Origin of the sequence: Parasphingorhabdus sp. (genome assembly GCF_039982395.1) — a bacterium.
Lineage (GTDB): Bacteria > Pseudomonadota > Alphaproteobacteria > Sphingomonadales > Sphingomonadaceae > Parasphingorhabdus.
Genome location: NZ_JBDWYO010000001.1, coordinates 625,630 through 738,790 on the forward strand (window position 1 = coordinate 625,630; position 113,161 = coordinate 738,790).

Here is a 113,161-nt window from a genome sequence, read left to right on the forward strand (position 1 = left end):
ATGAATGTCTTTATCGCTATCCAGCCATTGCTGAAACGGCACCACCATATGCAGCAAAACTTCGTCGCAGTCACTGATCAGAAGTGGCTTCTTATTCATGAAAATCTCCGGGAGGGTTGAGTTGGTCTGCAGCCGCAGCCAGTTTGGCGGGGGAAACATCGATCGCTTCGGCACAAGCCAATAGATCGGGTTCGTGGTTCGCTAGAAAGCCGAGCAGAGAAGCAAGCATTGTTGGATCTTCAAGCCCGTTTCTCAGTTCGCGCGGATCCAGCCCGGTCAGCGCAAGAAGGCGCTGCGCTCGGTCCTGATCCTGCAGCACCCAGCCGAGTGCTTGCAAGGCGATGATTTCAGGGTCTTGCCCTAGATTGGGATTTGTTTCCATTGCCGCTTTCGCCTAATGGGTCGGCAGCAAGTTTGAAAGGGCAAATCAAGTCGTGGCAAAAAGAGTGTTGGTGGTTGAGGACAATGAATTGAACCTCAAGCTATTTTGCGACCTGCTGCGGGCTCATGGTTTTGTGGTTGAGCCGGTTAGCGATGGCAGAGAAGTGCTTGAAAAGGCGCGCAGCTTTGTACCGAATCTAATCGTTATGGATATCCAATTGCCCCATGTTAGCGGACTGGAACTGATCGAGCAGATCAAGAAAGATAGTCAGCTCAAGATCATTCCGATCATGGCTGTGACGGCATATGCCGGCAAAGGGGATGAGGACCGGATATTGAGTGCCGGTGCTGAGGCTTATGTTTCAAAGCCCATTTCTGTCGCAAAATTTATCGAATCGGTGCAGAAAGTTCTGCACCGCTAAAGCTCAGTCAAATAGTCGCTTATTTGATTTTGGCTTCTTTAAATTCGACATGTTTGCGAACGACGGGATCATATTTGCGTTGCACCATTTTTTCGGTGAGATTCCGCGGGTTTTTTCTGGTTACATAGAAAAATCCGGTGTCCGCCGTGCTGACGAGTTTGATCTTTACATTGGCTGGTTTCGCCATGGTGCATTCCTTAAGGCAGAAGCTGAAATAAAAACAGCGACGCTATCTAGCGCCGCATTCGTTCGTCGCGCTAATGGTGAAAATGCGACGGGTTGTCAAGAAAAAGCCTTCGCTGTCCCCCGACTGATAAACTCGGCTCCCTTTACGCCATCTTAACCATGTTTTTGCATGGTTGCATGGAAACAGGGAAGAATTGCGATGAACCATGATAAAAATCTGTTCGTGCATGCTGAAATGCTAACGTTGTTAGACGACCTGCCAGCAGAATTGGTTGGCCAGCACCCGCTCCAGTTTCTTTTGCACCTCGACCATGTCCGGCAGAAAGCAACGCAACACCGTCTGTCCGCGCTTCGTGATCTCAGCTGTGCCTTGGAAACAGCGCTACAGCCCGCCATTCAAAATGGTGGCGCGGTGACTGTGGCGCGTTCATATTTGGAGGCGATGCGGGCGGCACTTGATGTTGATGAGATGAGTCCGGCCATGACGGAGGCGCTTATGGCCAATGTGGCGCTTCGTCTAGGCGGACAGGCCTGAACGCCGCAGCCGGTGGATGCTTTTCTAACCTCACTTTTTGCTTTGGCCGTTGCCGAGTTTGGCGACCGGCCACAGATTTTATGTGCTGCACTGGCTATAAGATATGGCCGGATGTCTCCGATCATCTGGGGCTTGGGGCTCGCCACCCTCTGCAATTGTCTTATATCAGCAATAGCCGGTTCGGCGGTTCATCAGTGGATCAGCGAAGATGCTTTGCAGCTCTTCTATGCACTGTCCCTATTCTCTGCGGGCGTTGGCATGGTGGCGTGGCGGCGTCCGGTCGATCTGTTGCAAGATTGGAGTCTAGGGCCCTTTTGGACTTCATTTGTCGGCATCTTCATTTTGCAATTTGGTGACAAGGGGCAATTTGTGCTGGCGGCTACCGCGGCACGAACAGATATGTGGGCATTCTCCACAGCCGGTGGTTGGATCGGTATGATGATTGCTTGCGTGCCCGCTATCCTCTTCCGTCGTCAATTGGCTGAAAATATCCCGATACAGTCTATTCGATATATTGGGGGGACGGCCTTCCTTTTGGTCGGGAGTATTCTGGCGCTTGGCGCCTGGGGAATTTTCTAGCTACACAGTCGTCATTTTGTGATCAGCTCTTTAGATCGATTTTTTCAATCTGTGATAGTAAGTTTCCTCGCTTTACCGATCACACAAATCACGATATCCTTTTGGGCATAGATTAGATGAAGCCAAAAAGGAGTATGAAGATGACAACAGGTGACAATGCAAAGGCAGCGGTAGCAGAAGCGTTGAACGGCATTCTGGCAGATAGTTTCGCACTCTATCTCAAAACCAAGAATTTTCACTGGCATGTATCTGGCCCGCATTTTCGTGACTATCACCTCATGTTTGACGAACATGCGGCACAGATATTCGCCACCATTGATGTGATTGCGGAACGCGTTCGCAAGAATGGCCATCGCACGCTCACATCAATCGGCGACATAACGCGACGCCAGAGCATAGCGGACAATGATGCCGCCAAGGTCGGGGCAGCGGACATGCTGGACGAATTGCGTTCGGACAATTTGATGCTTGTCGCGAAATTGAGGGAAACGAAGGAACTTGCGGCAGAGGCGGGTGACAATGCCACTGACGGCTTGATGGACGATTGGACCGATCAGGCAGAAGAGCGAGCGTGGTTTTTGCTGGCGATTGCGCAGAAAGATTGAGCTGCTCCTTTGAATCGAATCAAATTCCTGCCGCCCGTCCGCAAATGTAACGGGCGACGGCAGGTTTTTGGCCGAAATCAGCAAATGTCTGTTGCTAAATCATCACAGAAGTAACTAAATTTTAACTGTTGCAAGTGGGAATCCCGCAGAAATCCATGGTTTTCTGCCAATTGTTGAATTTTCCTCGTATATTTCGCTTTGATTTGGGTAACAAAATCAAGCAGAGCAGGCGCTTGAGTCTATTCGGACTGAATTTTACAGGGGACTTTTTTCCATGATCAAGAATTTCGGACAAACCAAACGTTCAGCGCTTCTGCGCACAGCGGCGGCGGGGGCAATTGCTACACTCGCTCTGGCAACACCTGCTCAGGCAATTGTACCAAACGACAATTTCACCCCGGACGATATCGTAGATACCGACGGCGGCGTGAATGGCGTTGGCATGTTCTTCCGTAACGATGGTTTTGTTTGCTCCGGCACTTTGATCAATCCGCGTACTGTCTTGTTTGCCGCCCACTGTGTGAACAGCAATCCCGAAAGTGATTTTGCCGATGGTAACATCAACTCGGCATTTTCTTTCGATGTAAATGCCCTTCCAGGTTTCCAAAACTGGATCGGTAATGGCTTTGCGTCCAACCCTGATCTGTTTGTTTATAATATCAGCCAGATCTATTATAGTGCCGACTCTCTTGTCGACCCGAATGCATTTGGCTTTCTAGAAGCCGATATCGCGCTTGCAGCTCTGGATGATCCGGCGCGAAATATCCCTACTTGGGCGCTTCTATTCTCGCCACTTCCGGATCCTGGCGCGATTAGTGACGAAGATGGCACCGGCTATCACGTAAATATCACTGGCTACGGTCGCTCGGGCAGCGGCACGACCGGTGCTTCCTCAGGCATTGACTGGCGTCGTAAAGCGGCCGAGAATATGCTGGGCTCGCTGACATCGTTCGATGACCGCAATACCTTCCTGTTTGGCCAGCCTTTTGGTGACTTGCCACAGGTTCTATACCGTCTCGATTTCGATGATCCGAACAAAACAAACCCGTTTGATTTTAATCTCTACAAAGATGAGCCTCGCGCAAACGAAGGCACCACGGCTGGCGGTGATTCGGGCGGTCCATTGATCCTTGATGCTGCAAACAACGCAATTACTGACGAAGATATCCAAATTGGTGTTCTTTCCGGTGGTTCACGTTTCTTTGGAGCTCAAGTCTTCAGCTCTTATGGTACAGAAAGCTTTTATCAGCCGCTGTTCCTTTTCCATGACTATATCGCCGCAACAAACCCATATCGCTACGTGAGTGCGAAAGCGGGTGACGGCGCTTGGGAAGACCCTACGCATTGGCAGACCGATCTTGATCCGGCCTATCGCATCATTGATGCGGATGGAAATATCGTAAACGGATTTCCTGATACGCAAGAGCTCGGACGAACTGGTGATAGTCCACAATTTGGCGAAGTTTGCTTCGATCCAGAAGGCGATAATCCTGGTGACGGCTGTTTTGACCTAGCAACAGGACAACCTACGCCTCCATCGCGACCAGCTCCGACACCGGCGCCAACTTCCAACATCGGACAGGCGCAAGTTCCAAATGCGACACCCGCCGAAGTAGCGGCAGTTACGCCAACGGCTCCAGTCGTTGAAGCCTCGGCTGAAGTGCAGGCAACTGCTGTGACCTCAGAGGCTGCTTCTGCAGGCCGGCCAACAATCGCTGCCAATGCTGCGATCCGCGGCGAAGGTATGATTGTCGAGAATGTTGCCATTAGTGGCGGCGCCACACTGGTTGAAAATATTGCCATTAGCGGCGGTGCTCAACCAATTGGCGAAGTAGCGATTAGCGGCGGTGCAACACCGGTTGCTGTTGCTCCAGAAGCCAATGGTGGACCGGAAGCTTCTGAAGAACAGCCTCATGCACCTGGCGATCCTCAGCCAACACCAACCATTGCCAATGGTTTGGTTGGCGCGACGGATTTCATTCCTGAAAATGTTGACTCCGATGTTGACGGTATCCTGGCAGGCCGTCGTTACTTTGAAGTGACGCTTAATCAGGCTGGCACGACAACATTGAGCAGCGCTCGTACCATTGACCGCTTGAATGTTGGTGGAGCTGCTGGATTGGTGATCAATTCCAATGGCAGTTTGACATTGGAAAATGATGGCAACCAGACTGGTGGCCGGGTTGCTGTTGACGGTATGTTGAACAGTGCCAATGACTACACCATTTTCTCAGGTGTACTATCCGGTACGGGTACCGTTACGGCTCCGTTCGTAACCAGCATCGCTGGTGCGATTGCGCCTGGCACAATGGGTACAGTCGGCACATTGGCGATTGATGGAAATCTCATTGCTGCTTCTGGTTCAACAATGCTTGTTGATCTCGGTGCATCAGGAAATTCCGATCTCCTCACCGTTACCGGTGAAGCGAATATCGGCGGCAATGTTGCACTCGCTTCGGTTGCAGGTTTCCAAACCACGACGCCAAGTACATATCGTATCTTGACGGCCGATGGTGGTGTGACCAACCAATTCAACGGCGTATCCAATCTGTCAGCAATTTTGTTGTCGACGCTGACTTATAGCGCAAATGCAGTGGACCTGACGGTTCGTGCACAGAGCTATAATAATGTCATTGACGGCAACAATGCTGTGCAGTCCAGCTATGCTGGCCTAATGAACCGTAACCGCGGAAATGCCGCGCTTGCTGGTCTGTTCTCATTCTTGGATTTCACGGATGCAGCAACAATCCAATCCACCTTTGACAGCTGGGCCCCCACGACGGAATCAACGGTTCAATCAATGGGTCAGGGCTTTCTTGGTAACGTTGCTGATTTCCATCAGAACAGAATCAGCCTAGCGGATCGTTCGTCAAATGGTGGTACTGTTGCTGTTATTGGTCGTCCGATGCAATTGGCTGCAGCCTCTCTCGGTGGCATCGCAGTGAACGGAGCCAGTGTCTTGAGTGATGCGGCTGCAAATGCGGACGATACAGAAGTTCGTTCCGGTGGTGTTAACGAGGATATGGCAGTCTATCTGGCTGGCGGCTTTGTGAATGGCGATGGTGGATCTATGCCACTTCGCAATGGCGGCGCTGGTGCTGATGGCGAAGATGAGTTTGACGGCTTCTTTATCGCTGGTGGTCTTGAATATTATCTGGATGAGTCCTCATTCATCGGATTTTCCGGTTACTATTCGGATGTCGATGCCACGGTCGCATTGGGTAACACTGCGCAGGCAAGAACGATCATGGGATCGGTCTACGGCCGTAGCAAAACATTTGCTGACTTGGTATTTGATGCCCGCGTGTCTCTGGGTACCTATAATGCGAAGACGGCACGCTCTGTTGCTCTTGGCCCACAGGCGTTCAACCTGACAACCGATGATGATAGTTTGATATTCGCATCGGAACTGGGATTGTCGAAAGAACTGAACTTGCTCGATGCAATCGTTGCTCCAGGCATTCGTGCACGGGCAGCGAAGATTAACTTCAGCAATGTCAGTGAACTGGGAGGTGGACCAGCCTTGACGATTGTTCGCCCAGATTATGCCAGCATCCAGGGATTGGCAGGGGTTGAATTTAAATCGAAGCCAGGCAAGAAATTGCAACTGCGTGCATCGATGCATTATGTTCATGAGTTCATGGACAACCCATCGGCTTTCTCCGCTAACTTTGTTGGCGGAAATGGTGGAACGGTTCCATTCGCTCTCGTTACCCCTGACAAAAACTGGGGTGAGGCCGGCGTTGGCTTGCGCTACAATATGGGCAATGTCTCTATTGACCTTTCGGCCGATACGACGGTTGGACGGACGGACGTTTCCAGTCAGGTTTATTCGGGCGCGATTAGCTTCCGCTTCTAGTAACCGCTAAACCTAGAAAGCCCGCCGGACTTGTTCGGCGGGCTTTTCTGTGGCCATCTGCTGTCCATGGATCAGTGGCTTCAACACACAAAAAAAATGGCGGGGAAACCCGCCATTTTTTCTATTGATGTGATCTAACGCACTATTTTGAAACCAGGTTCACCGCCGCGGTCTTGCCACGTTGATCGACTTCCAATTCAAATTCTAGTTTGTCACCTTCTTCCAGCCCACGCATGCCTGCGCGTTCAACCGCTGAAATATGCACGAAAGCATCCGGTTGCCCGTCATCACGCTGAATGAATCCAAAGCCTTTGGTGCCGTTAAAAAATTTTACGGTGCCGGTCGCTTTTTCTCCGGTCAGTTCTCTGCGAGGGGGACCACCGCTGCGCTCTTCACGGCCGCCACCATTATCGGGAACTTCGATCAGGTCGCCTTCGATCTGAATGTCCGAAGCGGAAACTTTTCCGCCACGATCAACCAGTGAGAAGCGCAACGTCTGGCCCTCAGCAAGGCCTTTGAGGCCCGCACGTTCGACTTGACTGATGTGAACGAAAACATCCTCGCCACCGCCATCTTGAACGATGAAGCCAAAGCCCTTTTGTGCGTTGAAAAATTTTACCGTTCCGGTGCTTTCGCCCACAACTTGGTCAGGCATGCCACCGCCGCCCCGCCTAGGGCTGCCGGAATCACTGTCAGGCCGCGTGTATCTCTCCACGGGCGGACCGTTATCACCTTGGTATCCATCGAAGTTTTCGTCGCCGAAGCCGTCGCGCTTGTCCCGGCCTCTACCTCGCCGGTTTCTGTCAAAACCCATTCTTAAATCGTCACTTTCAATCCGCCCTGCCCAATCATACCAATGTCACAGCGGACGATTTCCGGAGCATTGTTTCACGCGAATCCCATTGCCGCGTCTCTCAACGATATAGAAAAACGGGACAATAAGCCAATGAAATCGGCTTTTTGGCTGCCGCTTGGATCAAAACCACAATAAGAGAGGCCTAGATCAGAACAGCCAGGTTTTGGGATCTGCAATCGGCTCTTGTTTTTGCGCTTTCAATAGAGCGACAACCGAGCGAACCAATATCCGGACCGTTAAGGCGAGAAGAATGGGGATGCCGATCAGAACAAAAGAGAGAATAAGGCCAATAATGCCGACCACCAATCCGATGACGAAGGTCATGATATGAAATTGCAAATGGCTTTCTTCCCAAGTTCCCGCGACTTCATCCTTCCACACCAGCGCGAGGATAACACCCACCAAACTGGTAACACCGACCACAAATCCCGCCAAATAGAGCAATGAAATTATGGTTGCCTTGTTCAAATCGAAGCCTGGCGTAGCCGGTTGGGGAACATTCTCAGTCACAATATCAAGCTCCTAGCTTCGTTTACGGGCAGCCTTTGCACAACGATAATTAAACTATACTTGCTGTTTGAACCTGCCTGCGGCACATAGCATTACCAATGAAGCGGTGCTGTCAATTCTCGTTCCGGAGTTCGGTTAAGGTTTAAAACCAATGGTTTGAACGGCGTTATACGAGCGTTATGATCGAGAAAATGAAGCCAGCCCAGCGATAGAACAGACAGGCAGATCATTATGGCAGTTTTTTTTCATGAAGAAGATATTCCCGCAGACATGTTGAGCGATGGCGCGGTGGCCGTTGATACCGAAACCATGGGTCTTCAAACCCATCGTGATCGTCTCTGCCTTCTCCAAATATCGGACGGTCAAGGTGACGAACATCTGGTGCGTTTTGGCCCCGACAGTGACTATAGCGCTCCCAATCTAAAAGCTATTTTGGCGGACAGTAATCGCGTTAAACTATATCATTTTGCACGCTTTGATTTGGCTGCAATCGAAAAATATCTTGGCGTGATGGCCGCTCCAGTATTCTGTACCAAAATTGCCTCGCGGCTGATTCGAACATACACAGATCGTCACGGATTGAAGGAACTCGTGCGTGAACTACTTGGTCAGGATATTTCGAAACAGCAACAATCGAGCGATTGGGGTAATCCCGAACTCAGCGATGCACAGAGGGAATATGCTGCATCTGATGTCCGTTTTTTGCATCGTCTGAAGGATGTGCTTGAAATTCGGCTCGAGCGAGAGGGTCGGACTGCGCTTGCGCAAGCTTGCTTCGAATTTCTGCCAGATCGTGCAAGGTTGGACTTGGCGGGTTGGCCAGAAACCGACATTTTTGCTCATGCCTAAATGGTTGAAGTCCTATTCTTTCACAGACAAATTGATTGCGAGATTTTAGTTTAGCCATGTCCACCAACGCGAATATTGTCCGGACGAAGCGTCAGGAATTTGCTGCTCCGAATAGCAAGCATGATAGAAACGTAAGATGGCTTCGCTTCATCCTTCCGGTCGGCGTTGGAATATTGGGTTCTATGCTTGCGCTCGCTCCTTTCACTATGTCTGGCGAACTGAGCTTTGTTCTCGATAAGAACAGTGTCGACGTCGCTAAGGAACGAATGCGGGTAACCGAAGCGCTATATCGCGGAGAGGATAGCGAAGGCCGTCCTTTTTCTCTAAAAGCAGGTTCTGCAGTACAGAAAAGCTCGAACGAAGCGGTTGTGGATTTGAAGGATCTTTCTGCCCGTATCTTGTTGACGGAAGGTCCAGCCCAGATACGCGCCGGCACAGGTCGCTATGATATGGATCAGGAAAACGTCCGGGTGCCTGGGCCCGTGCAAGTTGAGGCTGCCAGCGGATATCGCTTATCTACGAGCAACGTAACAGTAGACCTCAAACAGCGTACATTGAAAAGTGATGGTGTGGTCGAAGGGCGAACCAATATCGGAACGTTTCGGGCGGATCGGTTGGAAGCAGATTTGGTGGCGCGCACCGTGAGCCTTGATGGCAATGCGCGTTTGCGGATCGAACAAAATGGACTAAGAAGACCTTGAGATGAAATTGAACCTTTTTCTATCGGTGTCCGCGGGCACGGCAATCCTCGCTTCGGCACTTGTCCTATTTGCAGGACCGGCACCCGCACAGGTTTTTGGAAGCCACAATAGCAATGCCCCGGTGAATTTCGATGCGGGGCGGATCGAAGTTCAGGATCGCGCTGACCGTGTGATATTATCAGGTGCGGTTCGTGTTGAGCAAGCTGGATTGGTGCTCAATGCAGCGCGCATGACGGTTGCCTATCGCAGCACCGGCGGAGTTGAAATCGACCGGATTGATGCAGCTGGCGGTGTTACGATAAGGAAAGCGGGCGACACTGCATCCGGAAATGTAGCCATTTATGATCTCAATCGACGGTTGATCACCCTGATTGGTGATGTGACCCTTACCCAGGGTACGAACCGTCTTTCCGGCGGTCGTGTTATCATCGATCTGACATCGGGCCGATCAACGATCGACGGGCGCTCTACCGGAGGTTCTTCGGTGGGTTCCCCAGATTCCAATGGGCGTGTTTCTGGCACGTTCACGGTACCGCAACGGAAAGATTGAAGTCTCGCTTGGCAAAGACAAGAACGACGCACCGTTGCGGAAACGGACGGACTGTCTGTTCACTTCCCCAATTGCGCTCAAAGACCATTTTCCATCTTCCATGCACAAAGCTTGCCAATTGACTTCAGGTTGGGGCATGCTGTTAACCAATAAACAAGACGCCCATGCGAATGAGGACGAATGATGAACGACACTGCCGTGACTGATATTCCGACAATGGCCGATCCGGGCGCAGCGATGGCGAGCGATGCGATGGAACATGGCTTGGCGGTTGTTTCCATTGCCAAAAGCTACGACAAACGGTCTGTCCTTTCCGATGTGTCCCTTTCCGTCGGTCGCGGCGAAGTTGTCGGCTTATTGGGTCCGAATGGCGCCGGAAAGACAACATGCTTCTATTCGGTAATGGGTTTGGTGCGTCCGGATGCCGGGCGAATCATGCTAGACGGGGAGGACATTACATCGCTTCCCATGTATCGCAGGGCGATTCTGGGTATCGGCTATCTTCCGCAGGAAACATCGATTTTTCGCGGCATGACCGTGGAGCAGAATATCATGGCCGTCCTAGAGATGGTTGAACCCGATGCTAGCGTGCGGCAAGAAACGCTAGATCGTCTGATCGATGAATTCGGCTTGGAAAAGCTACGTAGCTCGCCAGCCATGGCACTATCAGGCGGCGAACGCCGTCGATGCGAGATCGCTCGCGCACTAGCGGCCAGCCCATCGATCGTACTTCTGGATGAGCCCTTCGCTGGCATCGATCCTCTTTCTATCGCGGATATTCGAGATTTGGTGTGTCAATTGCGAGAGCGTGGCATCGGCGTCCTGATCACCGACCATAATGTTAGAGAGACGCTCGATATCGTAGATCGCGCCTGTATCATTTATGACGGGCAAGTGTTGTTTGCCGGCAGCCCTGAAGACCTTGTGGCAGATGCCAATGTCCGGCGGCTCTATTTGGGCGAAGGCTTCGCTCTATAGCTGTGGCATTGGGCCCTCGTCTCGATTTGCGACAAAGTCAGTCGCTGGTGATGACGCCGCAATTGCAGCAGGCGATCAAGCTTCTAACATTGTCCAATCTCGAGCTGGAAACGTTCATATCCGACGAGATTGAGAAAAACCCGCTTCTGGATACCGGAGAGATTTCCACCGAGAGTGGTGAAGGAAACGAGAGCGAGCAAGGACCGAGCGAAGCCGCCGCTCAGGGGAGCGATGAAATCCTGTCTTCCGGGCCTGCTGAATCCGAGTCCACACTCGACATGCAGAGCGACACAGATAGCTTTTCTAACAACAGCGTTGCGGACAGTGATGGCGCGCTAGATGGTCAGCTGGGCCTGAATGGCGCCAGTACAAGTTCGACAGGGTCTGGTGAAGCGCCGGATTTCGAGAATATGCTGGAGGCTGAAATAACGCTGACAGACCATTTGATGGATCAGGCGGGCGCCGTTCTTTCCGGTGCGGATTTATTTATTGCTCAGCACATCGTCGATCAGATTGACGAGAGCGGGTATTTACAGGCCGATTTGCTAGAACTGGCCCAGCGCCTGGGTGTTGGGTTGATAGACATCGAACGCATATTGGGCGTTGTTCAGACGCTGGACCCTGTCGGAGTGGGCGCGAGAGATCTTGCCGAATGCTTGGCGCTGCAAGCCAAGGATGCCGATCGCTATGATCCTGCGATGGAGCGTCTGATCGACAATCTGGAACTGCTTGCCAAAGGTGCGCTTCCTCAGCTCAAGCGGATTTGTGGTGTCGATGATGAAGACATGATGGATATGATCAGTGAAATCCGCAACTATGACCCAAAGCCTGGTGGGCGGATTGGTGGTGTTAGCGTGCAAGCTGTTGTACCCGACGTTTTCATCGCGGAACGGGCGCACGGTTGGATCATCGAAGTGAACAGTGCCACCCTGCCCAAGGTGCTGGTGAACCGCAGCTATTATTCTGAATTGAAGGACGGGGCGCAGGACAAGGAGTCCAAGGAGTGGTTGAACGAATGCCTGGCTGACGCCAATTGGTTGGTCAAAGCACTCGATCAGCGGCAGCGCACTATTGTCAAAGTCGCAACAGAAATTACCAAGCAGCAGGAAGAATTTTTCCGCAAGGGCGTGGAACATCTCCGTCCCTTGACCTTGAAGAATGTTGCCGAGAAGATCGAGATGCATGAGTCCACGGTTAGCCGCGTGACGTCCAACAAATATCTGTCTTGTTCCCGGGGTACGTTCGAGCTCAAATATTTCTTCACCAGCGGTATCCAGTCTTCGACCGGCGGTGAAGCCTCATCGGCGGAGGCGGTTAAGAGTCATATTAAGACGCTGATCGACAATGAGGACCCCAAGAAAATCCTATCCGACGACAAGCTGGTTGCGCTGTTGCAGGCCAAGGGCTTTGATATCGCCCGTCGCACGGTTGCCAAATATCGGGAAGCGCTGGGCATGGGCAGTTCGGTGCAGCGGCGCCGGCAAAAAGCCCTCGAAGGCAAAGCCGCCTAGATAGGCTTGCGAAGCACCGCAAATTCAAGCTTTGAAGATTTTGGCAGCCCAAAGCGCGCGTCACCGTGCGGGAATGGCCGATGTTCGCCCGTCAGAACATAGCCGCGGCGTTCATAATAAGCGATGAGGTCGGCGCGTTGACGGATGACCGTCATCTCGATTGCTTCTGCCTGCCAATGTTCGCGAACATATTGCTCGGATTGCAGGAGCAATTCCTTTCCGAGGCCGGCCGCCTGTAAGGCGGGATCGACGGTCAGCAGGCCGAGATAGGCAAGCCCGTTCCCGATATTGGACAATTGCACGCATCCAGCAATGGCGGGACCTTTCTTGGCTAGAAATATGACTTGCCGCTTGTCTGTGATGATGGCGCGCAAGGCTTTGGCATCTGTGCGCTGTCCATCCAAGAGATCCGCTTCATGGGTCCAGCCCTGCTTTGCGCTCTCTCCGCGATAAGCGCTTTCAACCAGCGCATGAAGCGCCGGGATATCGGGAATTTGGGCAAGATCAAAATTCATGCGAGTCGTATTCCCTCGGCTTCCAACAAACATCCGTCGGTCACGCGACCGGTGACGATAACCCGCTTTTCTACTTCGTCGATCGGCGTGCGGATCAGTTCCAGCCGATAGCGGACATTGTCATCGCATTGCAGCATGAAGCCGGCCTCGTCGCGCTGCAGCAGTCCGGTATATTCCGTGTCAGTGGGGTTTTCTGTCACCATCATGCTGTGGCGAGCAATGTCTCGCTGAGGTCCCAGAGCCGCTCGGCGTCAACGTCATTGGCGATATGCGGCGCGCAATGCTCATAGGGCAGCGAGTTCTCGCCCATCAACTGGGCGACATCGCAATCTTCGCAATAGACGCCGGGCATGTCGTCGAGCATCGATGAAGTGGCCGCCCATAAGGTCGTCGTGCACCCCTGTGTCGGTGTTTTGAAGATTTGAGCGACCATCGGCGGGACGCTGCCGTCCTTGTTCAGCCAGCCTAGTTCCACTTGTTCTTCAATGGGCAGGTGGCGCTGGAGCGGCGTGAAAATTCCGCCCGGATGGACCGAGAACGCGCGGCCACCAAAGCCCTCCATCCGTCGACTTAAACCATTGGCGAACAGCGCATTGGCGCTCTTCGCTTGGGCATAGGCCGTCCATTTCTGATATTCGGTTTCTTCAAACTGGATATCATTCCAGAGGATGCCGTTGCGCTTATGGGCTATCGATGACAGCGCGACAACGCGCGGTGCCTTGGCCTTTTCAAGCAAGGGCATTAGCGCCTTGGTCAGCGCGAAATGGCCCATATGATTGATCGCAAACTGGCTTTCCCATCCCGGCCCGACGCGGTCCAGCGGACAAGCCATGGTGCCGGCATTGTTGATCAGCAGATCGAGCGTATCGACTGTGTCCAAGACCGCGGCAGAAAAATCACGCACCGAATCGAGATCGGCGAGATCCATTTTTGCTGATGTGACATTGCCCTCGACAGTGGATAAATTCATTGCTGCCTTGGCCGGATCGCGCACCGGTACGATCACCGTGGCGCCGGCGCCTGCCAGTGCCCGTGTGGTTTCCAGACCAATACCGGAATAGCCGCCGGTGACGATGGCAGTCTTGCCGGTCAGATCAACGCCAGTCAGGACCTCATGTGGTTCGCTCTTGGCATGAAATCCCGAGCCGAGCGGCTTCTGGTCTGCTGCTGACATGTCAATTGATCCTCTTCGCTATATTGTGGCGCCTACTATCTCCGACACCGGCATATAGTCATAGCCCAGATCGTCCGCGACCGCCTTGTAGGTGACCTGACCATTCCAGACATTCAGCCCTTCGGCAAGATGTGCGTCCGCTTTCAGTGCGTTCTTCCAGCCTTTGTTGGCGATGGCAAGCGTATGGGGAAGCGTTACATTGTTGAGCGCATAGGTCGAGGTACGCGATACCGCGCCCGGCATATTGGCCACGCAATAGTGGACGATATCGTCGACCACATAGGTCGGCTCTTCATGGGTGGTTGCCTTGGAGGTTTCGAAACAGCCGCCCTGGTCGATCGCCACGTCGCAGAGCACCGAACCGGGACGCATGGTTTTCAGCATCTCGCGAGTCACCAGCTTGGGCGCTTCGGCTCCGGGGATCAGGACTGCGCCGATGACCAGATCGGCTTCTGCGACACATTCGGCGAGATTGGCCTTGTTCGAGAAACGGGTTTTGGCGCGCGATTCAAAATGGGTTCCGACCGATTCCAGAACATCCGGATCGCGGTCCAATATGGTCACATCTGCACCCAGTCCGGCTGCCATTTGCGCTGCGTTAAATCCGACAACGCCGCCACCGATGATCGTCACTTTGCCGGGGGCTACACCGGGCACGCCGCCGAGCAAGATACCCCGGCCGCCATGGGCTTTTTCCAGTGCGGTCGCGCCAGCCTGAATCGACATGCGCCCTGCAACCTGGCTCATCGGTTTGAGCAAGGGCAGCCCGCCGGTTCCGGTCACTGTTTCATAGGCAATGCAAGTGGCTTTGGATTTGACCAGATCTGCGGTTTGCTCCGGATCGGGTGCGAGGTGAAGATAGGTGAATAAGATCTGGCCTTCGCGCAGCATCGCTCGCTCGACCGGCTGTGGTTCTTTGACCTTCACCACCATTTCGCATTGTTCGAAGACGTCGGCAGCAGTGGCGGCAATGGTTGCACCCGCATCGACATATTCCGCATCTTCTGCGCCAATGCCAAGTCCGGCGCCGGTTTCGACCAGCACATCATGACCATGGGCCGTCAGTTCGCGGACCGATTCAGGGGTCAGGCCGACCCGATATTCGTGATTTTTGATTTCTCTGGGGGTACCAACGCGCATGGAGGAGCTCCTGTTTTAGCGAATCTAATGGCTGCACATTACCAGCAAATGATGTTCCGCGCGAGATGCTTTGTAATTAAATTGCGCTATTTTGAAACTTTCCTAATCGGCACAGGAATGGTGCAAATATTGCCATAGCCATCATGGGCTTCGAGATATTGCAGTAGCGCCGGGCTATAGCTGGAGAGATATTCATAGGCCGGCTGTTCGGCGAGCGGCAATTCGCTGGCCAGCCGGATCGACTGGATTTTGATATGCTGCGATTTGTCGGTGTAAAAGCCGCCAGGTGCGGTGCCCAAAGGCAGGTTTTGCAAATGCTCCAACCCGTCGATCACCCGGCCAACCATGCCGAATGTGGTGTCGAGATTGCGGGCAGCCTCTCCGGTGATCACCGATAGTTCCGCGCCCGTCCCGCTATCCGGCGGATCATAATGGGCGGGTGAAAGCGATCCGCGACAGGTGACCGGATAATATTTCGTCTCGCCATCTATGGTCTTGCTGCCAATCGGCCAGCCAGCGCCAAAGCCGACTTTTGCGCCATAGCTTTCGTAGATGATCTTCATCAGCGGCTGGATATTGGTGCCGACATATTCATTGTTATAGGCGACCGCCGCTTTCAGCGCGGTCATATCGGCGTCGCGCTTTGTCCCCAAAGCAGCGTTGAAATATTCACTTTCCGGGACGGTTTCGAGCCCCTTGGGGAGCTTTTTGGCATCGGGATTGCCGCCAAATTGGGTGACAAAATCTTGGGCCACGCGGTAAATCTTGGTGCTGTCCCACCAGCGGGTTCGGGCAAAGGTTCGGACATTGCGGACATGGCCGCCGGAGAGGTTGGCCGGGAGCAGTTGAATCACCGCTTGGCGTTTCGCTCCGTCAGTCGCGTCCGGGAGGGTAAGGACCATCAAGTCGCTGACCGAGATCGGTAGCCAATGTTCGGTGGGTGCCGCCGCTAGGACTTCTGCCGGCGTCATGGCGGGTGATTCTTCTTCTTCTTCCGTTTGTGCCAGCACCGGAGAAGCCAATGAACAAGTCGCCGCAACCAGCGTAGCAAAAACCATAGGTCGCGCGTTCCAGAAAAGTTTTTTCATCAGGCGATATCCGTTGCTAACTTTACAAAGTTTACAGTGTTAATGAAAAATAAGTCCGGTTCTTCCGAAAAGCCGAGAAACTGCCGAAAATTTGGAGACAGGAAGGATGGTGGTAGGGCAATCATCATGACTCCCATTTACCCAATCAGGCCGATGTAGGAAAGGTGGCTCTCATTTCTCGCTCACCCGTCGCACCGGTACCGGAATATTGCAGATGTCCGCTCCGCCGGCCGGTTTGATAAAAAACGGATCACGACGATTGGCGCGGGCATCGGCATATTGGGCGAAGACGTCGCTGTTTGTGTCGAGATATTCGAAAGCGGGAGCTGAGCCGTCACCCAACGCATCCCCCAGACGGATGGATGTGATCGGAACCCGCTTGCTAGCGTCGGCATAAAATCCCAACTGCCCTTTGCCGCGCGGCAGGCTGGAGAGATGTTCGATCCCTTCGATGATCCGCCCGACCACGGCAATATTGCGATCGAGATGGCGCGGCGCGTGGCCGATTACGGTATAGAGTTCCGCGCCGCTGCCGGTGTCAGGGGAATAGTTTCGGCCGACGCCAACCGCGCCGTAGCAGTGGATGGGCCAAGTCTTTCGATCTCGAAAAGCGAGTGCCCAACCTTTGATAAAGCCAGTTTCTTTGGAATATCCATCCTGTAGTGGAAATGTTGTGTGCCAGGGCCAAAAACTTGCGACTGCTCGCCCAAAACTTTTCCGCTGTTCGCTTGAAAGTTGGGCGTCAAAATCAACTTGATATTCACTCTCAGGCACCGTCTCCAAACCTTCCGGCAAAACCTTCTGCTCGGTCTCACCCGATTCCGGATTATCGTAACCGGCATCCCCCCATTGCACGACATAATTGTCCTGCACTCGGTTGATGCTGGTGCCATCCCAGAATTTTGCTGCGGTCAGCTTGCGGATATTGCGGATCCAGCCTTGCGAGAAGGGTTCTGGCATTAGTTGGATGACAACGCGACGGGCTTCGCCCTTTGCGTCGGGAGCGAGATCCATGACCAACAGGTCGCTTGGCGCAATTTTCACCCAGTCACTGGCGGGGGCAGCATCGACAATGGCATTAGGGCTCGGATATTCGGGCGTCGCGCCTGTTTGAGCGATCGCAGGGATCGTGCTCAATAGAGCGAATAGTGAAACAATAGCCCTGATTTTTCGCATAAAAACATCCCCAAAATTCCGTTCATGCTGAGCCTGCTGAAGCATCTGGCCTGGCGCAATCGGCCCTTCGACACAGTCAGGGCGAACGGGTTTCATTCCTGACAGGCACCCTAACCCCACACTATCGCTTGCGAAAGCCCGTTTCCGGCATTAGGGAAGCGGCGCTGTCTGAAATTCGACCAGATTCACGGGTCAGATAGTAAATGCGGAGCCGTGGCAGAGTGGTCGATCGCGCACGCTTGGAAAGCGTGTATAGGGCAACCTATCGAGGGTTCGAATCCCTCCGGCTCCGCCACTAAATTTTCTACAACTCTGATTTACAAAGACAAATGTCCGAGTTTCAATTTTGTACCGACACTCGGCCCCACGTCGCGACTAGGCTTGATCCTAGTTGATTTGAATTTGCACCTAAAGCGGACTCTAGAAGTCTGAAAATAGATTCCTAACACCCGGCAAGGTCAGTTTAACACCAGATGGTATTTGACGTTGGATTGAGAATTATTTTGGATCCGTATTTCGAACCGATCCGTAAATATTGGCAGCCATTGACAGCTGGCCTTTTTCTTTACTCCCGGTTTCACACAAACTGGCGCACCTTCGCTGTTGCTGACGTGGATCGTCAATTTCGACTGTTGAGATGGAACCAATGCAACTGTGGCTTTTTTGCCTGCTAGGAATAGCTGCTCCACCACAAGACTGCTGCTGCCTAGAACCGTGCCAGACTTGTAGGCAGGTCCCAATATTCGCCCGCGATAGACTGGCGCTGCCAATTCCGGATTCTGGAGAAGCGCGATTTCAGACCATTGCTTAACAAGATCATCAGCCTTAGCGTCAGCAGGACGCGCGCCAATGACGGTCAATATTTGGGTCGCGCGTATAAGGTCGTCGGCTTTACCAGATTTTAGTGAAGCCTCGCCCAGTATCAGGGCATCCGCGGCCCTCATGACATTGCTCCGTGGATCGGCTGCCTCGCCAACGGCATCCATTGTCGAAAAAGCAGCCGTCTTGTCTGCAGGAGAATGGGCGCACGAGACACAGAGACCGAGTATCAAAATGATCGAGACTTTCGATATTGAAACCGGGTTGTTGTTCATAGTTCACTGTCCATCATCACTGTAAACACAGCCCCAGGGTCAGCGTCATCACAACGGATGACAAGCCCGTTCCGGGCTGCCAGTGCCTTTGAAAGCGCCAAGCCCAATCCATGGCCGCTAGCGTCATTGGGCTTTAGCCGGGTAAAGCGATTGAATATCTTCGCTCGCATATTTTCCGGCACGCCGGGGCCATTGTCTCGAACGCGGATGACGGGCCCCGGTTTGATCGAGAGCGACACCGCACTGCCACTGGGTGAAAATTTGAAGGCATTGTCGAGCAAATTGGAGATGATCCGCTGCATGTGGGCAGGCTCTCCGGTCATCATAACGCCAGGTGCAATCCTATATTCAAAATGAATTTCCAGTTCTTGCGCACTTTCGGCGTATAGGTCCGCCATATCGCGGGCAATTTCGGACAGACTAAATTCGGTGAGCCCGGCCCGGTCCCCCTTTTTTGCGTTGCTCGAGGCGATGTCCAACAGCGAGTCGAGCAATGAAATGATATTCTTGATGTCTGTCCGTGCCGCTATCAGACCGGTTTTTTGATTCTCGATCGTCATGTCATTCATCGCGCTGACCAAACGATTGTCGAGATGCATTAAAGGTGTCCGCAATTCATGCGCCGTGTGATCTGAAATATCTTTGTGGGCATTCACCAGATTGGTGACTCTGGACACCATTTCATTCGTGTGGCGTGAGAGTTCATCCAGCTCATCCCCACGATTGTCTATGTCCACTCTCGCATCAAACTGGCCCAGGCCGATCTTGCGAAAGGCTGCGTTTATGGAAGTCATTCGCAAACGTAGTCTTCGGGTAGACCAATAGCCAACGACCGTGACTAACGCTACCATCGCTGCTCCAGCCAACAAAAAAGCCATCCTCAATCGAGCAAGCAGGGCTTCTCGACTTTCCAAATTCCATCCGACCACCAGTTTTAAATCTGGCGCAAGATGCGTGGCACGCGCGAACATTTCAGCGTCATCGGAAATAGAAACAAAACCAGCTTGAGAGTTTTCGGAGGACAATTCAGGCCATTTTGCCAAATTTCCAACAATCTGCTTTCCTGCGCCGTCTGCGAGCAGGTAAAAGTCGCTGGAACCGGCCTGACGGATCATTCCAATTCTATCACTGAGGCGCTCGACAAGCTCACCCTGCCCGCCGGACACGAAAATATCAGCCAGACCGGCGATATCGGTATCCACTGCCATCTGAATTTGACGCTCTGTTTCGGCTTTGACAATCCCGTTTGCCAGCAGGAACAGGATAAAAACTGCAGAAGCAGTTCCTAAAGATATCCAGATGGAGAACCGTCCGAACAAGGATGTGAAGAGAGGTGCAAACATTTTATTTAGCGCGCCAGCAAACGGTAACCCGCGCCCCAGATTGTTTCGAGTATTGCGCCGTCGAACCCTTCCTCCAATTTTCGCCTTAGCCGTCCGACATTGACGTCGATCACATTGGTCTGCGGATCAAAATTCAAATTCCAGACATCACGTAGCAGCATTTCTCGTGTGACCACTTCGCCGGCATTTTGCATGAAATATTTGAATAGCTCAAATTCCTTGGGGCTCAGCGCTATATGCTTTCCTTGCCTGTGAGCGGTCCGGGCCTTGATATGGCATTCCATATCTCCGAATATAATCACGGCGCTGTGAGACTGGCCGCTTGCCCTGCGATGCAAGGCGCGAACCCGCGCAATTAGCTCTTCCTGTTCAAACGGTTTGGCGAGATAGTCGTCAACGCCAGCATCAAGCCCTTCGATCCGGTTTTCCGTGCGCCCCAAAGCCGAAAGCATCAACACAGGGACATCAACACCTGCGTCCCGCAATTTCCCGATTATATCAATACCGCTCATATCAGGCAGCATCCGGTCTAGAATTACCAGATCGAATTCAGAAGAAGCGGCAGTGCGAAGGCCATCTGTTCCGTCAACTGCCCATGTGACGGTATCACCGGCTTTGGCGAGAGCAGTTGCAACTGTATCGGCTGTCTGCGGATCATCTTCAATATGCAATATCTTGAGACCGGTCATAGGGGAAAACTAATCCAAATTGGGTTTCAGAACTAGTCCGTAATAATAGCATCCAAATCAGTCTCCGTGGCAGTGACAAATGCTGTTAGTTTTACGACTTCGGTGCGATTAGCTTTGACAATTGGTCAGATTTTCGGGAGTTTCCTGTTAACATTCGGGTCGCCACGTTTGTTATGTTGAGGATTCAATAATGCACGTTTCAATGCGATGCAATTTCGTGTCAGCCGGCAATGCCGCAATATTGCTTCTTCTTAGTTTGGCCTGGCCCGCTGGTGCCCAGACCATTGAGCAAGCTGAGCCGTCAACAAACCGACCAACCGATCCGGCCTCAAATGCCGACAACTCACGTAACATCGAACAGCTTTTAAGGGAGATGGAGGCGCGTGATCGTTTTGCAAAACCCGCCCTAGAACGAGATGCTTGGCTATCCTTCCAAAGTGAATTTGATGACCAGCCATCAATGACTGCCGAGCAGCGCATACGGATGTTGAGCCGTGTCGCGGTCTCTTATTTTTATACTCAGGAATATGAAAAAGCATGGGGAGCCATTGCCGCTGCAGAATTGCTCGTCAGCAAAAATGGGCTCGCGGATTTGCCGTTTATGTCAGAAATCTATGCTTATGGATCCTTGATTTCTACCGATCAAAAAAAACGTGAGCGGGCCAAACTATATGCTGACAGGGCGCTGGAAAGAGCCGCTCTTGATTTCGGAGCAGACAGCGCTGAAACCGGGTTGGCTTACAATGCACTTGGTTATTTTAGCTTCAAGACCGGCGATCTGAAGACGGCCAAAGGACAGATGTGCAAAGCGGCGATGCTTAGCGAGAAACATCTACCGGATGATGATCCGATGGTCGTCAACAACCTTACCAGCTGTGGCGTGATCATGTATTTTCAAGATGATACCGGTACAGCGGATATGATGGAGCGGGCAGCGAGAATTGCCCATAATAATCTGCCTTCCGATCACCCGGTAACATTGCTGGCATTGACTGGATCAGCCGGCGTGCTCATGCAACTGGGCCGTTATGCGGAAGCCGAAGCCTTGTTCCGGCGGCTTACGCGTCTGGAAAGGCAGTTACGCAAGAAAGATTCACCAGAAGTCTTCAGCCCTATGTCGATGCATGCGGATGCCCTTTTTGCGCAAGATAAGACAGCAGAAGCATTGGCGATTGCGCAGGCGGCATTGGCATATTCCAAAACCATGAAAGCTGGTGGTGATCCTTCCTCTCAAGGACACGCATATTCTCAGGTTGCGCGAATATTGAGTTCATTGGGCCGGCATGAAGAAGCACTAGACCTGTATCGACTGGGATGGGCAACCAATGTTGCCAACCTCAAGGAAGGGGACATGAACATCGGGATAACCGAGATCACTTACGCGCAGAGTCTGATGATCAATGGCCAGCTTGATGAAGCTTTGAAACACGCCGAATCTGCGCGAAGAAAATTGCTGGAAAAGCTTGGAGGAAGCAGTCGTCGCGCGATAAATGCAGAATTCTCCTATGCCGAAATATTGGCCGCATCCGGGCAGATGGATAAGGCCATCACAGTCGCACGTAGTGCCTCTGTACGTCTCGAAGAGCATCTGTTTGACTATACTGCGTCTCGCCCCCAATTGGTTTCCTTGTCGCCAATCATGACCCAAGGATTTGCCTCTTACGCTGCCGTTGCCATGCAGGCGGGGGAGGATGCGGAGGCTGTGAAGGCGGTGCAGCTAGCGCTTGCGTCGGAATTGTTTCTAGCCAACGCTGATTTGGCGGCAAAAGCCGCTGCCCGCGATGAGGGTGTTGGCGATTTATTCGAACAATTGCGTCAAGAACGCGCCGCAGAACGCAAAGCCAAGGAAAAATTATTCTCTGCTCAAGCGAAGGGTGAAGGCGATTTTTCCGTACTAAGCCTAACCGCAGAGAATCTTGGTTTGCAAGTTAAAGACACCGAACGCGAATTGAACAATCGCTTTCCGGAACTGGCTGAAATTAGCCGCCCTGCAGTACCGTCTTTGCTTGAAATTCAATCAAACCTACGACCAGAGCAGGCCGCAATTTTCTCGCTTACTCTACCAGATAAAATTATAACGCTCGCTGTGACCAAAGATGCGGTGCATTGGTCAAAAAGCGCCATCTCTGGTCGCGTTGCAATGGATTATAGAAAACGACTTTTTCAAAGCATAGAGGATTACCGCTTTGCTGTATCCGGTCCGGTTCAAACCACATTTGATACGGACGCTGCACATCAATTGTTCAAATTGCTTTTTACCGATGAGCTATACGCGAAATTGGACGAGAACACTGAATTGCTATTTCCTGCGAGCGGAATATTGGCATCCATTTCTCCCGCCTTGCTGCTTACAAAGCCCTATGAGAATTCTAACGATCTGGCGAGAGCGCCTTGGTTGGTGCGGGACAAATCTGTTGCGATTGCCACGGATTTGTCAAAACAACTGGCGACTACGGACGATTCTACCGACATCAGGTTTGCGGGCCTTGGCGCTCCGGAACTTGCCCAAAATAGCCAAGGCCAAATCTCTTATGCTGCCCTATTTCGAGGTGGCGCGGTGGATATCAGTTCGTTGTTGGAATTGCCTACACTACCTGCTGCTAAGACCGAATTGACCAGAATGAGTGAAGAATTCGGTGCCCAAAATAGCCTTGTGCTGACCGGAAAGCAATTCACAGAACCCGCAATACGATCCCTAGACTTTACTCCATTTTCGGTTGTGACCTTCGCAACACACGGTCTGACTAGCGGAGAGATTGCTGGACTGTCGGAACCTGCTTTGGTGTTTACGCCACCCAATGAGCAAAGCCATGAAGATGACGGGCTGCTGACCGCAAGCGAAATTGCGGGAATGAATATTCCGGCAGATTGGGTGATATTGTCCGCCTGCAATAGCGGCGGCGGGCAAAGCGCTTCGGCTCCAACTTACTCCGGCCTTGCAAAGGCTTTTCGACTGGCTGGCAGCCGGTCATTGCTTTTGTCGCATTGGCCCGTCCGCGATGATGCTGCGACTATCTTGTCTTTGGCCACGGTGAAGGGAGCGGTTGTTGATGGACTCAGTCGCGCCGAAGCGCTGCGACAAGCGCAATTGGACCTTATGTCGGACTCGACCGTTCCCGGTTCGGCCCATCCGGCTGTCTGGGCGCCGTTCATACTGATCGGAGACTGAGAAAAAAGGACGCCCTCCGGGGTGGAGGACGCCCTTTCTAACCAGCGAAACCGCTGCGCTCGGGTCGCATTAGCGCAGGTCTTCGACGGATACCCATCCTTTGGTGCCGTAACTGTCGGTCACTTCGACAAACAACCCATCTTTGTTGCCTGTCGGGATTAATTTCGTGTCCGCCCGCAAAGACCGGACTGCGCCGCCTGTTTTGGTTGGAGCATCCAACATCTTGGTCGCGACAGCCACGGTATAGCTGCTGCTGATCGGGGCGACCGCTGTGGTTTGTTGCACGGCGCCGAGAGCGCCGGCTTGTGATGCCAATCCATTAAAGGCTTCGATAAAGGCGCTGGTGACCATCTTGCCATCTTTTGAGCGTCCATATTGCCCAAATTGTCCTTGGCTGGCCGCGACCCAGTCGGTTCTGCCCAAAACTTTGATGGTCGATTTCTGGCTCCGGCCACTTCCGGAGATCAATGTCTGGCCATTGGCTGGGTTCATTAGGCGCAAGCCGGCGGTGATGGTTTTCTTTTTGCCACCCAAGCCGCCGAACATGCCCATAAGCGCTCCACCCATTGGGACTTTACTCAAAACTGCTCCTGCTGCGCCTGAACTTACCAGCCCTTGGCTGAGGGCCCCTTTGGCCATGCTCATTGTCTGATCGATTTCTTCCTGCGAACCGGCAACAGCGGACATCAAGTAATTGGCAGGCTTCCCATCAACTCCGGTGTGGAGTGTAAAGCATCCGGACTGCTGAACGATCGCGCCGAGCATTCCCCGGGGGCTCGACAAACCAAATTTTGTCCAACCCTGTGTGTCGCCATCTGTGATCGCTATGGTCCCGTGTGAAGCCTCACATTGCATCACTTTCACGACTGGCTTCTTCTTTGCTGCCAGCGCAGGTGACGTCGTCATAATGGCCAATGCCAAGCCCGAAAGAGCGAGTGGAATGAATTTGTTCTTGGTCATGATCTTTCTACCCCTTGATAAAAACTGCTTTGAATTCGCAGGAGTAAATTGTTCTCTAAGGGGTGTTGGGTCCAGTTACAGCCGCTGTTAGAGACATTACAAATGCTGTTAGTTGGAGTTGATCAGGGCCCGGCTCGCCCGGTACAATAGAGCGTACAGCCTCAAAAATCCGTGTAATTTAATAGATGATCTCGAGTTCTCCACCCGGCTCGCATGATGGAAATCCCGAGATCAATTGTGCAGATAATTACATTATTTGCCGACAACAATCACCCGAACGGGTGGTTGTGCGGCATTTGTTTCTGGGCAACTATGGCGCGAGTGGAGTCGCATATGGAGACAGATATCAACGGCTCGGAAAATTCGGCGCCAATGGAAGGCAGGGGGCAGCGGACGTTCAGTCTATGGCAGCTTTTCAGCTTTGGTGTCCTGACCACGCCGCTGTCAATGGGCGGCCTTGCGATGGTCATGTATCTCCCGACATTCTACGCATTTGATATGGGCCTGGGGCTCGCGCTTGTCGGCGCGGTCTTTGTTGCGCGGAGCTATAAAAATATTCTGCAGAATCTCTGGGGAGGTTGCAGGTATCTGCATATGCTCGATGGGGCATATATGCGGATCATTGACGGTTCCGACCGATTTTGGTTGTTGCTCGTCAGATATCGTCGATCATTTCCGCCAGAGTGGCAAGGCATTCGCGGGCGAGCAAGTTGCAGCGTTCGGGCGACCAGCCTTGCTCTGGATCGGGTAGATCGCGGTTGTCCTTAAACGGCATTTCCAGCGTCATCGCGACGGCGCCATAGCGCTCGGCGAGTTGATTGGTAGACATGGACAAATTGGCTTTGCCTTTGGCAGCCGTCGGATAGCCGAGCTTAGTCTGGAAATCCGGCGTGCGTTGGGCCAGGCGGTTGCGATAGCTGTGGTAATTTTCAAGCTGCTGGTCGTTGATTGACGGAATGCCTTCAAAACCGGCGATGAAAACCGCTGGTATGGCTTCGTCCCCATGTGCATCAATTGCAAAATCCACACCGCTTTTGTCCATGGCATTGCGGACGCATAAAACCTCGGGTGATTTTTCAGCGCTTGGCTCGTTCCATTCACGATTGAGGTTGATACCTGCATGATTGGTTCGCAAATGCCCTCTTCGCGAACCATCTGGGTTCATATTCGGTACGATATGGAACCGGCACTTCTGCAACAGCAATCGGGCATATGGGTCTGCGGGGTCGGTCAGCATTTCCAATATGCCTTCCATCCACCACTCCGCCATGCTTTCGCCCGGATGCTGGCGGGCGTAGAGCCAGACCTGCTTGTCGCCGCTTCCCATTTCCAGGCAATCGATCGCTTGGCCTTCCAGGCTATGGCCGAGTGTCCGTGCTGTGACGCCTTCGATGCCTGCTGTTTCGGCGATCAGGTCATGGTGCCGTTCCATGCTATAAGGCGCAAAATATGCGAACCAGACGATATTGCTGCTCGCTACGTAGCGAATCGACAAGGTGCCGCTTTTCTCGTCATATTGGCTTGGTGCGCGGCCCCAATAGTCGCGGTCTTCGCTAACACAGGCGTCATAATCGGGCCAACCTGGCGGATAGGCGGATTCTTCCAAACCGGTGATGCTGAGTTCCAGTTCGTCGCCAATCTCGCAGGCCACACGAAAATGAAACCACTGGAAAAACTCGCTGTCTTTGTCCTTGCGGATTGAAAGCGTGGCATTGGTGCCGTTAATTTCGTGGACTTCGATATTGCCGCTATCGAACGCGCTGTTGATTTGAATGCTCATGGCACCCTGATAGTGGTTCCGGACTCTCCGGGGAAGTCCCTGAATAACGCTTCGGTCAATTTGGCGGCAGCCAGTCCCGGCTGGGATGCTGGCGACCCGTCCTTTGCCTCGACCGATGCACGGCCTTCCCAGACGACGATATTACCTTCTCGCTTTGCGATGCGCACAGCGAGGTCGGTGGCAATCTTATCTTTCGGCCGGCCGCCGAGATTGATGCCGATGCCCAATCCAACGCCGGAACCATAGCTGCCTGTGCCGCCTCCTACGCCGACCGAAACCGGTGATCGCGATCCGCCGGCACTAATCTGAGACCGTTCCAGGGTGTAACGGGCAATATATTCGCTGTTTTCGGAACCACTTCTAGCCTCGGAAAAGCCGATTCGTTGCAGTTCGCGAAGCAAAGCGGCGTTATAGGTGGCATATTCGAGGCTTCTGCTGTGGCCTTGGTCTGGATCATTCGCCTCAATCGAGACACTGCCAGCGATAATTGCAGCGTCCTGTGCGTTGTGAAAGCGGGTGACATCAACCGGCGGCGCAATTGTCGTGCAGCCAGCCAAGAGCAATCCCGCAATAGTCGCCGTCGCAAATGATCGAAAGTCAGTCATGATAGTCACTCCTCCATTGCCCCCGGCTCATATTAGCGCATAAAATCCGCTAACGCGGTAAAAAATTGCATCTCATAGTTGCTGTGGTTAACCGATTCGTGAGATTGGCACGCTAAACGGCCAATATTGCAAACTTACAGGGATCTGCGGAACATGACGAAACCGTTCAAAATCTTGGTGACCGGCGGCGCTGGTTATATCGGTAGTCACGCCGTTTTGGCTTTGCAGCAAGCCGGCTGGTCGGTTGCCGTCATTGACAATCTGACCACGGGGTTTCGCTGGGCGGTTCCGGATAGCGCTGCTTTCTACGAAGGCGATATAGAAGATTCTGCATTGCTTGAGCAGATCATCAAGGCTGAGAATATTGGTGCCGTCATGCACTTCGCGGGCTCGGTCGTGGTTCCCGAATCGGTGACTGATCCGCTCAAATATTACAACAATAACAGCGCAAAGAGCCGCAGTTTGATTGAATCAGTCGTGGCCGGCGGTGTTCAGCATTTCATTTTCTCATCCACTGCCGCAACCTATGGCATTCCGGAGGAAAGCCCGGTGAGCGAGACGACGCCGCAGAAACCAATCAATCCCTATGGCATGTCCAAATTGATGACCGAGCATATGCTCCACGATGTCTCGGCGGCACATGACCTGAATTTTTGCGCGCTTCGCTATTTCAATGTCGCTGGTGCCGACCCGGAAGGGCGGACCGGACAGTCTACAGCCGGTGCGACCCATCTGATCAAGGTTGCGGTGGAGGCGGCGCTGGGCAAGCGCGACAGTGTCGCGGTCTTTGGGACCGACTATGATACGGCTGACGGCACGGGGGTGCGCGACTATATCCACGTATCGGACCTCGCCAACGCGCATGTGTTGGCACTTGACGCGCTGATCGCGGAGCCCAATCAAAATCATCTGCTCAATTGCGGCTATGGACGCGGCTTCTCTGTACTCGAAGTGCTCAATGCCGTTGATCGGGTCACGAACCTCAAGGTTGTCCGCAAAATGGAGGGCCGGCGGGCTGGTGATCCCGATTCGCTGATTTCGGACAATCGGGCGATTATGGAACGCTTTCCATGGCAGCCAAAACACGCCGATCTAGACGAAATTGTGGCCAATGCGCTGGCTTGGGAACGTAAACTCGTCGAAATTCGCGGAGAATAGCGCTGGTCGCTTGACTTTGGCGGCTGTCGACCTTAATTGCCCTGCTCAACGCAGCAAGGCTGCTTTCAAGAAATTCAGATAATCAAGGCGTGGTACCAAAATGAAAGTCCGCAACTCTTTGAAGTCGCTTAAAAACCGTCACCGGGATTGCCGCGTCATCCGTCGTCGTGGTCGCACCTATGTGATCAACAAGACGAATCGCCGGTTCAAGGCTCGCCAAGGCTAATTGCCTGTATTTGGCAGGAGATACTGCCATTTCCAAAATTGACACCGTCATCTTTGATATTGGCAATGTCCTCTATCATTGGGATTTGCGCTGCCTGTTTGCCAAGCTGATTGATGATCCGGAAGAGCTGGACTGGTTCCTCTCCCATGTGGTCACACCGGAATGGCATTTTCAACATGATGCTGGACGCCCCTTTGCCGATATGGTCGCAGAGCGCAGCCGCGAATTCCCCAAATATGCAGATCATATCCTGGCTTATTCCCGGCGTTTTCCCGAATCCATTCCGGGTCCGATAGAGGGTATGCTTGATATGGTGCGTGCGCTCGCGAAACGGGGTGTCCCCTTATTTGCGATCAGCAATTTCGGTGCCGAATCCTGGGCACAGTTCCGGCCAGAGGCCCCGATATTCGACCTCTTTATCGATATTGTCATTTCCGGCGAAGAAAAGTTGATCAAACCCGATCGCGCGATTTTCGAGCTAGCGCTGAAACGTTTTTCCCGGGGCGCCGGTCAATGTCTTTTCATCGATGACCGGCTCGACAATATCGAGGCCGGGCAGGCTGTCGGCATCGCGGGTCATCACTTTAAGAATGCCGCAATGCTCGAAAGCGAGTTGAGAGCCTTGCAGCTGCTCTAGCCGCCTTTCAGTTCATCTCCGCTTAGTCTGACGACATGCAGCAAATTGGTTGACCCCGGGGTTCCAAAAGGCACGCCGGCACAGACAATCAACCTTGATCCCGCCTGACCCAGCTTGTGGCGCAACGCCATGCGTTTGGCTTTGGCAATCATTTCTTCAAAGTCACTGACATCCCGCGTGACCACGGCATAAGCACCCCACAGCAATCCAACACGCCGTGCGGTGTGGCGATTGGGGGTGAGCACCATCAGAGGCACCGACGGCCGTTCCCGCGCCATTCTGCGGGCGGTCGAGCCGGAAGATGTATAGCAGACGATGGCCGACGTTTCGACGGTCCGGGCGATATTATAGCTTGCCGCGGCCAAAGCATCTGCGGTTGTTTCATCAGGCACGGTTTCGGTGAAATGCACTCGGTCCGCGTATGAAGGATCATTCTCCACCTGAGCGGCAATCCTGTCCATCATTGTTGCCGCTTCTATCGGCCAGTCACCAACAGCGGATTCGGCTGATAGCATGATCGCATCAGCGCCGTCATAGATAGCGGTCGCAACATCCGACACTTCAGCGCGGGTCGGCGTGGGCGATTTGATCATGGATTCCAGCATCTGGGTGGCAACGACCACGGGTCGTCCCAGTTTGCGGGCCGCCCCCACGATTTTTTTCTGCAATGGCGGAACTTGTTCCGGCAATAGTTCAACGCCCAGATCGCCGCGCGCCACCATGACGGCGTCGGATAGCTCGAGTATTTCGTCCAGTCGGTCGATCGCGGCAGGCTTTTCAATCTTGGCCAGCAATGCGGTCTTGCCGCCGATCAGTCGCCGCGCTTCGGCGACATCTTCCGGGCGCTGCACGAAGCTCAATGCGATCCAGTCGACATCTTGACCCAAGGCAAAGGTCAGGTCCTTGCGATCCTTGTCGGTGAGCGAGCTGACCGGCAACACGACTTCTGGCACATTGACGCCTTTGCGATCCGAAATTTCGCCGCCGACAATCACTTTGGTCTCGACGCTTTTGCCGTCTGTCTTGGTAACCTCCAGACGGATCTTTCCGTCATCCAGCAGCAGGGAATGACCGGGCTGCAATGTGCTCAGGATTTCCTTGTGGGGCAAGGTAACCCGGGTTGCGTCACCTTTCTTCTTTAGCATGTCCAGTGTGAAGCGTGCGCCATCTTTCAGCATCACCGGTGGTTTGGCAAATGTACCGATCCGCAGCTTTGGCCCTTGTAGATCGGCTAGAATGGTGATCGGCCGCCCGACTTTCTTTTCCAGCGCTCGGATTGATGTCACGTTGGCTGCATGTGCCTTATGTTCGCCGTGACTCATGTTCATCCGAAAGGCATCGACACCGGCACGGTACATTTTCTCGATCATTTCGGGACTGCCGCTGGCCGGGCCCAGCGTCGCCAGCACTTTGACCTTGCGGTTACGGGAGAAGATCGGCGATGCCATTTACAAATTCCTTAGTGGCGCTTTACCTGCGAGATGCCTATTTCTAAATCATGACAGGATTAAAACAAATAACAATGGAAACAAACATGACCGACCAAATTTCTGATGCAGCGGCGGCCGCTGCCTTTCACCGTCTCGTCACTCATCTTCAGCACCGCCATGACGCGGAAAACATAGATTTGATGGGACTGGCGGGCTTCTGCCGCAATTGCCTGTCGGACTGGGTGATGGAGGCGACCAACGAAGCAGGCGGATCCATGACCAAGGCGGATGCCCGTGCGGCAATCCACGGCATGCCAGCGAATGAATGGAAGACCAAATACCAGACGGAGGCGACGCCGGAGCGGCTCAAAAAGATGAAGGAAAGCGTGGCCAAAAACGCCGACGCATCTTAAAGACAGGCTACGAATCCGAATATAGTTTTTCAAAGGAATGAAAGAATGAGCGAAGGCAATGTTGCCGCAGACCAACTGCGTCTGTTTATTGAGCGTATCGAGCGGCTGGAAGAAGAGAAAAAAGGCATGGCGGACGATATTCGCGATGTATATTCCGAAGCGAAATCCCAGGGCTATGATGCCAAGATCATGCGCCAGATCGTTCGTCTGCGGAAAATGGAAACCCATGACCGGCAGGAAATGGAAGCCATTCTGGACACCTATAAGTCGGCGCTTGGTTTGGCCTGACCAATAGGGTAAAGTTTTTCGGAACAGGAGAGCAGCAATGATCGTTACCACGACACCGAGCGTCGAAGGCCATGCAATCCGTGACTATCGCGGGATCGTCATTGGCGAGGTGATTGTTGGCGCAAACCTGTTCCGCGATCTGTTTGCTAGCATCACCGATATTGTCGGCGGGCGCTCGGGCAAATATGAAGATGTATTGAAGCGCGCGCGCGATGAAGCCTTGGCAGAGATGGAAGCGGAAGCAGCGAAGGTCGGTGCCAACGCTGTTGTCGGCGTGGACCTTGACTATGAGGTCGTCGGCGACAAAGGTTCGATGCTGATGGTATCGGCATCGGGAACTGCGGTCATCGTAGAATAAGAACAGTGGGAATTTGAGGTAAAATGGCAGGCCATAGTAAATTTAACAATATCAAGCATCGCAAGGGTGCACAGGATAAGAAGCGCTCGGCGCAATTCTCGAAGCTAAGCCGGGAAATAACCGTGGCGGCCAAATCGGGCATGCCGGACCCGGATATGAACCCGCGCCTCCGCCTGGCTGTAAACAACGCCAAGGCAGTGTCGATGCCCAAAGACGGCATCCAGCGCGCGATCGACAAGGCCTCCGCCAATGAAGGCGATGATTATAGCGAAGTGCGCTATGAAGGCTTTGGTCCTGGCGGCGTTTCGTTGATCATCGAGACCCTGACCGACAACACCAACCGCACCTTCACCAATGTCCGGACGATCATGTCTCGCAATGGCGGCAATATCGGTGAGACTGGATCGGTTTCCCACGGGTTTGATCGTGTTGGATATATCCAATATCCCGCCAGTGCCGGCGACGAGGACAAAGTATTGGAAGCCGCCATGGAGGCGGGTGCCGATGATATTGCGTCCGACGATGACGGCCATGAAATCTGGACCGCGATGGAAGATCTGCACGAAGTGTCCGGCGCGCTGGAGACGTCTCTGGGGGAAGCAGGAAGCGTGAAGCTTGCGTGGCGCCCTTCCGTTCAGGTCGAAGTCGATCAGGAACAGGCGGAAACGCTGCTTGGTCTGATTGATCTTCTGGAAGAAGATGATGACGTCCAGACCGTCTGGGGCAATTATGATGTGTCCGACGAGATTATGGAAAAACTGAACGCCGAGTGATCATGGGAGCATGATTATCTTGGGCCTTGACCCCGGCCTCGGCACAACCGGCTGGGGCGTGATCAGCGCCGACGGCAATCGTCTGTCCCATATCGCCAATGGCCATATCAAAACCGATCCGAAAATGGCTTTGGCGAGCCGCTTGCTCAAGATCGACTTGGAGCTGACCGACCTGCTGCTGGAATATAAGCCGGAAGGCGCGGCGGTTGAGGAGGTGTTCGTCAACAGCAATCCGCAGAGCACATTGAAGCTGGGGCAGGCGCGCGGAGTGGTGCTGCTTGGCGCGTCTCGGACCGGGATAGAAGTCGGTGAATATTCGGCGCGCACGGTCAAGAAATCCGTGGTTGGGGTCGGCAATGCGGCCAAGGATCAAGTGCAAGCGATGATCAAAATCCTGCTGCCCGGCGTGAAACTGGCTGGCGAGGATGCCGCTGATGCGCTGGCCGTAGCGATCACCCATGTGCATCACCGGAAGCGGTAAGAACGAAAAGAACAAAACAAAAACTCGACAGATTCGCCTGCCGCGTTAAAACAGCCAGATGATTGCAAAACTAACCGGCACCATCGATGAAATCGGCATGGATAATATCGTGCTCGACGTGAATGGCGTCGGTTATCTGGTCTTCTGTTCGTCGCGCACCATTGGCGCGATCGGCGGCAAGGGTGATGGCGCGACCATCTATACCGAAATGCAGGTCAGCGAGACCGATATGCGTCTGATGGGCTTTGCCAGCGGTTCGGAGCGGGACTGGTTCCGGCTGCTGATCTCCGTGCAAGGCGTTGGCGGCAAGGTCGCGCTGGCGATATTGTCGGCACTGGAACCCGGAGAGATTTCGCGCGCGGTGGCGACCGCTGACAAGGCGATGGTCAGCCGCGCCAATGGCGTGGGGCCAAAACTGGCGCTGCGGATTGTCAATGAATTGAAGGACAAGGTCGGCGGCATCGCGACCGATCCGGTTGCTGGCGGCGGTGCGGTCCACGCGCCCTCGAACAACAACGCAGATGCGGTCAGCGCGCTGCAGAATCTCGGTTTTAAACCGGCGGATGCGAGCGCGGCTGTGGCTGCGGCAGATGCCGAGGCCGGCGATGGCGTGACGCTAGATGCGCTGGTGCGGCTGGCATTGAAGAAGGCGGCGCGGTGATGGAGAGTGCAGAAATCAATCCTGCGAGGTATGCCGTTTTCTTTGGGCTCGGCTGCCTATTTCCTCCAATAGTCACTTGGTTAGCATTAACTTGGCGAGAGGATAGCCTCTTTGTCAGTCTGTTTGCATACCTTTTAGGGGCTTTTCCTTTTATCCTAGCGTTTGATAGATTGAAGAGACGTGTATTTGCAGGTGTCCTGTATTTAATATTCATGGCACCGGTACTCGCTTTCGTTGTTCTTGAGCGATTATGCACTCTTTACGGCGGGTGTCCTTAGTTCTTGTGACCGGTGAACTCCTCTTTTTCCTCTGTCACCCTGAACTTGTTTCAGGGTCTACTTTCCCACGCTCGCAGGCTGTGATTGGGGCGGGGTGGATGCTGAAACGAGTTCAGCATGACGCTGGTGTTGTGAACTCAGTCACGTATCGGCGGCAGCCCAAGATTGACCGCCAGATCGACCCATTGCGGGTTTTCGGACTCGATCAGATTGACCTTCCATTGGCGGCGCCAGTTTTTCAGCTGTTTCTCGCGCGTGATCGCAGTGGCCATATCGTCGAACATTTCGAAGCGGACAAGGCGGTATACCGCATACTCTCTCGTAAAGCTTTCGACCGCACCTGCGCGATGCTGGTACAGGCGCTGGATCAGGTTCGACGTTACGCCGATGTAAAGCGTGCCGTAAGATTGGCTGGCGAGTATATAGACGCAGGGTTGTTTCACTTGTCGCACGGGCGGTATATGGGCGCACCATGGACCCTGAAACAAGTTCAGGGTGACGCATTCGGGGGTATTGGCCGTTACTGATAATCCGCATCTTACGCCGCAGCGGCAGCCGGAAGACATAGACGCCGCCCTGCGTCCGAAAACGCTCGACGAGTTTATCGGGCAGGAAGCGGCGCGCGGGAATTTGCGGGTGTTTATCGAAGCAGCCAAGGGGCGCAGCGAGGCGCTGGATCATGTGCTATTCTTTGGGCCACCCGGCCTGGGAAAGACCACGCTGGCGCAGATCATTGCGCGGGAACTGGGCGTTGGTTTTCGCGCCACGTCCGGTCCGGTTATTGCCAAATCCGGTGATCTTGCCGCGCTTCTGACCAATCTCGAAGAAGGCGATGTCCTGTTTATCGACGAAATCCACCGGCTTAATCCGGTGGTCGAGGAAGTGCTCTATCCGGCGATGGAGGATCGCGCGCTCGATCTGATCATCGGCGAGGGGCCGTCGGCGCGCAGCGTGCGGATCGACTTGCCGCAATTCACCCTGATCGGGGCGACCACAAGACAGGGGTTGCTGACCACGCCCTTGCGCGACCGTTTCGGCATTCCGGTGCGGCTCAACTTCTACTCGACTGAGGAGTTAGAAAAAGTCGTCCACCGTGCGGCAAAATTGCTCGATCTCGATATCGCTCCGGATGGTGCCACCGAAGTCGCCCGTCGCGCAAGAGGCACGCCGCGTATCGCTGGCCGCTTGCTCCGCCGGGTCCGCGATTTCGCCAATGTGTCGGGGGCCGCGATTGTCGATCGGAAAACCGCTGACGGCTCACTCACGCGGCTGGAAGTCGACAGCATCGGCCTCGACGCGATGGATCGCCGCTATCTCCTTATGATCGCGGATATCTACAAGGGCGGACCGGTGGGTGTCGAAACGCTAGCCGCCGGCCTGTCCGAACCGCGCGATACGATTGAGGAAGTAATCGAGCCTTATCTGATCCAGCTCGGCCTGATCGCCCGGACGGCGCGGGGGCGAATGCTCAACGATCGCGCATGGACGCATCTCGGCCTGACACCGCCTGCGGGCAAAGCCAGTGACGGCGAGCTGTTTGACTAAGCGTTTCCGGTCGGTCCGCAGGATTTAGTCGCGCTGTGTCGGCATGAAGCCGGATTTGCTGGTCTGATATTGAGCAGCAAACACCCGTCCGTCTCTAATATAAAGCGGCCCGTCATCAGCGCCTTTGGCAAATTCTCCGACAATATAATAATCACCGGACCGGGGAAGGTTGAGCCGGCCACAACTTGTCATCATCGGGATCGGGATCGTGACAAATTTTTTGCGTTTTTCAGCTGTGACCAATTGGGCCCGTACATAGTCATAGCGGTTGGCGTTTTGCTTGGCCGTATATTCGGTAAAGCGGACCTTTAGCTGAACCTTGCCTTCCGGAACATCTGCCAATGGTGCCTTATGGGCCATGCTATATTGTGTTTCAAACTGCGGCCCTTGGCAGGCATAGGCAGCCGAGTTCGACAAGCCGGCAATGGCGAAGATGGCCGTTCCAAAAAGCGCCGTGATATTCTGCATGGTCTGCTCCGTAGGCCATTTGAGATAGGTCCTCGTAGATCATAGACCCTGTCGACTATCTGAACAAAAGCAAAGGCTTTGCTTTGCTAGCGCGCCTTGATCTGCTCCGCTGTGGCCCAAGTCGCATGGGTGCCACTCGATATCCGGTGCGGCAATATGATCGTGCAGACCGGTCCAGCCGCGACATTCTGCGCATCGATAATGATGCACTCGCTGCGATCCTGCGCCATATCGGTGATGAAACTGATCAGATAGCCGTCATCTTCTGACTGTGCATTGGCGCGCGGAATGAAGGGCGCTTCGGACCCGAAGCGCTGCTCGCCAAAGGAGATATGGTCCGCTTCGCCTGTCTCCAGATCATGTTTGGTGAGGCCATTGAAAAGGAACCAGCCCGGCTCCCCGGTAGCGCTATAGACATAGCGATAGGGCTGTCCGGCGACCTGCTGGTTGATCATGCCAAACTCGACCGGATAATCGTTGAACAATGTCTCTTCTTTGGTCTCGCCGGTTTTCATATTGAAACGCCAGCGGTGCAGCTCTGGTTTGAAGCTGTGCAGATCGATGCTCGCGCCCATGCTTTCATAGCCCGCCGGGAAATTGGTCAGCGGTGCCGGCACAGGTTCATTCTGGAAATAGCCGTCGAGGACGACCTCATCGCCATCCTCATAGGCATTGGTCCAGTGCAGCACATAGGTCGGCTTGGCATCGAACCATTTGATATCTTCCGGCTGCCCCATGCGGGGGATGATGCCAAAGCGCGTGGGTTCATCGGGGTGATAAGCGGGAATGTAGAGGTTCCGTTCGATCAGCTCCGGCTTCCAATAGAGCGGGCAGTCGTTGAATATCGCGAAATTCTCGGTGAACGCCATATCATGGGGCAAGCGCGCGCCGGGCAAGTCGATGGGCACGAGATGTTTGAGCTGGTTGTCGGATCCAACGACACCATATTGAAGAAATGGCGCTTTGGTCGAATAGTTGAAGAATAGCAATTCGCCCGTGGCTTCGTCGACCTTCGGGTGGGCGGAGATACCATCCTCCGGAACCCAGCCCGCGGTACCGAGCGTTTCCAATGTCTCCGGGTCGAGCCGATAGCCTTCGCCGCATTGATAGAATGTCGAGAGGATCGCGCCGGCGTGAACCACAACGTCGGTCGAGCTGCTGTCCTTGACGCTGCCATGCGCCCCCCATCCCTTGCGCTTGGAATCATCGGGCTTGCCCATGATGCCAACCCACAAAGGACCGCCTTCGGCCTGTTCGGCTTCAAAGCCCTCGGTCCGGACAAAGCGATTGCGATAGCTTGCCTTGCCGCCCTGCAAACGGATGGTGTGGATCATCCCGTCGCCATCGAAGGGGTGATAGCGACCGATGCTGTCATGAACCGGGTTTTCTGTATTGCGGATGTAGAGGCCGTCAATGTCGGCTGGAATGGTCCCGATTATTTCGAGATCATCCCGGTCGACTTCCTCGAAAACCGGAGTCCAGGCGCCGTTGCGATACGGATGGTCATTCGGCTGCAGCGTCGCCTTCACCTGATCCACCCGGGTCGCCATCAGTCACGCAGCAATTCGTTGATACCGGTTTTGGAACGCGTTTGCGCATCGACCGTCTTGACGATCACGGCGCAATAGAGGCTTGGTCCTGGTACGCCATCAACATTGACCTTTGGCGGCATCGTTCCAGGGACAACCACCGCATATGGCGGCACTTCACCGATCCAGATTTTGCCGGTGATACGGTCGACGATCTTGGTTGATGCGCCAAGATAGACGCCCATGGAGAGCACGGCGCCTTCGCCAACGCGGACGCCTTCTGCGACTTCGGACCGTGCGCCGATAAAGGCACCATCTTCGATGATCACAGGGCCCGCCTGCAACGGCTCCAGAACCCCGCCAATGCCAGCACCGCCGGAAATATGAACATTTTTGCCAATCTGCGCGCAGCTTCCGACCGTGGCCCAGCCATCGATCATGCTGCCTTCATCCACAAAAGCACCAATGTTCACAAAGCTTGGCATCAAAACAACGCCGCGCCCGATATGCGCGCCCTGCCGCACGATGGAGCCGGGTACGGAACGGAAGCCTGCTTCGCGGAAACGGTTTTCACCCCAACCGGCAAATTTGCTCGGGACCTTGTCCCAATGGTTCGCGCCACCAGGGCCTTCGATCACTTCATTGTCGTTGAGCCGGAAGGAGAGCAATACGGCTTTCTTGAGCCATTGATTGACGACCCACGCGCCGTCTTTTTTCTCCGCAACACGCCCGGTCCCGTTGTCGAGCATCGCAAGAGCGGCATCCACGGCATCGCGAATCTCGCCCTGGGTTGTCAGGCCAAGGGATTCCCGTTTTTCCCAGGCGTCGTCGATGATGGTCTGCAATGCTGCGGTCATGTTGGTTGTTCTTCCTTCATATTGTGGAGGCCGGTGACCCAGCTTTCCAGATCGGTGATTTCGTGGTCAATATAAGCAGGATCATGCTCCCGGCCAGCCCATTCTGCACCGGTGTTGATCCACACGGTCGTCATGCCCAAATCTTTCGCCGGGCGCAAATTACGGGCCATATCTTCGACGAATAATGCGCGGGTTGGATCGATACCGGTGGCCGCGATCATGCTGTCATAGGCGGGCTTTTGTGGCTTGGGGACGAGGTCTGTATCCCGGATATCATGCATTTGGTGAAACAGCTCGCTGAAGCCGCGCCTTTCCAACACCCGTTCGGCATAGGGCCGGTCGGCATTGGTGAAGACCAGCTTTTCTCCGGGCAGCGCGGCAATGGCAGCGCGGATCAAAGGCGCGGGAGACAGACGGTCCATATCGATATCATGGACAAAATCGAGGAAATCGGCCGGATCGGTGTCATGATGATGCATCAAGCCCGCCAGCGTGGTGCCATGATCGTGGAAAAAACCCTTCTGGATTTTCCGCGCTTCCACGAGATCACAGTCCAGTGTCTGGGAAATATATTCCCCCATTTTGATGTCGATCAAGGCGAATAGATCGCACTCGGCCGGATAGAGCACATTATCGAGATCAAAAATCCAGTGATCGATATGGGAAAATTGTGGTGGCATAAGGCAATCGCCTAAAGACCGTTTCCGGCAATCACAAGCGGCAATATGGGTTAGGCCCGTGCTCCGGCATCCTCGACGCTCGTGCTATTGTGGCGGAGCGCCTTCAGCACGGTATCGACAATGCCGTCCGCATCAAGACCAGCTTCGGCATATTGTACATCCGGCTTGTTTTGATCCTGAAATAGGTCGGGCAGGCGCATGGTCCGGATTTTCAGGCCAGCATCCGTCAGACCCTGATCAGAGGCCATGGTGAGCACATGGGCGCCGAGGCCGCCGACAGATGCTTCTTCAACCGTGACCGCGACTTCATGGCTGGTCAGCAATTTGCGGATCAGATCTTCATCCAAAGGTTTGGCAAAACGAAGATCGGCAACGGTCGTACTCAATCCTTTGGCTTCCAGTCGTTCGGCCGCTTTCTTGGCTTCTTCGAGGCGCGCGCCCAGAGAGAGTATCGCGACCTTGGTGCCTTCTTTGACGATCCGGCCTTTGCCGATTTCCAATTGTTCCAGCTTTTCCGGAATAGGCACGCCGGTGCCATTGCCGCGCGGATAGCGGAAGGCGATGGGGCCTTTGTCATATTCCGCAGCGGTATAGGTCATGTGCGCGAGTTCTGCTTCGTCAGCGGCGGCCATCACGACCATATTGGGGAGCGTTGCGAGATAGGTGATATCAAAAGATCCCGCATGGGTGCTGCCATCCGCGCCGACCAGGCCAGCCCGGTCAATGGCAAAGCGAACCGGCAGATTCTGGATCGCCACATCATGGACAACTTGATCATAGGCGCGCTGCAGGAAGGTTGAATAGATTGCGCAAAAGGGCCGCATGCCTTGAGCCGCGAGACCGGCTGCAAAGGTAACGCCATGCTGTTCGGCGATGCCGACATCAAAAGCTTTGTCAGGATGCGCCTTGGAAAATTTGTCGACGCCGGTGCCCGACGGCATGGCGGCGGTAATCGCGCAGATACGGGAATCATTGTCGGCCAGTTTGGCGAGGGTTTCGCCGAATACATTCTGATAGGCAGGCGGTCCGCCACCGGGGCCCTTATTCTGCTTGCCGGACACCACATCAAATTGCGCTACGCCATGATATTTGTCGGCAGCTTCCTCTGCAAATTTATAGCCTTTGCCCTTCTCAGTGACGACATGGATCAGGCAGGGACCTTCCGCAGCATCGCGAACATTTTCCAGGATGGGAATAAGATGCTCAAGATTGTGGCCGTCGATCGGTCCGACATAATAGAAGCCCAGCTCTTCGAACAGGGTGCCGCCCATGGTCATGCCGCGGGCATATTCATCAGTCTTGCGCGCTGCATCATGCAGTGCCTTGGGCAGCTTTCTGGCGATGCGCCGGGCCAGCTGGCGCACGCCCAGAAATTCGCGGGATGAAACAATCCGCGCGAGATAGGCCGACAGTCCGCCCACCGGTGGAGCAATCGACATGTCATTGTCGTTGAGAATGACGACCAGCCGGTTGCCTGCTGCTTCGGCATTGTTCATCGCTTCATAAGCCATGCCCGCACTCATCGCGCCATCGCCGATCACTGCAATGCCCCGGCCCGGCTTGTCATTCAATTTGTTGGCAATGGCAAAGCCCAGCGCCGCGCTGATCGAAGTGGAGCTATGTGCTGCACCAAAAGGATCATATTCGCTTTCTGATCTTTTGGTAAAGCCAGACAGGCCCCCACCTTGGCGGAGGGTTCTGATGCGATCTCGGCGACCGGTGATGATTTTGTGGGGATAGCATTGATGGCCAACATCCCAGATCAACCGATCTTCCGGAGTGTTAAAAACATAGTGGATTGCGGTCGTCAGCTCGACCACACCCAGGCCTGCGCCGAGATGGCCGCCGGTTGTGGATACGGTATCGATGACTTCCGTGCGCAGCTCATCGGCAAATTGACGGAGCTGGGCTGGTTTCAATTTACGCAAATCTGCGGGAAGGGAGACATCATCCAGCAAAGGTGTATTCGAAACTGGCATATTCACTCCCTATTTGATCCCAGCTTTAACGGCATCGCTTTGTTCTGTCGAACTTTCAGCAGACTGTTAGTGAATATTTGCTGACGAACGAGAAGGATCAAATGCATTTCTGGCAAATACCGCGCACTTCGATAACCGGGCGGATGGAGTTGAATCCTTGGCTTTGTGCTACTTTTCGCACTTGTTGGGACAAGGGTTCGTCGTCGATATGCGTGGCTTCTCCGCACGTGTCGCAAACCAGAAAAATACAATCATGTTCGCAACCGGGATGGCTATTGGCAATATATGCATTGGCGCTTTCGACCCGCATCGCGAGATTCTTCGCCACAAATAGGTCTAGAATCCGGTACACACTATTCGGTGCCACGCGCTTGCCGCGCGCGGTCGAAACCAGTTCGGCAATGTCATAGGCAGAGGCCGGACGAGAGAATCCAGCCAGCGCTTCAAATATCGCCGCCCTTGTGTCTGTCCATTTTTCGCCGGACTTTTCCAGATTGACGCGTGCTGCATCCGCTAAGGATTCGCCGTGATGCTCGTGATGATCATGTTTTCCCATAGGGATAATTTAGGGATGTTTGGCCGCGAGGGCAATGGGCAGTAATTAATGCGTGGCGCGGTAGTTTAGGTCATGGGCCAACGCAAGAAATCCGACGCCTAACATGGTGTAGAAAATCTCGGCACCGCTATGGCCTTGATCATGTCCCAGCGTGATCGCGCCTATCATCATGCCCAGCCCCAGACTGCCAACGGCCACCGGCATGACATAGCCATGATCCAAGACGCCCCGACCCAAGGTGAAAAAGCCCAATGCAATAGCCACTCCCAATCCGATTTCATGGACCAGCGGATCAAGCAGCATGCCGCCTGCTGAAGACAGGAGCGCGACAAAGGCAATGGTTGAAACGCAATGGACAAGACATAGGCCAGAGACAATCACGGCTAGACGATCCCACAGGCCATCCCTGATCAAAAGACCATCTTTGTTCCACAAATTCGCTGTCGTAAACACGACTCACTGCCTCACTTGTTCGTTTCGTGGCGCCGATATAGGAATAAACGTGTTAAGATACAACATAACATTATTGAACTTTGGCTTTTTTGTGGTTGGTCGCGGCCTTTGTGGTTGTCACGCCCTGCTTTTGATACCAAATAGCAGCCAATGACCGATCAGATCGTTCCAAATCAACCGGATATCACGGCAAGTCCGCAGCCTATCGCTATCGCAAACTGGCTCTATTCTGTCGCCTTTCTGGTGTTTGTCATGGTGATTGTCGGCGGTATCACCCGGCTCACCGAATCGGGTTTGTCGATAACCGAGTGGAAGCCGGTAACCGGGGCATTGCCTCCGTTGAGCGAGGCGGACTGGTTGTCCGAGTTTGAAAAATATAAGCAGATCCCAGAATATCTGGAAATTAACGGCCCTGCGGGCATGACGCTGGCGGATTTCAAATTCATCTATTTTTGGGAATGGGTGCATCGTTTGCTCGGGCGTTTGATTGGCCTAGCCTTTGCATTGCCGCTACTCTGGTTTGCAGTGAAGCGGGCCATCCCCAACGGCTATGGCGGACGTCTATTGGCCTTGCTGGCGCTCGGCGGGCTGCAGGGTACAATTGGCTGGTGGATGGTCAGTTCTGGGCTGAGCGAACGAACGGATGTCAGCCACTATCGGTTGGCGGTGCATTTGTTGACAGCGCTGGTGATTCTCGGTGGGCTTGTCTGGACCGCACTGGATTTGCGTCAACTTGCCGTGGGCAATGTTAAGCCGGCCCGTGTGACGGGCTTTGGCTGGTCGGTGCTAGCTGTGCTCTTCATACAGCTTCTGTTCGGCGCTTATACGGCAGGCCTCAACGCCGGCTATGTGTCCAATACATGGCCGTTGATGAATGAATATTTCATTCCCGGCGGCATCGAATGGGCCAATGGAATTTGGTCGGCTTTGAGCAATGACCCCTATCTGATCCATTTCATTCATCGCTGGTGGGCCTGGGTTGCTGTCGGCTTTCTGGTCATTCTCGCTCGCAGGGTCCGTCCCATAGATCGCAGGGCCTCCGTTGCGATTCATATGGCTTTTGGAAGCCAGATACTGCTCGGCATCGCGACCGTGATGACGGGGATTAATATTCATCTTGCCGTGCTGCATCAGGCGGTAGGCGCACTGGTCGTCGCGTCGACCATATGGGGCGTACATCTGATCGGCCATAGGCAAGCCGAAAATAGCAAAAGGTAATATTATACCCGTCAGCAAAGCCCCGCTTTCGCTTGACTTGCCGTGAAAACATCGCCAATAGCGCCGCAGTCTGCCGGGCCAATACGTCCCGGCTTTTGTATTTTTTGAATCAATCCATTCTCCCAGAAGGAGCAAAGCCCATGAAGGCTATCACCAAACAGACACAGTCGGTCAAACCAGCTGATGTCGAAAAAAAATGGCATATCATTGATGCCACCGATCTGGTTGTTGGCCGCATGTCATCAATCATCGCCAATATCCTGCGCGGCAAGCATAAGCCAAGCTACACCCCGCATGTCGATTGTGGTGATCATGTTATCGTGATCAATGCCGAAAAGGTGAAGTTCACTGGCAATAAGACCAAACAGAAAACCTATTACAAGCACTCCGGCTATCCCGGCGGCATCAGCGGCACGACCGCGGAGAAGATCCTCGAAGGTCGTTTTCCTGAACGTATTGTAGAAAAAGCTGTTGAGCGGATGATCCCAAAGGGTCCTCTTGGTTTCGCACAGATGCGCGCCTTGCACGTCTTCGCTGGTACCGAGCATCCGTATAACGGCCAAAACCCAGTGGCGCTCGACGTCGCTTCGATGAACCGTAAGAATAAGGTGGGCGCATAATGTCTGACGTAAAAACTGATCTCGCTGATCTTAAAGATATTGCCGGTGCGGCTGTAGTGGATGCACCTGTTGCCGCTGATGCGGACGCAGAAGTTGGTGCGGTTGAACCACCCGTATCGACCATGCCATTGCGCGAGCAAGAGCTGGACAAATTTGGCCGTGCTTATGCTACCGGTCGCCGTAAAGATGCGGTTGCCCGTGTATGGCTGAAGCCCGGCAAGGGAACGATCACGGTGAACGGCCGCGATCAGGAAACCTATTTTGCACGCCCGACCTTGCGTCTGGTTCTCAATCAGGTTTTTGCCATTACCGAACGCGAAGGCCAATATGATGTGATTGTTACCGTCAAAGGTGGCGGTCTTTCAGGACAGGCGGGCGCGGTCAAACATGGTATCTCGCAAGCGCTGACCAAATATGAGCCAACGCTTCGCGCGACGGTCAAGGCAGCCGGCTTCCTGACCCGTGACAGCCGTAAGGTTGAGCGTAAGAAATATGGTAAGGCGAAAGCGCGTAAGAGCTTCCAGTTCTCGAAACGTTAAGCGAAACCAAATCGAATTGCGAAAAAGGCGGCCTGCGGGTCGCCTTTTTTTATGGTCTGGAGGATCCGGATTTGGCCAACTCCGGATGGGCGATCACCGCCCGGCTGGAGACGAACAAGATGATCGTGGTCAAGACCGCAGAAATCAGCATCACCCAAGCAGCGCCGATTGTACCGAACATCGGCAAAAATAGGGCCATGAGCAGTCCGAGCGCGACCAGTCCGGCAACCCGCGCCATAAGAGCATTGCGCGCCCGCCCTGCAGCCTGAAGCAGAGGTTCAAGTCCGAGCCCAGCCAGACTGATGATGGTCGAGGCTCCGAGCAGCAGCAAGATCGGGAAGGCAGCCAGATATTCCGGTCCAGAGATGAAAGAAATGAGATACTGGCCAAGCAGCAGCAGTCCGATGAATAGGACAGCGCCGCTCAGCGCGGATACCCGCAGGGACCGCCAGAATAGAGCACGCAATTCCTGTGATTGACCCACTGCGAACAGACGCGACAATTCCGCGAAGAGCGGGCGAGCAAATACCTCCGCTAGGCGATTGAGGCTGTTGGCAAGCTGGTCAGCCAATCGGAACAGTCCAGCCGCGGCCGGCCCAACGAAAAAGCCGACGATTACCACCACTAGGCGTTCGCGGATGACATTGACCAAATAGGCTAGATTGGTGAACAGCAAAAATGCGAGAAATTCTGTCCGGCTTGGCGGTGATGCCGCGATTGCCGTTTCGCTGCTCAGCGGGTGGACAGAATCTCGATGTCGCCAAACCAACAACCACATCACGATAAAGCTGATAAATTCGGAAAGCCCCCATACGATCAGAAACCCCGTCATCGATGGCGTTGTCAGCCATAGGAAGAACGCGCCGATGAAACGCACAATCGGAATGATTGCATCACCAAAAGCATTGCCGCCAAAGCGATCCTGGGCGCGCAATATACCGATTGGTGTGGATCGCACCGACAGGAATACGATGATGCCATAGCCCATGATCGCGCTAACGACCGGATCGCTCCAGGCAAATTGCGATGCGCCATAAGGGAGCATCAACCACAACGCGCCGCAGGCCACCAACCCGCCGATGAACTCGATCCAGAAATTTTGAAATGACAATTTTCGAAAGGCCTGATTCTGTCCGGCCAGCAAATAGGGGACACCAAATTGCACGACGGCTTGCCACGTCTGGAGTTTCAATATGGCGGTGAGAACCTGGACAGCGCCGACAATGACCATGAATTCACCAAAGCCTGAGACGCCCAGGGTCCGGGTCAATATGGCGAGATAGAAAATGCTCATGATCGCGCCAATGCCTTTGGCGGAAAACAGCCAGCTGCTGTTGCGAAACACGCGAATGAGCGGGTCCTCGCTGCGGGACCATTTGGTGAGCCAATTTCGCGACACTATGTTCAACTTTTCCCATATATGATCTGGCGGTTGCGCTTCTCTTTATCGCAAAGTTCAGCTTTTTCTATTCTCTTCTATTGCGAGAGTGACGGTTGAGCAAACCAATGTACGGGGTTGATGACATTCATGACACGATTTTGGGGTGGCTTGCAGGGCGGTCAATGCTAGCGGGGGATTATGAACAAAGATAATCGCACTGCAAACATCGCCAATTTTCTTACCCATCTGGAATGTTCCAAAACCGGAGACAAATTGCCGGTGGGAACCGTACAGAATCTGTCACCCGCGGGCGCTCCCATTTTGGTGCGCTATGACCTTCCGTCGGTCGCTGCCCATCTGACCAAGGATGTGCTGGCCAATCGCCCGCCGGATCTCTGGCGGTATCGCGAACTGCTCCCGGTCGTCAGCGCAAGCAATATCGTCTCGCTCGGTGAAGACATGACGCCCTTGATCGCGCTTGATAACTCGCTTGGATCCAATGTGATCGTCAAGGATGAGGGTCGTCTTCCCACTGGCTCGTTCAAGGCGCGTGGTCTCGTCATGGCGGTATCGATGGCGAAAGAGCTGGGACTGAAACGGCTTGCAATGCCAACCAATGGTAATGCCGGCGCGGCCATGGCGGCTTATGCCAGACGCGCGGGAATGGAAGCATTTGTCTTCTGTCCTGATGATACGCCCGAGGTCAATGTCCGGGAGATTGCCTTGCAAGGCGGCAAGGTCTGGCGGGTGAATGGACTGATCAATGACTGCGGCAAGATCGTCGCCGATGGCGAAGCCGAGATGGGCTGGTTCAACTTATCGACGTTGAAAGAGCCGTACCGGATCGAAGGCAAGAAGACGATGGGACTGGAACTGGTCGAGCAATTGGGCTGGCAAGTACCCGATGTCATTTTCTATCCGACTGGCGGCGGCACTGGCCTGATCGGCATGTGGAAGGCTTTTGACGAACTGGAAGCCATTGGCTTTATTGATTCACGGCGCCCGCGCATGGTCGCTGTGCAGGCGACCGGTTGCGCTCCGATCGTCGACGCGTGGGAAAAGGGGCTCGATCATGCACCGCTTTGGGAAAATGCCCACACCATGGCCGCGGGCATTCGTGTGCCGGTTGCGATCGGCGATTTTCTGATTCTCCGCGCCGTTCGCGAATCCGGTGGATTCGCGATTGCCGTCGAAGATGAAGCGATTGTCGCAGTGCAAAAACGGATTGGACAGGAAGATGGTTTGCTCCTCTGTCCCGAAGGCGCCGCCACGGCAGCTGCCTATCTGCAAGCGCTCGAAAATGGTCTGGTCAGCAAGAGCGACCGCGCGGTGCTGTTCAATTGCGGCAACGGGCTTAAATATCCAATGCCAGCCGCCGATGCTGCTCTTGATCGCCATCAGCCGATCGACTGGAGCGCCATTGCCAGCGCCTGATCGGCTGGTTAAGGCTATCGGCATGAAATGGCTTGTCATATCCGGAATAATGCTCCTCGCTTGCGTCGGCTTTGCTTGGTGGTTTTTTTCACAGCCCGGACCGAAGCAGCTGGATATGGCCAATAATATCATTCCCGGAGATAGCGATGCCAGGTTGCTGGTCGATAGCCAGATATATGATTCCGAGCTTGGCCTGGGTCTCAACATCTGGGTCCCGAAAACGGAAGCGAACCAGCCTTTGCCCGTGGTCGTGTTCATCTACGGCGGCGGCTGGCGAGCCGGAGCCAAAGATCAATATGCTTTCGCGGGCCGGGCGCTGGCCAATCGCGGCTATATGGTCGTTTTGCCCGACTATCGGCTGTACCCCGACACCCGTTTCCCGGGTTTCTTGGAAGATAGCGCAAAGGCCCTTGCCTGGGTACATGACAATATCGGTGAGCATGGCGGCGATGCGGAGCGAATTTTCATTTCGGGACAATCCGCTGGCGCCTATAATGTGATGATGTTGGCCTTGGATCGCCAATGGCTGGGGCGGGAAGGAAAATCGCCGGATTTTATCAAGGGCGTGGCAGCATTGGCCGGACCTTATGATTTCTTCCCTTTTGATTCCGAAACCACGAAACAGAGTTTTGGCGATTATCACGCGCCGGAAATGACTCAGCCGGTAAATTTTGTCCGTGCTGATGCGCCGCCCTTGTGGCTATCGAGCGGCAACAATGACACCCAGGTGAGGCCGCGGAACAGCAAGATCTTGCGAGACAGGATGCTCGAAGTGGGTGGTGATGCTGAATATGTGGAATATCCCGATGTCGATCATCTTGAGATCATGATGGCGCTGGCAAAGCCGTTTCGGCACAAGGCCCCGGTCCTGGATGACATGGTTGCCTTTTTTGAACGCCAGAACTGATTGCATCTTTTGATAGCCGAACCGTTGTTTTTGCAACGTAAAACGGTTGAGATACTGGCACTTTTTGGTTATGCCCGTCCACAGAACAAGGGAATCCGATAGACATGGCTACTTTCACGCTCCCCAAGAATAGTAAGATCCGTAAAACCGGCGAGTTGCACAAAGCCCTCACCGATGGAAAGAAGCGGCCGTTTAAAGTCTATCGTTATGACCCTGATAAGGGCGAAAACCCTCGCTACGATACGTTTGAAATCGATACCGAAGATTGCGGACCAATGGTGCTCGATGCCTTGATCAAGATGAAGTCTGAGCAGGATGCCACGCTGACCTTTCGCCGGTCTTGCCGCGAGGGCATTTGCGGATCTTGTGCGATGAATATCAATGGGAAAAATGGCCTGGCCTGCACCACCGCGATTGAAGATTGCGGCAACAAGGTCACCATTACCCCGCTTCCTCACATGGAAGTGGTCAAGGATCTGGTTCCCGATTTCACCCATTTCTATGCACAATATGCCTCGATCCAGCCATGGCTGAAAACGGTTACACCGACACCTTCGGGCAAAGAACGGCTGCAATCTCCGGAAGATCGCGGCAAATTGGATGGTCTCTACGAGTGCATCCTATGCGCTTGCTGCCAGACCAGTTGTCCGAGCTACTGGTGGAACAGCGACAAGTTTCTTGGCCCCGCAATTTTGCTGCAAGCCTATCGCTGGCTTGCCGATAGCCGTGATGAAATGACCGGCGAGAGACTCGACGAACTGGAAGATCCATTCCGGCTCTATCGCTGTCACACGATCATGAATTGTGCGAACGCCTGTCCGAAGGGTCTGTCCCCGGCCAAGGCGATTGCCGAAATCAAAAAGATGACCGCCGCGCGTGAAATCTGACTGGTCTGCAAGCTCTATCGATGACCGAAGGCACAGGCAATTTTATCATCAGTGAAGCTGATCCGGACTATCCGGGCTGGAACACGTGGGTGCTTGCGGATCCGGACTGCTATAATAGCTTCTTGGGGCGGATGATTGTTCGGCGTGGCGGTGATGGCGTTGGTGAAAATATAGCACGCGTCCGGATGTTTCCGGAAAGAAAGCACCGAAATCTGGGTGATGCGGTGCATGGCGGGACGATGATGGGTTTCATCGACTGTTCTCTGTTCGCCGCGATGCGAGTGCTCGACCTGGGTCCCTCCGGCTATGCAGTGACGTTGGAATTGCAAACGCACTTTCTTGGTGCGGCTCGGATGGATGAACCGCTGGAAGCGCAAGTGGAAGTGACCCGGGAAACAGGCCGTTTTCTATTCATGCGCGGGCTGGTGGTTCAGGGTCAGGATGGGCAGGATAATATGTCCTCCTTTACCGCCATTGTGAAAAAGGCTCCGCGCCAGAAGACAGACTTGCAATGAGCAGTTTCTACCAGCGCTATCAAGAGTTGATCGCGCAGGGAGAGTTGAAGCCCGATGCGGATCAGGATGGCTGCGCGATACGCCTTGCCCGGCTTCAGGAAGAACTAGAAGCGGTGCCGCCGCGAGGCAGTCTCCTTTGGCGCACATTCGCTAAAAAACCGACTTCGCCACAAGGGGTTTACATGTGGGGCGGGGTCGGGCGCGGCAAGTCGATGCTGATGGATCTTTTCTACAATAGTCTCGATATTCGCCGGAAGAAAAGAGCCCATTTTCATGAGTTCATGCTTGATGTGCATGCGCGGTTGAATGTCGAGCGCAAGAAGGAACAGGGTGATCCCGTCATTCCGGTGGCAAAGGCTCTTGCCGGTGAGGGCCGCTTTCTGGCTTTTGATGAAATGGTGGTGAACAATAGCGCGGATGCGATGATCATGTCGCGGCTGTTCACCGGACTGGTCGAAGCGGGGGTGACGATTGTCACGACCTCCAACCGACCGCCGGATGACCTCTATAAAGATGGTCTCAACCGCGAGCATTTTCTGCCATTCATCGAATTGCTCAAAACCCGGCTGGAGGTCATTTCCCTCAACGGCCCAACGGATTACCGGAGAGAACGTCTGGGCGATGTTGATCTGTGGCATGTGCCCAACGGAGAAGCTGCCACCAAGGCGATGAGCGAGGCCTTCTTCCGTCTGACCGACTATCCGCCGGAAGACCGTGAGCATGTTCCCTCTGCGGAGATCGAGGTGCAGGGCGGTCGAAAGCTAATCGTTCCGAAGTCGCTCAAAGGTGTCGGCGTGTTTTCGTTTAAACGGCTTTGCGCGGAAGCCCGCGGTGCTCAGGATTATCTGGCCATCGCCCGCCATTATCATAGCGTCATCATCGTCGGAATTCCTTTGCTGTCCAAAGAGAACCGGAACGAAGCCGCACGCTTTGTCACGCTGATCGATGCGCTATACGAGCACAAGGTCAAGCTTCTGGCTGCCGCAGACGCAGAGCCTGATGCGCTATATCCAGAAGGGGACGGCAGCTTTGAATTTGCCCGAACCGCATCGCGGTTGGTCGAGATGCAGTCTGATGACTATCTCGCTCTGGGTCACGGCGCTGCGGTTTAGAGCAGGCTCAAACTATCCAGGTCCATCGCCATCTGCGCCGGCCTTTCCGCCATTGCGGCGAACATCTTGTCTCCCCGCTCCGTCTGTTCAACATGGAGTGAGGCGTTGATAGCCATGATGAATCCGGAAAAGGCATGGCGGCGATATTCGGTCCAGAACGGGCCGAAGGCGGGGGCTTTGGTTCGTTGCGCTAAATAGGTCTGGACCAAATTCTCTTCCTGATTGCGCCGTTCTGACGGGTCGGCGAAACTGGTGCCGATCATATAGGCGATATCATTGGCAGGATTGCCCAGGGAACAGGTTTGCCAGTCCACCAATGCCGCCAACCTCCCATCCTGATGGAACAATATATTGTCGAGCCGCATATCGCCGTGCGTGATCGCAAGTTCGAGCGGTTCATGCGCAACATAGGATTCGATCCGGTTGATCAATTCTTGTCCTAGGTCGAGAATATCGGATGACAAAAGCGACGCATATCGCTCCCGGAAAACGGCATAGCCATTGGGCAAGCTGTTTTTGAGGAAATCGCTATTGCCTTGACCATGATGCAGCCATTTCAAACTATCAAAGCCCGTTTCCGGCTGAAAACTATGCAATGTAGCGGCTTCCGCTAGCGTGGTTTCGACCTGGATCAACGTGGCTCCGGCCAGTTGATCGCCTTGCGCAGCGGGTGTCATGTCTTCCAGAAGGAGGACAAATTCTTGTTCGTTGTCCGCGATGTCGGCGTGATAGGATTTGGGGCAAAGCGCTTGGCAATCATCGGCAACATCCCGGTACCAACCGACTTCCATATCATAGAGATGGAAGATGGCGGCTGCCCCCCGGCTTACAGGATCGGCGCTGGGACATTTTGCGATGAAGGTTGCAGGGAGATTGCCATCCGACCATTTGCAAGTGAAGCGATAGCTGTCGCAGACTTGACCGGTTCCGACCGGTTCGTGGGTCAGCGATTGGAGCGATCCCGGCGCTGCGTCGAAAACCCTCTCGACGAAAGCGGTTTCGAACTCTTCTGGACGGACAGGAAAGCGAGCGATCATGCCGCTGGATCCATAACGCCGGTCAGGCCACTGCTGGCATGCGGGCCGATGAACAATTGTTCGGCAACACCAATGCCTTGATGGTCTTTGCCATCGATGGTCAGCACCACATCGCTGAGCGCCTGAACATGAATGGTGGTCATATCGATTGCCGGTTCAGGATTGAGAGCGATGACATCATGAGAGACTTCTAGGTCGCCATGATCCATCCCGTGGCCCCAGACAGGATGCAAATAACCGAGGCCAGACATATAGAATGTGCGTGCCGCATTGCCAGTCCGCGGTGTGATGGAGAGCGATCCGTTGCCGGTCTCAAGCTGCACCTGTTTGATGCGGCGGGAGCCGCTGTGATAGCTGAGATCGATGGCCTTGGGTTCGAATTCCAGGGCTTTGCCAGAGATAGTATCGACTACGCCGCGCCGGTTCCATGGCGCTCCTTCGCCGTCGTCATTGCTGTGAAAAAAGCAGCAGTGATCGTCAAAGTTGAGTGGGGTCCAGAGCCACCAGAATTGCGGGAAAGGACCGGTGGGTGGCGGTTGTGACTCCGCGGCGCCAACCGGACGAATGCCCCAGCTGCGATCGCGGGTCCCCCGGCAATTTCCGACGTCAATATCCTGCCCATCGATGGTGACCGTGCCAGACCAGTCGCCGTTTTGCGTCATTCTGGTATAGTCCATCATCAGGCGTGGACCTTCGCGGCGGATGAAACGGGGTTCCTCGATAGGCTGGTGGCGAGCGGAGAATATAATGTCCGCAGTGACCGGACTTTCATTGCCGGCGACCGTTAGCCTAAGTTGCTGAAGCGGTTCAATAATCGTGATGGTGATCGGGCCGACCGTGAGGTCGAGCCGCTCGCTGGACATGCGTTTGGATGCCCGCAGATTATGCTGCTTTCCATCAATCGAAAGGCAAAAGGCGGCATCCATTATGTCGAGTTGCGGATAGATGCCGAGGGCGGCGGCGAAGAAAATATTGCCATCAGCGCTATAGCCGTTGAAGAAATAGCGGTCGTAGAAGTTCCGATTGCCACCGGAAACTGCCATTGGTTCCGGGCTTTGGTGCAACGGATAGTCATCGCCTTTGGTCAGCATATTGTCTCTCCTAACCCGTATCATGGCATTCCCATTTTTCTTTGCAACGCAAAAGATTGGAAGGATTGGAGGCTTGTTTTCCTTTTTGACGATCCCGGACCGGGATCGTCAAAAATCCGATGGGCGGGAATGGCGAGCTTGCCGGTTCCGAGATCGCTACAGCCTGCTAGGATCGCCAATATTGTCCAAATCAACCACACACTATTGCTATTGCGAACTAGTTGCAAAGATAGCAGGTAAAATGATGCTATATGCGGTTGAATTTGTCTTAATTGCGGCCTAATCCTGCCGTTAACGTCCTTTTCGACTCTATTCTTAGGAGAATTTCCCAAAATGGCCCGTAACAAAATTGCGCTGATCGGCGCAGGCATGATCGGCGGCACGCTCGCTCACCTCGCAGCTTCCAAGGAAATGGGCGACGTCGTCCTGTTTGATATTGCCGAGGGCATGCCAGCGGGCAAAGCGCTCGATCTGTCACAGGCCGCTCCGGTCGACGGGTTTGATAGCAATCTTAAAGGCACCAATGATTATGCCGATATTGCTGGCTCCGATGTGATCATCGTGACCGCCGGTGTTGCGCGCAAGCCGGGCATGAGCCGCGATGACCTGATCGGCATCAACCTGAAGGTGATGAAGGCTGTTGGCGAAGGCATTGCTGCCAACGCGCCGGATGCCTTCGTTATCTGCATCACCAACCCGCTCGACGCGATGGTTTGGGCTTTGCGCGAATTTTCCGGACTGCCGCACAACAAGGTGGTCGGCATGGCCGGCGTTCTGGACAGTGCGCGCTTCCGTCACTTCCTGGCGGACGAATTTGAAGTCTCGGTTGAAGATGTCACAGCGTTCGTTCTTGGCGGCCACGGCGATACGATGGTTCCGGTTCCGGCTTACTCGACGGTTGCTGGCATCCCGATCCCCGATCTTATCAAAATGGGCTGGACCACACAGGACAAGATTGACGCAATCGTTGACCGCACCCGCAAGGGCGGCGGCGAGATTGTTGGCCTGCTCGGCAATGGCTCGGCTTATTATGCGCCGGCAACCAGCGCGATCATGATGGCGGAAAGCTATCTCAAGGACAAACGCCGTGTGCTACCAGCCGCCGCGCATCTGACGGGCCAATATGGCGTTGACGATCTCTATGTCGGCGTGCCGGTTATTATCGGCAAAGACGGTGTCGAGAAGATCATCGAAATCGAGCTGAGCGAAGAAGCGCAGGGCAATTTCAACGTGTCGGTCGACGCGGTGAAGGAACTGCTGGTGGCTTGTAAGGCACTGGATTCCAGCCTCGCGTGATCACAAAGCTGCTTCTTGCTTTGCAGGCTGCTGCTGTTTCGACAGCCGCACCCTATCCATCCGGAAACGTTCTGGAGGCGTTTGATGCGGCGTGCCGCAATATCGCCAGCATAGAGGCGGTTGAGACTGATCTGGCGGAGCAGAAGTGGGCGCTGGAAATACCGGCGACGGATAGTCCTTTGGACCGTTTGCTCGCCGTTGGCCGCGCAGGTGCTGCAAAGATATTGGATGAACCCGGCGACAAGATGTCGGATGCGCGCGTCTATACGAAGACGGTGAGCGGCGAGCGGCTAGACATCATTGTCTCGCGCGTCGAATCCAACGGCACGTTCGTGAATGGATGTCGCCTCTACGATGTCGCTGAAACCAGGTCCATTGATCGTGCGGCGGCAGAGCAATGGATTGGCCGCGAGGCGGACAAGACTATCGATCGCGAGGAAATATCCATCGCCAACTGGACGCCGGGCTATGCCGACGGGCATGACAGTTTTGAAATATTTTACGTACCGGAGGGCAGTCCTCTCATTAAACTGACGCAGTTTAACGGGATTGCGCTCAAAGCAGATTTTGTTGGACAGATCAAAAAATGAGCATTTTAATCGACAAGAATACCAAGGTCATCACCCAAGGGATGCGCGGCATCGTTTTCGGAACAATAGCCACTCTCATTGCATTCTCGTCACCGGCGTTAGCCGAGGCCGAAGAAGAATCTCCCAACCTAGTCCCTGCATTTGCAAAAACGTGTTTGATGCCGGGCGTTGCTCATTCTGACCGGATCGCAGCGCTGGCAGCCGATGAGACTTGGGAAACTCAAGAATCGGTATCGTATGATTTGATCGGCCTGCAACCATCACGTGCAATCGGATCAAAGCCCAAGTTCAAGCATTATACCGACGCGGCTCAATGGGACGGCGAGATTGATGGACGCAAGGCAAGTTTTCTGCTTCTGACCTTCAGAGAAAAGTCACGTTTCCGACATGCGTGCGTGTTATTGGTCGAAGGCCTCAGGAACGCGATGCCCTATGGAAGTGATCTAAAAACTGCCTTCAAGGCTTTCGGCGCGGGCGGTAAAAGTGTTGATCTCGTCCATTATTACGAATTTGCCGGAACACTTAAACCGGGGAAACATCCTGTAGAGGCGAAGCAAAAAGTGCACGGGGAGATCTTCTCTCGGTCACAAGCCGGTACAATGAAAGAAACCACGCACATCTACGTTGCATATTGATCGGAGACAAATAACATATGTCCATACTCATAGACAAGAACACCAAAGTTATCACCCAGGGCATGACCGGCAATACCGGTACATTTCATACGGAACAGGCTTTGGCTTATGGCACGCAGATGGTTGCGGGCGTGACGCCGGGCAAGGGCGGCACGACCCACATCGGTCTTCCCAATTATGACACGGTTGCGGAAGCGAAAGACGCGACCGGCGCGACGGCATCGGTTGTATATGTTCCACCGCCATTTGCAGCGGACTCGATCCTTGAAGCGATTGATGCGGAAATTGAACTGATCGTTGCGATTACCGAAGGCGTTCCTGTTCTCGACATGGTGCGCGTCAAGCGCGCGCTGCAGGGCAGCAAATCTCGTCTCATCGGTCCGAACTGCCCTGGCGTTTTGACCCCGGACGAATGCAAGATCGGCATCATGCCCGGCAGCATCTTCCAGAAAGGCTCCGTCGGTGTGGTTTCCCGCTCTGGCACGCTGACCTATGAAGCCGTGCACCAGACGACAGCGGTTGGCCTTGGCCAGACCACTGCGGTCGGCATTGGTGGTGACCCGGTCAACGGCACCAACTTCATCGACGTGCTGGAATTGTTCCTGGCCGATGATGAAACCAAATCGATGATCATGATTGGTGAAATTGGCGGCAGCGCCGAAGAAGAAGCGGCGCAATTCCTCGCTGACGAAGCCAAGAAGGGCCGTTCGAAACCAACCGTTGGTTTCATTGCCGGTCTGACGGCGCCTCCGGGACGCCGCATGGGCCATGCGGGTGCGATTGTGTCCGGCGGCAAAGGCGGCGCGGAAGACAAGATTGCGGCGATGGAAGCAGCCGGTATCCGCGTGTCACCAAGCCCGTCAGAGCTTGGCACCACATTGGATGCGATGCTGAAAGAGCTAGTCTAGATTATTTGGGCCTCTGCGCGAGCAGAGGCCACCCTCCCCAAGGAAATGATCATGGGTTTTGAAGGTCAAGAATTTCTCGAATCAGAAAAAGAGCCCGGCCCGAGCTGGCAGCGCAAGCATTGGCCGATTGATGATGCCGATGAACTGAACAGCGCGCTCGATCCCACACAAATGGGTATCGAGATCAAGGCGGCTGCGGCGAAATCCGGCAAAGCGATGTCCGACGCCGAAGTTGGCGTGGCGGCGGAAAAGTCCATCCGTGCGATGATGCTGATCCGCACCTATCGGGTGCGCGGACATCTTGGTGCAAATCTGGATCCGCTTGGCCTGTCGAAGCTGGAACAGCCGGCTGACCTGACTCCCGAATTTCATGGCTTTACCGCCGATGAAATGGACAAGCAGATCTTTCTGGGCGGCGTTTTGGGTTTTGAAACCGCTACTATTCGGGAAATCGAAGCCGTGCTCCGCGCCAATTATTGCGGGTCGGTTGGCCTCGAATATATGCATATTGCCGACATCGAGGAACGGCGCTTCCTGCAGGACCGGATGGAAGGCAAGGATGCCGAGATCCACTTTACGCCGGAAGGCAAGAAGGCGATCCTCAACAAGGTGATCGAAGGCGAGGAATATGAAAATTTCCTCGGCAAGAAATATGTCGGAACCAAGCGTTTCGGCCTCGACGGCGGCGAATCCATGCTGCCTGCGCTGGAAAATATCATCAAAAACGGCGGTGCCGCCGGTGTCCGCGACATTGTCTATGGCATGGCCCATCGTGGCCGCCTGAACATTCTCGCCAATGTGATGGCCAAGCCTTATAAAGTGATCTTCCACGAATTTCATGGCGGCTCGGCCAATCCCGACGATGTCGGTGGTTCGGGCGATGTGAAATATCATCTAGGCACCAGCACCGACCGCGAATTTGACGGCATCAATGTGCATATGAGCCTGGTGCCGAATCCATCGCATCTCGAAGCGGTGGATCCAGTGGTTCTCGGCAAGGTGCGCGCCCAGCAAGTGGCGCGCGATGATCTGGAAAAACATGATCAGGTCCTGCCGGTACTGATTCACGGCGATGCCGCCTTTGCTGGGCAAGGCATCGTCTGGGAATGCCTCGGCTTCTCTGGCATCCGCGGTTATAATACGGGTGGTTGTATCCACTTTGTGATCAACAACCAGATCGGCTTCACAACCAGCCCGCAATTTGCGCGCTCGTCACCCTATCCTTCCGATGTCGCCAAAGGCGTGCAGGCGCCGATATTCCATGTGAATGGCGATGATCCGGAAGCGGTGACCTTTGCCTGCAAAATCGCGATTGAATTTCGCCAGCGCTTCGGTCGCGATATCGTGATCGACATGTGGTGCTATCGCCGTTTTGGCCATAATGAAGGCGACGAACCGAGCTTCACCCAGCCGGTCATGTATGCCGCGATCAAGAAACATCCAAAGGTCAGCAAGCTTTATGAACAGCGGCTGGTTGAGGAGGGCGTGATCGATGCGGATTGGGGCCCGGCCACGCGCACGGCATTTTCCGAACATCTCGAAACCGAATTTCAGGCGGCGGCTGACTATAAAGCCGACAAGGCCGACTGGTTCGGCGGTCGTTGGCAGGGCTTGCATATTCCAGCCGATCCGGAAAGCGCGCGGCGCAATGTGGAAACGGCGATCGACAGCAAATTGTTTGACAGTCTGGGCCGGACATTGACCACCGTTCCTGACGGGCATCGGATTCACAAGACTTTGGGCCGCGTTCTTGATGCGAAAGCCAAGATGTTCAAAACCGGCGAGAATTTCGACTGGGCAACCGGCGAGGCGCTGGCCTACGGGTCGCTTGTGTCCGAAGGCTATAACATCCGTCTGTCGGGTCAGGATAGCGGGCGCGGGACCTTTTCCCAGCGGCACTCGGTCTGGGTCGATCAGGATACGGAAGAAAAATATATTCCGCTCAGCACCGTGCCGCATGGCCGGTTCGAAGTGCTGGACAGCCCGCTCTCCGAATATGGCGTGCTTGGTTTTGAATATGGCTATGCCGGTGCCGACCCGAAAACATTGGTGCTCTGGGAAGCGCAATTTGGCGATTTTGCCAATGGCGCACAGATCATGATCGACCAGTTCATTGCGTCGGGTGAAGCCAAATGGTTGCGCGCCAATGGTCTGGTGATGCTGTTGCCCCATGGTTATGAAGGCCAGGGTCCGGAACATAGTTCGGCGCGGCTCGAACGGTTCCTGCAATTGTGCGCACAGGATAATATCCAGGTCGCGAATATCACCAGTCCGGCCAATTATTTCCACATATTGCGTCGTCAGATGCTGCGGTCTTTCCGCAAGCCTTTGGTGATCATGACACCCAAATCGTTGCTGCGGCACAAGATGGCGGTATCGAAAGCGGAAGAATTTCAGGGCGACAAGCATTTCATGCGGATATTGTCCGACACCAATCCGCCGGCCGACAAAGATGTGAAACGTCTCGTGCTCTGTTCGGGCAAGGTCGCTTATGACCTGATCGAGGCGCGCGATGCGGCGGGCGACAAGAATACCGCCATTGTACGGATCGAACAGCTTTATCCGTTCCCCGGCGAACCTTTGGTGGTCCGCCTGAAACGGATGAAAAATCTTGAGACGGTCATCTGGGCCCAAGAAGAGCCAAAGAATAATGGCAGTTGGTATTTTGTCCGTTCCTATCTTGAAGACTGTCTGAAGGAAGCGGGCGTTGACACGGCCGATCTGGATTATGCCGGACGAGCCGCAGCGGCGTCGCCGGCAACCGGTCTCGCCTCTCGGCACAAGCAGCAGCAGGCCCAGCTGCTCGCCGAAGCACTCGGGCATGAAGTAACGTAAGATTTAAGGCCGTTCGCCTGCCTCGGCAGGCACAGATGAAGCTACGAAAGCAGAGTAGAAATTATGGCAACAGAAGTAACAGTCCCGGTATTGGGCGAATCGATCACCGAAGCGACTCTGGGCGAATGGCTCAAGCAACCGGGCGAAGCGGTTGCCGCCGATGAACCCATTGCCAGTCTGGAAACCGACAAAGTGGCGCTGGAAGTGCCCGCGCCGCAAGCCGGTGTCATGGGCGCGCATCAGGTCGCTGTCGGAGACACGGTTGAAGTGGGCGCGGTGATTGGCACGATCGAAGCAGGAAGCGGCGCGGCGGCCCAGTCAGCCCCGAAAGCGGCAGCGGCACCGGCTACGGCGGAAACCAAAGCAGAAGAATCCGACGCCTCGATCACCTTGTCCCCGTCGGTTCGCCGTCTGGTGCTGGAACATGGTGTCGACCCGAGCCAGATTAACGGCACCGGCAAGGATGGCCGACTGACCAAGGCGGATGTCGAGCAATATGTGAAGTCCGGTGCGCAACAGGCACAGACGCCGCTGGCTGAAAAAGGCACGGCCAAAGGCGCGCAGGCCCCGTTGGCATCTACATCTTCCGGCAATCGCAATGAAGAGCGGGTACGGATGACCCGCCTGCGTCAGACCGTCGCGCGGCGCCTGAAAGAGGCGCAGGATACAGCGGCTCTGCTCACTACATTCAACGATGTCGATATGACCGCGGTGATCGAGACGCGCAGCAAATATAAAGAGCTATTTGCCAAGAAACATGGCGTAAAGCTTGGCTTCATGGGCTTCTTCGTCAAGGCGGCCTGCATGGCGCTCAAAGACGTGCCCTCGGTCAATGCGCAGATTGATGGCGATGAGATTGTCTATCATGATTATGCCGACATTTCGGTTGCCGTGAGCGCGCCTACAGGATTGGTGGTTCCGGTTATTCGCAACGCCGAAGCAATGAGTTTCGCCGATGTTGAGAATAGCATCGGTGATTTTGGCAAGCGGGCCAAGGACGGCACGATGACCATGGCGGATATGAAGGGCGGTACCTTCACCATCTCCAACGGCGGTGTGTTCGGCTCGCTGATGTCGACTCCGATCATCAACCCGCCGCAATCGGCTGTTCTGGGCTTGCACCGCATCGACCAGCGTCCGGTGGTGATGCCCGATGGTTCGATTCAGGCCCGTCCGATGATGTATCTGGCGCTCAGCTATGATCATCGTCTGATCGACGGTCGCGAAGCGGTGACCTTCCTCGTCCGCATCAAGGAAGCGATCGAGGATCCGGCGCGGCTTTTAATTGATCTTTAGTTTCACGCGTCATGCTGATCTTGTGTCAGGATGACGGACCAAGAGGTATGACATGACCGATAAATTTGACTATGATCTTCTGGTAATAGGCTCTGGCCCCGGCGGCTATGTTGCTGCGATCCGGGCGGCGCAACTGGGTCTCAAAACCGCTTGTGTGGAAAGCCGCGAGACGCTTGGCGGCACCTGCCTCAACGTCGGGTGTATCCCCTCAAAGGCGATGCTCCACGCGTCCGAACTTTATCACGAAGCCCATAGCGGCGGGCTGGAGAAATTTGGCGTGAAGCTGACCGGTGCCAAGCTGGACCTGAAGCAAATGCTGGCCGAGAAATTGAAAGCGGTCGAGGAACTGACCGGCGGTATCGCCTTTTTGTTCAAGAAGAACAAGGTCGACTGGATCAAGGGTCGCGGCGCGTTTGAAAGCGCCAATAGCGTCAAGGTCGGCGACAAGAGCTACACCGCGAAAAACGTTCTGATTGCAACCGGCTCTTCGGTCACCCCCTTGCCCGGCATCGATGTCGACAATAGCAAACATGTGGTGGTCGACAGCACCGGGGCGCTCGAACTGCCGAAAGTGCCGGGTCATATGGTTGTCATCGGCGGCGGCGTGATCGGTCTCGAACTGGGTTCCGTCTGGCTCCGTCTCGGTGCGAAGGTCACGGTTGTCGAATATCTCGACAAGATCCTGCCCGGCATGGATGGCGATATCCGCAAGGACAGCGCGCGAATTTTCAAGAAGCAGGGCTTTGACATCAAGACCGGAACCAAGGTCACCGGCTGCACCGTCAAGGGCAAGAAAGCGACGCTCACCATGGAACCGGCCAAGGGCGGGGACAGCGAGACGATGGAAGCCGATGTTGTGCTGGTCGCCATTGGTCGTCGGCCGAATATTGACGGTCTGGCGCTCGAAAATTCCGGTGTGGCAACCAATGACCGTGGCCAGATTGAAGTCGGTCATGATTTCCAGACCGCGGTACCCGGCGTTTATGCGATTGGCGATGTAACCCCTGGCCCGATGCTCGCGCACAAGGCTGAAGATGAAGGCATTGCCGCAGCCGAATTTGTCGCCGGACAGCAGGGCATCGTGAACCACGACCTGATTCCCGGCGTCGTCTATACCCATCCCGAGATTGCCAGCATTGGCAAGACCGAGGAAGAGGTGAAGGACAGCGGCACGGACTATAAGGTCGGCAAATTCCCTTTCGCGGGCAACAGCCGTGCAAAGACCAATCGCGATACCGAGGGCTATGTCAAAATCATCTCGGACGCCAAAACCGACCGCGTTCTGGGCGCCCATATCATCTCGTCGCTCGCCGGCACGATGATCGCGCAGGTTACCCAGGCGATGGAATTTGGCGCGACGTCCGAAGATATTGCCTATACCTGTCACGCCCATCCTACGCATTCGGAAGCGATCAAGGAAGCGGCGATGGCGGTGCAGGGCAAGCCCATCCATATGTAATCTATGTGATGGCCCAAGCGTTAAGACGTCTGTCCGGACTGATTATCGCGGTCCTCGCGGGTTGCATCTATATGGGCTTGGCCGAGGCCCCGCGGTCCTATTTGCTGGTCAATGGGGGCGCTCTTGTTTGCGCCATCGGCTTCGCCACATTTCTGAAGCGTCCCAGTCCAGGTTTGGGAACCATTGCATTGACTGGCATTGCGGTGCTGTTCTGTATCGCAACGCTTTTCAGCCGCATTGAAATGGAGGGAGTCCAACGCTGGATTGGCATGGGGCCGATCAGATTGCATGCTGGCTTGCTTTTGCTCCCCGTGATTGTTTCTTTCTTGCCAGATCTGCGCAAAATATTGGCGTTGCTGGCAGTTTTCGTACTTGGCCTGACGATATCTCTGCAACCCGACAGAGCAGCTGCGGTCGCGTTGCTTCTAGGCGTGTTGACGCTGGCAACGGCAAAGCGCGACCGTTGGTCTTTCGGGATGCTGGCCGTTGCCGCCATGGGTTGCGTGGGCGCATTCTGGCAGCAAGACCCGCTTCAGCCGGTTCAATTTGTCGAATATGTGGTGATCGATGCCTGGCAATTCCATCCATTGATCGCGATCATTCTCTCTGGTGCTCTGATGCTTGCATTTGTGCTGCCCTTGAGGGGTTTGGGTCTTAGAAATAATATTCATCTGTTCGCTGCGATGGCGACAATCATGGGCTTTGCGATCATGTCTCTGCTTGGACCCTATCCGACACCGCTTATTGGATATGGTGCTTCCGCCATTATCGGATATGGCTTGGTTTTGGGGTTGGCGACGAGTCGTGAAATCGTGCGGGGCAATGGATCATGAATTCAACGATATTATATAATGCGCTGGGTTGGCTGGACCTGTTCGGCATCGGAGTCTTTGCGATATCCGGAGCCTTGGTCGCGGCGCGTAACCGTCAAACATTGGTGACCTTTGCCTTTTTCGCTTTGGTCACCGGGGTTGGCGGCGGCACGGTTCGCGATCTGTTGATCGGCGCGCCGGTTTTCTGGGTGCAGGATGCCCGGGTGCCGATTCTTTGTCTCGGCATAGCCTTGCTAATCTGGATCACGCCGGTCAAATTCTGGCGCCCGGCGGCGGTAGACTGGTTCGATGCTATCGGTCTGGCGGCATATTCGGTTTTCGGAGCAGCCAAGGCTTTGCAACTGGGGATCGATCCGGTGCCTGCGGCGATCATGGGAATCATCACCGCCTGCGTTGGCGGGGTGATCCGCGACCTGATTTCCGGAGAGCCTTCGATCATCGTCCGGCCCGAACTTTATGTCACCGCCGGCGCTCTGTCCGCCTTTGTCTTCGTCCTGCTGGCGCAAACCGGCGTGCCGGGGTTCATCGCGGCGTTGATTGCCTTTGTCGCTGGTTTCGCCTTGCGCGCCGTGGCCATTGTCAAAGGCCTGTCGTTGCCAGCCTATCGCGGATCGGAAGATAAGGAGTAGCGGAGAAGATTTTCGACCCAGCCATCCGGCGCCAACCTGTTCCGCTGCACGTTGATCCCGCACTCCAGACATAGGGCCTGCACATCTTCACGTGCAAGCAAGCCTTGTGCGGTTGCCAAGGCGTCACCGAACATCGCCTTTTGACGTTGTGCGGCCCAACCCACCACACCGGTGATGGGCGCGCTTTCTTTCTGGACGAAGGGAATGCCGCTAAAGGGCAGCAAACCGAGACTATCTTGTGGATCGAGATATTGGGCGTGATAATCACCCTCCGCTAAGCCTGCCCGTTTGGCGGCCTCGGCAAGCGCTTCGGTCATGCCGCCAAAGCCGTCAACCAGACCCAATTGCCTTGCCGTACCTCCATCCCAAACGCGGCCCTGCCCGATGCCATCAACCTCTTCGGCTGTCTTGCCACGCGCGGCCGACACCAGTTTGATAAAGTCGCTATAGCTGTCTTCGACCCCTGCCTGTAAAATGGCATTGAGGTCTTCGCTGAAGCCGCCCACGAAATCAGGTTCGCCGGATATCGGTGTGGTGCGCACGCCATCGGCGGTAACACCCCATTGCGCCAACGCCTTTTCGAAGCTCGGTAGAACCGCGAAGACACCGATGGACCCGGTGATAGTCTCGGGTTCGGCAAAAATATGGTCGCCTGCCGTGGCGATCCAATAGCCGCCACTGGCTGCAACATCGCCCATTGAAATGACGATGGGTAGCTTCTTTTTCTTGGCTTCCAGCAAGGCGAGACGAATCTCTTCACTGGCATAGGCCGAGCCGCCGGGTGAATCAACGCGCACAACCAGTGCCTTTATTTCGTCTTCATCCAATGCCGTATAAATCTGTTCGGCAATCCGCCCGCTGGCGGCCATGCCGGGGCCACTTGATCCGCCGACAATTTCACCCGCCACCGTGATAACCCCGATGGGGGAGCCATCTGTGTCGACAGGATTTCCGGCAACAAAATCATCAAAATCTATGCTTTTGAAACTGTCTGGCGCGGGTGTTTCGTCGACGCCCACTTGCTCCGCTACAAACCTATCAAAGGCGGTTTTATCGCCTAGCTTGTCGATGAGCTTCTGCTGTATCGCAACGTCGGCATAGTCCCCGCCTGCAGCGGTGACAAAGGCGGCGGGGTCATCGGCAAAGGACTTGACCATGGCCTGTGGCCGCGCCTTTTTGATTTCGGCAAGCCAGCTTTCCCACAACACGCCATAAAGCGCTTCGGATGCTTCTTTGGCAGCTGATGATTGATCGGCGCGCATATAGGGTTCGACCGCGCTCTTATATGTGCCAACGCGATAGATATTGGCGGTCACTCCCAACCGGTCGATCAGGCCCTTGTAATAGAGTCGGCTGCCGCCGGGCCCTGCAAAGATAATCCCGCCCATCGGATCCATCCAGATTTCGCTCGCATGAGCGGCCAGTTGATAGCTGTCATCGCTGAAGAAACTGGCGAAAGCATAGATGGGTTTGCCTGCTTTTTTTGCCCGGGCCAGTGCATCGCCGACATCGGTCAGGCTGGTCTGGCCGCCACCGACGAAACCGCTGAGGTCCAGGACAATTGCCTTGACGCGATCGTCCTCCACCGTTGCATCAATCGCGTGGACGACATCCCGCAAGCGATATTCGCGCAGGCTGTTGCTGCCATTGCTGGCGAGGAAATCCTCGAAGGTCGGCGCCGCCGGTTCCTCGACAATCACGCCACTCAGATCGAGCAGAAGCGCGCCGTCGCGGATCGCGCCGCTATTGGGTTGGGAGGATAGTATCGTATAGAGCGCGCCGAAGAACAAAAGCATGGCAATCAGGACCATGCCGTCCTTTACCGCGACCAGAAATTTCCATGCTGCCCGCGCAAATTGCATATTCATACCCCTGTTTAGACTTCGTCCGTCCATTCTATATGGGATAGGGCAGCGATATTACCAGCGGATTAGATGGGGGACGATCAGTCGACCCAGAAACGCGCAAATCATGACCGACAGCGTGTACCAAAGTCCAATATAGAAAATGCCATTGAACGGACAGTGCAGCCCATAAGCCGCGGCACCCAAGGCGCCGGAAGATATGCCGACGAGCCAGCCTGCACGGTTCAGGGCAACCGGAGCGCTGCGACGGAGCCAACCGATTTGAGCAGTGGCTATGCCGCAACCCACCAATGCACTGACACTGAGGCATTCCAGACCATAGCGCGGAACGAAAACGGCCATGTTATCTGGTGCTGCGATCAGGGCCATGACGATCGCCGTGGCCGGAAAGAGCAGAGCAGCACACAAGGCCCAAATCCAGCCTTTGAAGCTATTGCCAACCGCTGGCTGGCCCATTGCGATAACCGCATAGCAGCTGGTCACGCCGAGCAGCAGCAGAGCACCTGCCCGCAAAAAGAACATCGGATGGGGCATGCCCATCATGATGTCGCCACGGATCCCGAGGGTCATGACGACGATCGCTGCAAAAACCGCGGTCAGCCCTAGCGTGAGAACTATGCCATCGCGGTTTTTTAGCGGTTTGATCGGCGTCAAGTCTTCGACGAGACGATCTATTGTGTTGGACATCATCTAAACTCTTTTACTATCATTCTGTTTCGACCATCGACGAGAGCTTTTTCAGTCCGCGATGGATGTTCACTTTGACCAGAGATTCGGACTGGCCGGTTTTTGCTGATGCCTCGATAATGCTGAGGCCTTCAATTTTGACGAGGCTGATAACCTCTGCCTGTTTGGGCGGGATCATGCCGAGCAGCCGTTCCAGACTAACTTTGGCGGTGACGCCTTCATCCTGTGGATCGGCGACCATCTCCTCGTAGAGCTGATCATGTTCATGCCGGTAAATCTTGCGCAAACTGTCGATCCAGCGGTAGCGACCAATGGCGGCAAGCCAAGGCAAAAAGGCCCTGTTCGGATCATAGCTTGATCGCTTGCGATGGAGCGAGATCAGGGTCTCCTGCACCAGATCATCAATCGCAGACGGGTTGATCTTGCGGGCGTAATAGCGGCGAAGCCACTTTTCGCATTCGACGAGCAGGCTGGAATAGCAAAGCTTGTCGCCGCCTTGCGCCTTGATCATCAAGTGCCGAAGAGTTTCTTCGCTCGCAATCACCGGATCAGCCTAGCTTGTGACCAATCAAACGGTCGAGCGAGAAGATGCCGCCGCCGCGTGTGATCAAGATCAGCGCCATCGCGGTCCAGATCATATGAGTCTGCCACCAGACGGCCATTTCCGGAAAGACGAATATCTGGATGACCATGGTCATGCCCAAAATACCAAGCGCGCCGAACCGTGTAGCCAGTCCAAACACCAGCAAAATCGGTAGAAAATGCTCCATATAGGTGGTGACATAGGCGCCCAATTCGCCGTTCAGCACAGGCACCTGGTTAAAGGGCGCATCCGAAAACTGGAAAAAGGTCGTGTCCTTGATTGTCAGGAAGCTGCCTTCTTCGACCTTTGTGCGGGCCGAGCGCCAGAAAATGCCAGCAAGAGCTATGCGCGTGAACAATAGTGCGATGCCCTCTGGCACGGCGCCGCTCAAACGGTTGATCAAATTTTTCAACATATCCATCATTTTCCTATCCCTCCAAATGCTTCAACGCCCCAATCTGGATCAGCTTGACAATATGCTGCATCGCGGTGGCTTCATCACTCAGTTCGAGAACATGTTCCAAAAGGTTACCCATAGTGGCGCTCTCGGCAATCTTTTTCGCAATTTCTTGTTCCACAGCGGTCAGCGGATGGAATAATATCTGTGCTTCCGGTCGGGCGATCATCAGTGCATCCGGATTTAGGTCGGCCAGTTCAACAAGCTCCGGGGACAAGGGACCGGTGATTGCGATCAGATGCATGGCGGGATGGGCGGCGACTGGGAATGCCAGCAAATCAGCTTCGGCCAGGGTGGCTATATCGCTCAGGACGACGGGTGTGGCGTCGGCACTGCGATAGCTTTGCAGCCAGGCCCATTCGATCCGGGCAAGATCAACCTCGGTGCCGCCAAAGCCGCGGTCGATCAAAAAAGCAACAAAATCGGCACCGATACGGTTCATATCGCAGGCCAATATATGGTCCTGCTCGACATAATCGCGCGAAAGGGCGTGAAATTTTTCATGGCCCATATGCGCGTGCAGACGCGGATAGCTGTCTTCCAATGCGACCAGGCGGGCATGGGAGATGGTGTTGGCATGCGCCTTCAGCCCGAGCAGTGCGCGTTCGCTGCTCTCCGAGAACAGGTCAGCGGGAAAATGGTCGGGCCCTTTTTGCAGGCAGGTTATGAAGCGCGACTGTCCCTCAGCGAGCGATGGCATGGCGCGCCTCCGCTGATTGCGGGACGCTCAAAATGGCCTCGGCCTTGGCGACTTCGGCCATGAGCGTGTCATATTCGGGAATATCCGTGTCCCATTCGATCAGCGTCGGCTTGGGACCAGCGCGTTCGATGAACCGGCGATAGAGGGTCCAGGTGATATCGCTGACCACCGAGCCATGGTCGTCGATTAGCAACGGGCCGCTGTCATGACTTTCCCGCGCATGGCCGGCGAGGTGAATTTCGCCAACGATAGCGGGATCGATTGCGTCAATATAGGCCTCCATGTCGAGCCCGACATTGGTGGCAGTGACCTCGACATTGTTGATATCGAAAAGCAAGCCGCATCCCGACTGGCGGCAAAGCCTGTCAATGAAATCCGTCTCGCTCATCTCGTCGTCTCGATAGGAAAGATAGCGGGACGGGTTCTCGATCAGGATGGTGCGTTGGAGCCGGTCCTGTACCTTGCCAATCTCTGCGGCAAAATGGTCAAGCGCTTCGCGCGTGTAGGGAATCGGTAGCAGATCCGGGTAGCGGTCATGGGCGTTGCCGCTCCAGCTAAGATGATCGGAAAGCATGGCCGGTTGGTAGCGGTCGCAAAGGGCGGCGATTTTCTCGAGATCTTGGCTGTTGAGCCCGTCGGCGCTGCCTAGAGACAGGCCGACACTGTGAAAGCTCAAGGGGTAAACCTCGGCGATGGCGGTGAGCCAGCGGTGTGCCGGGCCACCATCGCCGAAGTAATTCTGTGGGTGAACCTCAACCCAGGAAGGGCGCTTCGCGTCTGCGGCCTCATCCAGCACATGATTATAATGTACCGACTTGAGACCTATGCCACCCGATGGAGGGAGGGAGCGGGGCACAGCAGCCGCTAACGAAGCGTGAGGATCAGGAATTGCGGCCATCCACGGAATTTAGCGCGTTTAGCCCTTTTTGGGAACCGGTTTCGCATTGCCTTTGTGCGCGGACAATGTGCCGCCCATATCGGCGCATGCGCCTTTGGCGACATATTTCCAGGCATTGCCCTGATAATTGATGGTCGACGTGCCCGAACAACTGGTGCCCGGTCCGGCAGCGCAATCATTTTTGCCGGCAAGTGCAACGCCATAGCATTTTTCTTTGGCACCGGCGGCTTGCGCAGCAGTGGCAGACAGCGACAGGGTTGCGGCAGCGGCCAGCGCAGCGGCGGTAGCGGTTGATTTGATCAATACAGACATTAAATTTCCTCTCTCGAGATTGGGGGATTGATGTGAACCCGCCAAAGCGGGCACATAATGACATTCGTGAGTCCGGACGATCGGGTTACACAGCGCTTCGGCTTCGCCCCGCAAACGAATCGCAACGCCTCGGAAATCCTACAAAAATGAAGAGAAATATTTTCTGCTCTTTCCCTTGACGGCGGATCAATAGCGATTACATGGTCCCTGTTAGCACTCGAAAGGAGAGAGTGCTAATTCACACAGATTCTGCTCTTACGGCCGGCGACAAAAGCGGGCCTGAAGAGTTTTGGATTGGACAAGAAAGGGAAATCTATGAAATTTCGTCCATTACATGACCGTGTACTGGTGCGCCGCGTAGAAGCGGACGCAAAAACAGCTGGCGGTATCATCATTCCGGATAGCGCTCAGGAAAAGCCAGCAGAAGGCAAAGTTGTTGCAGTCGGCAATGGCTTGAAAGACGACAGCGGCAAAGCAACCGCGCTTGACGTCAAAAAAGGCGACAAGATTTTGTTTGGCAAATGGTCCGGCACGGAAGTTACCGTCGACGGCGAAGAGCTGATCATCATGAAGGAAAGCGATATTCTCGGTATTCTCGAGAAATAAGCATTTGCTCCATCACAACTTCAATCAACTAAGCAGAGGAAAATATCATGGCTGCTAAAGACGTAAAATTTGGTCGCGACGCTCGCGAACGCATTCTGGTCGGCGTGAACACGCTTGCGGATGCTGTTAAAGTAACCCTCGGCCCTAAAGGCCGCAATGTTGTGCTCGACAAGAGCTTTGGCGCACCGCGCATCACCAAGGATGGTGTTTCGGTTGCCAAGGAAATCGAACTGAAAGACAAGTTCGAAAATATGGGCGCACAGATGCTTCGTGAAGTTGCATCGAAAACCAACGATGTTGCTGGCGACGGCACCACCACGGCTACCGTGCTCGCGCAGGCGATTGTCAAAGAAGGCATGAAATCTGTGTCTGCTGGCATGAACCCGATGGATTTGAAGCGTGGCATCGACCAGGCTGTTGGTTCGGTTGTTGCTGACCTTCAGAAGCGCTCCAAGACGGTCAAAGGCAGCGGCGAAATTGCTCAGGTTGGCATTATCTCTGCCAATGGCGACCAAGAAGTTGGTGAGAAAATTGCCGAAGCAATGGACAAAGTCGGCAAAGAAGGCGTTATCACGGTTGAAGAAGCCAAAGGTCTCGACTTTGAACTCGACGTTGTGGAAGGCATGCAGTTTGACCGCGGTTACCTGTCGCCTTACTTCATCACCAACCCGGACAAGATGATTGCGGACCTCGAAAACCCTTACATCCTGATCCACGAGAAGAAGTTGACCAACCTGCAGCCATTGCTCCCAATCTTGGAAGCTGTTGTGCAAGCCGGACGTCCGCTTTTGATCATTGCTGAAGATATTGAAGGCGAAGCGCTGGCTACTCTCGTGGTCAACAAATTGCGCGGTGGTCTGAAAATCGCAGCGGTGAAAGCACCTGGTTTCGGTGATCGCCGTAAAGCAATGCTCGAAGATATCGCGATCCTCACCAAAGGTGAAATGATCTCCGAAGATCTCGGCATCAAGCTGGAAAGCGTCACGCTGAACATGCTCGGTGAAGCCAAGAATGTTACCATCGACAAGGATAACACAACGATTGTCGACGGTTCTGGCAAAAAGGCCGACATCAAGGCTCGCGTCGAAGCGATCCGTGCGCAGATCGAAAACACCACCTCCGATTATGACAAAGAAAAACTGCAAGAACGTCTGGCGAAGCTCGCTGGCGGTGTTGCCGTGATCAAAGTCGGCGGCGCGACCGAAGTTGAAGTGAAAGAGAAGAAAGACCGTGTCGACGATGCGCTGCACGCAACCCGTGCTGCTGTTGAAGAAGGCATTGTCCCTGGCGGCGGAACCGCGCTTATCTATGCAACATCTTCGCTCAAAGGCCTCGAAGGCGCAAACGAAGACCAGACACGTGGTATCGACATTGTTCGTAAAGCGTTGCAGGCTCCGGTTCGCCAGATTGCTGAAAATGCAGGCTTTGACGGCGCCGTTGTCGCTGGCAAATTGCTGGACCAGAAAGACAAGAACTTCGGCTTTAACGCGTTCAGCGATAAATACGAAGATCTCGTCAAATCCGGTGTGATCGATCCTACCAAAGTTGTGCGCGCTGCTCTGCAGGACGCTTCCTCGGTTGCAGGTCTGTTGATCACCACCGAAGCGGCTGTCGCAGACTCACCAGACGACAGTGCCGGCGGCGCTCCAGCCATGCCTGACATGGGCGGCATGGGCGGCGGCATGGGCGGTATGGGCTTCTAAACCCAAACGCTCGGCTCACGTTGAACCTATCAAGGGGGGCTGGAAGGAAACTTCCGGCCCCTTTTCTATTTTCAAAGTGCCTTTTCGCGACAATTTGATACAAGTTTTCCTTTGAATATCAGGAGAATATCGTTCTTGCATCAGCGCGGGGCGATTGATGGGATGGAGTGTCTATATGCGTGAGTACCAATTGCCTTTCCGTGCTGTATCGAGAACCGCTTTGATTGTGTCCCTCGGATTCATCACTGCCTGCGGCGGTGGTGGCGATAGCGGTACTTCAACGGTAACTCTGCCGGTGGCTGCAACGCCGACCCCGACACCCGCACCAACCCCGACACCCGCACCAACGCCAACAGAAATTGTTGCCCAGTTCACGACTATCGATTTCGACAATTTGTTGAACTATGCCAATCCCACATTGCCTGCTTATTATGACAATACTGTCGCTGGACGGGACAATGAGCCCGCTAACAATCAGCTGGAAGACCGTATCGCGTCATTGGGTCGGGTGTTGTTTTATGACACTCAGTTGAGCGTCAACAACACGAAGTCCTGTGCCTCATGCCACCAGCAGTCCGCAGGCTTTGATGATCCGGACCAGTTCAGCACAGGCTTCGAAGGCGGTGCATTTACCAGCGCCCATGCTATGCGATTAGGCAATGTGCGCTATTTTGGTATCGGCTCTGCATTCTGGGACAAGCGTGCCGCTTCGCTCGAAGAGCAAGCTACGGAACCGATTAAAAATCCGATTGAGATGGGTTGGGACAATGCCGCTGGCGGGATCGATGCCCTCATCACCCGGATGGAAGGCCTGGAATATTATCCGGCCCTCTTCGAACTGGCATTCGGCAATGCGACGATCACAGAAGTGCGGATGCAACAGGCCCTGGCACAATTTGAACGCGCAATGATCTCGTCCGATAGCCGATGGGACCAGGCTTATGCTCAGGTGTTCGACCCCAATGCAGCCAACCGCAATTTGAACGTGGCCCTGCCGGGCTTTTCGGCTTCGGAAAACCGTGGCCGACAATTGTTCATGACGCGTCCAAATAATGGCGGAGCGGGATGTTCTGTCTGCCATCAACCACCCACCTATGCGTTGGCAAATAATAGCGACAGCAACGGATTGGATGCCGGGGAAACGATCGAGTTTAAATCGCCGTCCCTAAAGAGCGTCGGGCTATCCAGTTTTTTCATGCATGATGGGCGGTTCAATTCGTTGGCCCAAGTCGTGGAACATTATAATAGCGGGATTCAAGATGGACCTGCCCTCGACAACCGGTTGCGTCAAGGCGCTGCTCCACAGCAGTTGAACCTGAGCGCCACTGATAAACAGGCGCTCGTGGATTTTATGGAAACATTAAGTGACGATAGCCTGTCCAATGATGTCCGGTTCACAAATCCATTCCGATAACAGATGGTGCCGCCGACGGGCCAGCCATGGCCAACATGGGCTGGTCTTCGGTTCAGGCTGAACCTATCAAGAAGGGCTGGAAGGAGACTTCCGGCCCCTTTTTTTGTGGATGTTTTCAATTCCCGGCGTTTGTGCCATTGGTTACGAATGTAACCCTATTGGCAAGGATCCGAAAATATGACCAAGTTTCTCACTCTCCTGTTGGTTTCCACAAGTCTGGCAGCAGGAGCGGCGCAGGCAGAATCGGCGACACAGGAAACAGCGGCATCGACCGTTGCGGTTTCGGAAACCGAACGTCTCAACATCTGGTTCGATGCCAAGTTTGAGGAACGGCTTGCCACCAGCCCGATCACGCAAACCTTTCTGGGGCGCAAAACCGGCTATGGCGCGATGGATGATTACTCGCTTGCCGCTGCCGATAGCGAGCTGGCGTGGATGCGCGATGCTACGGCGGAGATGAAACGCGATTTTGACTATGACAAGCTCTCGCCCGAGGCGAAAATTTCATGGTCTATGTGGCTCTACAATCTGAAACGGCTGGAAGCGGCAGTGCCTTTTCGCGAGAACCAATATGTGCTGCACCAGTTTAATGGCCAGCAATCTTTCTTCCCGACTTTTTTGATCAACCAGCATCGCGTCGCATCCGAAGCCGATATGGTGGCCTATATTGAGAGATTGAAGGGCAGCGCCCGGGCCCTCGACCAGCTGCTTGTCCGCGCCCACGCCAATGCTGTGGCAGGAACGCGTCCGCCGCGTTTTTCCTATGAAGGCGTGATCGAGCAGTCGAAAAAAATCACCACCGGTACGCCGTTTGACGACGGTGATGCGTCGGCGCTTTGGGAAGCAACCGAGGCGAAGCTTGGCGGATTGGTGCGGGACGGCAAGATCACAGACGCGCGCGCCAATGTGTTGCGAGAGGAAGCGCGGGTCGCTCTGACCACAGTTGTCCAGCCGGCTTATGACCGGATCATCACCTGGTTCCAGCAGGATTTGCCGAACACCAAAGCCGAACCTTTTGGTGTGTCCGCGCTGCCCAACGGGGAGGCTTTTTATAATTATCGCCTTGCCGACCAGACAACGACCGATCTGAGCGCCGATCAAATCCACAATCTGGGTCTATCCGAAGTGGCGCGTATCCGCACCGAGATGGAAGCGATCAAGGATGCGGTATCATTTGACGGTGACCTGCAGGCCTTTTTCACGTTCCTGCGGGAAGATGATCAATTTTATTATTCCAGTGATGATCAGGGCGCGCAGGATTATATCGATGCCGCTGAAGCCCATCTGGCGACGATCAAAAAGCGGCTGCCGGAATTTTTCGGTCTGTTGCCAAAGGCCGATCTGGTGGTGAAACGGGTCGAACCTTTCCGGGAGCAAGACGGAGCCGCCCAACATTATCGTCCCGGCACGGTCGATGGCAGCCGCCCGGGCACCTATTATGCCCATTTGTCCGATATGCGGGCCATGCCGATTCACAGCCTGGAGGTGATCGCCTATCATGAAGGCAATCCCGGCCATCATATGCAGAACAGCATCGCGCGCGAACTGACCGGGATTCCAAAATTCCGGACGCAAGGCAGCCGTTCGGTAGCCTATGGTGAGGGCTGGGCGCTTTATTCCGAACTGCTTGCCAAGGAAATGGGAGCCTATGCTGACCCCTATTCGGATTTCGGTCGCCTGACGACGGAGATGTGGCGGGCGATACGGCTGGTTGTCGATACTGGCTTGCATGCCAAGGGATGGAGCGAGGAGCAGGCTGTTGCCTATTTTCTTGCCAATAGCCCGATTCCGGAAACTGCAGTGCGCAGCGAAGTTCGTCGCTATCTGGTGATGCCGGGCCAAGCGACCACCTATAAGATCGGCATGATCAAGATCCAGCAGTTGCGCGCCAAGGCGGAACAAGCGCTGGGCGATGATTTCGACATCCGTGGTTTCCATGACACCGTGCTGGGCGGTGGTTCGGTGCCGCTCAACATCTTGGAAATCCAGGTCGATCAGTGGATTGCCAGCGTGCAAGCATCCTAGCGGTCGGGACAGGATATGGTCGCCAGCACATTTGAGCTGTTCAAAATTGGCGTAGGCCCGTCGAGTTCCCACACGATGGGCCCGATGCTAGCGGCTGCGCTATTCGTGGAACGGGTTGCCGAGACCGGCCGGCTCGCAGATGTGACGCGGCTGGAAACATTGCTTTTTGGTTCACTGGCGTTGACCGGCAAGGGCCACGCGACGGATCGGGCGATTCTATTGGGCTTGTCGGGTCAGCGGCCGGACAATATTGAACCCGATGCCGCCGATACCCTGGTCGAGTATATTCGGTCCGATCAGCAAATCAGCTTGAACGGCACACATGAGATCGCCTTTGACGAGGCGGCAGACGTTATCTTTGATCAAAGGAAGCGTCTCGATTTTCATAGTAATGCGATGCGACTCAATGCTTTTTCCGGCGAGGAACTGATCGATACGAGAGTCTATTACTCGGTTGGCGGCGGCGCGATCCTGGACGAGGACCAGATCGGCAGCAACAATCCGGAGAATGGATTGTGGGACGTACCGCATCCCTTTTGCTCGGGTGCCGATTTGCTGGAAATCGCCGATAAGGAGGGTCTTTCTATCGCCGATATCATGCGCAAAAACGAGCGCATGGTGAAGTCGGACGAGCAGATCAGCACCGATATCCGCGCCATTGCCGATGCGATGTCGGCCTGTATCGACCGCGGCATCGCACAAGGCGGGATTTTGCCCGGCGGTTTGCGCGTCAAGCGGCGGGCCCCATTAATTCACGCCCGCTTGATGGAACGACAGGAACGCGCCTTGTCTGATCCGCTCACCATTTTGGACTGGGTCAATCTCTGGGCACTGGCGGTGAATGAGGAAAATGCTGCGGGCGGCAAGGTGGTGACCGCACCGACCAATGGGGCGGCTGGCATCGTCCCGTCTGTGCTGCGATTCTATGAACGTTTTGCACCGAAAGCCGATGCAGCGGGTGTGGAGACCTTCCTGCTGACCGCTGCGGCCATCGGATCCCTGTTCAAGGAAAACGCTTCGATATCCGGTGCGGAAGTCGGCTGTCAGGGCGAAGTCGGCGTTGCTTGTTCGATGGCGGCTGCGGGCTTGACCGCCGCTTGGGGCGGGACGCCGTCGCAGGTCGAAAATGCCGCCGAAATCGGTATGGAGCATAATCTTGGTCTGACTTGCGATCCCGTCGGCGGGCTGGTGCAAGTACCCTGTATCGAACGCAACGCCGTCGGTGCGGTCAAAGCGATTGAGGCGGCACGCTTATCGATTCTGGGCGATGGCACCCACCGCGTCAGTCTCGACGAAGTGATCGAGACGATGCGCAAGACCGGCCTCGATATGAGCGAGCGCTACAAAGAGACCTCGCAAGGTGGACTCGCTGTCAATTTGGTGGAATGCTGATTGAAACGAGGGGCGTGAGCAATGAAGAAGCTGGGCTTGGGACTATTGCTATTGGCGCTGCTGGCCGTTGGGGCGGGAGCTTTGTTTCAGGAGCAAATCGGTAAGCGGCTTTTTGCAAGCGCTGTCGAGACAGCCGTGGCGCGCGACGTCTTAGGTGATTTGCCCGACGGCATTCATGTCGCGCTTTGTGGTTCCGGTTCGCCGCTCCCTGATCCCACGCGCGCAGGGCCGTGCTCGGCGGTCGTCATTGATGGCAAGATGTTCATTGTCGACGTCGGCGGCGGCGCGGTGCGCAATCTTGGTCTGATGGGCCTGAGTCCTGGCGCGACAGAAGCGCTGCTGCTGACCCATTTTCATAGCGACCATATCGACGGTTTGGGCGAATTGCTGCTGCAACGCTGGGCTGGTGGCGGACGCACAAGCCCGCTTCCCGTCATTGCGCCAGAAGGCGTGACCGCTATCGTCGATGGCTTGAACGCCGCCTATGCCGCCGATGTTCAATATCGCATTGCCCATCATGGCGAAGCAACCATGGCGCCGACGGGAGCTGGCGGGATCGCGAAGCCCTTTGTCGCGCCGCAAGGGCAAGAGCAGCTTGTCGTCTATGACCAAGCGGGGATTACAATCACCGCCTTTTCTGTGGGACATGAGCCTGTCTCGCCGGCGGTCGGCTATCGCTTCGACTATAAGGGCCGGTCGGTGGTGTTCAGCGGCGATACGGTGAAAATGGCAACGGTCGAGCAGGCCTGTAATGGCTGCGATCTGATGGTGCACGAAGTGTTGAACGCCGAGATGGTGGGCACTTTGGAAGCCGCATTTGAAAAAGCCGGCCGCAAGCGGCTGGTCAAGATCATGTCGGATATTCCCGATTATCACACAACGCCGGTCGAAGCCGCCAAGACGGCAAAAGCGGCTCAGGCGAAGATGCTGGTCTTCTCCCATATCGTGCCGGCGCTGCCGATCGATTATCTCGAAGGCTATTTTATGGAGGGTGTGTCGGATGTCTATGACGGGTCCGTGGTGCTGGGCAAGGACGGGATGCTGTTCAGCCTTCCCGCCAATAAGAATAGTATCGAACAGGATGATCTTCTCTAAGCTGTGTGCCAGATGAGGAGAATGATGTCGTGACCACCAACCGTTTCTGGCAATTGAATAACCGTCCCACAGGGCAGGACGTTTCCGGCTCGCTATCGCTGGAGAGCGAAACGATGCCCGAACTTGCCGATGGCGAAGTGCTGGTCAAGGCCGCCTATCTGTCGATGGACGCGGGCACCCGCATGTGGATGACCGAGCGCGAGGACGGCTATCAACCTCCTTTGGACTTGGGCACCAAAATGGCTGGACTGGTGCTTGGCCATGTTGCGGCTTCCTGTCACGCGGGCTTTGCCGAGGGCGATCTGGTGCGCGGTTTCGGGCAATGGGCCGAACTTAGTATCGTGCAACCGGAACTGGCGGGCCTCGTGAAGGTTGATGACAGCATCGACGATATCAAACAGCATTTTGGTGTGCTCGGCTTCAACGGCTGGACCGCGCTTTGGGGCTTGCAGGAAACGGCGGGCGTGAAGGCCGGCGACAATGTTCTGGTCTCGGCCGCCGCTGGCGCGACCGGCGTTCTGGCTTGCCAGATTGCCAGGATATTGGGCGCGAACGTCTATGGTCTGGCGGGCGGGCCGGACAAATGCCGCTGGCTGGAGAGCGAACTCGGCATCACCAAAGCGATTGATTATAAGAATGATGATATCGCGGCTGAACTGGCCAAGGTCGATGGCGGGATCAATGCCTATTTTGACAATGTTGGCGGACCGATATTGGATGCAGTATTGCCCAATATGGCGCTTTATGGCCGCGTCGCGCTTTGCGGCCTGCTTGCCCAATATAAAGGTGATGGCCGCGGCCATGGGCCGGAACATTTCGATCAGATATTGATGAAACGACTGCGCATCGAAGGCTTTTTCTCACCCGATTTTATGGATCAGGGCGAGCGGCTGGCAGCAGAGTTGAAGACATGGCTGGACCAAGGCCTGATCGACACGCCCTTCGATGTCACCGACGGCATTGATAACGTCCTGACCGCATATGAAAAACTCTTCACGGGGGGCAATATCGGCAAGGTCTTGGTGAAAATCTAGGCCCGCGCTCTGCCGACACGCAAGCCCCAAAGCGATAGCGCCATGATCGACAGTGCATAGCCTATCGCCATGATCGAAATGCCTGACCATCCGCTATATTCATAGGTTGCCGCGCCCAGCCAACTGGAGATGCCGCCACCGATGAACATGATCACGATATAGATGGTCATCAGGCGCGTTCTGATTTCGGGCGCGCGGCTGAACATGATTGTTTTGCTACATATATCGACGGAAGCGCCGCCGATGCTGTTTAAAATAACCGCGATCACTAAAAGCCAGAGGTTGTTGCCGGCAAAGGGCAGGAGGCAGACACCGGCCAATTGTATCAGGCAAAAATAGATCCGCGTGCGCTCCGGGCCGATCCGGTCTGCAAACCGGCCGACATAGGGTGACCCAAGGACATTGACTATGGCGATGATCGCCAGATAGCCGACCGTATCCACGCCATAGCCGTTGCGCGGCAAATGCAGGCCGATGGCGATCCACAAAGCGAGGAACAGTCCGAAGGAAAGCGCCTGTATCAGTCCGCCCAATGGCACTTCCGGAAGGGATTTGAATATCGGCCAGAGCGAACGGAGCAACTCGCTGTAGCGCGGCGGCTCGCTATTGGCGGGCTTCTCATCCTGTTTGCGCTCCATGATAGACGGCAGCAGGACCACCAGCAAAGCCATGCACGCCACCCCGACCCAATAGGCGGAACGCCAGCCGAAATAATGCCCCAGCAATCCGCCACCCACCCGGCTACCCAATATGCCAAAGGTTACGCCAGCGGTCATGATTCCGGTGACATGTCCAATCCGGGCAGGATTGACGCGCTGGGTTACATAAGCGGGCAGCAGATAGGGCGCGATCGTGAAAAAGCCGAGCACGGACGAGGCGGCAGCAAATATCAGGAAGCTTCCGGACAGCGCCATCGCAAGCATGGCGAGAAACTGGCCGATGACAAAAACCGTGATCAACTTGCGGTTGTTTATCCGGTCCCCGAGCGGCAGCAACAGCAATATCCCGAGTGCGAGCGCGATCTGGTTGAGGGCAGGCGCGAGCCCGACGGTTGCTCCGCTGACGCCAAATTCTTCGGCCACCGGCGTAATCAGCGGATGGATATAATAGGCATTGGCTACCACCGCTGCGGACGACAGCGCGAAGAGGAAAAGCTTTAGCTCGCTGATGCGACGTGGCGCATCCGATGGGGGTGATTGTGTGTCAGGCAGGATTTGGGCTTTCAGACGCTATTTGCCTATGGCTATGCCTATCTTGGCTCGAAAAGTCGTCTGTTTGTTTTGCGAGGCCGGCCGGGTTTCTTCTATTGTGCTGGCTGTTCAGGGAAATACCATACGCGGCGGATCAATCCGTCGTCGATTTGATAGACCACATTGGAACTTTGCGCCTTTTTCGCGCCGGATGCCGACGTCCAAGACGCTGTTTCAACCGCCGAAACAAACGCGCCATTGATCCCCCAACCGCCGAGTGTGCTCGTGACCTTGGTGGACCCTCCAAAATAGTCTCCCATCTCGGCGACCATTTTCGTCTTGCCGTCCGTCGTGACCGAAGAGCTGCCCGCCGCCACCGTTATCCACTGGATATCGGGATGCATCATCGTCGCCATGGCAGAGACATTCTGCATATTAAAGGCCGCGGTATAGGCCTCGATCAGCGCCCGGTTTGGCGGAGACGCCGGTGTTGGCGCGGTCACGCAAGAAATCAGAGATAGACAGGCCAAGCCCGATATTGTGATTTTGATGATGCCGCTCGTCATGGCCCATGCCACTACCAGCTGGCTTTTGATGGAGTCAAATCTATCAACTGGTTCTGGGCGGGAGGATTTGCTCCAGATCTTTCAATACCGCATCATAGTTCCGTTCGCGGAGCATCGCCACGAGTTTCGGATTGGACCTATCCGGGTGGCCGCTGGCAAAGGGCGGGCGGGGATCATATTCGAGACCGAGCTGCACGGCCTCCGCAAATTCCGGTCCGGCAATTTCAGCGATCACGGTAAGTGCAAAATCAATCCCAGACGTGACCCCGCCCGCGGTGATGATATTGCCATCCTTGACCACCCGCGCCTTTTCAAAAGTCGCACCAAAGCGCTGCAGAAGCGAGGTATACGCCCAATGGCTGGTTGCCCTTTTGCCATCGAGCAGGCCCGCTGCTCCCAGCGCAAGCGAACCGGTACATACCGAGCTTATATATTGCGCACCGGCGGCCTGATCGCGCAAAAACTGCAGCGTGTCGGCATCGGCAATCACATCCTTGGTTCCAAAACCACCGGGCACGCATAGCAGGTCTGCTTGCGGACAAGCTTCGAAATCGCAGTTCGGCACTATCGCAAAACCGCTGTCGGTCTCGATGGGCTTGATGCTTTTTGCGACGGTATGGACAACCGCGCCCGGCATCCGCGCGAGAAATTGGGCCGGACCCGTGAAATCAAGTTGGGTAATGCCGTCAAACAGCAAGAAAACAATGTGGAAAGGCTTTGGACTATTGGTCATAGGGCGGCTCCAGATTTTGAGAAGTGCCCAGGCGATCGGCTATGACAATCATTCGCTCCCCGATGGTGTCCCATCTCGATATCGCCAGTCACGAACTATGCGTTGGTCTAACAGCAAATTTCCACGCAAACAAACCGGAAATGGTGTCGGCCAGCATATATTCATCCCTATGCTGCTAGGGCATGATCGTGGACCATGTCTTGAAAGATGATTGGCAAGAGCGCGCAAAATCAGCGGTGGCTGTGGTCACTCTGCATGCGGTTGTCGGTTACGCACTGGTCAGCGGCATGGGCATGGACATGGTCAGGAGTGTGGACGCCGGGCTCAAAGTTATCAATATCACAGTGCCAAAGCCGCCAGAACCGGTTGTGGCAGTGAAATCAGCCAAGGCCGAAGAGGCACCGGCTTCTCCGAAGAATTTGAGGGCCAAGGCAACCCAGATTGTGGCGCCGAAACCGGTGATTGATCTGAAGATTGAATCGCCGGTGATTGCAGCCCCGATTGTCGGTGCTGGGAATGACAATAATGCCGGCGCTGCGGACCAACCGGGCCCTGGTTTCGGCAACGGCGGGGAGGGCAATGGATTGGGCGGCGGCGGCATTGTCTCGGGGCCGCGCCATCTGTCCGGTGCGATTGGCCGCAAGGACATCCCGCGCGCCGTCTGGAAAGCCGGAAATCGCGGCAATGTTGTGGCCCATTTCACCGTTGACGTTGATGGCCGGGCAAAAAATTGCCAGATCCGACAATCCAGCGGCCATACTGTTCTGGATGCCACCACCTGCCGGCTGATAGAGCAACGCTTTCGGTTCGAACCGGCGCGGGATGCGCGCGGCAGAGCGGTCGCGGGCCCCTATGGCTGGCTACAGCAATGGTGGCAGGATGGCGGTGGTCCGCGCGGGTGAACTGACCGGCCCTACATTCCCATATAATCGCGTTTTCCGACCTCTACGCCCTGCATGCGCAGCAAATTATAGGCCGTGGTAATGTGAAAATATAGATTGGGGAGGAAGAAGCTGAGGACATAGGTTTCGCCATCCAGTTCCATCGTCTGTTCGGGACCGACTGGCATGGAGAATGTCATGCCGGCATTGCCGTCAATCGTGGCATTGTCGGTGGCGGCGACTTGCGCTGCACAATCGGCTACGCGAGCCATCAAAGCATCAAATGTGTCCCCCTCCATCGGCATGTCGGGCAGATCGTCGGTCGCCACACCGGTCATTCGTGCGGCACCGCGAACAGCAAATTCGGTGATCATCTGCACTTGCCATTTCAGGTCGTTCATATCGGGAAACAGCCGCGCGCCAAGATAGGCTTCTTCCGCGGTTCCGGCGGCTTCGGCGGCAGCCTTGGCCTTGCCTAGAATCGTGGTTAGGCCGCGAAACGCCTGGGCGGTTGAACCTTTGAAAATCTGGGAGAGGGCTGTGGTCATATAATGTCTTTCCAAAATCGGGTTTAATATAATATCTAGAATATACCGGCGAGGAGATAGCCGCCGAGCGCAACGAAGCTGCCAAAGGTCGAGAGAGCCCCAATGGCGCGAAAGGCCTGAAAAATCTTGCCCGTTTTGGCGCCGTGCGATCCGGCAACGGTCGACAAGGCAATCGCGTGGAAGATCCGGCCAATAATGAAGACCAGAGCGATGATCCGGACGATATTGTTCGGCACCACGGTCATCTCCGCTAGCGCGAGAACGGCAACGAAAAGCGCCGCATTTTCCGCTAGATTACCGTGACGCCTGATTTTACGTTCCAGTGCCAGATCGTCACCTGTTCCTAGATTCACCCTATTCTTGATGCGATGCATGCCGACCAAAATCATCAAAATGGCCTGCAGGATGATGAGAATGGCGCCGGCGACGGCCGCGATCAATGGGATGGTCATGCGATATTCTCCTAGTCGAATAATGTTGTCGTTGGGGGACTTGCGGCAAATGATGCGTGAGAGCAAGATTGTTACCGGTGGAAAAATAGGAAGTCAAAAATCCTATTTGCACATTCATGGTGCAAATTTTAGCCATGGAATAGCGATCAATTGCCGCTACAAGCTTTGTTCATGGATTGGGAAGACGTCAAAACATTCCGCTCGGTGATGGAATCCGGAACGGTGCGGGCCGCCGCCAAGCAGCTGGGCGTGCATCACAGTACGGTCAGTCGCAGGATTGAGCAGTTGGAAAAATCGCTCGACAGCCGCTTGTTCGAACGGCGTCCGGAGGGTTATTTCCCGACGACGTCAGGGGAAGAATTGGCGCGGGTCGCAGATCAGTTTTCGGAAGAATTATTCACGGTAGAGCGCCACATTGCGGGGCGCGACAATGAACTGTCGGGCAGCTTGAAGGTGACCATGGCAGAGCCGTTCGCGCTCACCATATTCGCTGACCGGATACCGGAATTTTGCGCGGCCTATCCGGGTTTGGATCTGGAGATCATCACCAGCTTTGATCTGCTGGATGTGGCCCGCAGAGAAGCGGATATCGCGATCAGGATGGACAATAACCCACCTGATGCCTTGGTCGGTAAACGGCTGTTTGCTTATTGTGCGTCAATCTACGCCAATCCGGATTATCTGGCCAAGCAGGATTTTGAGAATCGACCAGAAGATGCCCGCTGGCTCGGTTGGAACGATCGCGAAAGCCGCTTTCCCGACTGGACGCAGGATACTGAATATGCACGAGTACCGGTCTGGGGCAATTTTGCCAGTATTGGCCTACAAGTGCGACTGGCGCAGGCTGCTATGGGGTTGATCATGGTGCCTTGCATAGCCGCGGATGGCGTGCCCGGTCTGGTCCGAGCAACCGACCGTGAGCCGATGCCATCACGCGACATCTGGATCTTGACGCATGAAGATTTGCGTCGGACCGCGCGGGTTCGGGCCTTTATGGAATTTGCAGAAATGGTGCTGCGAGACAATCGCGCTGCCCTGCAAGGATTGGTGGCGGGCTAGTGTGAAAAAGCGACTTCTATTAACCTAAAGATGCCTGATGCTGGGCAAGTTCACACCTTTTCCCAACCAGACTGTTAACCATCATCTTGCACCGTCGATCAATGAATCTGGGCTAGTCTTCATCCTCATGGACAAGACCTTCTCCAGCATGTCGCCTATTCGTCAGACGGCCATTATTTCTGCGGTTGCGGTCCTTTTGTCGTTCACCTTGACGGGTTCTCTCTATCTTTTGTTTTTTGGTATGGATTTCCGGTTCTGGCAGGCAATGGTTCTAGCAATCATGGTTCCTTGGGGCATCAGCATTCCGCTGGGCCTCTTTTTGTCCAAGCAACGTTTCAGGCTCATCGAGTTGACTGAGGGGCTAGAGCAAGCGCAATTGAAGTTGCGCCAAGTCAACAAGGCGCTTGAACAACGGGCCAATTTTGATGCGATGACCGGTTTGCCCAATCGTGAAAGCTTTCTTGCCCGGCTTGATCTTATGCGCGCCGACCATCTCGAAAATGTGTTGATGATTGTCGATGTTGATCATTTTAAGAACATCAATGACAGTTTTGGTCATCCTATCGGGGATCAAGCGCTGATGCTTCTTGGTAAGGTGTTTCGAAAGATACTGCGGAAGAATGACCTTGTCGGACGTATCGGCGGTGAAGAATTTGGTATATTTCTTCCCAATACAAGCGGCGCCGAGGGACAGATTATTGGCGAGATGGTGCGACATGAAATAGAGAATATAATATTCGAGCCCCATAAGAATATGCGCCACGTGATCACCGTCAGCATCGGCGTGGCTCACATTGCTGCGCATCAGGATCGCCCGACGATCATGGGGAATGCCGATGCTGCCATGTTCAGGGCTAAACGGCGAGGTCGCAACCGGGTCGCTTTGTTTGAGCCGGGTATGCGGGCCAAACCAGGCCCGACCCATGACCAGAATCTGGACTTGGACATGGCCCTGCCGGACGCAATTCTTCGTTGATATCGAAATTGAAATGACGAAGCTTGTCGGCGCTGCTAGTGCTGACCGCTATGATGGAATCTCCAGACAGCAAACCCAATCATCTCTACCTCGTTGACGGCTCGGCCTATATTTTCCGGGCCTATCACCGTCTCCCGCCGCTGACCAATATACGCGGTGAGCCGGTCGGGGCGGTCTATGGCTATACCACCATGTTGTGGAAGCTCGCCGACGAGCTCAACAAAGCCGACGGCCCGACCCATTTGGCGGTGGTATTGGACAAGTCGGGTACCAGCTTCCGCAATGATCTCTACGATCAATATAAGGCCAATCGTCCGGAGGCTCCGGAGGATCTGAGACCACAATTCCCGATGATCCGGGATGCGACGCGTGCCTTTTCGCTGCCGCTGATCGAAGAAGAAAATGTCGAGGCCGATGACATGATCGCCAGCTATACCAAGGCGGCGGTTGCCAAGGGCTGGAATGTCACGATTGTTTCATCCGACAAGGATCTGATGCAATTGATCGAGCCGTTTGACGACAGCCGGGTCGACATGCTGGATACGATGAAAAATGTCCGGATGAACCGGGGCACGGTCGAAGAGAAATTCGGTGTTGGCCCGGAAAAACTTGGCGATGTGCTCGGCTTGATGGGCGACAGTTCCGACAATATTCCGGGAGTCCCCGGGATCGGACCGAAAACCGCTTCCAAGCTAATCAACGAATTTGGCGACATTGAAAGTGTGCTCGCCGCCGCGCCGGAGATGAAGAAATCCAAGATGCGCGAAAATCTGATAGAATTTGCCGAGCAGGCGCGCTTGTCACGGGTACTGGTCACGCTGAAGGAAGACTGCCCGCTGCCCGACACGCTGGAGAGTTTCCTGATTCAGGATATTCCCGAAGATCCATTGCGCGCCTTTCTGGCCGATCACGGCTTTAGCAGCCTGCTGAAGAAGCTTGGCGACGACGGCCAGTCGCAGCCCCAGGATCCCGATGTAGTGGATCAGGGGGCATCCCTTCCGGCAAGCAAAAGGCCCGAAGTGCCAGCCATCGATCGGTCACAATATGAATGCGTTCAGGATATGGCGGCGCTCGACCTTTGGATTGCGCGGGCCACCGAGGCAGGTGTCTGCGCGGTTGATCTGGAGACGGACAGTCTGGAAAGTGTCACCGCGCGTATTGTCGGCGTCTGTCTTGCCATCGGCCCCAACCAGGCCTGTTACATCCCGCTCGGTCATGGCAGCGGAGACATGTTCGGTGAAACGCCGCTGCAGATCGGTCTGGACGATGCGCTGGCGAAACTGAAGCCGCTGCTCGAGGATGATGCGGTGCTGAAGGTCGGGCAGAATCTGAAATATGATATGGGCGTATTGGTCCAACATGATGTCCGGATCGCGCCGTTCGATGACACATTGGTGATGAGCTTCAATCTGGATGCCGGCCTGCACGGACATGGTATGGATGAGCTTAGCAAATTTCACCTCGGCCATGAATGTATCAGCTTCAAGAGCCTGACCGGGACCGGCAAAAAGGCGATTGGCTTTGCCGAAGTGCCGCTCGACAAGGCGACAGAATATGGCGCGGAAGATGCTGATGTCACCCTGCGTCTATGGGAAATCCTGCGCTTGCGGATGGTCCCGGAACAGGCAACGCGCGTCTATCAAATGGTGGATCGCCCGCTGGTCCCCGTGATTGCAGGCATGGAGGGAACCGGCGTGCTCGTTGACCGCGAGGTGCTGGCGCGCTTGTCCAAGACCTTTGCCGAGGAAATGGAAAAGCTGGAAAAGCAAATCCATGAGCTGGCCGGAGAGCCCTTCTCTATCGGCAGCCCGAAACAGCTTGGAGAGATTTTGTTCGGGAAGCTCGGCCTCAAGGGGGGCAAGAAGGGGAAATCCGGACAATATTCGACCGATGTGACCGTGCTGGAACGGCTAGCTGGAGACGGCGAACCGATTGCCCAGAAAGTCGTCAACTGGCGGCAGCTTTCGAAGCTTAAATCCACCTATACCGATGCGCTGCAGGAACAGATCAACGAGAAAACCGGCCGCGTGCATACTTCTTATAGTCTGAGTGGCGCGCAGACCGGGCGTCTGTCCTCGACCGAACCAAATTTGCAGAATATCCCGATCCGTACCGAGATCGGACGGCAAATCCGGCAGGCTTTTGTCGCCGCTCCCGGTAATGTCATATTGGCTGCCGACTATAGCCAGATCGAATTGCGTCTAGCGGCGCATATTGCCGATGTTGATACGCTGAAAGAGGCTTTTGCGGCCGGCGAAGATATTCACAACCGTACGGCGCGCGAACTGTTTGGCAGCGAAGACCGGGATGCCCGTGCGCGCGCCAAAACGATCAATTTCGCCATTCTTTATGGCATTTCGCGATGGGGGCTAGCCAAACGGCTGGAGGTCGAACCGGATGAAGCGCAAAATATGATCGATGTCTATTTCGAACGATTCCCGGGTATCAACCAATATATTTCCACCACTTTACAGGCTGCAAGAGAGGCAGGCTATACAGAGACGCTCTTCGGGCGCAAAACTTGGTTCGAGCGGTTGAAGTCGCAGAATCAGGCCGAACGTCAAGGCAGCGAACGGGCAGCGATCAACGCGCCAATCCAGGGCACCAGCGCCGATATCATCAAGCGCGCCATGGCCCGGATGTTGCCAGCGCTGGACAAGGCGGGGCTGGGCAATGTCAAAATGCTGATGCAAGTGCATGATGAACTGGTTTTCGAACTACCGGAAGGCGATGTCACAGCAGCCAGCGAGGTGATCCGTGCGGTGATGTCCGGTGCTGCGGAACCGGCGGTCAAGCTGTCCGTGCCGCTGGACGTGGATATCGGAACCGGGAAAAATTGGGACGAGGCGCACTGATCTGGGGGTCAGGTCTTGATCCAGAAACGGATGAACAGGCCGACGGCGCTGATTACCAGCACGCCCATCACCCAATAAGCCAGCAGCCACAACAAGCGCTTAGACAAGGGTGCGTTATCTGCTCTTTTGCCGTCGGAGGAAAGCGGATCAAACGCCATTAGTGATAGCCGTCTGAACCGACTTTGCCGCGAAAAACCCAATAGGCCCATCCGGTATAGGCGAGGATGATCGGTACCATGATAGATGCGCCGATCAGCATAAACATCTGGCTCTCATAGGGCGCCGCGGCCTCCCAGATCGTTACCCGGCCAGGGATCACATCCGGCCACATAGAAATGCCTAGGCCCACAAGGCTTAGTCCGAACAGCCCCAACGCGCAGAAAAAGGGTGCAGCCTCTTGCCGCTTGGACAGGCTCCGGAAAAACAAGATAGTGATCACGAGCGTGGCCAGCGGAACTTGGGCCGTGGCCAAAACACCCGGATAGGCGAGCCAGCGCGTATAATATTCTGCTTCGAGGAAAAGCGTGGCCACGCTGACAATGCCGATCGCAACGAGCAGCAGGATGCCGAGGCGGCCCGCATAGCTGTAGCATTGTCGCTGCAACGCTCCTTCGGTTTTCCAGATCAGCCAGCAGCACCCGAGCAAGGCATAGCCGGCCAGCAAGGCAAATCCGGTCAGCAGGCTGAACGGTGTCAGCCATTCCCACCAGCCGCCGGCATAGGCGCGGCCTTCGACTGTAATGCCTTGTAGCAAGGCACCCAATGTTATGCCTTGCGCAAAGGTCGCGATTATTGATCCGGCGGTGAATGCAAAATCCCAGCCGGCCCGATGGTCGGGATCCCGCCAGCGAAATTCAAATGCGACGCCGCGCAAAACCAGTCCCAGCAACATCGCGATCAAGGGCGCATAAAGCGCGGGCAGGATGATCGCATAGGCGAGCGGGAAAGCGGCCAACAGACCTCCACCGCCCAGCACCAGCCAGGTTTCATTGCCATCCCATACCGGCGCGATACTGTTCATCGCCGTGTCGCGATCCGGCCCGGCCTTGAAGTTGGGGAACAGGATACCAATGCCCAGATCAAAGCCATCCATGATCACGTAAACCACGACGGAAAAGGCGATGATGCCAGCCCAGATGACTGTGAGATCGAGGCCGGTCATGTCATTGCCCCTTTCTCCATAGGTCCATCGAGCACAGCGGCGGCGGGCGTTATCCCTGCGGTGCGCGTGGGGCCATCGTGTGGCGTCGGTTCATGCGCTTCCGGTGTCTTCGCGGCGAGCTTGAATATATACCAGATGCCTGCGCCAAAAACGAAGAAATAGACGACGACAAAGGCGATCAAAGAAGTTGCCACAGCAGGCGCATCCAACGGTGCTGCGCTTTCGCTGGTGCGTAACAGCCCGTAGACGGTGAACGGCTGGCGCCCGACTTCGGTCGTTACCCAACCTGCTAGCACGGCGATGAATCCGGATGGTCCCATCACCAAGGCGGCACGATGAAGCCAGGTCCAGTCATAGAGTTTTTTGCGGGCGCGGGCGACAAGGCTCCAGAGACCGATGCCGAGCATCGCAAAGCCAAGGCCGACCATGATCCGAAAGGCCCAGAACACGATTCCGACGGGCGGCTCATCCCGGTCGGGAATTGTATCCAGACCGGCCAGCGGCGCATTCAAGTCGTGTTTCAGGATCAGCGACGAGGCTTTTGGTATTTCAATCGCATAGTCGATCCGCTTTTCCTTGCTGTTGGGAATACCGAACAGGATCAGCGGCGCCCCATCGGGGTGGCTTTGATAATGGCCTTCCATCGCCATCACCTTCGCCGGTTGATGCTCAAGCGTGTTCAACCCGTGCAGGTCTCCCATGAAGATCTGGGTCGGCGCCACGAGCGCGGCCATCCACATGGCCATGGAGAACATTTTGCGCGCGCCTAGGTTGGTCTTGTCTTTCAGCAAATGCCAGGCCCCAACCGCACCCACGGCAAAGGCCGTGGTCAAATAGGCGGCCAGCAATGTGTGGACGAGACGATATGGGAAGCTGGGATTCCAGACAATATCCCACCAGCTCGCTGCTGGCACAAATTGCCCGACATCATTGATCGCATAGCCAACCGGCGTCTGCATCCAGCTGTTCACCGACAATATCCAGAAGGCGGAGATAAAGGTCCCGATGGCGACCGCCAAGGTCGCGATGAAATGCAACTTGCGGCCGACCTTGTTGATGCCAAACAGCATCACGCCCAGAAAACCCGCCTCGAGGAAAAATGCCGTCAGGACCTCATAGGCCATGAGTGGCCCGATGATCGGGCCGGCCTTGTCGGAAAACACCGACCAGTTCGTCCCGAACTGATAGGACATGACGATGCCGGACACGACACCCATGGCAAATACCACGGCAAAAATCTTGAGCCAGTAGCGATAGAGATTGGCGTAGACGCCCTTGTCGGTTTTCAGCCAGAGCCCTTCCAGAACCGCGAGATAGCTCGCGATCCCGATTGTGAATGCGGGGAACAGGAAGTGGAAGCTGACGGTGAACGCAAATTGCGCCCGCGCCAAATTGATTGCGAGATCGTTTTCCATCATATCAGGCCTCTTGCCATCCAAGTGTCGGTCATATTATCGGCTTTGTCTTCCAAGTCCGCAATTGCAATTAGCGCGGAGTAAGCTGCGTTTTGCGAAAGGAAGACTTTCCCGGACAATTGATCTAGAAAATGGGAGCGATTCAATCGGTCCATCACCGGGCCTTTTACTTCCGACAGATGCAGCGAAATCCGGCCGTCTTCCAACCGATGGTTGATCGCCTCGATACTTTCCAGCGCCGAGGCATCGATGGCGTTGACTGCGGAGCACATGAGCACGACGTGGCGCACGGTCTGCTGCTCCGCCACCTGCTCGAGGATGAATTCTTCCAGCCAGCGGGCATTGAGATAGGTCAGACTTTCATCGATCCGGATCGTCAAGATACGCGGATCAGTGAAAACCTTGTGACGATTGACATTGCGAAAATGTTCCGTTTCCGGAACCCTGCCGACAATGGCGGCATGGGGTCGCGAGCTGCGCCACAGGAACAGGGCGAGACTGAGACTGACCCCCGCAATCACGCCGGGCTCAACCCCGGCGAGCAACGTGACACCTATGGTGGCGGCCATTGCCGCAAAATCCATTTTCGAATAGCGCCAGATCGTAAGGGGCGTTTTGAAGTCGACGAGGCTCAGCACCGCAACAATGATCGTCGCGGCCAAGGTGGCAATGGGTAGGGAGGCCAGCAGCGGCGTCAGAAACAGCGCGGCCAGGGTTATACCGATCGCGGTATAGGCTCCTGCAGCGGGCGTCTCTGCACCGGCATCGAAATTAACCACCGAACGCGCAAAGCCGCCGGTGACCGGATAGCCTCCCGAAAATGCTGCGGACAGATTGGCCGCGCCCAGGCCGATCAGTTCCTGATCCGGATCAATGCGTTGGCGTCGTTTGGCCGCCAGCGTCTGACCGACCGATACAGATTCGACAAAGCCGATGATGCTCAGCAGCAGCGCCGGAATGGCGAGTGTTTTCCAAAGCTCAAGATCGACCAGTGGTACAGAAAAGGGTGGCAGGCTTTGCGGTATATCTCCGACCACCTTCACGCCTTCGGCCTCCAGATCGAACAGGATGGTGACGATGGTGGAAACCGCAACGGCTGCGATCGGGCCGGCTTTGGCGATCAGTTCGGCCGGGCGCGCAGGGAGGCCCAAACGCACAAGAAGTGGTTTTAGACCCTTGCGGACCCAGAAGAGAAAGGCGGTTGCACAGACGCCGATGATCAGGGTTGGCAGATTGGTTGTCCCGATCGTCGCGGCGATGCTGGACAGCAGTTCGGGCATCGCGGCACCGCTGGCCTTGATGCCGAAGATCGACTTCAGCTGGCTTGTCGCGATGATGATGCCGCTAGCGGTGATGAACCCCGAGACCACCGGATGGGAGAGCAAATTGGCGAGAAATCCCAATTTGAATATGCCCAAAAGCAGCAAGAACAGGCCGGACAGCAGCGCCAGCACCAAGGCCGCTGCAATAAATTCCGCGCTGCCGGGCGGAGCGATGGCGCTCGCTGCGGTCAGCGTCATCAGTGACACCACCGCAACCGGTCCGACCGCCAAAGTCCGGCTGGTGCCGAATATCGCATATGCGATGAGCGGCAGGATAGAGGCGTAGAGCCCGATTTCCGGCGGCAATCCCGCCAGCATGGCATAGGCCAGGCTTTGCGGGATCAGCATGATCGTCACAATGATCGCCGCCACGCCATCATTGGTCAGCGTGCTGCTGGTATAGCGGCTGCCCCAATCGAGGATCGGCAGATAGCGGGAGATTTGCATGGCTTTTCTTATTCCGCACCAATGGGGTGGGGCCGGACCATCCATTCACGCCCCTTGAGCATGCCATGCCAATAGACCGGTGGCAGGATTGTGTCTTTGAGCAACCACGAAAGCCGCGATGGACGCGTGCCGTCGATCAGCCAATTGGGAAAGCTCGGGAGCAAAGTTCCGCCATAGCCAAATTCGGCCAACACAATCTTGCCGCGTTCGACGGTCAGCGGGCAACTGCCATACCCGTCATAGTCTGCAACCGGGGGCTTGCCGCGAAGGGCCGCAAGCGCGTTGACCGCGACAACCGGGGCTTGCTTGCGCGCGGCGGCCATCGTCTTGGCATTGGGTGCGCTGCAGGCATCACCGAGCGCGAATATATTCGGATATTTGCTGTGCCGCAGAGTTGCGGGATCCACATCGACAAAGCCGTTCTCTGCCGCCAATGGGCTGGAGCGGATAAAGTCCGGCGCTACTTGCGGCGGGACGACATGGATCATATCAAATGCAACGTCGACCCGTTGGCTATCCTCACCCTGCTTCTGTTCAAATGTCGCGATTTTGCGCTCGCCGTCAACAGCGACCAAGGTCGATTCAAAGTTCAGATGCGCATCATAGCGCGCCACATATTCCATCAGCGCCGGGACATATTCTTTGACCCCGAACAGCACCGCGCCGCTATTGTGAAACTGCACATCTATATCGCCTAACACACCTTCTTTTTCCCACTTGCTGCAGGAAAGATACATCGACTTTTGCGGTGCACCGGCGCATTTGATCGGCATCGGGGGTTGGGTGAACAAAGCGGTTCCGCTGTTCATTTCCTTGACCAGACGGAACGTATAAGGTGCCAGATCATAGCGGTAGTTCGACGTGACTCCATTCTTGCCCAGAGTTTCTGGCAGGCCGTCAATCGCTTCCCAATCCAGTTTGATGCCCGGGCAGACGATGAGCACATTATAACCGAAGTCCTGCCCGTCGACCGTTCGGACGGTCTTGTTGTCTGGATCAAATGATGCGACCGCAGACTGTATCCATCGGGCCCGATCGGGGATCAGATCCTTTTCCTTGCGGCGGGTGAATTCCGATGAAAAGGCACCACCTCCAACCATCGTCCATCCGGGCTGATAATAATGGTCATCGGCAGGATCGATAATGGCGAGCGATATTTTCCCGTCACGCTTCAACATGCTGGCGGCGGTGGCGATTCCAGCGGAACCGCCACCAACGATCAGGACGTCAAATTGGCCGGCGCTGTTTACGGTCATGGCAGAATCCTTTCGAACATGGGTTTAGCTGGTCGCTCGGTGAGCGATCATGCCGGCGAACAATGCGGCGACAAAAGCAAGGGCAGGCAGCGGATTGATGGCCAGATCCGCCAGGCCCGGCCCGGGACACAGGCCGCTAATTCCCCAACCAGCGCCAAATAATATTGCCCCGAGCGTCAATTTGCGATCGATGAGCGATGTGCCTGGCAGAGAGAAATCTTTGGCGGCAAATGGCCTGGAGAGGCGTTTTTGAATGATCCAGGCCAGCGCCATGGGAATCATCGCTCCGCCCATCACAAAGGCGAGCGTCGGGTCCCATTGGCCGAACAGATCCAGAAATCCCTGTACCCGGGCGGGATCCGCCATGCCGGAAAAGGCAAGGCCAGCGCCAAATAGCGATCCAGCGAATAGGGCGACGAACATCTGTCTCACAACAGGCCTCCCGCGCGCATCAATGCGACGGTGATAAAGCCGCTGGCCATGAATATTGCCGTGGCCATCAGAGAACGCGGAGACAATCGCGACATGCCGCAAACGCCGTGACCGCTGGTGCAGCCGGAACCGAGGCGGGTGCCAAAGCCGACCAGCAATCCACCGATGATTAGCGGGATGATTGATGGCGGAAAGCGGGTCTCAACACCCCCGATCAGTGCTGACAGAATGAAGGCGCCCAAAGGCAGGCCAACGACAAATGCGATCGCTATGCTGCGGGGGGTCCCACTATTGGCAATGCCAGTGGCGCGCGCTGCCAGTCCGCTGACTCCGGCGATGCGGCCAAGACCCAGCAGCATCAGCGCCGCGGCCAATCCGATCATCAATCCGCCGATCAGACCTTCCAGCGGCATGGCATGGGGGAAAGCTGAGAGGGTCATACGCCGTTCAACGGTATTTTGAGGTAGCGCACGCCATTGTCTTCAGGCGGTGGTAAATGCCCGGCGCGCATATTCACTTGAATAGACGGCAGGATCAGGCGCGGCATATCCAGAGTCTTGTCCCGCGCCGTGCGCATGGCGACGAAGTCATCTTCGCTGATTCCGTCATGCGCATGAATATTGTTCTGGCGCTCTGCGACAACCGTGGTTTCCCAGACATATTCGGTCCGGCCCGCGGGCAAATAGTCGTGGCACATGAACAGTCGGCTGTTGTCGGGTAGCGACAATATCCTGCGCATGGATCGATAGAGCTGCCGCGCATCGCCACCGGGAAAATCGGCTCTGGCCGAGCCATAGTCCGGCATGAACATCGTATCGCCAACAAAGACCGCGTCGCCAATGACATAGGCGATACAGGCCGGTGTGTGGCCCGGCACATGCATCACAGTTACATCAATATTCCCGATCTGGAACCGATCGCCATCGGCAAACAGATGGTCGAAATCCGATCCATTCCGTTGAAATTCCGTGCCGGCGTTGAACAATTTTCCGAACACATTCTGTACCGTCACGATATGCTCGCCAATGGCAATTTTGCCCCCAAGCTTTTCCTGTAAGTAAGGCGCTGCAGACAGATGATCGGCATGGGCATGGGTCTCCAGCAGCCATTCGACCGTGAGGTCCTTTGCCGTAACATAGGCGATCACTTCATCGGCGGAATCGAGGGCCGTGCGGCCAGAAGCCGGATCAAAATCAAACACGCTGTCGATGATGGCAGTGCATTTGGTTTCCGCATCATGCACGACATAAGTGACCGTATTGGTGGGGTGATCAAAAAACGATTTGATCACCGGTCGATTTTGCCCAGTCTGGGCAATTTGTTCTGTTGCATGAATCAGGGTCGAATCAGTCATAGAAAATTCCTAATATTCATATTTACATAAACTATGTAATAGACTATAAGGGCTGCGTCAACATGACCGTATTTTTCAACTCGCCGGAGGGGCCAAATTTAATGATGGAAGAGTTACCGAGACAGCCCGTTTCCTTGCGCATTGGCGATAGCGCGCCCGACTTCGAGGCGCGCACAACCCAAGGGTCCGTTAAACTTTCAGATTATCGCGGTCGCTGGTTGATCTTCTTTTCCCATCCGGCCGACTTTACCCCGGTATGCACCACAGAATTTGTAGCGCTGGCGCGACAGCAGGACCGGTTTGCAGCTCTGGATTGCGCGCTCTTGGGCCTGTCCGTGGACAGCCTCTATGCTCACCTCGCATGGGTGCGCGCCATTGAAGACAGATTTGGTGTCACAATCCCATTTCCGGTCGTGGAGGATCCGAGCATGGCGGTGGGAAATGCCTTTGGTATGATAGATGATCATGCAGCCGATTCCGCTGCCATGCGGACCAGCTATTTCATTGACCCCGAAGGGATAATCAGAGCCACTACATGCTACCCGCACAATGTCGGCCGTTCCGTCGACGAGATGATCCGTATGCTCACCGCCTTGCAGTTCACGGACGAAAAAAATGTCCTGACTCCCGAGGGCTGGCAACCCGGAGAGGATGTGTTGCAAATACCACCGCTATCGGCTGACGCTATCAGCCGCGAGGAAGACTGGTTCTGTCATGAGGTGAAAATCCCGTGACAACGATTTATGAAAGCCGAGAGCGGGCCGATGAAGCCACCGAGAAGTTGAAGGTTTATGCGCAACCCCAACGGTTGATGATCCTGTCCTATCTGTTGCGGGGCGAAGGCAAGGTCAGTGACATCGACACGGCGACCAACATAGGTCAGCCTGCTCTTAGCCAGCAACTTGCCGCGCTGAGGCGCGCCAATGTTGTGAAAACAAGGCGTGAAGGCAAGCAGGTCTGGTATGATCTCGCGGATGACGCCTCGCGCCTCTGCATAAGCACTATGGAGGCTTTGCTAACCGATAAACCGGACCCGCAGCTGGTGATGAAGGCCGCCCGCTCGCTTCGTACCTCCGGTGCCCGACTGGTCAGCGGCAGTGGAACCGCCGGCTTTGCAAAAATTTTATAGGATAGGATATTTCATGACCGATGACCGCAGCAACCAAGGCCAACAGCCTAACGATCCGCAACCGGAAGACTGGGCTGGCGAAATGGGTTTGAAATGGCTGGCCAGCCTATCCTTGTTTGAAGAAATGATCGCGCCCATCGGTGATGCTTTGCTAGAACGGGCCAGCTTTAAACATGGCGAGGCGGTCATTGACCTCGGATGCGGTGGTGGGGCTACCACGCTGGCCATTGCGCAGGACATTGCGTCATCCGGAAAGGCCATGGGCGTCGATATTTCTCCTGATCTCGTCGCTGCTGCCCGGGGCCGGGCTACCGATGCCGGTTTGACCAACATAGATTTTACCTGCGCCGATGCCGCAACAGTCCAGCTACCTGCCGCTCCTTATGACCGGCTCTTTTCCCGTTTTGGCAGTATGTTCTTTGCGGATCCGTTCGGCGCTTTTTCAAACCTCCACAGCTTGCTCCGCAAGGATGGGCGTATGGATCTCGCGGTCTGGGGACCACCGCGCGATAATCTCTGGATGATGGAGATGATGGGCGTCATCAGAAATCATGTCGAAGTCCCACCGGCAGTGCCGCGCGCGCCCGGACCATTTGCGTTTGAAGATCTGGAATATCTGGGTCAGATCCTCGACAGCAGCGGATTCTCAAATACGGATATCGTTGCTTATGAAGGTTTGCAACCGGTCGGCGGTGTTGGTGCCACACCCGAAAAAGCCGTGGAATTTATCTTTGCCTCGATGGCAGCCGGCCGACTGTTGCACGACCAGGGTGAGGCGGTCTTTGCGGCTGCGAGCCAGGAGTTGATCGATTTGTTTTCTGGCCACCATGTTCCCGGCAAAGGTGTCATGATGAAGGGGAAGGCTTGGTTGGTATCAGCCACAGCTTGATATTAGAGGCCTCGTTGATCAGTGCTTAGCTTAGATATTCATCCATGGTCATGTGCAATCGCCTGATCCGCGCTTCCTGATAATTGCCCAACGATTGCGCGCCCTTTTTAGAAGCTTTCGCGCCGTCCCTTTGCATGGCCAGATTGTCTGTGTCCTGATCGAGTATCTCTGCCAGGACAAACCCTTCCACGTCCGTGTAACTGTCTTCGACTTCTAGCCGTATCGGTTTGGCAGGGGCGGGACGCTCGCCATTCTCCGGCAAGGGTTGCAGTACCAATATTTCGTGCAAGCAATGATCCACATCGATCGGCCGAAACCGGTAACACAGACGGATATTGATGCCCGGAAAGAAGAACATATTGGGGAAGAGAAAATATTCGATGCTGTCGATCATCTCGCTGGTCGATACGTCGGACAGATCGACATGGAACGCGGTGCCATATTCTTTGCGCAGCATATCCGCATGCGCTGCCCGTGCCGACGCACCCGCGGGCAAGTCACCCGGATTCCGGCCGAGTTTTTCGAACAGCTTTGCTTCGCTGACCGGCTGTTTTAGATGCGGGCTTGGCACACCGACCGCGTGCATGAAGCGGCTGACATTCTTGCCAAAAATATCATATTGCGCATTGGCATCCGCTGCCGTGTAGACCGCCTGTGAATGGGTTTCCAAAACATGATAGGCCTCGAGAAAAGCCTCCATCGCCATCTTCCAATTGGCCGGCAGGACTTTCTGCGTGTGCAGCGCGACATAGCGATCGTCCATCGGCCATTGCTGGAAATGGTCCGGCAATATCTCTAGATAGTCTGCCAGCGGCGGTGCGTCATCGTCCATGTTGATAAACACAAATCCACCCCATTGATCGCAATGAATCTCGGTTAGGCCAAAATTGCTTTCGTTGAGATGCGGGAAATCCCAACGGCAGGGAATTTCTTTGAGCGATCCGTCCAAATGGAAGGTCATCCCATGAAAAGGGCAACGAATATGCGGGCGTTTGGTTCCGCTGCTGCCCTCTTTGGCGAATTGCATACCCCGATGCGGACAGCTGTTTACAAAAGCTCTGATTTTTCCGTCATCGCCGTGCACGACGAGAATCGAGTGAGGGCCAACATCGTAGACATGGCGGTCACCGGGCGCAGGGATATGCTCTTCGCGACAGGCCCATTGCCACGTCCGGTTCCACATCTGGTCGATTTCGCGGTCATGGATATCGGGATGGATATAGCGATCAAAGCCAAGATCCTCATCACCCAGAAATTCATATTGCTCGGTGCGCATGGCGGCCGGCGGATTGTCGCCATCGGCATCCATGATATCCTGCATCGACGGTCCCGGGCACCGCGCCTCGCCCGGTGCGAGGCTAGGATCAGAAGGCTTTGTCAGGTCATGGGCCATCGGCTGGCTCCGACTTGCGGCGCATTGCGGCCCGGCCATAGAGCGGGTCTGAGGGTTTGCGCGATCCGACTAGCATCGGCGTGGCAGCCAGAAAATCGTCCGCGCATGGATCGTCGCGCACCCAGTCCACCAATTCCGATCGATAGGCGAATTTCCAAATGCCACCCCGGTTTTCTAATCGGTCAATATAGCGCCCGCTGATAACCAAGTCGCGTTTCTCGCCCGCTTCATTGGTCAGCTTGTGATAGGCTTGATAATAGACTTCGCCAAAGGCTTCATCATCCGAGATCTCGATCAGATGTTGCCCGATCATATGATGATTGCGGTCGTGTTTCGTCAAAGACTCGATGCAGAAATCGACAAAGCCATCCGGGCCACCTTCATATATGCCGTAGCCCAGATAGGCATCGTCCCAGAATTGCGCGCGCAGCAAATCACGGTCCAATCGATCCAGCCCGCGCATATAGAGCGCCGCCAGATCCCGGATCTGCAGATTGGCCTTCATGGCGGCTAGCTCGGTTGCACAGATCGGATCTCTCCTGTTCTTTTGGTGCATAGTAGGGGCCGCCCGCATCAGGTAAATTACCGTTATCGATAGCAGGAGTTTTACATGTCGAACAAAACGGGCGCGCATGAACCAGGCCGCATAGCCAGCGCCGCGGAACTGGCCGACCGAGCGGCCATTGCCGAAATCATCGCCCTGCATTGCCGCGGCGTCGACCGTGCAGATGAGGAAACGCTCAAAAGCTGCTACTGGCCCGATGCCACGACAGCCTATGGCAGTGATGCGGTTCCGGCTCACGGCTTCTGCGCGGAGCTTGTCTCGGCGATCCGGGCTTTCCGGCAGACCCACCATATGGTGACCAACAGCATATATGCTTTCGACGGCGCGCAAGCGCGGGTGGAAAGCTATCTGATCGCCTATCACTATCTGGCCGGGCTGGATGGCGACGATAGCGAAATGACCTATCTTGGTCGCTATCTTGATCGGTTCGAAAAGCGCGAGGATATCTGGAAAATCAAACATCGCGAACCTGTGATGAGCTGGAGCCAGAATGCCGCCACCACCCATGATGCCCATCACCCCGCTCTCGCAGCGCTGCGCCAGGCAGAACGATTTCCAGACGATATTGTCTACAAATAGCCAGCGAGGGGAGCCCCTCGATAGCGGGGCGCTTTTGCCAAGTGGAGAATAGTGGTGCGCGAGACAGTCTATAGAGAACAGGTCTCAGACTTGGAATTTCCCTGCTTAGCGGCAAATAACAGGGAACAGCGCGAGCATCGGCAGGGAGATTGCTTTCCAGAACGTTCGTTGGCCATGTAGAGATCGGCCAAGCCATGGAAACACAGCTGCATATCGATCGAAAATCGCGATTTCTGAAAGAGCAAATGACGTTTATTTTTCACCCATTAATGGCCATTCACCCCGTCGTCATGAGGACAGCTACTTATCTGTTTATAAAATCAGGAGTTGAGCGCGCGGCAAACGCTAGTATCAGTCCATTGATGCAATAAGAATACACGCCATTATTTGATGGGTTAATGAAGCTAAATTTTTGTCAGGGAACGATATGAAGGTTGCACAGAACATCAATGTTGAAGGGCGCCACATGACAACGGCACCTCAGGATATCGGGCAAGAAAGTGCAGCTAGTTTCGATGTCTATCGGAGCCTTCGGCACGATATAATAGCCAATAATTTGAAGCCAGATCAAAGATTACGGTTTGATGCGCTCAAGCAGGCTTACCAAGCCGGCGTCGGAACCCTTCGTGAAGCGCTCTCGCATCTGGTTTCTGACGGACTGGTTCGGACTGAAGTTGGTCGGGGTTTCCGAGTGGCGCCTGTATCGGTCACCGATTTGATGGATGTAACAGAATGGCGGATAGAGTTTGAAGTCCGGGCCGTTACAGCATCGATCCAGAAAGGGGATGACGCGTGGGAAGCGGAGATCGTGACTGCATACCATTTGCTATCCAAAGCCGGATTGCCGGATCATGATGCGCCTGCAGAACTGTGGCTCGCCTATTCCCAGAAACATGAGCGTTTTCACAACGCACTTGCGGCCAGTTGTGGCTCTCCTTGGCTGCTCTACTTTCGCAGCGCGCTAAGCGCACAGGCACAACGCTATCAGGGCCTTGCTGTCATTCGAACTGAGCCCAGGGCCCATAGGGGTGATGATGAACATCGCGCGATCATGGATGCGGTTCTCGGGCGCGATAGAAAACTAGCGTCGAAATTGATCGAGACTCATATTCGCCATACCGCCGATATTGTTGCAAAAGAGCTTGCTGATTTCGAAGCCACGGTCCCGGAAGCGTCTCCTCGTGCCGGCAAAAGAAAAGCCGGCAAGCGCCCCAGCAAGAAAGCCAAATCAGAGGGCTGATCATCGGCCAAATTACAATCGCAATATCACAATCTGGGGTTCGACCGCCGATCGGGCCCTCTTCGTTAAGCTCTAGCTTGCCATTTCTTTAGCTTCTTCAGCCTCTTCGGCCAATAAAGCTGCGATGGTGCGGCGCGCTCGAACGGCAGCTTCATCGGTCGGTAAAAGTAACGGTTTCAAACTCAACAAATCATTGGTTTCCATATTTTGAGCACATAATCCAACCATTCGACCGTCTTCATTGGCGAAGGTGTGAGCGATTCCCTTTTGAAGTCCCTGGCTCGCCTCTTCGGAGTCTATGTTTTGATCGCGGCAATTGTTCCAGAAATAATGAGTTGAGTTTTCATCCGCGGGCGTGAGCATATTGGCTCCTGGCGTATGGGAGCCAATCTTGCGATCCGTATTCATTTCCACAATGCCTGCATCGAGCAACATGTGGCCGGGAGCTTCCCAGCGGACATTGAAGTAATTTTCGACAATGTCCGGTGCTTCAGGCCACAGAAGGCTAACCAATGGAAGCTTCGGGCTGTTAAGCTCGCAATGATAATCCCAGATCACATTTCCTTTTTGCTCCGTGTGATATTTCCGTTCGAAATTTTCGGGCAATTCAAACCCCAAATCAAGAAGTGGATGGAGGAATTGAACATGTGTCCGATCAAGAAGATTGTCCGTGACAAGTTCGTAATGTGCAGGTGTCAGATGGTGACCGTAGACCGTTTTGACACCTTCACGCTGCTCAGTCATCGAAAAGTCGGGAATAAGCGATAGGTCTGCTTTTGCGGGATCACCCATCCAAATAAAGAGAATGCCCCATTGCTCGCTAAGCGGGTATGTCTTTAACCGAGCCACTTTTGGAGCCTTAAGGTCGGTCTTGCTACCTTTGTCTCCATTGGGATTGCGGACGCATTGTCCAGTGGCTGCAAATTCGAGTCCATGATATGGGCATGAAACATTGTCACCAATACGGCGACCTTCGCTCAGCGGAGCAAAGCGATGCGGGCAGACGTCAGACATTGCGACAGCGTCACCGGCCTCGGTACGATAGAGTAAAACATTTTCACCGACCAGCTTCCGTCCGACCAATGCTCCGTCATCCAACTCATGCGAAAAACCTGCGCAATACCAAACATTTTTGAGAAATGGCATATTTCTACTCCCCTCCAGAATCATAATTTTGACTTAAAAGAGCATTATGGAACTCATTTGTAAATAGATAAATGCAACAAGCTACCCTCGGCAAAATCACGCTTCAGTCGACCGAACATATTTTGTTGATAATGCACGGAAATAAAGGTGCCGGAGCAGAGCAGATCCGCTGCAAGTCGAAATCGGGCGTCCGCTCCTGTCAACCGGCCGAGCGGCAACTCCACAAGGAGGAAGTCCAGGCTCTGCGCCATCAATTCAAGCAGGCAATTAGAATCTCCAATAGGCAAAAATGCATCCATTGGAAAAACGATGGCGTCCGTATTTTTCTTTTTTGAAGTTGAGCAAAGTCCGTGGAGCCCCCATTGAGAAAGATATGACTGAAACCAAGACTCCTTCCCTTGCGAGTATTCCTCTTGATCCCGAGATTGCAGCGCCTGAACTGAGCAATCGCGAGACCAAGCGCATAGAAATGCTCAATGAAGCTGCGAAGACCCTGAATCGCCGCGGCGTAACGCAAACTTCACTAGCCACAATCGCCAACAATGTCGGAATTTCCAGGGCCGCACTATACTATTATGTCAACAATCAAGAAGACCTTGTCTATCAATGTTATGTTCGGACATGTCAGCAATTGAGCGGCTTGCTAGATGCGGCAACGGCAAAGCACACCCATCCGCTGGAAATTATATGCACTTTCATCGCCAACGCGATTAACGAAAACCGAGCAGAGTTCGCATCGCTCAGCGACATCGCTTTTTTGCAAGGGGAAAAGCGCAGCATCGTAATGGGATTGTACAAAGGCATTCGCGCAACATTGGCGGATATCGTGTCGCTAGGAATTGAACGGGGCCAAATTCGTCCATGCGATCCCCGCATTACGGCGTCAACTGTCCTCGGGTTGATTACGTGGGTGCCAGTAACCCTGGTGTGGATGCCCGATGACGGTCCTGCGAAAAATCTTCTCAGTAAAACCATTCAGGACATTGTCCGTATAGGCATTGCATGTGATCGCAAACGTCCCGGTAAATTTGAAAGACATGACGTTCGCTCTTTCGTGCCGTTGATTAACAATGTCTTTGATAGCAAAGCTCAAGCGGCCGCCCGAAGGGAAACATTGCTGGCTTCGGCTTCCTGGCTGTTCAATCAAAAGGGCATCGATGCCACTTCTCTGCAAGAGGTTGCCCGTGGTCTCGGCGTTACCAAGAAAGTCATCTATCACATTATAGGCAGCAAAGATGACTTAGTAGCCGAATGCTGTCGAAGAGGGTTTCGCTTTTTTGAATTTATGTCGGATGCGACCAGAAAGTTTGACGGAACCCGAATGGACGCGCTCTGCACCAGCCTCGCTACTCTCGCTGAAGCAAGTGTTCGGAGAGACTTAACCCCTTTTGCGCCGATCACTGGCCTTGATGCATGGCCAAGCGATGTAAGAGCTGAATTGCTGGGCTTTGCTGCACAGCTAAGGAAGAATTATGACAGTGTCTTGGCCATCGGCGTGACCGAAAACAGCATCCGGAACATAAACGCGCAGGCCGTCATGACCTTGTTTCCCGGCTTCTACGAATGGATGTCGCGATGGATAGACACGCTCCGGGAAACAGAGCAAGAGCGAGTGCCCGATGAAATCGCCAATTTGCTACGCCTTGGCCTGGCGCCAGTTTAACGAAACCTGGCCTTCCAAAAATATATTGCCCCGACCCTAACGCGAACCAAAGGCTTATTCGTTCAGACGGCATTGTCACATTAACTTGGCGAGCGACCATTGTCATCTGGATGAAATGCTGATTGTCATTCGCGGAAACCTGTACTGGTTAAGGCGAGCCGTGGACAATGGAGATTCTGTGGCCGGTCCATGAATTGTAACGCTTCATCCATGCTATCGCCCGCTTTGAAACTCATCCCCTGTTCCATTGGTCAAGCAAGAAAATTATTGACAAAATGTTACAGGTGCCTTCACCTTGAAAGAAAAAACGAGTCGCTCATAGAAATTTACTAGGGGGCGACGCTATGACCGATTTCCAATCTATACTTCGGACTGGATCAAAAGCTTTAAGCTTTGCAGATGACATAAAGCATCTGTCATCAATCAGTGCAATCGCCGAGCGCTACGATGATATTGTAGAAAAACTCGGGCAGTTTACCTCTCCCGAAGATATTGTAGATCAGATCATCAAGGGCACGTTAGACGAAAAATTAGAGGATATTCTAAAAGATTTGGGGTTGGCTAAGGACCTCAAGAAAGTAACGGAACTGGTTTCGGGAGTTCAGGACTTTTCTGATGGCAATCTGAGGCCATATTACAACTTGGTCAAGCCGGTGTCTGCTTTTGATGAAGGCGCAAGCCCATCAACCAGTGTGGTGTTTTCAGGCGATGATGACGGGCTGGTCCGATGGCCCATAGTATCAGAATCGAAGAAATTGTCGGCGCCTCAAAAGGACCGTTACTCAATAGATCTGGGCCTGGATGCAGAACTGGACTTCGAAGCCGGCGATACTTGGCCCTATAATTCCGATTCAATGCCGGATCCGCTTCTTAGAATGGGTTTCAAAGGTTCCGCAGAAGCAGGAGCAAAGGCGGAACTGCCTTTAAAAATCGGCTTCATTGGCGGTGAGTTTGAAACAAAAGCGGGCATCGACTGTCAGTATTATTACGATACAAAACAGACCAATGGAATTTTTGCTTCGGAAGTTGCAACGCGTTTGCCCCGCCTTCCCAATCCGTTTGATTTCGACAGCGTGTGGGATGCGTTTGGCGATCCTCGCTATGGGCTGTCCGGAATTATTCTGAAGTATGACGGCAATATCGGTTTCGATCTGGAAGTTGGCCTGGGTAAAAAGTTTGCTTTCGCCAAAGGCATCGAATTGGGCGCCAATCTCTCGGTAAAAGTCGGCGTCAAGCGGCCAGGCTCTTTTGAGCTTTCCATGAGATCCCGGAATCTGGCGGCCGGGGGCGGTAAAACCATTGTAACAACGCTATCGAGAGGTGAGGTTAAAGAGCGTACCGTTGGTTTCGGTCTGGGTATCGAGCTTGATTTGACGGGAGCCGCATCGCGTGTTCACAAGCTCTTGTCTGAAGCATTGGGCCACTGGGACAAAGGGCTTGAGGCGGTCAAACCATATTTGAGTCCCGGTACGTGGATTCAAGAAAACCTGAGCGATCAACTATCCCCGCTTTTGGATGATCTGATAAAAAATGCTGAACTCAAGCAAGCCCTATCGGATGATTTGCAAATTGCCCTCGGCATCAAATCGGACGATGAATCAGCATTGAAGGAATGGTTGAAGACGGAGATTGTAGAGAAAGCTGACAATGTCAGCGCGCTAGCGACTTCCAAAGCCTCGAGTGTCGGAAGCGACATAGCCACCCATATAGCGGGAAGTCTTCCGGGAATACTTGGTACTGAACTTCAAAATCCAATCAACGAGATGCTCGATGGATTGTTAAAACAACTCAACGAGCGCTTTGAAAAGACCATTGAAGATATCTGGACTGAATCGGACAAAGCCTCTTTGAGCAAAACGCTCAAAAAACTGGGAGACAAATCAAGTAAGTCCGTTGCCGGTCTTGATGATTTCGGCAAGCGGATCGAGGCATTGCTGAACCGCTACGACAAGCTTTTCAAGAAAGTTGTAAAGGCCACGGGCGATGCCGCGAATGCCAAAATATCGGCCTCAATCGAAATCGAGGACACTCTGGTTAGAAAAGCGACTTACCAGTTTTCGGGCGAATTCCTCAAACGCGATGATGACACTCGAAGAATTTTTCGCGCTATGATGAAGGGAGAGTTTCAGCAAGCAGCAGAAGTTTTGACCAAGCAGTCAGACGGTTTTGCGCTTGATCCTGAAAAATCACAAATCACGCGGTTTAGGCAGCACACCAGTAAGTTCGGCTATGCCTTTGTTGTGTTCGGGCTTGGAAAAACCGCACAAAAATCAATCGATGGAATGACCACCATAACATATAGAGGGGATGGCGGCGTTGACGTTGCGTCTCAAGCTCTTGGTATCGCGACCGAGTCTCGAAAAAGTGACGAGACAAGATCCGCCAGATTTGTCGCAGCGAGTTCGATCCTCGCAAGCCGGTCCTTAGCCGATCAACCGCAACACGGGACCCGGATGATGGATTTGGGGCTTCAGTTCAGACACGAGGATGATGAACTGAGGCGGAGAGAACTTGATGGCATAATCAAGAGTCTCGTAGATATCGAACTCGTACCTGCCGGCACAAGAGCAAAGGCGAAAGACTTGCTGGATGAGTGGGTTGGTTTTGGCAAGAAATCGAAGATTAAAGCAGATGTCGATGTAAAACTGGTTCTGGAGCGAAACGGGCTACAGAATTTGATGCAAATTAGCTCCAAAGACGTGGACCCCAAGCTGGATGATGCGGCACGCCAAAAAATCGGCGATGGTCATAAACTGGCCCGTGCGCTGGTAAGCAAGTTTAAGGATATCAGTGATGATGGAGAAAAGATCGATCGCGAAATAAAAGACTACGAAAAAATGATAGAATATATGCGCAACATATATTTCTCCATTCCGGCCGGGCTTTCCGACAGTGACGGTATTATCACCAATGCAGGATGGTCACTGGAGCAATATAATAACGCTGAACGCGAAATTGAAAAAATTGCCAAGAAGAAGATTCGTCATTTTAAAGAAATAATAGGCGGAGGCGGGTTCGGTAACGCACTGGATCATAAATTTCTGTTGTTCATGAGTACCTTGGCGAATCTTGCTGCAGATAGGCAAACCGACGCCTCTGGCTCTTTCGACACAGCTCTGTCGATCGCGATCGTAATAACTCGCAGGTCAAAAAACACTGCTCCTGTAACAAAGGTGCTGATCTAAATGTGCGGCGTAGAGCACCTCAGACGCAAACTTGACAAAGTAGGGGAACCGCAAAGTTCCAATCAGACGTCTCGAGGATTGAACCAAGCAAGAAGTATACGGAGATAAAAAAATGAAATTTAATACATCTGGCTGGCTTGATCAGGCTTCGATAGAAAAATCACCGAATTTTTATGCAAAAAATAATTCCAAAGAAATAGTCGTGATGCACTATACAGCCGGCTATTCCGCCGCTTCTGCTGTAAACACTTTCAAGAAGAAATCCGCAAAGGCAAGCGCACATTTTGTGGTGGAAGTCGACGGATCTATAACCCAGATGGTGTCCACTGAGCAATGTGCATGGCATTCCGGCTACGGACGTTACCAAGGCCGTGGTCGGGTAAATGATTTTTCGATTGGAATTGAAATAGTAAACCCCGGTTACCATTTCCGGGACGATGACGGTACTTATCTGAACTGGCAGAAGAAGGCTATTTCCAAGAGCAAATTGGCTCCTTTTCCGGGCATGCTGAAAGTCAGGGATCCTTGGGTTGGGAGCCGAGATGCTTTTTGGCCTGAGTTTCCAGTTGAACAGCTGAAAAGCTTAGAGCAGCTGTTGAAAGCGCTCTTGAAATCATATCCATCCCTTCGGGATGTCGTTGGTCATCGTGATGTGGATACGGTTCGCAAAATCAAGGTCGACCCCGGGCCAGCATTTCCTATGCGTCAATTCCGTTTGCTGCTCGATAACCGAGATGATGACGAAGGAAAGCCTGTACCGTTTAAAGTGTCAATCTCCTCCGGTGGCTTAAACGTCCGCGGTGGTCCGGGCACGAGTTTCGAACGAATGGACTGGGGGCCGCTTTACGATGGCGAATTTGTGGAGCGAATTGAATCCGAAGGCAGTTGGTATCTTATCAGGAGATGGATTGAGGGACAGATGAAAGAGGGGTGGGTATATTCCCGATATCTAGTCCCGCGCGAATAGAGCGGAGGGAGGCCGTTCTTTTGCAAACAGCAAGCGCGGTTTTACCAAGCTGAGAGTGATGGTGCCGCTTAGAGGATTCGAACCTCTGGCCCCCGCATTACGAATGCGATGCTCTACCAACTGAGCTAAAGCGGCATCTGTGAAATGGATGGGCACGAACCGCATGCATTTCTATTGATCGCGCGCCACTACCAGCACAGCTTTGTCGTGACAAGTCTGCGTGGTCTATATTTTATGCCGTCCCTGTCTTTGTGCGCGACATATCTCCCGGCGGGGCCAGGACAGAGATTCTCTGGGAATTTACCAAATATTTACCATGTGCGGTGCAAACCAAGGTCGATTTAATGCAATTGCAATGGGGCAGCATGGAAAACCTACGAAATCACGGCGATATTAGCAGTCAGGACATTGCTTCCGCACCTGACTATACGGCCTATGAAGATGATGATGGCGCAGTAGAAGCGCCGCCAGCCATCGGTCAGGACGAGCGCCGCATGCATGTGCGGGCCTATAATTTCTGGGCAGGCTTGCTCGGTGAACGGCAGTTTCCCAGTGTAGAAGACCTATCTCCGGAAACCGATGATGATTTCGGACCGAACAGCGTTCTTCTGGATTTCACCAATGGTATTGAAAATCCGTCGATCCAGTTTCTGGGTCAAGCTCTGCGCGAAGAATGCGGGATAGATGATTCGATTACCGCAGTTGCCGATGTACCGGCGCGTTCCTTGCTCTCGCGGATCACCGACCATTATCTGCAAATCATTGCGAACCAGGCACCAATCGGTTTTGAAGCGGAATTCGTCAACCAGCGTGGCATCACCATCATGTATCGCGGTATCTTGCTGCCTTTCTCAACCGACGATGACACGATTGATTTCATCTTTGGCGTGATCAACTGGAAAGAAGTAGCGGCCGATACTGTTCAACTAGAAATAGAACATGAAGTGTCCGAAGCGATGCAGTCGGCCTTGCCACGCACCGTATCCGGACCGGTTTGGGAAGATGGGCCGAATTCCGGCAATCTCAACGAGCTGGTGCTTAGACCGGAGCTGGAACTCACGCCGGAACTGGAAATTGGTTCTGATGCCACCGATATTCTGGTGCCCGAACAACCGGATGATGATGCAAGCTTAGCTGACTGGTTGTCTGCCGCTCGAAGCAGCGCTGACAATGCCGTGCATTGCGAGTTGCGAACCCGGTCCGCGCTCTATGCTGCCATAGGTCAAGCCTATGACTTTTTCCTGATGACCGAGCAGCATCCGGAAGATTACGGGATTCTCCTCGAGGACTCGGGCTTAGCCGTGCAGGAACGCGCGCCGATGACGCCGATCGTTAAGCTGGTATTCGGTCACCAATATGACAAAACCAGGCTCACGGAATATGCAGCCGTGCTAAAATATGCCAAGCGCAATGCTTTGGAAAAAGGCACGCTTGGTGACTATCTGGGCCAGTATGACGGTGGACTAAAAGCCATTGTCTATGCAGAGCGCGAGAATAATCGGCCGGCTGGTTTGCTCTCTCGAGCGCAGACGATCGGTGAAGACCTCTTGGCCAAATTGCGCTCGGCGCCCAAGCGGCAGTTGCAGGATATTGACGCCGGTGACTCTGAATTTGTCGTGCTTGTTGCCCGTAAGGATCTGGACGGCGATCTCACCATTGTCGGACCCGTTCGCGGCAATGACAAGCTGACTAGCCAGGCGCTTAAACACACCCAGGTCTGAATAGGATAGCGGCGCAGCGATGCGCCTCTCACCATGACCTATAGTTACACATGTAACCAAAATACCACTATTGGCGATATTCGCCGGAACCCCAGCGAATTGGCCCGGCTAATGGCTTGAGCGTGCGGTGGAATAGGCGCATAGCATGCGATATTCTGACTCATCTTGATCCACCTGGGGGAAAAATGGCAGCCAATCGCGACCGCAAAACCGCGCGCACCCGAACAAAATCCGACGGTCTGGAAGCGTTTCTGGTGGCAGCCTTTCGCGAGAGCGCCTTGCCAGGAGAGAATATTGGTTTTGACGCAAAGGCCTGTGAGGAAGCGGCGCGGTTTACCCTGCGATGCCTCGACCAACGCCAAGGTAACGAAACCAACCTGTCACTGGAAAGCGTTAGCGGCCCTCAAAATCACCGGCATTTGCGCCTGGCGATTGTCAACGATGATATGCCATTTCTGGTCGATTCCATCTGCGCAACCATTGCTGGTTTCGGTTTGACCGTGGAGCGATTGATCCATCCGGTTGTCGCTGTGCGGCGTGATGGCAATGGCAAGTTGATCGAAATACGCGAACAAGCAAGCAGCGGCGAGAAACGGGAATCCGTCATCTATGTCGAGCTGGAAAGAACCGACGCACGGGTGCGGCGGGCATTGGTACAGGCGCTGCGCTCCAACCTCAAAGACGTCGCCGCTGCCGTAGCGGACTGGCTGAAATTGCAGATCGTGCTGGGTGAAAATGCCGACGGACTGCCGGAGGGTGAGGGGGCAACATTGCTGCGCTGGTTCCTCGATCGCAACCTCACATTGCTTGGCCATGAGATTGTTAATCCGAAGGGTAGCCGCTCTCAAAAACTGGGCGTCGCCCGGATGCGGTCTCAACCGATGCTTTCTGCCGAGAGCCGGAAACGGGCGTTTGACTGGTTTGAAAATGGCGGGAAATCGCCTCTGATCATCAAGTCCAACCAGCTTTCGACGGTCCATCGCCATGTCCTGATGGACCTGATCATCGTGCCGATAAGAGACAAGAGCAAGATTGCGGGACTGTCGATCATTTCAGGCATGTGGACCAGTGCCGCGCTGGCTGCCGCCCCGGAAGACATCCCGCTATTGCGGACCCAGCTGACCCGGTTGTTCGACAAGTTCGAATTCTCACAGGCGGGTCATGCCGGGAAAAGCCTGACCCATGCGCTGACATCGTTGCCGCATGATCTGTTGGTGACTTTCGCGCAGGATGATCTGGAAAAACTCGCATTAATCTCAATGTCGCTGATCGATCGCCCACGACCCAAATTGCACAGCGTCATGTCTCCGCTTGCCCGTCATCTATTCGCTTTCATTTGGTTGCCGCGCGAGCAGCTCTCGACCGAGCGTCGACAGAATGTGGAAAATATGCTGACCGCGGCTACTGGCGCAAAAATTTTAAGCTGGTCCAACACCATCGAAGAGGGCGGCGTATCCTCTCTGCGCTACACGCTGGACATGGGGGCTGATAGCAAGATTCCCGATCCGGATCTGCTGGACCAAGAGCTGGAAAATATGGTCCGAGGCTGGAAACCCGAAGTCGAACGGAACCTGCGGGAAGCCGGCCAGGAGAATCGGGCCGCGGTTCTGGCGCAACGCTATGCGGATTGTTTTCCAGGGACCTATCAGTCAACCTACGGCGCTTTGGAAGCGGCCAAGGACATCATGCGGCTGTTCCGGCTTGAGCGTGGTGGTCAGCGATCCACGCGGTTATACCGGCTGGCCAGCGACGCAGACCATTTGCTGCGCTTGAAAATCTACCATTTGGGCGGAGCGTTGCCACTTTCCGATGCTGTTCCGACGTTAGAAAATTTCGGATTCAGCGTGCTCGAGTCCGTTCCGACACCGTTGGAAGATGGCCGATTGGGTTATATTCATGATTTCCTGCTGGAGCTGCGCTCTGAGGATCATGGCAAAAACCTGATTGCACGGTCAGACGAAATCGAGGCCGCGATAACCAGCGTACTGGATGGTGAGGCTGAAAATGATGCCTTTAACCAGCTCATCATAACGGCGGGTCTCGATGCCCGATCGACGGTTTGGATGCGGGCCTGGTTCCGTTACCTGCGCCAGACCGGTTTGAGCTATGGCTTGATTACCGTTGTCGAAGCCCTTGCGAAAGCGCCCGAAGTTACAGCTGCGTTGATCATATTGTTCCGCGCTTTGCATGACCCGGATTTCGAGGGAGATCGTTCGAAAGCCACTAACGCTGCTACCCAGGATATCGACACCGCTTTGGTCAGCGTGCACGCAATCGACGACGACCGTATCTTGCGGCTGTTTCGGGCGGTCATTGAATCGATTCTGCGCACCAACGCCTTTGTCTATTTGCCGGGCGAAGCCTTGGCCTTCAAGATTGAAAGCGCCAAAATTCCAGAGCTACCCGCGCCGGTGCCTTGGCGTGAAATTTTTGTCTACAGCCCGCGGGTGGAAGGGATTCACTTGCGCGCTGGACCGGTAGCCCGGGGCGGCCTGCGCTGGTCAGACCGGCGCGATGATTTCCGGACGGAAATATTGGGCTTGATGAAAGCGCAGCGGGTCAAAAATGCTGTGATTGTTCCGACCGGCGCGAAGGGCGGTTTCTTTGCCAAACAATTGCCCACCGGCGATGACCGCGATGCCTTTATCGCGGAAGGTATCGAGGCCTATAAGATCTTTATCTCAGCCTTGTTGTCGGTGACCGACAATATCGTTGACGGTAAAGTCGAACCCCCGGCACGGGTCGAACGTCTTGATGAAGACGATCCCTATTTCGTGGTGGCCGCAGACAAAGGCACGGCAAGCTTTTCGGATATCGCAAACCAGATTGCCGTCGATCGCGGCTTCTGGCTGGGCGATGCCTTCGCCAGCGGCGGCAGTAACGGCTATGATCACAAAGTGATGGGCATAACAGCGCGCGGGGCCTGGGTTTCCGTGCAGCGCCATTTTGCGGAATCGGGTATCGATGTTCAAACCGCGCCGGTGACCGTCGTCGGCGTTGGTGACATGTCGGGCGACGTGTTCGGCAATGGCATGTTGCTGTCGAAGAGCTTGAAGATTGTCGCGGCCTTCGATCACCGCCATATCTTCGTCGATCCGGATCCTGACCCCGCGAAAAGCTGGAAAGAGCGGAAAAGACTGTTCGATTTGCCGCGCTCCAGCTGGGATGATTATGACAAGAAATTGATATCAAAGGGTGGTGCTGTCTTTGCGCGCAGTTCGAAGACCATCAAAATCTCAAAACAGGTTGGCGCTTTGCTTGGCCTGCCCGAGGATGCCGATACGACGCCATCGAAATTAATGACCGCCATATTGGCGTGTAACGCTGATCTGCTTTGGTTTGGCGGCATTGGTACATATGTGAAAGCATCGTCTGAAAATCATATCGAGGTTGGCGATCCAGCCAATGATAAGATTCGCCTCAACGCCGACCAATTGCGCGTGAAGGTTGTCGGAGAGGGTGCCAATATGGGCATCACCCAGGCCGCCCGGATCGCTTTCGCCGCCAAAGGTGGGCGCATCAACACCGACTTTATCGACAATAGCGCCGGCGTTGATTGCTCGGACAATGAAGTCAATATCAAGATCGCCCTAAATGCGGAGCTGGCCAGCGGCAAATTGAAACCCGATGTCCGCAATGCTTTGCTGGAATCGATGACCGATGACGTCGGGGCGCTGGTCCTTGAAGACAACCGGCTGCAGGCCCTAGGTCTGTCCATCGCCGAGATGGGCGGGGCGAAAACCTTACCATCTTATGTCCGCCTGATTGAGCAGTTTGAAGATCATGGCCAATTGAATCGGGCCGTCGAAGGCCTGGCCAGCAATGAGGATTTGATCCGACGCGGACAAGAAAACCTGGGTCTTTATCGGCCAGAGCTGGCGGTGCTGATTTCTACGGCCAAACTGGTGTTGCAGGATGCGATTGAAAATAGTGACCTGGGCAATGACCCGGGATTGAACCGCGAACTGTTGCAAGCCTTTCCAGCGGCGATGCAGCAAGGCCATGAGTCGGCCATTCT

Annotated in this window: 113 protein-coding genes, 2 tRNA genes and 1 riboswitch (2 of these 116 running past the window's edge); of the genes, 60 read left to right on the plus strand and 55 right to left on the minus strand. The window is 54.6% G+C overall.

All coding sequences use genetic code 11. The features are described from left to right. Together ABJV08_RS03090 and ABJV08_RS03095 are read right to left on the minus strand one after the other, a co-directional pair. Window positions 1-99, minus strand: partial view of an HAD family hydrolase gene (locus ABJV08_RS03090; protein ID WP_348038646.1) — the 5' end (the start) only. The gene continues 579 nt to the left of window position 1, outside the view; the window shows 99 of its 678 coding nt (coding positions 1-99); the start codon lies at window positions 97-99; its stop codon lies beyond the left edge, outside the window. Continuing rightward, window positions 92-382, minus strand: a complete 291-nt coding sequence (locus ABJV08_RS03095; protein ID WP_348038644.1) for a DUF3572 domain-containing protein — start codon at window positions 380-382, stop codon at window positions 92-94. The genes ABJV08_RS03090 and ABJV08_RS03095 overlap by 8 nt, the downstream gene beginning before the upstream one ends. Window positions 383-434: 52 nt before the next feature. Between ABJV08_RS03095 and ABJV08_RS03100 the strand changes: the two genes are divergently transcribed. Further along, on the plus strand, window positions 435-803 hold the full coding sequence (locus ABJV08_RS03100) for a response regulator (RefSeq protein WP_348038642.1): 369 nt from the start codon (window positions 435-437) through the stop codon (window positions 801-803). Window positions 804-822: 19 nt separating this feature from the next. Here ABJV08_RS03100 and rpmG read toward each other — a convergent pair whose 3' ends face one another. After that, a complete protein-coding gene (gene rpmG / locus ABJV08_RS03105; RefSeq protein WP_066741431.1) occupies window positions 823-990 on the minus strand; it encodes a 50S ribosomal protein L33 in 168 nt (55 codons plus the stop codon). Between the two features lie 198 nt (window positions 991-1,188). Between rpmG and ABJV08_RS03110 the strand changes: the two genes are divergently transcribed. The 4 genes from ABJV08_RS03110 (at window position 1,189) to ABJV08_RS03125 (ending at window position 6,567) form a co-directional block, all read left to right on the plus strand. Beyond that, window positions 1,189-1,524, plus strand: coding sequence for a hypothetical protein (locus ABJV08_RS03110; RefSeq protein ID WP_348038640.1), 336 nt, complete (start codon window positions 1,189-1,191; stop codon window positions 1,522-1,524). 12 nt (window positions 1,525-1,536) lie between these two features. After that, the gene (locus ABJV08_RS03115; protein ID WP_348038638.1) at window positions 1,537-2,103 is read left to right on the plus strand and encodes a TMEM165/GDT1 family protein; all 567 of its coding nucleotides are present in this window, start codon (window positions 1,537-1,539) and stop codon (window positions 2,101-2,103) included. A 134-nt stretch (window positions 2,104-2,237) separates the two neighbouring features. Continuing rightward, window positions 2,238-2,708, plus strand: a complete 471-nt coding sequence (locus ABJV08_RS03120) for a DNA starvation/stationary phase protection protein (protein ID WP_348118415.1) — start codon at window positions 2,238-2,240, stop codon at window positions 2,706-2,708. Between the two features lie 274 nt (window positions 2,709-2,982). Then, the gene (locus tag ABJV08_RS03125; protein WP_348038634.1) at window positions 2,983-6,567 is read left to right on the plus strand and encodes an autotransporter domain-containing protein; all 3,585 of its coding nucleotides are present in this window, start codon (window positions 2,983-2,985) and stop codon (window positions 6,565-6,567) included. A 142-nt stretch (window positions 6,568-6,709) separates the two neighbouring features. Here the strand turns inward: ABJV08_RS03125 and ABJV08_RS03130 are convergent, their stop codons facing one another. Beyond that, window positions 6,710-7,381: a cold-shock protein gene (locus tag ABJV08_RS03130; protein ID WP_348038632.1), complete on the minus strand. Its 672-nt coding sequence runs from the start codon at window positions 7,379-7,381 to the stop codon at window positions 6,710-6,712. Window positions 7,382-7,570: 189 nt separating this feature from the next. Next, window positions 7,571-7,933 (minus strand): DUF4870 domain-containing protein, encoded by a 363-nt coding sequence (locus tag ABJV08_RS03135; protein ID WP_348038630.1) that lies wholly within the window; start codon window positions 7,931-7,933, stop codon window positions 7,571-7,573. Window positions 7,934-8,164: 231 nt separating this feature from the next. Here ABJV08_RS03135 and ABJV08_RS03140 point away from each other — a divergent pair, with 231 nt between their 5' ends. The 5 genes from ABJV08_RS03140 to rpoN all read left to right on the plus strand — a co-directional run bounded on the left by ABJV08_RS03140 (window position 8,165) and on the right by rpoN (window position 12,522). After that, complete coding sequence (locus ABJV08_RS03140; RefSeq protein WP_348038628.1) at window positions 8,165-8,782, plus strand: ribonuclease H-like domain-containing protein; 618 nt, start codon at window positions 8,165-8,167, stop codon at window positions 8,780-8,782. A 56-nt stretch (window positions 8,783-8,838) separates the two neighbouring features. Continuing rightward, window positions 8,839-9,483, plus strand: a complete 645-nt coding sequence (lptC, locus tag ABJV08_RS03145; protein WP_348038626.1) for an LPS export ABC transporter periplasmic protein LptC — start codon at window positions 8,839-8,841, stop codon at window positions 9,481-9,483. A gap of 1 nt (window position 9,484) precedes the next feature. Next, a complete protein-coding gene (locus ABJV08_RS03150; RefSeq protein WP_348038624.1) occupies window positions 9,485-10,033 on the plus strand; it encodes an LptA/OstA family protein in 549 nt (182 codons plus the stop codon). A gap of 216 nt (window positions 10,034-10,249) precedes the next feature. Continuing rightward, window positions 10,250-11,011 carry an LPS export ABC transporter ATP-binding protein gene (lptB, locus tag ABJV08_RS03155; RefSeq protein WP_348039301.1) on the plus strand — a complete coding sequence of 254 codons (762 nt, stop codon included), beginning with the start codon at window positions 10,250-10,252 and terminating at the stop codon, window positions 11,009-11,011. 2 nt (window positions 11,012-11,013) lie between these two features. Next, window positions 11,014-12,522 carry an RNA polymerase factor sigma-54 gene (gene rpoN, locus ABJV08_RS03160; RefSeq protein WP_348038622.1) on the plus strand — a complete coding sequence of 503 codons (1,509 nt, stop codon included), beginning with the start codon at window positions 11,014-11,016 and terminating at the stop codon, window positions 12,520-12,522. Here rpoN and ABJV08_RS03165 read toward each other — a convergent pair. The 6 genes from ABJV08_RS03165 to ABJV08_RS03190 all read right to left on the minus strand — a co-directional run bounded on the left by ABJV08_RS03165 (window position 12,519) and on the right by ABJV08_RS03190 (window position 17,615). Then, window positions 12,519-13,037 carry a GNAT family N-acetyltransferase gene (locus ABJV08_RS03165; protein WP_348038620.1) on the minus strand — a complete coding sequence of 173 codons (519 nt, stop codon included), beginning with the start codon at window positions 13,035-13,037 and terminating at the stop codon, window positions 12,519-12,521. The genes rpoN and ABJV08_RS03165 overlap by 4 nt on opposite strands. After that, window positions 13,034-13,243 (minus strand): DUF5818 domain-containing protein, encoded by a 210-nt coding sequence (locus tag ABJV08_RS03170; RefSeq protein ID WP_348038618.1) that lies wholly within the window; start codon window positions 13,241-13,243, stop codon window positions 13,034-13,036. Before ABJV08_RS03170 ends, ABJV08_RS03165 begins: the two co-directional genes overlap by 4 nt. After that, entirely contained in the window at window positions 13,240-14,211 is a 972-nt protein-coding gene (locus ABJV08_RS03175) for an oxidoreductase (protein ID WP_348038616.1), read from the minus strand. Before ABJV08_RS03175 ends, ABJV08_RS03170 begins: the two co-directional genes overlap by 4 nt. Window positions 14,212-14,229: 18 nt before the next feature. After that, window positions 14,230-15,351: an alanine dehydrogenase gene (gene ald, locus ABJV08_RS03180; RefSeq protein ID WP_348052668.1), complete on the minus strand. Its 1,122-nt coding sequence runs from the start codon at window positions 15,349-15,351 to the stop codon at window positions 14,230-14,232. Between the two features lie 86 nt (window positions 15,352-15,437). After that, entirely contained in the window at window positions 15,438-16,439 is a 1,002-nt protein-coding gene (locus ABJV08_RS03185) for a peptidylprolyl isomerase (RefSeq protein WP_348041771.1), read from the minus strand. Window positions 16,440-16,610: 171 nt separating this feature from the next. Then, window positions 16,611-17,615: a peptidylprolyl isomerase gene (locus tag ABJV08_RS03190; protein WP_348041769.1), complete on the minus strand. Its 1,005-nt coding sequence runs from the start codon at window positions 17,613-17,615 to the stop codon at window positions 16,611-16,613. Window positions 17,616-17,822: 207 nt separating this feature from the next. On the opposite strand from ABJV08_RS03190, the gene ABJV08_RS03195 reads away from it, so the two are divergent. Continuing rightward, a tRNA-Ser gene (locus ABJV08_RS03195) sits at window positions 17,823-17,910 on the plus strand. A 163-nt stretch (window positions 17,911-18,073) separates the two neighbouring features. Here the strand turns inward: ABJV08_RS03195 and ABJV08_RS03200 are convergent. From ABJV08_RS03200 to ABJV08_RS03210, 3 genes are read right to left on the minus strand one after another with little or no spacing between them, the layout of a single operon-like run. After that, window positions 18,074-18,709 (minus strand): hypothetical protein, encoded by a 636-nt coding sequence (locus ABJV08_RS03200; protein ID WP_348041767.1) that lies wholly within the window; start codon window positions 18,707-18,709, stop codon window positions 18,074-18,076. Further along, the gene (locus ABJV08_RS03205; RefSeq protein ID WP_348041765.1) at window positions 18,706-20,052 is read right to left on the minus strand and encodes a HAMP domain-containing sensor histidine kinase; all 1,347 of its coding nucleotides are present in this window, start codon (window positions 20,050-20,052) and stop codon (window positions 18,706-18,708) included. The genes ABJV08_RS03200 and ABJV08_RS03205 overlap by 4 nt, the downstream gene beginning before the upstream one ends. A 5-nt stretch (window positions 20,053-20,057) precedes the next feature. Then, window positions 20,058-20,741 (minus strand): response regulator transcription factor, encoded by a 684-nt coding sequence (locus tag ABJV08_RS03210; RefSeq protein ID WP_348041763.1) that lies wholly within the window; start codon window positions 20,739-20,741, stop codon window positions 20,058-20,060. Window positions 20,742-21,201: 460 nt separating this feature from the next. Here ABJV08_RS03210 and ABJV08_RS03215 point away from each other — a divergent pair, with 460 nt between their 5' ends. After that, a complete protein-coding gene (locus tag ABJV08_RS03215) occupies window positions 21,202-23,910 on the plus strand; it encodes a CHAT domain-containing tetratricopeptide repeat protein (protein ID WP_348041761.1) in 2,709 nt (902 codons plus the stop codon). A 69-nt stretch (window positions 23,911-23,979) separates the two neighbouring features. On the opposite strand, the gene ABJV08_RS03220 is transcribed toward ABJV08_RS03215, so the two are convergent. The 3 genes from ABJV08_RS03220 to ABJV08_RS03230 form a co-directional block, all read right to left on the minus strand. Further along, complete coding sequence (locus ABJV08_RS03220) at window positions 23,980-24,870, minus strand: SH3 domain-containing protein (protein ID WP_348041759.1); 891 nt, start codon at window positions 24,868-24,870, stop codon at window positions 23,980-23,982. 655 nt (window positions 24,871-25,525) lie between these two features. Then, a complete protein-coding gene (locus ABJV08_RS03225; protein ID WP_348041757.1) occupies window positions 25,526-26,650 on the minus strand; it encodes a M14-type cytosolic carboxypeptidase in 1,125 nt (374 codons plus the stop codon). After that, window positions 26,647-27,255, minus strand: a complete 609-nt coding sequence (locus tag ABJV08_RS03230; RefSeq protein ID WP_348041755.1) for a hypothetical protein — start codon at window positions 27,253-27,255, stop codon at window positions 26,647-26,649. The genes ABJV08_RS03225 and ABJV08_RS03230 overlap by 4 nt, the downstream gene beginning before the upstream one ends. Window positions 27,256-27,408: 153 nt before the next feature. Here ABJV08_RS03230 and galE point away from each other — a divergent pair, with 153 nt between their 5' ends. From galE to ABJV08_RS03245, 3 genes are all read left to right on the plus strand, one after another. Continuing rightward, window positions 27,409-28,413: a UDP-glucose 4-epimerase GalE gene (gene galE, locus ABJV08_RS03235; RefSeq protein WP_348041753.1), complete on the plus strand. Its 1,005-nt coding sequence runs from the start codon at window positions 27,409-27,411 to the stop codon at window positions 28,411-28,413. 100 nt (window positions 28,414-28,513) lie between these two features. Next, on the plus strand, window positions 28,514-28,639 hold the full coding sequence (gene ykgO / locus ABJV08_RS03240) for a type B 50S ribosomal protein L36 (protein WP_011415100.1): 126 nt from the start codon (window positions 28,514-28,516) through the stop codon (window positions 28,637-28,639). A 10-nt stretch (window positions 28,640-28,649) separates the two neighbouring features. Beyond that, window positions 28,650-29,276, plus strand: coding sequence for an HAD family phosphatase (locus ABJV08_RS03245; RefSeq protein ID WP_348041751.1), 627 nt, complete (start codon window positions 28,650-28,652; stop codon window positions 29,274-29,276). Here the strand turns inward: ABJV08_RS03245 and pyk are convergent. Beyond that, the gene (gene pyk, locus ABJV08_RS03250) at window positions 29,273-30,724 is read right to left on the minus strand and encodes a pyruvate kinase (RefSeq protein ID WP_348041749.1); all 1,452 of its coding nucleotides are present in this window, start codon (window positions 30,722-30,724) and stop codon (window positions 29,273-29,275) included. The genes ABJV08_RS03245 and pyk overlap by 4 nt on opposite strands. Window positions 30,725-30,810: 86 nt before the next feature. Here pyk and ABJV08_RS03255 point away from each other — a divergent pair, with 86 nt between their 5' ends. Genes ABJV08_RS03255 through ruvA form a run of 6 tightly spaced genes read left to right on the plus strand, consistent with a single transcriptional unit; the run spans window position 30,811 to window position 33,680 of the window. Further along, window positions 30,811-31,119: a DUF1244 domain-containing protein gene (locus ABJV08_RS03255; protein WP_348041747.1), complete on the plus strand. Its 309-nt coding sequence runs from the start codon at window positions 30,811-30,813 to the stop codon at window positions 31,117-31,119. A 45-nt stretch (window positions 31,120-31,164) separates the two neighbouring features. Beyond that, window positions 31,165-31,407: a DUF2312 domain-containing protein gene (locus ABJV08_RS03260; RefSeq protein WP_100093000.1), complete on the plus strand. Its 243-nt coding sequence runs from the start codon at window positions 31,165-31,167 to the stop codon at window positions 31,405-31,407. Between the two features lie 37 nt (window positions 31,408-31,444). Beyond that, window positions 31,445-31,765: a heavy metal-binding domain-containing protein gene (locus ABJV08_RS03265; protein WP_348041745.1), complete on the plus strand. Its 321-nt coding sequence runs from the start codon at window positions 31,445-31,447 to the stop codon at window positions 31,763-31,765. Between the two features lie 23 nt (window positions 31,766-31,788). Continuing rightward, window positions 31,789-32,538 (plus strand): YebC/PmpR family DNA-binding transcriptional regulator, encoded by a 750-nt coding sequence (locus ABJV08_RS03270; protein ID WP_348041743.1) that lies wholly within the window; start codon window positions 31,789-31,791, stop codon window positions 32,536-32,538. Between the two features lie 10 nt (window positions 32,539-32,548). Next, window positions 32,549-33,019 carry a crossover junction endodeoxyribonuclease RuvC gene (gene ruvC / locus ABJV08_RS03275; RefSeq protein WP_348041741.1) on the plus strand — a complete coding sequence of 157 codons (471 nt, stop codon included), beginning with the start codon at window positions 32,549-32,551 and terminating at the stop codon, window positions 33,017-33,019. Between the two features lie 58 nt (window positions 33,020-33,077). Next, on the plus strand, window positions 33,078-33,680 hold the full coding sequence (gene ruvA / locus ABJV08_RS03280) for a Holliday junction branch migration protein RuvA (RefSeq protein WP_348041739.1): 603 nt from the start codon (window positions 33,078-33,080) through the stop codon (window positions 33,678-33,680). A 415-nt stretch (window positions 33,681-34,095) separates the two neighbouring features. On the opposite strand, the gene ABJV08_RS03285 is transcribed toward ruvA, so the two are convergent. Beyond that, window positions 34,096-34,401: a GIY-YIG nuclease family protein gene (locus ABJV08_RS03285; RefSeq protein ID WP_348041737.1), complete on the minus strand. Its 306-nt coding sequence runs from the start codon at window positions 34,399-34,401 to the stop codon at window positions 34,096-34,098. Between the two features lie 70 nt (window positions 34,402-34,471). On the opposite strand from ABJV08_RS03285, the gene ruvB reads away from it, so the two are divergent. Next, window positions 34,472-35,503: a Holliday junction branch migration DNA helicase RuvB gene (ruvB, locus tag ABJV08_RS03290; RefSeq protein ID WP_348041735.1), complete on the plus strand. Its 1,032-nt coding sequence runs from the start codon at window positions 34,472-34,474 to the stop codon at window positions 35,501-35,503. 24 nt (window positions 35,504-35,527) lie between these two features. Here the strand turns inward: ruvB and ABJV08_RS03295 are convergent, their stop codons facing one another. The 7 genes from ABJV08_RS03295 to ABJV08_RS03325 all read right to left on the minus strand — a co-directional run bounded on the left by ABJV08_RS03295 (window position 35,528) and on the right by ABJV08_RS03325 (window position 42,025). Continuing rightward, complete coding sequence (locus ABJV08_RS03295) at window positions 35,528-35,971, minus strand: hypothetical protein (RefSeq protein WP_348041733.1); 444 nt, start codon at window positions 35,969-35,971, stop codon at window positions 35,528-35,530. A gap of 86 nt (window positions 35,972-36,057) precedes the next feature. Then, window positions 36,058-37,521, minus strand: a complete 1,464-nt coding sequence (locus tag ABJV08_RS03300) for a carotenoid oxygenase family protein (RefSeq protein ID WP_348041732.1) — start codon at window positions 37,519-37,521, stop codon at window positions 36,058-36,060. After that, window positions 37,521-38,357: a 2,3,4,5-tetrahydropyridine-2,6-dicarboxylate N-succinyltransferase gene (gene dapD / locus ABJV08_RS03305; protein WP_348041731.1), complete on the minus strand. Its 837-nt coding sequence runs from the start codon at window positions 38,355-38,357 to the stop codon at window positions 37,521-37,523. Before dapD ends, ABJV08_RS03300 begins: the two co-directional genes overlap by 1 nt. Next, the gene (locus ABJV08_RS03310; protein WP_348041730.1) at window positions 38,354-39,037 is read right to left on the minus strand and encodes a pyrimidine 5'-nucleotidase; all 684 of its coding nucleotides are present in this window, start codon (window positions 39,035-39,037) and stop codon (window positions 38,354-38,356) included. The genes dapD and ABJV08_RS03310 overlap by 4 nt, the downstream gene beginning before the upstream one ends. A 50-nt stretch (window positions 39,038-39,087) precedes the next feature. Beyond that, window positions 39,088-41,016: a 1-deoxy-D-xylulose-5-phosphate synthase gene (gene dxs / locus ABJV08_RS03315; protein ID WP_348041728.1), complete on the minus strand. Its 1,929-nt coding sequence runs from the start codon at window positions 41,014-41,016 to the stop codon at window positions 39,088-39,090. 97 nt (window positions 41,017-41,113) lie between these two features. Further along, on the minus strand, window positions 41,114-41,572 hold the full coding sequence (locus ABJV08_RS03320) for a transcriptional repressor (protein WP_348041726.1): 459 nt from the start codon (window positions 41,570-41,572) through the stop codon (window positions 41,114-41,116). A 45-nt stretch (window positions 41,573-41,617) separates the two neighbouring features. Further along, window positions 41,618-42,025 carry a MerC domain-containing protein gene (locus ABJV08_RS03325; protein ID WP_348041724.1) on the minus strand — a complete coding sequence of 136 codons (408 nt, stop codon included), beginning with the start codon at window positions 42,023-42,025 and terminating at the stop codon, window positions 41,618-41,620. A 150-nt stretch (window positions 42,026-42,175) separates the two neighbouring features. Here ABJV08_RS03325 and ABJV08_RS03330 point away from each other — a divergent pair, with 150 nt between their 5' ends. The 3 genes from ABJV08_RS03330 to rpsI all read left to right on the plus strand — a co-directional run bounded on the left by ABJV08_RS03330 (window position 42,176) and on the right by rpsI (window position 44,402). After that, window positions 42,176-43,243 carry a COX15/CtaA family protein gene (locus ABJV08_RS03330; RefSeq protein ID WP_348041722.1) on the plus strand — a complete coding sequence of 356 codons (1,068 nt, stop codon included), beginning with the start codon at window positions 42,176-42,178 and terminating at the stop codon, window positions 43,241-43,243. Window positions 43,244-43,383: 140 nt separating this feature from the next. After that, a complete protein-coding gene (rplM, locus tag ABJV08_RS03335) occupies window positions 43,384-43,863 on the plus strand; it encodes a 50S ribosomal protein L13 (RefSeq protein ID WP_348041720.1) in 480 nt (159 codons plus the stop codon). Next, window positions 43,863-44,402, plus strand: a complete 540-nt coding sequence (gene rpsI / locus ABJV08_RS03340) for a 30S ribosomal protein S9 (RefSeq protein ID WP_348041718.1) — start codon at window positions 43,863-43,865, stop codon at window positions 44,400-44,402. Before rplM ends, rpsI begins: the two co-directional genes overlap by 1 nt. Before the next feature lie 49 nt (window positions 44,403-44,451). Here the strand turns inward: rpsI and ABJV08_RS03345 are convergent, their stop codons facing one another. Beyond that, window positions 44,452-45,801 carry an oligosaccharide flippase family protein gene (locus ABJV08_RS03345; RefSeq protein WP_348041716.1) on the minus strand — a complete coding sequence of 450 codons (1,350 nt, stop codon included), beginning with the start codon at window positions 45,799-45,801 and terminating at the stop codon, window positions 44,452-44,454. A gap of 180 nt (window positions 45,802-45,981) precedes the next feature. Between ABJV08_RS03345 and ABJV08_RS03350 the strand changes: the two genes are divergently transcribed. The 5 genes from ABJV08_RS03350 to zapE all read left to right on the plus strand — a co-directional run bounded on the left by ABJV08_RS03350 (window position 45,982) and on the right by zapE (window position 50,638). Continuing rightward, complete coding sequence (locus tag ABJV08_RS03350; RefSeq protein WP_348041714.1) at window positions 45,982-47,217, plus strand: threonine synthase; 1,236 nt, start codon at window positions 45,982-45,984, stop codon at window positions 47,215-47,217. A gap of 22 nt (window positions 47,218-47,239) precedes the next feature. Then, the gene (locus ABJV08_RS03355) at window positions 47,240-48,124 is read left to right on the plus strand and encodes an alpha/beta hydrolase (protein WP_348041712.1); all 885 of its coding nucleotides are present in this window, start codon (window positions 47,240-47,242) and stop codon (window positions 48,122-48,124) included. Window positions 48,125-48,228: 104 nt separating this feature from the next. Further along, window positions 48,229-49,011: a succinate dehydrogenase iron-sulfur subunit gene (locus ABJV08_RS03360; RefSeq protein ID WP_348041710.1), complete on the plus strand. Its 783-nt coding sequence runs from the start codon at window positions 48,229-48,231 to the stop codon at window positions 49,009-49,011. Between the two features lie 20 nt (window positions 49,012-49,031). Continuing rightward, window positions 49,032-49,526, plus strand: a complete 495-nt coding sequence (locus ABJV08_RS03365) for a PaaI family thioesterase (RefSeq protein WP_348041708.1) — start codon at window positions 49,032-49,034, stop codon at window positions 49,524-49,526. Continuing rightward, window positions 49,523-50,638: a cell division protein ZapE gene (gene zapE / locus ABJV08_RS03370; RefSeq protein WP_348041706.1), complete on the plus strand. Its 1,116-nt coding sequence runs from the start codon at window positions 49,523-49,525 to the stop codon at window positions 50,636-50,638. Before ABJV08_RS03365 ends, zapE begins: the two co-directional genes overlap by 4 nt. On the opposite strand, the gene ABJV08_RS03375 is transcribed toward zapE, so the two are convergent. Both ABJV08_RS03375 and ABJV08_RS03380 read right to left on the minus strand, forming a co-directional pair. Then, entirely contained in the window at window positions 50,635-51,675 is a 1,041-nt protein-coding gene (locus ABJV08_RS03375; protein WP_348041704.1) for a phosphotransferase, read from the minus strand. The genes zapE and ABJV08_RS03375 overlap by 4 nt on opposite strands. After that, the gene (locus ABJV08_RS03380; RefSeq protein ID WP_348041702.1) at window positions 51,672-52,766 is read right to left on the minus strand and encodes a hypothetical protein; all 1,095 of its coding nucleotides are present in this window, start codon (window positions 52,764-52,766) and stop codon (window positions 51,672-51,674) included. Before ABJV08_RS03380 ends, ABJV08_RS03375 begins: the two co-directional genes overlap by 4 nt. 333 nt (window positions 52,767-53,099) lie before the next feature. Here ABJV08_RS03380 and mdh point away from each other — a divergent pair, with 333 nt between their 5' ends. The 9 genes from mdh to ABJV08_RS03425 all read left to right on the plus strand — a co-directional run bounded on the left by mdh (window position 53,100) and on the right by ABJV08_RS03425 (window position 63,247). Then, window positions 53,100-54,062, plus strand: coding sequence for a malate dehydrogenase (gene mdh, locus ABJV08_RS03385; RefSeq protein WP_348041700.1), 963 nt, complete (start codon window positions 53,100-53,102; stop codon window positions 54,060-54,062). Continuing rightward, complete coding sequence (locus ABJV08_RS03390) at window positions 54,059-54,652, plus strand: hypothetical protein (RefSeq protein ID WP_348041698.1); 594 nt, start codon at window positions 54,059-54,061, stop codon at window positions 54,650-54,652. The genes mdh and ABJV08_RS03390 overlap by 4 nt, the downstream gene beginning before the upstream one ends. After that, complete coding sequence (locus tag ABJV08_RS03395; RefSeq protein WP_348041696.1) at window positions 54,649-55,287, plus strand: hypothetical protein; 639 nt, start codon at window positions 54,649-54,651, stop codon at window positions 55,285-55,287. Before ABJV08_RS03390 ends, ABJV08_RS03395 begins: the two co-directional genes overlap by 4 nt. 17 nt (window positions 55,288-55,304) lie before the next feature. Then, on the plus strand, window positions 55,305-56,195 hold the full coding sequence (sucD, locus tag ABJV08_RS03400) for a succinate--CoA ligase subunit alpha (RefSeq protein WP_348041694.1): 891 nt from the start codon (window positions 55,305-55,307) through the stop codon (window positions 56,193-56,195). A 51-nt stretch (window positions 56,196-56,246) separates the two neighbouring features. Then, window positions 56,247-59,030 carry a 2-oxoglutarate dehydrogenase E1 component gene (locus ABJV08_RS03405; RefSeq protein ID WP_348041692.1) on the plus strand — a complete coding sequence of 928 codons (2,784 nt, stop codon included), beginning with the start codon at window positions 56,247-56,249 and terminating at the stop codon, window positions 59,028-59,030. A 63-nt stretch (window positions 59,031-59,093) separates the two neighbouring features. Next, window positions 59,094-60,326, plus strand: coding sequence for a 2-oxoglutarate dehydrogenase complex dihydrolipoyllysine-residue succinyltransferase (odhB, locus tag ABJV08_RS03410; protein ID WP_348041690.1), 1,233 nt, complete (start codon window positions 59,094-59,096; stop codon window positions 60,324-60,326). Between the two features lie 52 nt (window positions 60,327-60,378). Further along, window positions 60,379-61,785 carry a dihydrolipoyl dehydrogenase gene (gene lpdA, locus ABJV08_RS03415; protein WP_348041688.1) on the plus strand — a complete coding sequence of 469 codons (1,407 nt, stop codon included), beginning with the start codon at window positions 60,379-60,381 and terminating at the stop codon, window positions 61,783-61,785. Window positions 61,786-61,793: 8 nt separating this feature from the next. Continuing rightward, window positions 61,794-62,618, plus strand: coding sequence for a hypothetical protein (locus ABJV08_RS03420; RefSeq protein WP_348041686.1), 825 nt, complete (start codon window positions 61,794-61,796; stop codon window positions 62,616-62,618). Continuing rightward, window positions 62,615-63,247, plus strand: coding sequence for a trimeric intracellular cation channel family protein (locus ABJV08_RS03425; protein WP_348041684.1), 633 nt, complete (start codon window positions 62,615-62,617; stop codon window positions 63,245-63,247). The genes ABJV08_RS03420 and ABJV08_RS03425 overlap by 4 nt, the downstream gene beginning before the upstream one ends. Here the strand turns inward: ABJV08_RS03425 and sppA are convergent. From sppA to ABJV08_RS03460, 7 genes are read right to left on the minus strand one after another with little or no spacing between them, the layout of a single operon-like run. Then, window positions 63,220-65,109: a signal peptide peptidase SppA gene (sppA, locus tag ABJV08_RS03430; protein WP_348041682.1), complete on the minus strand. Its 1,890-nt coding sequence runs from the start codon at window positions 65,107-65,109 to the stop codon at window positions 63,220-63,222. The genes ABJV08_RS03425 and sppA overlap by 28 nt on opposite strands. 57 nt (window positions 65,110-65,166) lie before the next feature. Further along, window positions 65,167-65,799: a DUF1109 domain-containing protein gene (locus tag ABJV08_RS03435; RefSeq protein ID WP_348041680.1), complete on the minus strand. Its 633-nt coding sequence runs from the start codon at window positions 65,797-65,799 to the stop codon at window positions 65,167-65,169. Between the two features lie 19 nt (window positions 65,800-65,818). After that, the gene (locus ABJV08_RS03440) at window positions 65,819-66,310 is read right to left on the minus strand and encodes a sigma-70 family RNA polymerase sigma factor (protein WP_348041678.1); all 492 of its coding nucleotides are present in this window, start codon (window positions 66,308-66,310) and stop codon (window positions 65,819-65,821) included. Window positions 66,311-66,347: 37 nt separating this feature from the next. Further along, window positions 66,348-66,797, minus strand: coding sequence for a DoxX family protein (locus ABJV08_RS03445; protein ID WP_348041676.1), 450 nt, complete (start codon window positions 66,795-66,797; stop codon window positions 66,348-66,350). Between the two features lie 13 nt (window positions 66,798-66,810). Next, window positions 66,811-67,539, minus strand: coding sequence for a putative DNA-binding domain-containing protein (locus ABJV08_RS03450; protein WP_348041674.1), 729 nt, complete (start codon window positions 67,537-67,539; stop codon window positions 66,811-66,813). Beyond that, window positions 67,523-68,395 carry a DUF692 domain-containing protein gene (locus ABJV08_RS03455; RefSeq protein WP_348041672.1) on the minus strand — a complete coding sequence of 291 codons (873 nt, stop codon included), beginning with the start codon at window positions 68,393-68,395 and terminating at the stop codon, window positions 67,523-67,525. The genes ABJV08_RS03450 and ABJV08_RS03455 overlap by 17 nt, the downstream gene beginning before the upstream one ends. A gap of 60 nt (window positions 68,396-68,455) precedes the next feature. Further along, the gene (locus tag ABJV08_RS03460; protein WP_348041670.1) at window positions 68,456-68,749 is read right to left on the minus strand and encodes a DUF2282 domain-containing protein; all 294 of its coding nucleotides are present in this window, start codon (window positions 68,747-68,749) and stop codon (window positions 68,456-68,458) included. A 315-nt stretch (window positions 68,750-69,064) separates the two neighbouring features. On the opposite strand from ABJV08_RS03460, the gene ABJV08_RS03465 reads away from it, so the two are divergent. The 7 genes from ABJV08_RS03465 to ABJV08_RS03495 all read left to right on the plus strand — a co-directional run bounded on the left by ABJV08_RS03465 (window position 69,065) and on the right by ABJV08_RS03495 (window position 78,018). Further along, window positions 69,065-69,355: a co-chaperone GroES gene (locus tag ABJV08_RS03465; RefSeq protein WP_348041668.1), complete on the plus strand. Its 291-nt coding sequence runs from the start codon at window positions 69,065-69,067 to the stop codon at window positions 69,353-69,355. 47 nt (window positions 69,356-69,402) lie between these two features. After that, window positions 69,403-71,058: a chaperonin GroEL gene (groL, locus tag ABJV08_RS03470; RefSeq protein ID WP_348041666.1), complete on the plus strand. Its 1,656-nt coding sequence runs from the start codon at window positions 69,403-69,405 to the stop codon at window positions 71,056-71,058. A 175-nt stretch (window positions 71,059-71,233) separates the two neighbouring features. Then, a complete protein-coding gene (locus ABJV08_RS03475) occupies window positions 71,234-72,472 on the plus strand; it encodes a cytochrome c peroxidase (RefSeq protein ID WP_348041664.1) in 1,239 nt (412 codons plus the stop codon). A 177-nt stretch (window positions 72,473-72,649) separates the two neighbouring features. Continuing rightward, window positions 72,650-74,497 (plus strand): DUF885 domain-containing protein, encoded by a 1,848-nt coding sequence (locus tag ABJV08_RS03480; protein ID WP_348041662.1) that lies wholly within the window; start codon window positions 72,650-72,652, stop codon window positions 74,495-74,497. Between the two features lie 15 nt (window positions 74,498-74,512). Beyond that, a complete protein-coding gene (locus ABJV08_RS03485) occupies window positions 74,513-75,889 on the plus strand; it encodes an L-serine ammonia-lyase (protein WP_348041660.1) in 1,377 nt (458 codons plus the stop codon). Between the two features lie 21 nt (window positions 75,890-75,910). Then, window positions 75,911-76,984 carry an MBL fold metallo-hydrolase gene (locus ABJV08_RS03490; protein ID WP_348041658.1) on the plus strand — a complete coding sequence of 358 codons (1,074 nt, stop codon included), beginning with the start codon at window positions 75,911-75,913 and terminating at the stop codon, window positions 76,982-76,984. Window positions 76,985-77,013: 29 nt separating this feature from the next. Continuing rightward, window positions 77,014-78,018 (plus strand): NADP-dependent oxidoreductase, encoded by a 1,005-nt coding sequence (locus ABJV08_RS03495; RefSeq protein WP_348041656.1) that lies wholly within the window; start codon window positions 77,014-77,016, stop codon window positions 78,016-78,018. Here the strand turns inward: ABJV08_RS03495 and ABJV08_RS03500 are convergent. The 3 genes from ABJV08_RS03500 to ABJV08_RS03510 form a co-directional block, all read right to left on the minus strand. Next, the gene (locus tag ABJV08_RS03500; RefSeq protein WP_348114778.1) at window positions 78,015-79,244 is read right to left on the minus strand and encodes an MFS transporter; all 1,230 of its coding nucleotides are present in this window, start codon (window positions 79,242-79,244) and stop codon (window positions 78,015-78,017) included. The genes ABJV08_RS03495 and ABJV08_RS03500 overlap by 4 nt on opposite strands. Before the next feature lie 77 nt (window positions 79,245-79,321). Next, window positions 79,322-79,774 (minus strand): nuclear transport factor 2 family protein, encoded by a 453-nt coding sequence (locus ABJV08_RS03505; protein WP_348041654.1) that lies wholly within the window; start codon window positions 79,772-79,774, stop codon window positions 79,322-79,324. Between the two features lie 43 nt (window positions 79,775-79,817). After that, window positions 79,818-80,507: a DJ-1/PfpI family protein gene (locus ABJV08_RS03510; protein ID WP_348041652.1), complete on the minus strand. Its 690-nt coding sequence runs from the start codon at window positions 80,505-80,507 to the stop codon at window positions 79,818-79,820. Window positions 80,508-80,525: 18 nt separating this feature from the next. Further along, a riboswitch (ZMP/ZTP riboswitch) is annotated at window positions 80,526-80,609 on the minus strand. A gap of 80 nt (window positions 80,610-80,689) precedes the next feature. Between ABJV08_RS03510 and ABJV08_RS03515 the strand changes: the two genes are divergently transcribed. Then, window positions 80,690-81,409, plus strand: coding sequence for a TonB family protein (locus ABJV08_RS03515; RefSeq protein ID WP_348041650.1), 720 nt, complete (start codon window positions 80,690-80,692; stop codon window positions 81,407-81,409). An 11-nt stretch (window positions 81,410-81,420) separates the two neighbouring features. Here ABJV08_RS03515 and ABJV08_RS03520 read toward each other — a convergent pair whose 3' ends face one another. Further along, the gene (locus ABJV08_RS03520; protein ID WP_348041647.1) at window positions 81,421-81,936 is read right to left on the minus strand and encodes a DUF1993 domain-containing protein; all 516 of its coding nucleotides are present in this window, start codon (window positions 81,934-81,936) and stop codon (window positions 81,421-81,423) included. Window positions 81,937-81,971: 35 nt separating this feature from the next. Then, the gene (locus ABJV08_RS03525; RefSeq protein WP_348041645.1) at window positions 81,972-82,388 is read right to left on the minus strand and encodes an MAPEG family protein; all 417 of its coding nucleotides are present in this window, start codon (window positions 82,386-82,388) and stop codon (window positions 81,972-81,974) included. A 171-nt stretch (window positions 82,389-82,559) separates the two neighbouring features. On the opposite strand from ABJV08_RS03525, the gene ABJV08_RS03530 reads away from it, so the two are divergent. The 3 genes from ABJV08_RS03530 to polA all read left to right on the plus strand — a co-directional run bounded on the left by ABJV08_RS03530 (window position 82,560) and on the right by polA (window position 87,278). Then, window positions 82,560-83,447 (plus strand): LysR family transcriptional regulator, encoded by an 888-nt coding sequence (locus tag ABJV08_RS03530; protein ID WP_348041643.1) that lies wholly within the window; start codon window positions 82,560-82,562, stop codon window positions 83,445-83,447. A gap of 148 nt (window positions 83,448-83,595) precedes the next feature. Then, window positions 83,596-84,423, plus strand: coding sequence for a GGDEF domain-containing protein (locus ABJV08_RS03535; RefSeq protein ID WP_348041641.1), 828 nt, complete (start codon window positions 83,596-83,598; stop codon window positions 84,421-84,423). A gap of 53 nt (window positions 84,424-84,476) precedes the next feature. Continuing rightward, window positions 84,477-87,278, plus strand: a complete 2,802-nt coding sequence (gene polA / locus ABJV08_RS03540; RefSeq protein WP_348041783.1) for a DNA polymerase I — start codon at window positions 84,477-84,479, stop codon at window positions 87,276-87,278. Window positions 87,279-87,286: 8 nt separating this feature from the next. Here polA and ABJV08_RS03545 read toward each other — a convergent pair whose 3' ends face one another. Genes ABJV08_RS03545 through ABJV08_RS03580 form a run of 8 tightly spaced genes read right to left on the minus strand, consistent with a single transcriptional unit; the run spans window position 87,287 to window position 94,666 of the window. Beyond that, window positions 87,287-87,436, minus strand: a complete 150-nt coding sequence (locus ABJV08_RS03545; RefSeq protein ID WP_348041639.1) for a DUF2474 domain-containing protein — start codon at window positions 87,434-87,436, stop codon at window positions 87,287-87,289. Further along, window positions 87,436-88,440 (minus strand): cytochrome d ubiquinol oxidase subunit II, encoded by a 1,005-nt coding sequence (gene cydB / locus ABJV08_RS03550; protein WP_348041637.1) that lies wholly within the window; start codon window positions 88,438-88,440, stop codon window positions 87,436-87,438. The genes ABJV08_RS03545 and cydB overlap by 1 nt, the downstream gene beginning before the upstream one ends. Next, a complete protein-coding gene (locus tag ABJV08_RS03555; RefSeq protein ID WP_348041781.1) occupies window positions 88,437-89,855 on the minus strand; it encodes a cytochrome ubiquinol oxidase subunit I in 1,419 nt (472 codons plus the stop codon). Before ABJV08_RS03555 ends, cydB begins: the two co-directional genes overlap by 4 nt. After that, a complete protein-coding gene (sulP, locus tag ABJV08_RS03560; RefSeq protein WP_348041635.1) occupies window positions 89,855-91,624 on the minus strand; it encodes a sulfate permease in 1,770 nt (589 codons plus the stop codon). The genes ABJV08_RS03555 and sulP overlap by 1 nt, the downstream gene beginning before the upstream one ends. Before the next feature lie 8 nt (window positions 91,625-91,632). After that, complete coding sequence (locus ABJV08_RS03565; protein WP_348041633.1) at window positions 91,633-92,880, minus strand: FAD/NAD(P)-binding oxidoreductase; 1,248 nt, start codon at window positions 92,878-92,880, stop codon at window positions 91,633-91,635. 24 nt (window positions 92,881-92,904) lie between these two features. Then, on the minus strand, window positions 92,905-93,312 hold the full coding sequence (locus ABJV08_RS03570) for a DUF6691 family protein (RefSeq protein ID WP_348041631.1): 408 nt from the start codon (window positions 93,310-93,312) through the stop codon (window positions 92,905-92,907). Then, window positions 93,309-93,752 carry a YeeE/YedE thiosulfate transporter family protein gene (locus ABJV08_RS03575; protein ID WP_348041629.1) on the minus strand — a complete coding sequence of 148 codons (444 nt, stop codon included), beginning with the start codon at window positions 93,750-93,752 and terminating at the stop codon, window positions 93,309-93,311. Before ABJV08_RS03575 ends, ABJV08_RS03570 begins: the two co-directional genes overlap by 4 nt. Then, window positions 93,749-94,666: an MBL fold metallo-hydrolase gene (locus ABJV08_RS03580; RefSeq protein WP_348041627.1), complete on the minus strand. Its 918-nt coding sequence runs from the start codon at window positions 94,664-94,666 to the stop codon at window positions 93,749-93,751. Before ABJV08_RS03580 ends, ABJV08_RS03575 begins: the two co-directional genes overlap by 4 nt. Before the next feature lie 101 nt (window positions 94,667-94,767). On the opposite strand from ABJV08_RS03580, the gene ABJV08_RS03585 reads away from it, so the two are divergent. The 3 genes from ABJV08_RS03585 to ABJV08_RS03595 are packed head-to-tail and all read left to right on the plus strand — an operon-like array spanning window position 94,768 to window position 96,684. Next, window positions 94,768-95,400 carry a peroxiredoxin gene (locus tag ABJV08_RS03585; RefSeq protein ID WP_348041779.1) on the plus strand — a complete coding sequence of 211 codons (633 nt, stop codon included), beginning with the start codon at window positions 94,768-94,770 and terminating at the stop codon, window positions 95,398-95,400. Beyond that, entirely contained in the window at window positions 95,397-95,795 is a 399-nt protein-coding gene (locus ABJV08_RS03590; protein ID WP_348041625.1) for a metalloregulator ArsR/SmtB family transcription factor, read from the plus strand. The genes ABJV08_RS03585 and ABJV08_RS03590 overlap by 4 nt, the downstream gene beginning before the upstream one ends. 13 nt (window positions 95,796-95,808) lie before the next feature. Continuing rightward, entirely contained in the window at window positions 95,809-96,684 is an 876-nt protein-coding gene (locus ABJV08_RS03595) for a class I SAM-dependent methyltransferase (protein ID WP_348041623.1), read from the plus strand. Between the two features lie 25 nt (window positions 96,685-96,709). Here the strand turns inward: ABJV08_RS03595 and ABJV08_RS03600 are convergent, their stop codons facing one another. Together ABJV08_RS03600 and ABJV08_RS03605 are read right to left on the minus strand one after the other, a co-directional pair. Then, on the minus strand, window positions 96,710-98,077 hold the full coding sequence (locus ABJV08_RS03600) for an aromatic ring-hydroxylating dioxygenase subunit alpha (RefSeq protein WP_348041621.1): 1,368 nt from the start codon (window positions 98,075-98,077) through the stop codon (window positions 96,710-96,712). Further along, a complete protein-coding gene (locus tag ABJV08_RS03605; RefSeq protein WP_348041619.1) occupies window positions 98,067-98,582 on the minus strand; it encodes a nuclear transport factor 2 family protein in 516 nt (171 codons plus the stop codon). Before ABJV08_RS03605 ends, ABJV08_RS03600 begins: the two co-directional genes overlap by 11 nt. 105 nt (window positions 98,583-98,687) lie before the next feature. Between ABJV08_RS03605 and ABJV08_RS03610 the strand changes: the two genes are divergently transcribed. Further along, entirely contained in the window at window positions 98,688-99,221 is a 534-nt protein-coding gene (locus tag ABJV08_RS03610; RefSeq protein ID WP_348041617.1) for a nuclear transport factor 2 family protein, read from the plus strand. Between the two features lie 427 nt (window positions 99,222-99,648). Next, window positions 99,649-100,461 carry an FCD domain-containing protein gene (locus tag ABJV08_RS03615; RefSeq protein ID WP_348041615.1) on the plus strand — a complete coding sequence of 271 codons (813 nt, stop codon included), beginning with the start codon at window positions 99,649-99,651 and terminating at the stop codon, window positions 100,459-100,461. Between the two features lie 72 nt (window positions 100,462-100,533). Here ABJV08_RS03615 and ABJV08_RS03620 read toward each other — a convergent pair whose 3' ends face one another. The 3 genes from ABJV08_RS03620 to ABJV08_RS03630 form a co-directional block, all read right to left on the minus strand. Next, the gene (locus tag ABJV08_RS03620; RefSeq protein WP_348041613.1) at window positions 100,534-101,253 is read right to left on the minus strand and encodes a hypothetical protein; all 720 of its coding nucleotides are present in this window, start codon (window positions 101,251-101,253) and stop codon (window positions 100,534-100,536) included. Window positions 101,254-101,438: 185 nt separating this feature from the next. After that, window positions 101,439-101,564, minus strand: coding sequence for a hypothetical protein (locus ABJV08_RS03625; protein ID WP_348116114.1), 126 nt, complete (start codon window positions 101,562-101,564; stop codon window positions 101,439-101,441). Between the two features lie 96 nt (window positions 101,565-101,660). After that, window positions 101,661-101,906: a hypothetical protein gene (locus tag ABJV08_RS03630; RefSeq protein WP_348041611.1), complete on the minus strand. Its 246-nt coding sequence runs from the start codon at window positions 101,904-101,906 to the stop codon at window positions 101,661-101,663. Window positions 101,907-101,980: 74 nt separating this feature from the next. Here ABJV08_RS03630 and ABJV08_RS03635 point away from each other — a divergent pair, with 74 nt between their 5' ends. From ABJV08_RS03635 to ABJV08_RS03645, 3 genes are all read left to right on the plus strand, one after another. Beyond that, entirely contained in the window at window positions 101,981-103,270 is a 1,290-nt protein-coding gene (locus ABJV08_RS03635) for a TetR/AcrR family transcriptional regulator (RefSeq protein WP_348041609.1), read from the plus strand. Between the two features lie 344 nt (window positions 103,271-103,614). Next, complete coding sequence (locus tag ABJV08_RS03640) at window positions 103,615-106,455, plus strand: hypothetical protein (RefSeq protein WP_348041607.1); 2,841 nt, start codon at window positions 103,615-103,617, stop codon at window positions 106,453-106,455. Between the two features lie 112 nt (window positions 106,456-106,567). Continuing rightward, window positions 106,568-107,422: an N-acetylmuramoyl-L-alanine amidase gene (locus ABJV08_RS03645; RefSeq protein WP_348041605.1), complete on the plus strand. Its 855-nt coding sequence runs from the start codon at window positions 106,568-106,570 to the stop codon at window positions 107,420-107,422. Between the two features lie 59 nt (window positions 107,423-107,481). Here the strand turns inward: ABJV08_RS03645 and ABJV08_RS03650 are convergent. Beyond that, window positions 107,482-107,557: transfer RNA gene (locus tag ABJV08_RS03650), tRNA-Thr, on the minus strand. Between the two features lie 230 nt (window positions 107,558-107,787). Here ABJV08_RS03650 and ABJV08_RS03655 point away from each other — a divergent pair. Both ABJV08_RS03655 and ABJV08_RS03660 read left to right on the plus strand, forming a co-directional pair. Then, the gene (locus tag ABJV08_RS03655) at window positions 107,788-109,143 is read left to right on the plus strand and encodes a hypothetical protein (protein ID WP_348041603.1); all 1,356 of its coding nucleotides are present in this window, start codon (window positions 107,788-107,790) and stop codon (window positions 109,141-109,143) included. 185 nt (window positions 109,144-109,328) lie between these two features. Continuing rightward, window positions 109,329-113,161, plus strand: partial view of an NAD-glutamate dehydrogenase domain-containing protein gene (locus ABJV08_RS03660; protein ID WP_348041601.1) — the 5' portion only. It continues 844 nt past the right edge of the window; only the first 3,833 of its 4,677 coding nucleotides appear in the window; it begins with the start codon at window positions 109,329-109,331; its stop codon lies beyond the right edge, outside the window.

Bases quoted from the DNA above. Each gene is read 5' to 3' on its own strand.
- ABJV08_RS03095 (WP_348038644.1), bottom strand. From the start codon at position 382: ATGGAAACAAATCCCAATCTAGGGCAAGACCCTGAAATCATCGCCTTG.
- rpmG (WP_066741431.1), bottom strand. From the start codon at position 990: ATGGCGAAACCAGCCAATGTAAAGATCAAACTCGTCAGCACGGCGGAC.
- ABJV08_RS03110 (WP_348038640.1), top strand. From the start codon at position 1,189: ATGAACCATGATAAAAATCTGTTCGTGCATGCTGAAATGCTAACGTTG.
- ABJV08_RS03120 (WP_348118415.1), top strand. From the start codon at position 2,238: ATGAAGATGACAACAGGTGACAATGCAAAGGCAGCGGTAGCAGAAGCG.
- ABJV08_RS03125 (WP_348038634.1), top strand. From the start codon at position 2,983: ATGATCAAGAATTTCGGACAAACCAAACGTTCAGCGCTTCTGCGCACA.
- ABJV08_RS03130 (WP_348038632.1), bottom strand. From the start codon at position 7,381: ATGGGTTTTGACAGAAACCGGCGAGGTAGAGGCCGGGACAAGCGCGAC.
- ABJV08_RS03140 (WP_348038628.1), top strand. From the start codon at position 8,165: ATGGCAGTTTTTTTTCATGAAGAAGATATTCCCGCAGACATGTTGAGC.
- lptC (WP_348038626.1), top strand. From the start codon at position 8,839: ATGTCCACCAACGCGAATATTGTCCGGACGAAGCGTCAGGAATTTGCT.
- ABJV08_RS03150 (WP_348038624.1), top strand. From the start codon at position 9,485: ATGAAATTGAACCTTTTTCTATCGGTGTCCGCGGGCACGGCAATCCTC.
- lptB (WP_348039301.1), top strand. From the start codon at position 10,250: ATGGCCGATCCGGGCGCAGCGATGGCGAGCGATGCGATGGAACATGGC.
- ABJV08_RS03165 (WP_348038620.1), bottom strand. From the start codon at position 13,037: ATGAATTTTGATCTTGCCCAAATTCCCGATATCCCGGCGCTTCATGCG.
- ABJV08_RS03170 (WP_348038618.1), bottom strand. From the start codon at position 13,243: ATGATGGTGACAGAAAACCCCACTGACACGGAATATACCGGACTGCTG.
- ABJV08_RS03175 (WP_348038616.1), bottom strand. From the start codon at position 14,211: ATGTCAGCAGCAGACCAGAAGCCGCTCGGCTCGGGATTTCATGCCAAG.
- ald (WP_348052668.1), bottom strand. From the start codon at position 15,351: ATGCGCGTTGGTACCCCCAGAGAAATCAAAAATCACGAATATCGGGTC.
- ABJV08_RS03185 (WP_348041771.1), bottom strand. From the start codon at position 16,439: ATGAAAAAACTTTTCTGGAACGCGCGACCTATGGTTTTTGCTACGCTG.
- ABJV08_RS03190 (WP_348041769.1), bottom strand. From the start codon at position 17,615: ATGCGAAAAATCAGGGCTATTGTTTCACTATTCGCTCTATTGAGCACG.
- ABJV08_RS03200 (WP_348041767.1), bottom strand. From the start codon at position 18,709: ATGAACAACAACCCGGTTTCAATATCGAAAGTCTCGATCATTTTGATA.
- ABJV08_RS03205 (WP_348041765.1), bottom strand. From the start codon at position 20,052: ATGTTTGCACCTCTCTTCACATCCTTGTTCGGACGGTTCTCCATCTGG.
- ABJV08_RS03210 (WP_348041763.1), bottom strand. From the start codon at position 20,741: ATGACCGGTCTCAAGATATTGCATATTGAAGATGATCCGCAGACAGCC.
- ABJV08_RS03215 (WP_348041761.1), top strand. From the start codon at position 21,202: ATGACTGCCGAGCAGCGCATACGGATGTTGAGCCGTGTCGCGGTCTCT.
- ABJV08_RS03220 (WP_348041759.1), bottom strand. From the start codon at position 24,870: ATGACCAAGAACAAATTCATTCCACTCGCTCTTTCGGGCTTGGCATTG.
- ABJV08_RS03225 (WP_348041757.1), bottom strand. From the start codon at position 26,650: ATGAGCATTCAAATCAACAGCGCGTTCGATAGCGGCAATATCGAAGTC.
- ABJV08_RS03230 (WP_348041755.1), bottom strand. From the start codon at position 27,255: ATGACTGACTTTCGATCATTTGCGACGGCGACTATTGCGGGATTGCTC.
- galE (WP_348041753.1), top strand. From the start codon at position 27,409: ATGACGAAACCGTTCAAAATCTTGGTGACCGGCGGCGCTGGTTATATC.
- ykgO (WP_011415100.1), top strand. From the start codon at position 28,514: ATGAAAGTCCGCAACTCTTTGAAGTCGCTTAAAAACCGTCACCGGGAT.
- pyk (WP_348041749.1), bottom strand. From the start codon at position 30,724: ATGGCATCGCCGATCTTCTCCCGTAACCGCAAGGTCAAAGTGCTGGCG.
- ABJV08_RS03255 (WP_348041747.1), top strand. From the start codon at position 30,811: ATGACCGACCAAATTTCTGATGCAGCGGCGGCCGCTGCCTTTCACCGT.
- ABJV08_RS03260 (WP_100093000.1), top strand. From the start codon at position 31,165: ATGAGCGAAGGCAATGTTGCCGCAGACCAACTGCGTCTGTTTATTGAG.
- ABJV08_RS03265 (WP_348041745.1), top strand. From the start codon at position 31,445: ATGATCGTTACCACGACACCGAGCGTCGAAGGCCATGCAATCCGTGAC.
- ABJV08_RS03270 (WP_348041743.1), top strand. From the start codon at position 31,789: ATGGCAGGCCATAGTAAATTTAACAATATCAAGCATCGCAAGGGTGCA.
- ruvC (WP_348041741.1), top strand. From the start codon at position 32,549: ATGATTATCTTGGGCCTTGACCCCGGCCTCGGCACAACCGGCTGGGGC.
- ruvA (WP_348041739.1), top strand. From the start codon at position 33,078: ATGATTGCAAAACTAACCGGCACCATCGATGAAATCGGCATGGATAAT.
- ABJV08_RS03295 (WP_348041733.1), bottom strand. From the start codon at position 35,971: ATGCAGAATATCACGGCGCTTTTTGGAACGGCCATCTTCGCCATTGCC.
- ABJV08_RS03300 (WP_348041732.1), bottom strand. From the start codon at position 37,521: ATGGCGACCCGGGTGGATCAGGTGAAGGCGACGCTGCAGCCGAATGAC.
- dapD (WP_348041731.1), bottom strand. From the start codon at position 38,357: ATGACCGCAGCATTGCAGACCATCATCGACGACGCCTGGGAAAAACGG.
- ABJV08_RS03310 (WP_348041730.1), bottom strand. From the start codon at position 39,037: ATGCCACCACAATTTTCCCATATCGATCACTGGATTTTTGATCTCGAT.
- dxs (WP_348041728.1), bottom strand. From the start codon at position 41,016: ATGCCAGTTTCGAATACACCTTTGCTGGATGATGTCTCCCTTCCCGCA.
- ABJV08_RS03320 (WP_348041726.1), bottom strand. From the start codon at position 41,572: ATGGGAAAACATGATCATCACGAGCATCACGGCGAATCCTTAGCGGAT.
- ABJV08_RS03330 (WP_348041722.1), top strand. From the start codon at position 42,176: ATGACCGATCAGATCGTTCCAAATCAACCGGATATCACGGCAAGTCCG.
- rplM (WP_348041720.1), top strand. From the start codon at position 43,384: ATGAAGGCTATCACCAAACAGACACAGTCGGTCAAACCAGCTGATGTC.
- rpsI (WP_348041718.1), top strand. From the start codon at position 43,863: ATGTCTGACGTAAAAACTGATCTCGCTGATCTTAAAGATATTGCCGGT.
- ABJV08_RS03350 (WP_348041714.1), top strand. From the start codon at position 45,982: ATGAACAAAGATAATCGCACTGCAAACATCGCCAATTTTCTTACCCAT.
- ABJV08_RS03355 (WP_348041712.1), top strand. From the start codon at position 47,240: ATGAAATGGCTTGTCATATCCGGAATAATGCTCCTCGCTTGCGTCGGC.
- ABJV08_RS03360 (WP_348041710.1), top strand. From the start codon at position 48,229: ATGGCTACTTTCACGCTCCCCAAGAATAGTAAGATCCGTAAAACCGGC.
- ABJV08_RS03365 (WP_348041708.1), top strand. From the start codon at position 49,032: ATGACCGAAGGCACAGGCAATTTTATCATCAGTGAAGCTGATCCGGAC.
- zapE (WP_348041706.1), top strand. From the start codon at position 49,523: ATGAGCAGTTTCTACCAGCGCTATCAAGAGTTGATCGCGCAGGGAGAG.
- ABJV08_RS03375 (WP_348041704.1), bottom strand. From the start codon at position 51,675: ATGATCGCTCGCTTTCCTGTCCGTCCAGAAGAGTTCGAAACCGCTTTC.
- ABJV08_RS03380 (WP_348041702.1), bottom strand. From the start codon at position 52,766: ATGCTGACCAAAGGCGATGACTATCCGTTGCACCAAAGCCCGGAACCA.
- mdh (WP_348041700.1), top strand. From the start codon at position 53,100: ATGGCCCGTAACAAAATTGCGCTGATCGGCGCAGGCATGATCGGCGGC.
- ABJV08_RS03395 (WP_348041696.1), top strand. From the start codon at position 54,649: ATGAGCATTTTAATCGACAAGAATACCAAGGTCATCACCCAAGGGATG.
- sucD (WP_348041694.1), top strand. From the start codon at position 55,305: ATGTCCATACTCATAGACAAGAACACCAAAGTTATCACCCAGGGCATG.
- ABJV08_RS03405 (WP_348041692.1), top strand. From the start codon at position 56,247: ATGGGTTTTGAAGGTCAAGAATTTCTCGAATCAGAAAAAGAGCCCGGC.
- odhB (WP_348041690.1), top strand. From the start codon at position 59,094: ATGGCAACAGAAGTAACAGTCCCGGTATTGGGCGAATCGATCACCGAA.
- lpdA (WP_348041688.1), top strand. From the start codon at position 60,379: ATGACCGATAAATTTGACTATGATCTTCTGGTAATAGGCTCTGGCCCC.
- ABJV08_RS03420 (WP_348041686.1), top strand. From the start codon at position 61,794: ATGGCCCAAGCGTTAAGACGTCTGTCCGGACTGATTATCGCGGTCCTC.
- ABJV08_RS03425 (WP_348041684.1), top strand. From the start codon at position 62,615: ATGAATTCAACGATATTATATAATGCGCTGGGTTGGCTGGACCTGTTC.
- sppA (WP_348041682.1), bottom strand. From the start codon at position 65,109: ATGCAATTTGCGCGGGCAGCATGGAAATTTCTGGTCGCGGTAAAGGAC.
- ABJV08_RS03435 (WP_348041680.1), bottom strand. From the start codon at position 65,799: ATGTCCAACACAATAGATCGTCTCGTCGAAGACTTGACGCCGATCAAA.
- ABJV08_RS03440 (WP_348041678.1), bottom strand. From the start codon at position 66,310: ATGATCAAGGCGCAAGGCGGCGACAAGCTTTGCTATTCCAGCCTGCTC.
- ABJV08_RS03445 (WP_348041676.1), bottom strand. From the start codon at position 66,797: ATGTTGAAAAATTTGATCAACCGTTTGAGCGGCGCCGTGCCAGAGGGC.
- ABJV08_RS03450 (WP_348041674.1), bottom strand. From the start codon at position 67,539: ATGCCATCGCTCGCTGAGGGACAGTCGCGCTTCATAACCTGCCTGCAA.
- ABJV08_RS03460 (WP_348041670.1), bottom strand. From the start codon at position 68,749: ATGTCTGTATTGATCAAATCAACCGCTACCGCCGCTGCGCTGGCCGCT.
- ABJV08_RS03465 (WP_348041668.1), top strand. From the start codon at position 69,065: ATGAAATTTCGTCCATTACATGACCGTGTACTGGTGCGCCGCGTAGAA.
- groL (WP_348041666.1), top strand. From the start codon at position 69,403: ATGGCTGCTAAAGACGTAAAATTTGGTCGCGACGCTCGCGAACGCATT.
- ABJV08_RS03475 (WP_348041664.1), top strand. From the start codon at position 71,234: ATGCGTGAGTACCAATTGCCTTTCCGTGCTGTATCGAGAACCGCTTTG.
- ABJV08_RS03480 (WP_348041662.1), top strand. From the start codon at position 72,650: ATGACCAAGTTTCTCACTCTCCTGTTGGTTTCCACAAGTCTGGCAGCA.
- ABJV08_RS03485 (WP_348041660.1), top strand. From the start codon at position 74,513: ATGGTCGCCAGCACATTTGAGCTGTTCAAAATTGGCGTAGGCCCGTCG.
- ABJV08_RS03490 (WP_348041658.1), top strand. From the start codon at position 75,911: ATGAAGAAGCTGGGCTTGGGACTATTGCTATTGGCGCTGCTGGCCGTT.
- ABJV08_RS03505 (WP_348041654.1), bottom strand. From the start codon at position 79,774: ATGACGAGCGGCATCATCAAAATCACAATATCGGGCTTGGCCTGTCTA.
- ABJV08_RS03510 (WP_348041652.1), bottom strand. From the start codon at position 80,507: ATGACCAATAGTCCAAAGCCTTTCCACATTGTTTTCTTGCTGTTTGAC.
- ABJV08_RS03515 (WP_348041650.1), top strand. From the start codon at position 80,690: ATGATCGTGGACCATGTCTTGAAAGATGATTGGCAAGAGCGCGCAAAA.
- ABJV08_RS03520 (WP_348041647.1), bottom strand. From the start codon at position 81,936: ATGACCACAGCCCTCTCCCAGATTTTCAAAGGTTCAACCGCCCAGGCG.
- ABJV08_RS03525 (WP_348041645.1), bottom strand. From the start codon at position 82,388: ATGACCATCCCATTGATCGCGGCCGTCGCCGGCGCCATTCTCATCATC.
- ABJV08_RS03530 (WP_348041643.1), top strand. From the start codon at position 82,560: ATGGATTGGGAAGACGTCAAAACATTCCGCTCGGTGATGGAATCCGGA.
- ABJV08_RS03535 (WP_348041641.1), top strand. From the start codon at position 83,596: ATGTCGCCTATTCGTCAGACGGCCATTATTTCTGCGGTTGCGGTCCTT.
- polA (WP_348041783.1), top strand. From the start codon at position 84,477: ATGGAATCTCCAGACAGCAAACCCAATCATCTCTACCTCGTTGACGGC.
- ABJV08_RS03545 (WP_348041639.1), bottom strand. From the start codon at position 87,436: ATGGCGTTTGATCCGCTTTCCTCCGACGGCAAAAGAGCAGATAACGCA.
- cydB (WP_348041637.1), bottom strand. From the start codon at position 88,440: ATGACCGGCCTCGATCTCACAGTCATCTGGGCTGGCATCATCGCCTTT.
- ABJV08_RS03555 (WP_348041781.1), bottom strand. From the start codon at position 89,855: ATGGAAAACGATCTCGCAATCAATTTGGCGCGGGCGCAATTTGCGTTC.
- sulP (WP_348041635.1), bottom strand. From the start codon at position 91,624: ATGCAAATCTCCCGCTATCTGCCGATCCTCGATTGGGGCAGCCGCTAT.
- ABJV08_RS03565 (WP_348041633.1), bottom strand. From the start codon at position 92,880: ATGACCGTAAACAGCGCCGGCCAATTTGACGTCCTGATCGTTGGTGGC.
- ABJV08_RS03575 (WP_348041629.1), bottom strand. From the start codon at position 93,752: ATGACCCTCTCAGCTTTCCCCCATGCCATGCCGCTGGAAGGTCTGATC.
- ABJV08_RS03580 (WP_348041627.1), bottom strand. From the start codon at position 94,666: ATGACTGATTCGACCCTGATTCATGCAACAGAACAAATTGCCCAGACT.
- ABJV08_RS03585 (WP_348041779.1), top strand. From the start codon at position 94,768: ATGATGGAAGAGTTACCGAGACAGCCCGTTTCCTTGCGCATTGGCGAT.
- ABJV08_RS03595 (WP_348041623.1), top strand. From the start codon at position 95,809: ATGACCGATGACCGCAGCAACCAAGGCCAACAGCCTAACGATCCGCAA.
- ABJV08_RS03600 (WP_348041621.1), bottom strand. From the start codon at position 98,077: ATGGCCCATGACCTGACAAAGCCTTCTGATCCTAGCCTCGCACCGGGC.
- ABJV08_RS03605 (WP_348041619.1), bottom strand. From the start codon at position 98,582: ATGAAGGCCAATCTGCAGATCCGGGATCTGGCGGCGCTCTATATGCGC.
- ABJV08_RS03610 (WP_348041617.1), top strand. From the start codon at position 98,688: ATGTCGAACAAAACGGGCGCGCATGAACCAGGCCGCATAGCCAGCGCC.
- ABJV08_RS03615 (WP_348041615.1), top strand. From the start codon at position 99,649: ATGAAGGTTGCACAGAACATCAATGTTGAAGGGCGCCACATGACAACG.
- ABJV08_RS03620 (WP_348041613.1), bottom strand. From the start codon at position 101,253: ATGGGTGATCCCGCAAAAGCAGACCTATCGCTTATTCCCGACTTTTCG.
- ABJV08_RS03625 (WP_348116114.1), bottom strand. From the start codon at position 101,564: ATGAGTTGGATGACGGAGCATTGGTCGGACGGAAGCTGGTCGGTGAAA.
- ABJV08_RS03630 (WP_348041611.1), bottom strand. From the start codon at position 101,906: ATGGATGCATTTTTGCCTATTGGAGATTCTAATTGCCTGCTTGAATTG.
- ABJV08_RS03635 (WP_348041609.1), top strand. From the start codon at position 101,981: ATGACTGAAACCAAGACTCCTTCCCTTGCGAGTATTCCTCTTGATCCC.
- ABJV08_RS03640 (WP_348041607.1), top strand. From the start codon at position 103,615: ATGACCGATTTCCAATCTATACTTCGGACTGGATCAAAAGCTTTAAGC.
- ABJV08_RS03645 (WP_348041605.1), top strand. From the start codon at position 106,568: ATGAAATTTAATACATCTGGCTGGCTTGATCAGGCTTCGATAGAAAAA.
- ABJV08_RS03655 (WP_348041603.1), top strand. From the start codon at position 107,788: ATGGAAAACCTACGAAATCACGGCGATATTAGCAGTCAGGACATTGCT.